This window comes from Actinacidiphila rubida, assembly GCF_900110255.1.
Lineage (GTDB): Bacteria > Actinomycetota > Actinomycetes > Streptomycetales > Streptomycetaceae > Actinacidiphila > Actinacidiphila rubida.
This window is the reverse complement of the sequence record NZ_FODD01000031.1, coordinates 1-102,209: the sequence shown is the minus strand read 5'-3', so window position 1 is coordinate 102,209 and position 102,209 is coordinate 1. Positions and strand designations below refer to the sequence as shown.

The following is a 102,209-nucleotide window of genomic DNA, read 5'->3' as shown; positions in this document are numbered from 1 at the left end:
CACCGTGAGCGGCTGGGCGTAGATCTGCCCGTCGAGCTGGGTGGCGAAGAGCTGCCCGAAGGCGGAGGACTGCACGACGGCGGGCGAGAGCCCGGACTCGCCGGCGTCCCAGTTGGTGCGCAGGTTGTCGACGCCCTGGGTGATCTGGTCGGCCTGGGCGGCCGATCCCCCCACCACGCTGAGCGTGGCCCCGATCACGGCGGTGCCGACGACGGTCGCGGCCGCGGCGCGCATGCTGCGCCACACGCGCGAGGCGCGGGGTGTGCGGTTCTGCCGGCCGTGACGCCGTCTGCGGCGGTCATGGCTCGACAGCATGGATTGTCCGGCCAACGCCGGCCCCCCTCCGGAAGTCCGCCGCGGCAGATCGGCCGGCGGCGGTGGGACAAGTCCCCAAGTCTGCGGGAATGTTCATATCATCCGGACACTCGCCCCCGCGCCGTTCGGCGGGAGTCGGTCCGGTCACGCGGAACCAGCGGCGACCGGGTGTGGACACGCGCCGGGATTCTGTCATCGGTGCTGGTCGGCGACCGTGAACTCGTCGTGCGGAGCGGCCGGCTGGAACCAGCTCGCGGTCCCCCCGCCGTCGTCCGCCCCAGGGGCCCACGAGGGCCGCGGGCCGGGTTCCGTCGCCGCTTCCTCGTCCGGGGCCTCGTCGAGCACCTTGAACACCCAGGTCCGGTAGGACCAGAAGCGGAACGCGGTGGCCACGCCGACGCCGACGAACTTGAAGACGTTGCTCTGCAACCGGCCGTCCCAGCCGAGCCCGTAGGTCGCGGCGTAGAGAACAGAGTTCTCGATGACCAGACCGACGAGGCTGAAGCCGAAGAACAGCGCGAGCTCCCGGGCGCGGCTGCCGCCGTCCCGGTCCCGGTAGGTGAAGAACCGGAAGCCCACGTAGTTGCAGATGATGGAGATGAACGTGGCCAGCACGCTGGCCCGGACGGTCTGCAGGCCCCAGTAACGCTGGATCGCGTTGAAGGCCAGCAGGTTGACCACGACGCCCGCCAGGCCGACCACGCCGAACTTCGCGATCTCCCGGTAGAAGTGGCCCAGCCGCGACGGGAGTGCGTGCCGGCCGCTCACGAGCGGCGGTTGCGCAGACGAAGGCGCACCGGCATCACGGCGGACTCGACCTGCGTCGACATGCTCATCTTGGAGACGCCCTCGGTGCGCTCCTCGAAGTGGATGGGGATCTCGACCGCGCTGTGACCCCGGCGCACGGCCAGGAACTTCAGCTCCACCTGGAAGCTGTAGCCGGCGCTGGTCAGCGAGCCGAGGCCGATGTCGCGCAGCGTCTGCGCCGGCCACAGGTTGAAGCCGGCCGTGATGTCCCGGATCCGGATGTCCAGCACCGCGCGGGCGTAGCGGTTGGCGAACCGCGACAGCAGCTGCCGGTGCTTGCCCCACTCCGTGTCCAGCGAGCCGCCGTCCACGTAGCGGCTGCCGACCACGAAGCCCGCGCCCGTCGACAGAGCGGTGCCCAGCATCTGCGGGACGGCGGACGCCGGGTGGCTGCCGTCGGCGTCCATCTGGACGACGAACTCGGCGCCCTCGTCGAGGGCCGCCTGCATCCCGGCCGCGTAGGCGCGGCCGAGACCGTCCTTCTCGGTGCGGTGCAGGACGCTCATCCGGCGGCGGCCGTCCCGGAGGTACTTCTCCGCCAGTTCCTCGGCGAGCCGGCCGGTGCCGTCCGGGCTGGAGTCGTCCACGATCTTCAGGTGCAGGCCCGGCAGCGGCAGGCTCATCACGATCTCGGTCATGCGCGGGAGGTTGGCGGCCTCGTTGTAGGTCGGCATGACGATGGTCAGCGGTCTCTGGGCCCAGGTCGGCGGCAGCTCCACGAGCGGGCGCCGAACGGCCGGAGTCGGAACGTGCATGGTCTCTCCTCAGGGTCTCCTGCGCCCTCGTGAGCCGGTTCGTGACGAACGGCGGGTTCAGCCGGTGGGCAGGGTCGTGGGTCCGGTGGAGCGGGACGCGGCGAGGGTCCCGCTGCGGTCAGGTGTGCACCTTGCGGTCGGCGGCGGAGTCACCGGAGCTTCCGGTGGCGGCCGTCACGACCCGCTTGAGGAGCAGGACCTGGATGTCCGTCAGCTTCGTGGTGCGGATGACGCGGAACTCCTTGCGGAGCACGTCGGCCGTCGCCTTGGGCATGTTCACGTACTGCAGGCCGGGCGGTGAGGTGGTCACCAGCCACAGCCGGTCGGTCTTGGCCAGGCAGGCGACCGGGTGCTTGCACTCGACCGCGTCGTACATGCCGGCCTGCTGCGGGGTGCGGGCCATCAGCACGTCGTGCGGGCGGCCGCTGTCGTCACGCAGCTCATAGGCCATGCCGCGCCGCTCGGTCATCACCCCGCCGAACGCGATGCCGTCATGCGGCTGCTGCCCGTCCTTGATGATGCGGGCCACGCCGCGGAAGTCCGGCTCGCCGAGGATCGGCCCGCGGGCCTCACGGATGCCCGGCAGCGCCGACCAGGCCAGGGCGGCGACCGAGGCCGCCGCGAGCACCCAGCCGACGGCGATCCGGAACGTCGGGACCTGTCCGGCGAGCCGCCCGGTGACGGGCCCGGCCAGCCGGCACACCGCGACTGCCGCCAGCAGCACCCAGGCCGGCACGGTGAAGAGCAGGTAGCGCGGCAGGAACAGGTGGAGCTGCGCCGCCGTCGCATAGGTGGCGAGCGGCGGCACCAGCACCCACAGCGCGAGCGGGAGCGCGTACCGTCCGGCGAAGCACAGGCCCACCAGGCCCAGCGCCATCACCGGGGCGCCGACCGCCCAGCTTCCGAACAGGTGCTGCGGAAGGTTCACCAGGTCCTTGGTGCCCGGGTTGTTCCAGGAGATCTGGCCCTTCTGCGTGGACCCGGCCGCCGCCATCGGCAGCACGAAGCACAGCCCCATCGTGCCCGCGGCGGCGTACGCCCAGGCGGCGATGTGGTTGCCGCGGCGGCGCGCGATGACGACCATCACCACATGCGGCAGCAGCACCGCCATGGACGCCAGGTGGCTCCAGCCGATCAGCGGCACCGACAGCGTGTAGCCGATCCACCCCTTGAACGTCGGCTGTTCCAGGGCCCGGACCAGCAGCAGCGTGGAGAGCAGGACCGCCGCCACGGCGAACGCGTACGGCCTCGCCTCCTGCCCGTAGCGGGTCACCGTGGGCACCACGGCGAAGGCGAGTCCGGCCACGACGCCCACCTGGGTGGTGAACATCCGCCGGGCCAGCAGGGCCAGCAGTCCCGCCGCGGCGCCCATCGCGATCGCCGACGGCAGTCGCAGCGCGCTCGCGGAGTCGCCGGCCGCGTCCACCCAGAAGTGCATCAGGATGTAGTACGGGGTGAACACCGCGTCGATGCTGCGGATCAGGTGGCCCAGGTCCCCGAAGGACAGCCCGGCCGCCCACCAGGTGGCGTGCTCGTCGCGCCACAGCTGCCGGCCGCTGAGGTCCTTCAGGATCGACACCAGGGCGGCGGCGGTCGGCAGGAGGAACAGGGCCGCGGTGGCGAACGGACTCCACCGGCGGACGGCGGCCCCGCCGCCGTCCGCGCTCTCCTGGTCGCCGAGCTGCCCGGCATCGTTGTCGGCAAGGCCGTTCAGCGCGGATGTGTCGACGGTCATTGCTTCACCCAGATCCGGAAGGCGCTCGTGCCGCTGCTCGTGGTGTACGGGATCACTGCCGTCAGCCGGTAGTGCGGATTGCCCTTCAGGGCGTCCGTGACCGCCTGGTCGGCGTCCGGGGTCACCCCTCCGTGCAGCTCGATCACGTCGAAGTGAGCGTCACGGACGGCGGCGCTGAAGGCCGCGGGCCCGCTGTAGTGCTTGCCGTCCTTGGCCTGATAGTCCATGAGGAAGGTGGTCTGCCACTGGTTCCACCCGGTGACGTCGCGCAGGTAGTAGGCGGGGACCTCCTGCTCCTCCGCCAGGTAGATGCCCTTGTGGTTCACCACCGTCCGCAGGTACGCGACCATCGGCTTGCTGTTCGGGAAGCTGTACTCCTCGTGCGACTGCACCATGCCGAAGGTCAGGGTCGCGACGAAGAGGATGATCCCGAGCTGGGGATTGCGGAAGTGCGGACCGACCAGACGCGCCAGGCCCAGCCCCGCCATGGGTGCGGCGAACAGCAGGCCGAAGCCGACGTGCTTGTAGAGCGAGATCTCCGTGCCCAGGTGGATCTGGTACGCGGGGGCCAGCAGCGCGGTGCCGGTCAGCAGTACGCCCAGCGAGACGCGCCGTAGCGGTCCCGGGGTCGCGTTGCCGATCCACGGCATCTCGCCCATCCGGGCCCGCAGGCCGTAGGCGATCGAGCCGCCCAGCGCGGCGAGGAAGAGCAGGCCGCCCCAGTTCGCGCTGTCCTGGAGCATCCGCAGCGCGGAGTCGGTGCCGTGTGCGCGGTTGGTGGTGGTGCCGCTGATGCCGCCGAGCGATCCGGCCAGTTTGAGACCGAGGCCGAGCAGCGCGGCGATGGCGGCGCCGAGGACCACTCCGCGGAGCAGGGAGCGCCACCCGCGGTGGCGGTAGGCGGTGAGCACCGCGAGCACCACGAGAGTCGGCATGTAGAGCGCGGCCGCGTACTTCACGCCGCAGGCCAGCGCGGCGGGCGGGGCGGCGAGCAGGACGAAGGCCATGTTGCTGCGGCCGGTGCGCACCACGAGCCAGGCGGACAGCGCCAGCAGGAAGAGGGCCGGGGCGTCGTAGGTGGCGAAGTTGCCGAGGTACAGCGTCGACTGCAGGCCGCAGAAGAGCGCGGCGGCCCCCAGCGCGGCGCGGACGTTGAACATCCTGCGGGTCATGGCGTACAGCAGCCCGGTGGTGCCGAGCATGAAGAACAGGCTGACCACCCGGACGCCGGTCAGGCCGAAGTGCGAGTCCACCGAGGCGGCGAGCACCGGATAGAACTTCGGATACCCGGAGAAGTAGGCGCCGAAGTCCACGGGGACCGGGGTGCCGTGCAGGACGTTGGCGAGCTCGTAGTGGCCGGAGGCGATGTACAGCGCCTCGTCCTCGAACGCCGTCCCGCGCAGCCGCAGCGACAGCACGGCCTGGACCAGCAGCAGGCACGCCAGCAGGATCCGGCCCAGCCGGACGCTGCGGCGCGCGTCGAACGACCACGCCGACTCGGGCACGTCCGGCAGGACGTAGCCGGGCGGCACGCTCTCCGCCTCGTAGACCGCGTACCCGGCGTCCGGCTCGTCCAGGGCGTAGGTGTCCACCGGCGCGGCCTGCTCGTGCGTGCCGTACGCCCCGCTCACAGCCTGGTCGTAATAGGGAGCCCGCGGGTACTCCTCGCCCGCGGACGGGCCCGCGCCGGGCGCGCTTTCGCCGTACGGATCATCGGTGTACGACGGGCTCGGCGGGGTGAACGTCTCCGCGTAGCCGTAGGCCGGCGGCGCTTCCTCGTAGGCGTACTGCGGGGCCTGGTAACCCGGCTCGGGTTCGGGCGCCGGACGGTCGTCCGGCCCGTTCACCGCCCAGGACGGCTGGGACCTGCCGCGCTGCTCTTGTGCCCCGGATCTCGGGGGCCTCCAGTCGCTCACGGCTTCCTCACGTCGACCCCGTAGGCCTTGCCGGCCGCCTGGCGGCGGAACTCGGCGGCGGCGGCGGAACTGCTGTCCACCCGCCAGTCGGTCTCCTTGTTGTAGTCGAACCAGATGAAGCCGACCACGTCCGAGCGCTTCGCCGTGCCCTGGAAGAGGTCGTCGATGTCCGCCGGCTTGCGCGTTCTGCCCTCGGAGGCGGTCTCGGCGATGATGAACGGCTTCTTCGTGAAGCCACGCACCTCGTCCATCGTCGGGCCGTACAGCGTCTTGTAGGTGTGCGGACCGTCCAGGCCGTAGTAGCCGATGACGCCGATCCAGTCGACGTAGGCGTCACCGGGCCAGAACGGCTTGAGCCGCACCGACTTCATCGGGCCGATCACGTTGGGGCTCCACACCCAGATGACCTGGGTCGCGCCCTCCTCCGCGAAGACGTCGTGCACGTGCTTCCACGCGCTGACGAACTGCTGCGGGGTCGCCTTCTTCGTCCCCCACGGGTACCAGAAGCCGTTCATCTCGTGGGCGAAGCTGATCGCCACCGGCAGGTTCAGCGCCGCGACGGACTGGGCGAACTGGTGGATGTACGCGTCGTCCTTGCCCGCGGCGATGTCCGCGAGCGACTTCTTCATCGGCTCCCACGCGATGAAGGACATCGCCCCGTAGTCCCAGGTGTCCTGCACCTGCTGGGACTCGAACTGGTCGCCCCACGCGGCGTAGGTCTCCACCATGTCGGGCTTCTTCCCGACCAGGCTCGCGTACGTCTGCAGGGGCTGCATCGAGGCGGGAAAGCCCGGCAGCGACACCCCGAAGTACTTCTTCTCCGGCTTGAGCAGAGGCCGGATGTCGTACGGCAGGACCGGCTTGGCCGAGGCCTTGGCCCCGTCCGTGGGCGTGCCGGAGACGGACGGCTGGCCGCCCTCGGCGTGCTGGTACTTGTACCGGCCGGACGAGGAGAAGGTGCTGCACCCGGCGGTCGCCGTCAGCAGCAGGCCGACCGCAGCCGCGGCGGCCAGGGAACGAATGCGGGAAGTCACGCGGTTGCCTTCTGGGAACGGGGCTGGACGAGGACACGGCCGGCGACCATCGCGTAGAAGAGTCCGGCGGAGAGCATCAGGGCGAAGTCCGGGGGGTACATGGTGAACATCCGCCAGGCGGCCAGCACGACCCACAGCACGGCGGTGCCGCCGGTCCAGCCGATCATGCCGACCCAGTAGCGGCGCATGCCGTTCTTCTTGGCGCCGTCGGAACCGGTGGGCTTCCAGCCCATCTCCCGCCCGCGGAGCACGTCCCAGACCGCGAAGACGTGCGACCAGCCGTACATCATGCGGGCCGCCCAGGCCTCGAGCCGGTACGGCGCCCGGTGCCACAGGGGCAGCACCAGCGCGACGTAGGCGACGCTCGGCAGCACCAGGACGCTCGCCTCGGCGCGCAGCAGTTCGGGCTTGAGGATCAGCAGGCCCAGCGGGATCAGGGGCGTGACGAAGGTCGCCAGCGCGGTCTGCAGGTAGTAGAGGAACCCGGAGACGTAGCAGAGCCGGGTGGTGAGGCGCATGGGCGTGTTCCAGAACCGCTTGCCGGTCAGCAGCGACAGGGAGCCCATGCACCAGCGGTACTGCTGGTTGTGGAAGGCGCCGACGGTGTCGGGGCACACCCCGGCGGCCAGCGCGACGGGCACGTACCGCAGCTTCCAGCCCAGACCGCGCAGGTCGAAGCCGGTGTACATGTCCTCGGAGTGCTCGATGAGGGAGACGCCGCCGATCTGCTCCAGGGCCTCCCGCCGGTAGAGCGCGCAGGAGCCGACACAGATGGAGCCGTCCTTGTCCTCCCGCGAGGTCTGCACCGAGCGGTAGAAGAGCTCCTGCACCGCGCCGGCGCCCCGCTCGATCCAGTTCTGCCGGTCGACGCTGCGGAAGAACTGCGGGGACTGCACGATCGCGGTCCGCTCGTCCTCGTCCATGTGCGGCAGCAGCTCGTCGAGCAGGTCGGCCCGCGGTGCGAAGTCGGCGTCGAGGATCAGGATGTGGTCGCCGCCGGTGATGCCGAAGGCGTGGTTGAGGTTGCCGGCCTTCTTGAACCAGCCGCGGTTGGGGCGGACCACGTACTCGAACCCGAAGTGCCGGGCCATGGCGGCGACCTCGGGCTCGGCCGCGTCGTCGAGGACGTAGGCGCGGACGGTGCCCCGGTAGGTCGTGGCCATCCGCTGCACGTACGTCCAGGTGTTGTGGAGCACCTCCAGCGGCTCGCCGCACACCGGCAGGAAGACGTCGACGCTCGGGTACGACGCCGGCTGCCAGCGCCGCACCATGCGGCGGTGCGCCTTCATGTCGAAGTCCTTGCTGAACCCGTCCAGGTACAGCGAGATCAGGTAGTCCGCCAGGAGCGGCGCCAGCATCGGCAGCAGCAGCCAGAACCAGGGGCTGGACGTCGTGAAGAAGAACTGACTGGCGGCCAGGCACAGGAAGCTGAGCAGCGAGCAGACCGTCAGGATCCACAGCCGGCGGTGGGCATAAATGTACTTCTCACTGTCCGCGGGCGGCTGCGGAAGCAGCCCCTGCGGAAAGTCACCTTTCGCGCCACCCGCAAAGGTGAGGACGGAATTCCGCTTTCGGCGGCTCGACGCCCTGTCTCCACGTCCGTCAACACGGGCGGATTGCACTGCACCCATGACAAATAATCCGGGCCTGAACAGGCCCGGCACCCCCCCACCGGAGTACATTCCTGCGATAAAAACACTGCTGAGCCGCGTCAGTATAGCTGACGCTTGGCGTACCTTTTTGACCTATTTTATACGTTTCCTTGCACATATCCGCTCATCGGAGGTCCGCGGCTCATTTCTCGGGAGACGCGAAGGGATTGTCAACAGGCGAATACCTCACATACGGGACATAAGGCCCGCGAGTTGTGCATATGATGTGTGCGTATCATGACGGCAGGGAGGGGAGAGTCGCCGGCAAGCGCGGCGGCCATTCGAGCATGTCTTCACGCGCAAAAGCACCGCATGATCAGCACATCACCAAGGCGGTCATCCCGGCAGCGGGCCTCGGAACCCGGTTTCTGCCTGCATCCAAGGCGATGCCCAAGGAAATGCTTCCGGTCGTGGACAAACCGGCCATCCAATACGTGGTGGAGGAGGCCGTGACCGCCGGTCTCACCGATGTCCTCATGGTCACCGGGCGCAACAAGAGAGCACTCGAGGATCACTTCGACCGCAACTACGAGTTGGAGGAGTTCCTCATCCGGCGCGGCGACACCGCCCGCCTGGGCGCCGTACGTGAGTCCAGCCGGCTGGCCACCGTGCACTACGTGCGCCAGGGCGATCCCAGGGGACTGGGCCACGCGGTGCTGTGCGCCGAACCGCACGTCGGCGACCGGACGTTCGCCGTCCTGCTCGGGGACGACCTCATCGACCCGCGCGACCCGCTGCTGCCGCGGATGGCCGCAGTGCAGAATCGTTACGGCGGCAGTGTCGTCGCCCTCATGGAGGTCGACCCCGACCAGATGCACCTCTACGGGTGCGCCAAGGTCGTCCCCACCGACGGCGACGACGACGTGGTCCAGGTCACCGACCTGGTCGAGAAGCCGGCTCCGGGCCGGGCGCCCTCCCGCTACGCGGTCATCGGCCGGTACGTGCTCAGCCCCGAGATCTTCCCGGCGCTCGCCAAGACCCGGGCCGACCACGGCGGCGAGATCCAGCTCACCGACGCGCTGCGCGAGCTCGCGCAGCGGCGCAACGACGGCGGCCCCGTGCACGGCGTCATCTTCACCGGGCGGCGCTACGACACCGGCGACCGCGACGCCTACCTGCGCGCCACCGTCCGGCTCGCCTGCGAACGCGCCGACATCGGGCCGGGCTTCCGGGCCTGGCTGAAGGAGTTCAGCGCCACCGAGCTGGGCTGAGACCGACCCCGTCGCCCTCCTGCCGCATCCCCGGAGAACACCGTGAACCACCTGTCCCAGATCAGACCTGCCCGCGTGCCGGAGACCGCGGCGAGCGAGGCGATCATCCTCGTCGGCGGGAAGGGGACCAGACTCCACCCGCTGACCACCCACACCCCCAAGCCGCTGCTGCCCGTGGCCGGCGTGCCCTTCCTCACCCACCAGCTGGCCCGGGCCGCCGCGGCCGGCGTCACCCGGGTGGTGCTCGCCACCTCCTACCTCGCCGGCCTCTTCGAGGACCGGTACGGCGACGGCAGCGGGCTCGGCCTGGAGCTCGTCCACGTCACGGAGGACGAGCCGCTCGGCACCGGCGGGGCGATCCGCAACGCCGCCCGGCACCTGACCTGCGGCCCCGACGACCCGGTGCTGGTCTTCAACGGCGACATCCTCGCCGGCCTGGACATCGCCGCCCTGCGCGACGGGCACCGTGCCTCCGGCGCCGACGTCACCCTCCACCTGACCCGGGTACCGGACCCGCGCGCCTTCGGCCTGGTCCCCACCGACGCCACCGGGCGGGTGCTCGGCTTCCTGGAGAAGCCCGAGACGCCCGAACAGATCGTCACCGACCAGATCAACGCAGGCTGTTACGTCTTCAGCCGCCGGGTCGTCGACGCGATACCCGAGGGACGGCCGGTCTCGGTGGAACGCGAGACCTTCCCCGGCCTGCTCGCCTCCGGCGCGGTGCTGCGCGGCGTCTGCGACGACAGCTACTGGCTGGACCTGGGCACCCCGGCGGCGTTCGCGACCGGCTCGGCCGACCTGGTCCGCGGCCGCGTCGACTCCCCCGCGCTGCCCGGGCCCGCCGGCGAGTCGCTCGTGCTGCCCGGGGCCGTCGTCGCCCCCGGCGCGCTGCTCGGCGGCGGCACGGTGGTGTGCGAGGGCGCCGTCGTCGAGGCCGGCGCCGTCGTGGAGGGAAGCGTGGTCCTGCGCGGGGCGCGGGTCGGGGCGGGCACGCTGCTGCACCGCTCGGTCGTCGGTGAGGGCGCGGTCATCGGAGCGGACTGCTCGATCGCCGAGGCCGTAGTCGGCGACCGCGCCGAGGTCGTCGCGGGCTGCCGGGTGCCGCGGGAGACCCGGATCGACTGCGGCGGCCGGTGGCCGGCCGCCCACGCGAGCACGGTGCCGGCGGCGCCGGCCAACGCGTCCGCCACGGGGTGAGTGCGCCGCCCGCGGGGTGAGCAGGTCGCGCTGGGCCTCGGCCGCTCGCGACGTGCGGCACCCCGCCACGGCGAACGCGCACCCTGTCACGCCGCTGTCCGTGACCCTTGTCGCGACGGCCAGTCACAGCACGTCGGTTGTCGCCCTCACGGGGGACCGCCTCCTGGAAGCAGTGCTGGGCTGCACGGCCGCCGCGGCCGCGGGACAACTGGTGACCAGCCGCTGGGCCGTTCGGCACCGCCGGCATGCCGTGGCCGATGTGCTCCGCGCGGCCGCGGACCTCCTCGACCAGCCCAGCCCACACCAGTTGGATGCGTTGCGCCGCGCCGGCACTCGGCTGGACCTGGTCAGCGCACGCACGGCCGGCGAACGGCGCGCGGTACGCCTGGCGGTCGCGCGTCTCGACGAGCTCGGCGAAGCGGCACGCCTCTTGGCTGAGCGGTTGCCGGCGGACTGGTCCCCGCGCACAGCGGACCCGGACGCGACTGCGACGTCTCACGCCCTGCGGGAGATGGCCGCCACGTTGTCCGCCCGTGACGGGCGGCCCACGAGCCCCTCTCCCGCACTCGACGACCTGCCGACCCGGCTGGCCGAACTGGGTCTGATGCCGGGTGCGGTAAAGGGCGCGAGCTGAGAGGCGGACTTCCGTCCCGATCGGCGCGGGAACCTGTCGAGCATCAGCAGCTGCGATGGACCAGGCATGGACCAACGGGCGGGCGCAGGTGGGGGACTGAGCACTCCCTCGCTGGTCACGCTGTCAGCGAGAGGACGGGGACCGCCCGTCTTGAGAACCGTCGTGGCAGCGATGTCACCGTGGGTTCACATCCCACAGCCTCCGCCCAGGTAGACGTAAGACCAGGTCAGAGCGGGTGCCCCTCCCGGAGGGGCACCCGCTCTGACGTTTCCTGTCTCACCCTGAGCCGCCTGTTTCCCGGTGCCGATCACCCTGCACGGGCCATGCGCGGGCCAGATTCGACGGCGTCTGGAGGGGCAGTGGGGGCCTTGGTTGACGAGGACGTCGCTGTCGATGACCTCGGGGATCCCTCGGACCTGGTTGGTGTCCCGTCAAGCCTCGGTGTTCCTGCCGAACCACTCAGGTAGTTCGCAGGGCTGGGCAACGGCATCCCAGAAGGCGTCGTAGCTCCGGCAACGTGCTGGCCAAGGGGACTTTGTCTACGCCCAGTCGGGCTCCTCGGTGTCGTCGCCGGGCAGAGCCCTCGTGTCGCCAGCGGTGGGAGGCGGGCGGGGCGGCCGCAGGTCGGGAGCCGTCCCGGAGCCCGTGGTGGCTCAGCGGTGGGGCTTGTGGAGGGCGACGTGGAGGGTGTCGAGGGTCTGGATGAGGGCAGCTCTGGCCGCGTCGGTCCCGCGCAGGGGGTTGAGCACCATGAAGTCGTGGATCACCCCGTGGTAGCGCATCGAGACCACGGCCACGCCGGCCTCGCGGAGTTTCGCCGCGTAGGCCTCGCCCTCGTCGCGTACGACGTCGGCCTCGCTGGTGACCACCAGCGCCGGGGGGAGTCCGGCGAGCTGGTCCAGGGAGGCGCGCAGGGGTGACGCGGTGGGCTCGCCCCGCTGCCGCACGTCGGGCAGGTACTGGTCCCAGAACCACTGCATGGTCTCGCGGTCGAGGAAGTACCCCTGGGCGAACTCCTGGTAGGAGGGGGTGTCGAAGTCGGAGTCGACGACGGGGCAGAGCAGCACCTGCTGCACGAGCCGTACCCCGCCGCGCTGCTTGGCCAGCAGGGTCAGCGCCGCCACCAGGTTGGCGCCCGCCGAGTCGCCCACGGCGGCCATCCTGCTCCCGTCCAGGCCGATCTGGTCGCCTCGCTCGTAGATCCACTTCGCGACCGCGTAGCACTGTTCGACGGCGACCGGGTACCGCGCCTCGGGGGCGCGTTCGTACTCGACGAAGACCACCGCCGCGTCCGTGCCGAGGGCGAGATCGCGGACCAGCCGGTCATGGGTGACGGCGTCGCCCAGCACCCAGCCCAGCCCGTGCAGGAACAGCACGACGGGGATCGGTCCGACGGTGTCAACCGGCCTGACCACCTTGACCTGCACGTGTCCGGTGGGCCCGCCGGGCAGCGCGAGCCACTCCGCGGACGTGGCCTCCTCGTCGAGCCGGTCGTCCACCAGGTCCTGCAGACGGCGAAGGCTCGTGCGGGCCTGCGTCAGGGCGGGTCCGTCCGCCGGCGGCGGGCACGTGTGCCGGGCCACGAACGCTCGGGTGGGATGGTCCAGGACCGGGCGCCGAACGGGCGGTGGGGGGAATTCGGACACGCGGTCTCCTGCTGGGAGGGCCAAGAGGCATGAATGGGGCAAGGGTTGTCGGGCGCATCGGGTGGCCAGGAAGAGGGGCAGATCGCACGAGCGACCCCGACCTCCGACCTCGGCGCAGTGCCGCTGCAAGCACGGTGTGCCCGCTCGGGTTTCGAGCGAGCACCCTGCCCCTTCGACGGCGTGGGGTCAACCTCCCAGCTCCAGCCGGTCGGTGCCGTGGACACGGGGAGGGGCTTTGAGCGTGGTGTCGGGCATCGTCATGGTTGCCGAGGGCCGGCCGTCGCCTTCCGGACCAACGCGCAGGTTCCGCCATTCACGCGGGGAGACGCCGTAGGCGGCGCGGAAGGTTCGGCTGAAGTGGGCGGGGCTGACGAAGCCCCACCGATGGGCGACGGCGGACACCGTGGGCGAGGTCATGCCGCGGCGGGCCAGCTCCCGGCAGCACTCCTCCAGGCGGCGCTGCTGGATGAGCCGGCGCACGGTGGTTCCCTCTCCCTCGAAGAGCCTGTGCAGGTACCGGACGGAGACCCGGTGCGCGCGGGCGATGCTCTCCGGTGACAGGTCCGGGTCGCTCAGGTTCCGGTTGATGTGTTCGCGCACCCGCAGAAGCACATGGTTGCGGGCAGTGCCGTCGTCCGTCGCGTCCGGGCGGGCGCGCTCGGCGATCAGGGTGGCGATCAAGTCGACAACGTTGCCGGCCAGGCGGTCCGCGACGGCCGGCGGGTAGCCGTCCGCCGAGGACGCCAGCGCGGCCAGGAACGGCAGCAGCATCGCGCCGAAGCCGCTGCCGGTGCCGATGGCGTGGCCTGTGACCTGGCGGATGTCGCTGTCAGGCACGCCCAGCATGCGGCGCGGCAGTTGGAAGACGTGCGTGGCGAACCGCCGCGGATAGTCGAAGGAGTACGGCCGGGTCGTGTCGTACACCACGAGGTCGCCCTCTCCCACATCGGCCCGCCGGCCGTCGTGGAGGAGGGTGGCCGTACCTGATATCTGGACGCTGACCCCCATCAACGCCTCGGCCGAGCGGGCGATGAGGGCCGGGGTGCGGCTGACTCGGTTCGCGTCGGCCTCCAGGGTCGAGACCTGGAGGCACCCGAGGCGGTCCGTGGCGATCCGGCCGTCGAACGGCCCGTCCTGCCGCGGTGCGACCGTCATGGGGACCAGTGTCCTGCTCACCGCGTCGTTCCAGTAGGCGACTCGGTCGCGGTCCGGTACCGAGGCGGTGGTCAACACCATGCTCACGTAACTCTCCCCTCGGGGAATCGACTCCGGGGCTGTGTACGGACGGCAACAAGGCGGGCGGCCGTACCGCCCCGAGATCGGCCGACCGCGGCTCGGTGCGTCCCATGGCGTGTCACACGAACGGCGACCCCACTGGGAGGCAACCGGGCCGCTGCGCCGGGGCCCGGGTTCCCACCCGCTGGAACAAGCCAATCAGCGGGCGGCTTCGTCCTCCAGGCAGGACCTCAGGCAGAACTCGTGGACCGCGGACCCGGTTCTGCCTCCTCCAGTGCAGCGCGGCAGGGGTGGCCGGTGTCCGGCACCCGCCCGCGACCACGCGTGCGCTGGCAGGAAAGAACGCCGCGCTGGCAGGCAAATTTCGCTCCGCCCGGAGAGCTAGTTTCGGCATCGGTCGGGTGTTGACCTGTCACGACGGCAATCGGGTCGCTGGCGGGCAGAGCCGCCACGTCGCTCAATCGGAGCCGGCACCGGAGGGATGGTCAGGCCGTCCGTCAGAAAGTTGACGTGTCACCTAAATAATTCCTAGGGTGATCGAACTGAGAGCAACGCCCGCCGCATCGGTACGGCCACGACCGGTGCGCGCGCTGCAGAGGGAGTGAGATCTCATGTCGGACAACGAGAAGTTCATCAGGGCCGCCTATCAGGTGGCGGAGGTCCAGGACATTCCCGGGTGGGTCGCCTGCTTCACCGAAGACGGCACGTTCACCGACCAGTCGGTCGGCGTGACCTACCGCGGACAGGACGTCGCGCAGCCCGTCGAGAACTACGCCGAGGCCTTCCCGGACATGCACCGGGAGCTGTACGACGTCTACGTCCAGGGCGACGTCGTCATCGTGGAGCTGTCCCTCAACGGGACGCACGACGGCCCTCTTCGCACGCCGTTCGGTGTGATCGCACCCACCGGCAAGACGATCAAGGTGCCCTGCTGCGACGTGTTCCGGGTCCGCGACGGCAAGATCGCGTCGTTCAACTGCTACCCCTCCGGCACGGTCCTGTTCGGGCAGCTGGGCGTCCTGGGCGCCTTGCAGGCCGCCGCCCGGTAGCCAGGCGCACGCATCCGACCTGCTTCGTGGGCCTTCTGCCCTGATCTGAGCACATTTCGCCGAATCCGGCGCGACAGGCCCATGGCCGTCGATCCCCGTGAACGAAAGAAGGAGTACCGCCATGTCCGGAAACCCCCGCGGCATCGCCCTCGAACCGGCCGCGCAGGCGTTCGTGGACGCCACCTCCCAGCCGCCGTTCCTGTACCAGCTTCCGCCGGAGGACGGCCGCAAGGCGGTCGACCAGGTCCAGGACGCGGAGATCTTCAAGCCGGAGATCGACGAGGAATGGGTGGAGGTGCCGACCGGGCCCACCGGCACCGTCCGGGTCCGCATCGTCCGCCCCGCGGGATCGGCCGGCACCCAACTGCCGGTCATCCTCTACGTGCACGGTGCCGGTTGGGTCTTCGGCAACGCGCACACCCACGACCGGCTGGTGCGCGACCTGGCCGTCGGCGTGAACGCCGCCGTGGTCTTCCCCGAGTACGACCACGCGCCGGAGGCCGGCTACCCGGTGGCCCTGGAGCAGAGCTACGCGGTGGCCCGATGGGTGACGGCCGGCGGCTCCGCCCGGAACCTGGACGCCCAGCGGCTCGCCGTGGCCGGCGACTCCGTCGGCGGCAACATGGCCATCGCCCTGACACTGCTGGCCAAGGAGCGCGGCGACGTCCGGTTCGTCAAGCAGGTCGAGTTCTACCCGGTCACCGACGCGTCCTTCGACACCGCCTCCTACGAGGAGTTCGCCGAGGGCTACTTCCTGGCCCGCGACGGGATGAAGTGGTTCTGGGACCAGTACACCACCAGCGAGGAGGAGCGCGGACGGATCACCGTCTCGCCGCTGCGCGCCGGCCTGGAGGACCTGAAGGGCCTGCCGCCCGCGCTGATCATCACCGCCGAGGCCGACGTGCTGCGCGACGAGGGCGAGGCGTTCGCGGCCAGGCTGCGGCAGGCGGGCGTGCCGGCCACCAACGCCCGGTTCGGGGGCATCGTCCACGACTTCGTCATGGTCAACGCGCTCCACGACACCGAGGCGGCCAAGCACGCCGTGCTGCTCGCGGTGGCGAGCCTGAAGCAGGCCCTGCACCCGGTGGCCTGACCGCCCGTGGCCCGTCCGCCGCCGCCCGCAGACCAGGCGGCGGGCCCAGAGGGACGGCCGCGTCGCCGTGTGCGTCACGAATCTTCCTGCTCGCGCCGCACCCGTTCACCCGGGTGCCCACTTCATGGAATTGGAGCGCTCCCATGCGTGTATCACGTCAACCCGATCTGGCCACGGGCGCCGTACCCTTCCAGCCGTCCCGGCGCAGCCTGCTGCGGACCGCCACCGTCGCGGGCCTGGCGACCGTCCCCGCGGTCATGGGCGCCAACCTCGCGTTCGCCGGCACCGACAGCGGCACCGACAGCGGCATCGGCACGGTCGGCCCCCTGCGCCTGCCCGAGGCCACCGAACAGATCACACCGCTGCACGTCAACGTCCCCGAAGCTCTCCTGAGGGACCTGCGCCACCGGCTGGCGAGCGTTCGCCTGCCGGATCGGGAAACCGTCGGCGACGCCTCCCAGGGCGTCCAACTCGCCAAGCAGATAAGCCTGTTGCAGTACTGGCGCACGCAGTACGACTGGCGGCGCTTCGAGCGGAGGATCAACGCCCTGGGGCAGTACCGCACCCGGATCGACGGCCTGGGCATCCACTTCCTCCACGTGCGCTCCCGGCACGCCGACGCCACGCCGCTGATCCTCACCCACGGGTGGCCCGGCTCGTTCGTGGAGTTCCTGAAGGCGATCGGCCCGCTGACCGACCCCACCGCGTACGGCGGCACGGCGCAGGACGCCTTCCACGTCGTCATCCCCTCCCAGCCCGGCTTCGGCTTCTCCGACCGGCCCAGCGCCACCGGCTGGACCACCGCCCGCACCGCGGCCGCCTGGGCCGCCTTGATGGAACGCCTGGGCTACCGCCGCTACATCGCGCAGGGCGGCGACTGGGGCGGCGGCGTGACGACCCAGCTCGGCAAGCTGCGGCCCAAGGGCCTGATCGGCACGCACCTGAACTTCCCGGAGTACGCCTTCAGCCCGCCGGTCACCGGCACGGTCACCGCGGCCGAGCAGGCGGCACTGGACGAGATCCAGACCTTCTCCGCCCAGTACTCCGGCTACTTCCAGGAGCAGACCACCCGCCCGCAGACCATCGGCTACGCCCTGGCCGACTCGCCCTCGGGACAGGCCTCCTGGATCTACGAGAAGTTCCTGGACTGGACGGACAACACGGGCCGGCCGCAGGGCGTCCTGTCGACGGACGAGATCCTGGACAACATCACGCTGTACTGGCTCACCGACACCGCCGCCTCCTCGGCCCGCATCTACTGGCAGAACTCCGGCGGCGGCGGGCTGACCACGCTCGAACTGCCGGTCGGGCTGAGCGTGTTCCCGCACGAGCTGGTGCGCAGCCCCAGGATCTGGGCCGAGCGGGCCTACAGCGACTTGGCCTACTTCAACGACCAGCTCCCCTTCGGGGGGCACTTCGCGGCGTTCGAGCAGCCGCAGCTCTTCGCCGAAGAAGTCCGGAAGTTCACGCGACTGGTGAAGTAGCGCCCCCCCGTCGACGGTTCGGCGGCACGCGCGAGCAGGCGCGTGCCGCCCCCCGGCATCCGGCCCACCCGGGCCGCCGTCCAGTCCAGCAACTTACGGAGCGCCATGAACAGCCGGCCCGCGACGCACGGCGGCCCCCTGGCCGGGTCCAGGACCGAGGCCGCGCCCTCGACCGTACGTAAGGAGACAGCGAAGCCGCAGCCGGAGCCGGGACGGCCGCGTGGTGGATGGCCGGCGGTGGCGTCCGTGGCCGCGGTGTCGTTCGTGCTGGTCCTCTCGGAGTTCCTGCCCGTCGGCCTGCTGCCCGCCATCGGCGATGGCCTCCACGTGGACACCGGCACCGCGGGCCTTCTGGTGGTCGTGCCCGGAGTCACGGCCGCGGTGGCCGCACCGCTGCTCACCGTCGCCTCCGGCAGGCTGGATCGCCGGCACGTCCTGATCGCCCTCGCCGCCCTGATCACCGTGTCCGACGGACTGGCCGCCCTGGCGCCCAACCTGGGTGTGATGCTGGCCGCACGCGTTCTGCTGGGGCTGAGCGTCGGCGGGTTCTGGGCCATGGGAGCGGGCATCGGCAGCCGCCTCATCGCACCCGCCGACGCCGACCGCGCGGCCTCGCTGATCACGGCCGGCATCTCCGCCGGCACCGTCATCAGCCTCCCGCTCGGCGCGCTGATCGGACATCTCGCGGGCTGGCGCACCGCCTTCGTCATCGCGGCCGCCGCCGCGGGACTGGCCGTGGCGCTGCTGAGCATCGCTCTGCCCGCGCTCAGGCCCACCGGGGCGGTACGCGCTGCCACGCTCGCCAGGGCGCTGCGCCGGCCCCCGGTCGCACTCGCGCTGCTCGCCACCTCGGCCGTGTTCTTCGGCCACTTCGCCGCCTACACCTACATCACCCCCTACCTCCAGCAGCACGCCCACCTCGGCTCCCGCACGGTCACCGCGGTGCTGCTCGGGTACGGGCTGGCGGGCCTGGCGGGCAATCTGCTCATCGGCTTCGCCTCGGGCCGCTCGCCCCGGGGCATGGCGGCGTGCGCAGCCGTCATCCTCGCCGGCGCCGTGCTGGCGCTCACCCTCACCACCGCGACACCCGTCACCGTGGTTCTCGTCCTCCTGTGGGGTGCGGCCTTCGGGGCGGTGCCCCTGATCGGCCAGATCCGGGTCACCCGTGCGCTCCCGCACGCCCCGGACGCCGCCCTCGCCTTGCTGGTCAGCGCCTCGCAGACGTTCCTCGCGCTCGGCTCGCTGGTGGGCGGGGCGCTGACCGACCACCGCGGCACCACGACTGCCTTCGCGGCCGGCGCCGTCGCGGTGCTGCTCGGCGCCCTGGTGCCCGCGGGCAGGGCTCACAGAAAGGAGGGCACGGTGAAGTAGTTGACACGTCATCTAAGTGGATCTATTTTAGTTGAAGGTTGAATAGAAGAGCGATCATGAATCGCTCGGAGACAGGAGCACACCATGGGACAGCTGGACGGCAAGACGGTCGTGATCACCGGTGGCACCAGCGGCATCGGGCTGGCCACGGCAGAGCGCTTCAGCCGGGAGGGCGCTCACGTCTACATCACCGGGCGCCGCAAGGACGCCCTCGACCAGGCGGTCGCGCGGATCGGCGGAAACGTGACCGGCGTCCAGGCCGACAGCAGCGACCTCGCGGACCTCGACCGCCTCTACACCACCGTCTCCGACGCCGGGCACCGTATCGACGTCCTGTTCGCCAACGCCGGCGGGGGTGCGTTCTCCAGGCTGGAAGAGATCACCGAGGAGCACTTCGAGGCCACCTTCGGCACCAACGTCAAGGGGACGCTCTTCACCGTGCAGAAGGCCCTCCCGCTCCTGGTCGACGGCGCGTCGGTGATCCTCACCGGCTCCACCGCCGCCACGGTCGGCAACGAGGCGTTCGGTGTCTACGGCGCCTCCAAGGCCGCGATCCGCTCCTTCGCCCGGACCTGGGCGAACGAGTTGCGCGGTCGCGGCATCCGCGTCAACACGATCGCGCCCGGACCCATCACGACCCCCGGCCTCAACGGGCTCGCCCCCGACGAGGAGCAGGCGGCCCAGCTCCGGGAGGCGCTCGCCGCGGGCGTGCCGCTCGGTCGCATGGGTCAGCCCCAGGAGGTCGCGAGCCTCGCGCTCTTCCTCGCCACCAGCGAGTCGAGCTTCATCACCGGCACCGAGATCTACGTCGACGGCGGCGCCAACCAGATCTGACGCCGACACCAGCGGGTCGATCCCCTCAGGGCGACCGGCCCGCCGGCCGGCTTCTCCACCCTCCCACCCTCCCGCCCGCGGCGGATTCGGGCCGGACCACTACCGAGGAAGACGCACATGGACATCGGGACCACCGGCATCTGGAGCCCGGAACTTCGCCTGCACCCCGACCCCGTGGAGATCCACGAGGCCGCGGCCGAACTGGGCCAGCACGGCTGGGGAGCGTTGTGGATCCCCGGCCTCGGTGGCGGCGACATCCTCGGGGACGCGGAACGCCTGCTGCGGGCCACCGACGAGACCGCGGTGGCCACCGGCGTCCTCAGTATCTGGCGCCACAGTGCGGCCGACATGGCGGCCGGACACGCCCGGCTGAGCAAGGAGTACGGCCACCGGCTCCTGCTCGGCCTCGGGGTGAGCGACGCCGCGGCCGCGCAGCAGGCCGGGGGGACGTACCGTCCGCTGGCCGCGCTCAATGCCTACCTCGACCAGCTCGACCAGGCGCCCACCGCCGTTCCCGCCGATGAGCGCCTCGTCGCCGCGATGGGGCCCAAGCTCACGGAACTGGCCGGCCGGCGCAGTGCCGGCACGCACCCCTTCCTCGTCACGCCGGAGTTCACCGCGGGCGCGCGCGAGTTGCTCGGCCCCGCCCCGCTGCTCGCCCCGTACCAGGCCGTCGTCGTGGACGACGACCCGGAGCGCGCCCGGGCCACGGCCCGCGGGTTCCTGGCGCCGTTCATCGGCATGGGCCACTACGCCGGCAGCCTGCAGCGGCAGGGCTTCACCGCGGACGACCTCGCCCACGGCGGGAGCGATCGGCTGATCGACGCCGTCGTCGCGTGGGGCGGCCTCGACGCCATCGACGCGCGCATTCGCGCCCACCTCGATGCCGGTGCCACCCACGTCGCTCTCCACGCCATCGGCGACGGCCGGGGGCTGCCGCTCGCCCAATGGCGAGCACTGGCACCGCTGGCCCGCTGACGCCCGCGCCCTCCGGGCGGCGAGCGGCGACGGCGGGGGAGCCGCAGTGAGGGCGGTGGCAGCCAGGGCGGTGGAGACATCAACCTTCTCGTACCATGCACGCATGGACATGGAGCCCCGCTGGCTCACCCCGGTGGAGGAACGGGCGTGGCGCGGCATGCTGCGGATGCACGACCTGGTGGTGAGCGAAGCCGGCCGGGTCATGCAGAGCGAGTTCGGGCTGTCCGGGGCCGAATACCCGGTGCTGGCGGAGCTGAGCCGCGTCCCCGGCGGCCGGTTGCGCATCCTCGAACTCACCAAGGTGCTCGGGTGGGAGAAGAGCAGGGTGTCCCACCAGCTCAAACGCATGGTCCAGCGCGGCCTCCTCGCACGCGACGAGTGCGCCGAAGACGGGCGCGGAGCGTACGTGATGGTCACCCCTGCCGGCCGTGCGGCGATCGAAGCCGCCGCACCCCGGCATGTCGAGGACGTCCGGCGCCTGCTGCTCGACCACCTCACCCCCGGCCAGGTCGCCATGCTGGCCGAGATCTCCGAGACGATCATCGGGAAGATCAGCACGGACCGTTGAGGCCGGTGCTCGCCGGTCCGCCCGAACCGACGACCCGCTGACGCCTGCGGTGACGGCCACGTCTGCTGTTCCCCACGCCACCCCCATATAGGTGACGTATCAACTATAGGTGAGGCGTCGGTCGCCGAGCCATGTGAAGCCACGAAATGAGGAGACATGCCGGGTGCTGTGGTGCTGTCCGGGTTCGGGCCGCCGGAGGTTCTGCGATGGGCGGAGGTGTCGCTGCCGGAGCCGGCCGATGGCCAGATCAGGATCAAGGTGAAGGCGGCGGGCGTCGGTCCGACCGACCTGGCGATCCGGGGCGGTCATCTGAAGGCTTTCCCCTTGGGGCCGGACACCGTACTGGGCTTCGAGGCCGCCGGCACTGTCGACGCCGTGGGCCCGGGCGTGGAGGGTACCGCCGTCGGGGACGAGGTCGCGGCACTGCTGTTCGGCCTCGGCGGCTACGCGCAGTACGCGCTCGCGTCGATCTGGACGCGCAAGCCCGCGGCGGTGTCCTGGGTGGACGCCGCGGCCCTGCCGAGTTCCGCCGAGGCGGCCGCGGGAGTGCTGCGCCAACTCGACGTCAAGCGGGGGGAGACCCTTCTGCTGTTCGGCGGCGGCGGATCGGTGGGTGTCATCGCCACCCAACTGGCCGTCGCCCAAGGCGTGAAGGTGCTCAGTGCCGTCGGCGCTCGCGACGACGCACTGGCCGCGCGGTTGGGCGCGACCCCGGTGCGCTACGGCCCCGGGCTCCTCGATGAGGTGCGCCGGTCGGGCGACGTCCAGGCCGTCTTCGACGCCGCAGGCAAGGGCGTACTGGCCGACGCCGTCAGCCTGGCCGGGGGACCTGAACGCGTGATCACCCTGTCCGATCCCGCGGCGGCCGACTTCGGCGTCATGCTCTCCCACCCATCGCCCGACCGCGCGCCCGGCGCGCTGGACGAGGCCATGACGATGCTCGCCGAGGGACGGCTGACGATGCGGGAGCGGATGACCATGCCCATGGCTCAAGCCGCACAGGCCCACCGCCTGCTGGAAAGCGGCGAGGTGCACAAGCGCATCATCCTCACCCTCTGAGGGTCCGGCGGACACCCCTCGCCGCTTCCGCGACCGAGTCCTGGCACGCACGGATGCACCACTCGAAGCCGCTTCCGGCTGACGTAGCCCCTCAGCACACCCACACCCCAGCGACGATGGAGATCCCCATGCTCAGAGGCACCACCCGCCTCGCGCCGTCCCCGGCCGACGAGTCGCCGCGGACGAACAGCCGCCGCGGTTTCCTGCGTACGGCCGCACTGGCCGGCACGGCCTCCGTCCTGCCGATCGGGCTGACCGCCAACTCCCCGGCGGCGCAGGCCGCCACGGTAGCCGACCTGACCCTGCCGCCGGTCGGCAGAGACATCGAACGGTTCCACCTCCACGTACCCCAGAGCGCGCTCAACGACCTTCGGCGCCGGCTGTCCGCGGCCCGGCTGCCGGACCCGGAAACCGTCGAGGACGTCTCCCAGGGCGTGCCGCTCAACCGGTTGCGCGGCCTCGTCGAGTACTGGCGCACCACGTACGACTGGCGCGCCCTGGAAGCCCGGCTGAACCTGACCGGCCAGTACCGGACCCAGATCGACGGCCTGGGCATCCACTTTCTGCACGTCCGCTCCGAGCACCCGAACGCCCTGCCGGTCATCCTCAACCACGGCTGGCCCGGCTCCTTCGTCGAGTTCCTCGACACGATCGGCCCGCTCACCGACCCGACTCGTCACGGCGGAAGCGCCGACGACGCCTTTCACGTCGTCATCCCCTCGATGCCTGGCCACGGCTTCTCCGACCGGCCCACGCAATCGGGCTGGGACCCCGCGCGGATAGCCGCCGCCTGGGGCGAACTGATGCGGCGCCTGGGCTATCACCGCTACATCGCCCAGGGCGGTGACTGGGGCGGTGCTGTCACCACCCAGATGGCCAAGCAACGTCCGAACGGCCTGATCGGCGTGCATCTGAACCTGCCGGAGTTCATGCTGACCAACACCGCCCTCGGGGACAGTACGCCGGAGGAACAGGCGGCCATCGCTCAGCAGCAGGTCTTTGCCGCCCAGTACTCCGGCTACTTCCAGGAACAGGCCACACGGCCCCAGACCCTGGGCTACGGACTCGCCGATTCCCCCACCGGACAGGCCGCGTGGATCTACGAGAAGTTCATCGACTGGACGGACAGTGACCACCACCCCGAACACGTCCTGGGTTACGGCCGCATGCTCGATGACATCACCCTTTACTGGCTCACGAACACGGGTGCCTCGTCGGCGCGGCTGTACTGGGAGTTCTACCGCGACAACCACGACCTGACGGTGCTGCACCTGCCGGTCGGCGTCAGCGTCTTTCCGGCGGAGCTGGTGCGGACACCGAAGGTGTGGGCGGAGAAGGCCTACAAGGACCTCGTCTACTTCAACGACGACATCACCGCCGGCGGTCACTTCGCCGCGTTCGAGCAGCCCCGGATCTTCGCGGAGGAACTGCGGGCCTACGCCCGACGCGTCAGGTGAGCCGCGGCCGAGCTGCCTGCCGTGGCCCCGCGGCCCGGCCCGGCGGCGGGGCCACGGCAGGCGCGGATCTGTGCCTCCACGCTGCCGCAGGCGCCGGGCCGGCAGCGGTCCGCGGGCTCCCCGACCCCACGGCGTGTCGCGGCGGCATGCGCGTTCATTCGGCCGGGAGGGAGTCCAGGAGGCCTTGTGTGGTCTTCAGGTGGTTGCTGTCTGCCGCGTCGCCGAAGGCGAGGGCTTGGTGGAGGCAGGTTCGGGCCTCAGCGGTCTCGCCCAGTTCGATCAGTGCCTTCGCCAGTTCCATGAGGATCTCGGCCTCCAGGTGGGGGACCCCGATCCGCTGCATCTGGAACAGGCCGCTGCGATAGTGCTCCACGGCCTCGCTCCACCGCCCGACAGCGGCGAGGTCGCGACCGAGTCCGCTGACCACCCTGGCGCGGGGGAAGTCGGCGGAGTACCCGCTGAGGGGGCAGTCGGGTGCGTCCAGGAAGGCGATGATGCGTTCGTACTGGGCCCGGGCCTCCTCCGCGCGACCGAGGTCGCGCAGGCTCACCCGCAAGGAAATCATGGCGTGGAGCCAGCCCTCGTGATCACCGCCGGCTTCGAACAGGTCGACGGCGGCGCGGACTTTGTCGTAGCGCTCGTGTATCTGGCCGTGCTGCAGGTGAGGCCATGACATGAACAGCAGTGCCCAGGCCTGCTGAGAGAGGTCCTGCGCGCGGCGGGCGCACTCCATCGCCTCCTCGGCCCTTTCGACGGCCTCCCGGTATCGGTGCTCGATGGTCAGCAGGGAGGAATACTGGTTGAGGTGGAAGGCCTGCAGGCCGGGGTCGTCGAGTGCGGCGGCGGCCTGGCTGGACAGGCGGAAGACCTCGGCCCAGTGCCCCCAGTAGATACACAGGTCGTAGAACGTCTGCATGGCCTGAACGGTTTCCACCACCCGGACGTGTTCACCGCGAGCGGCCGCGGTGCGCAGCGCGGTGAACCAGGCGGGGGCTTCACTCTCCAGCCAGGTGCGGGCCTGCTCGACGGTCCCCAGGGCGACCAGGCCCTGCTGGGGGGACGGCGGTGCCCCGTCCACGGGGTTGAACCAGCGGCCCGCGAGGATGGCGGTGTCCAGCAGCCAGGTGCCCAGCCGCTCCTCGGCCGCTTCCCGCTCGTCAGGTGTCTCCTCCTGGGCCAGGCGGGTGCGGGCGAACAGGCGCAGCAGGTCGTGCAGGTGGTAGCGCTCGGCGTGGGTGGTCTGGAGGAGTCCGGCCTCCACCAGTTCCTCCATGACGTCCTCGGCCTCGAACAGGTCGGTGGCGGTCAGGGCGGCGCCGTAGGCGGCGGTCATGTCCGGTCCCGGGACCAGGCTCAGCAGCCGCAGCATGCGGGCGGCCTGGTCGGTCAGCTGCCGGTAGGACAGTTCGAAGGCCGCCTCCACCCGCACGTCTCCCGCGGCGAGCGCGCCCAGTCTGCGTTCCTCGTCAGCCAGCCGGCGGACCAGGTGGTCCACGCTCCACGCCGAGCGGACGGCCAGCCAGTTCCCCGCTACCCGCAGGGCCAGCGGCAGGCGCGCGCACAGCTCCGCGACCCGCGCCACGGCCTCTGCCTCCGCATCCGCACGCTCGGCGCCCATGATCCGGCGCAGCAGCTCGACGGCCTCGGCGTGCGGCAGCTCGGCCAGCGCCAGGCGGCCGACGTTCTCCAGGCCGGTCAGCGGGCGTCGGCTGGTGACCAGCACCACGCTGCGCCCGCCTGCGGGCAGCAGCGCCCGGACCTGGGCCTCGTCGCGGGCGTTGTCCAGGATCACCAGGCACCGGCGCTCGTACAGCAGCGCCCGCAGCAGACCCGCGTGGCCCTCCGTGTCCTCCTGCGCCAGCCGGCGCTCCGACGTGCCCAGGGCTTTCAGCAGCTTCACCACGGCCTCGGCCGACTCCACGGGGCCGTCCACCCCGTGCAGGTCCACCATGTAGCAGCCGTTGGGGAATTCCCCGGCCAGGTCCGCTGCCGCTCTGAGGGCCAGGGTGGTTTTCCCGCACCCGGGTGGGCCTGAGACGACCATCACCGGCGCCCCCACGCCGGAGCGTGCCGCGTCGGCGGCCTCAGCCAGCCGGGCGAGCTCCGCCTCGCGTCCGGTGAAGTCCCCCACCGCGCTCGGCGGCACAGCCGTCCCGGTCACCGCCGAAGCATGCGTCGGACGGCCGGCCCGCGCGGCCGCCAGCAGAGCTTCGCGCTCCGCGCCCGTCAGTCCCAGCCCGTCTGCGAGCGCTGCCACGGTGCGTCGCTGCGGAACCCGGCTGTGGCCCCGTTCCATGTCGCCGATCGCCCGGACGCTCACCCCGGACGCCTCGGCCAGTTCCTCGATCGTCAAGCGGCCCTGCTGCCGCAGGCCGCGCAGCACGATCCCGAACGGCCTCTCCTCGGACAAAGCCTCTCCCTCTCCTCCCCGACCGGGGAACGCGACGCGGCCGAGTCACCGACGCACGACGTTGCCGGCCCACTGGCCCACTGGTCCGCGACGCCCTCCGCCCGGCGTGCGGCTCTCAGCTGAGAGCAGTGCCACCGGTCCGGGTGCACACCGGCCGGTCGCCGCTGAACACCAAAGGGTAACGCCGACCCCTGAAGATCCTTCGGTAACCGCAGGCTGGAGCGTGGACCCGCCCCGCCGCCGGCTGGCGATATACGACCAGGTCATGGCCCGGACCGCGAGCCGCTTCCGCCGGCTCGAACCCCACGCCCCGACTCCGGCCCACCTCCGTGCCAGGGGGGACGGGCTGAGTGGTCTTGAAAACGTCGTGGCAGCGATGTCACCGTGGGTTCACATCCCACAGTCTCCGCGGTAGCGGTAAACGTGCAGGTAGGGGCGGACCTCGATCCATCGAGGTCCGCCCCTACCTGCTTGTACGCCCGACTCGGTTACCGGTATGCCGGTCCGTACCGCTCTGGCGGAGCAGAGGTCGAGGGTGTGCCGCGCATTCGGGAATCTAGCCGCAGCTGATCCAGGTGGGCGCGACTTGGTGGCCGGAGAAGTCCCAACCGGCCCAACCCGAACAGGCATCTGAGGCGTTGCTCCTGATGTGGATCTCCGCGTCGTAGCGCCTGTCGCTCGTCGGGACGGTGTAGATCGACTTGAACGGCGTCTCCCACCACGTGGACCCGTTGTTCTTGTCCAGCCTCTTGCTCCAGAAGTCGCCGCTGTGCCAGATCTCGATCGTGCTGTCGCCGTTCCACACCGTGGCCTGGGTCGTGCTCGCGAAGTGGAACTCGGCGTAGACCACCTTCGTGCACGAGTTCCACGCTTCGTAGAACGTGCCGACGTGGGTGCTGTTGATGTACGCCTCCACCGAGTTCCCGAGCACGTGCAAGCAGGGGTCGGCCGAGGCCGACGAGACGGGAACGGTGACCGCGCCCACCGCCATGGCGGCGACGGCGATCACAGTAGCCGCCCGCTTCCGGATACCGAGCATGACGAATCCCCCTTGATCGGAGCTGCTTCTTGCTGGTCAGGTGACGTGCTTCCGGTGAGGTCCTCCCGGTCCGGCCGAACGTAGTGGAGAGCACGCCCGGCTGAACAACCTTTCGGCCGGGCCCAAAACGTCGGCCGTGCGATCCCCGGCCTTGCCCCCGGCCGACGCCAGGTATGGGCAGCCTCAGAGGCTGCCCGGCCGATGCCGGGGTGTTCTTCCGCGAGCACGAGGTAAGCGTGGATCTGCGGTAGGCGTCGCTGACGCTAGGCGGCTTTCGAGCCGTTCCGCCGCCCCATTACTGTCGCTGGTGAGCTTGGTGGCCTTCGGGATATCCACAGTCCTGTGGATGATCGGATCGTCCGCCGGCTGCCCGAACCTGCCGAGTCCCGCCCCGACCGCCGACTTTCGCCGCGCTGCCGAACTCCCGCCGCGGCCGGGCCCACGCCGGCACGACGGCCACCGGGTCTGACGACCCTGGCCGTGCGTCGCCCGGGCCTTCATACTTCACTGGCGCTTCCTTCCTCGTGGTGAGCGTGAGGAGCTGGGGGACTGATGGGGGTGGGAAATGGTGGAGACGTCGGGACTGGCCCCGGATGGCGCCTCGCGGCTCTCGGCGCTGGCCGATGAGTGCGGTGCGCTGCTTGAGGGCGAGTCCGGAATGGACGACGTTCAGCAGCTACTGAGCGCACGCGGCATCGGGCCGATGGACGCGATCATCGTCACGAGAGCGCTACTCGGTGCGGGTGAAGGCAGCTTGAGGGAGGCCAAGGAGATCGTGTTCTCCGCGTCTTCGCGGGCCGTGGAGCGGCAGATTCACGACGAGCTGGTCCACGATCTGCTCCACGGCGTGGACGAGATCGGCGACACGCCTGACGAGTCACGCGAGCCGGGCGCCGCAGACATGGGCTGATGGTGGGCCCTTGACGTCGTTCACGGTGTCGAGCCGTGGGCGCGCGCCGCATGGGTACGTTGACTGGACGTGGCCCCGTTCACCGCCGAGGCGGGTGAACACCCCGTGCCCGTAGCTCGGGCGGGCGTCCCCGCCGCGCGGTCTCCCGCACGCTCAGGCCGGCAGCCCAGCCGTGCTCGGTCAAGTCGCCACGAGGAGCGAGCAGTCGAGGCGGCCATGGCGCGGTGGGTGCGGTGCGGGTGCGTCGGGGGCCGGCGCCCGAGGTCCGTCATCCGTCGTTGCCACCCAGCAGTGCCTGCATGGAGGCGAGATCCTCGTCGACGACGTCGCGTCGTGGCCGTGGCCCGCACCCGTGCAGCAGGCGGGAGAAGTCGGCCGCGGCGGCGACGATGCGCTCCGCCAGGGCTGAGCCCGATGCGAGGCCGAAGTCACTGGTGGCGGCGTAGACCGCACGGGGGGAGACGATCGCGTGCAGGTAGGTGAGCATCGGGCGCAGGGCGTGTTCGAGGACCAGTGAATGCCGCTCGGTTCCGCCGGTCGCGCCGATGAGTACCGGCATGTCGGAGAGCGTGTCTTCCGGCAGGACGTCGAAGAAGGATTTGAAGAGTCCGCTGAAGGAGGCGTTGAAGGCGGGCGTGACGGCGATCACCCCGTCTGCGTCCGCGACTGACGCGAAGGCCGACTCCAGTTCGTCTCTGGTGAGCCCGGTCAGCATCGCGTCCATGATGGGGTGGCCCAGGGGGCGCAGTTCCACGATCGTCGACTCGGCGTGGTCGCCGAGCCGCTCGAGTTCGGCGGTCACGGCTGTCACCAGCCGGTCCGCGAGGAGTCGCGTCGAGGACGGCTCGCGCAGTCCGCCGGTGATGACCGTCAGCCTCACCGCCTTCACGCTGTCCGTCTCGTCCATGGTGCTCACCGCGCTTCCGGATGGTCGTCGTCGGGGTGCGGTCCTCCCCCGTCCCCGCGGGCGCGCAGCAGAGACCGATGTGTAGGGGCCGGCGGGACATCGGCAGGTCTGCCGACGGCGAATTCCTTGCGCAGCACCGGCACCACCTCTTCACCCAGGATGTCGAGCTGTTCGAGCACGGTCTTGAGAGGGAGACCCGCGTGGTCGACAAGGAAGAGCTGCCGCTGGTAGTCGCCGGCGTACTCGCGGAATCCCAGCGTCTTCTCGATGACCTGGGCCGGTGATCCGACCGTCAAGGGCGTGAGGGCCGTGAAGTCCTCCAGCGAGGGGCCGTGGCCGTAGACCGGGGCGTTGTCGAAGTAGGGGCGGAACTCCTTCACCGCGTCCTGGCTGTTGTGCCGCATGAAGACCTGCCCGCCCAGCCCCACGATGGCCTGCTCCGGCGAACCGTGACCGTAGTGCGCGAAGCGCCGCCGGTAGAGCTCGACCATGGACTGCGTGTGGGAGGCGGGCCAGAAAATGTGGTTGGCGAAGAATCCGTCGCCGTAGTGGGCCGCAAGCTCCGCCACTTCGGGGGTGCGTATGGCGGCGTGCCACACGAAGGGGGGCACGCCGTCCAGGGGCCGGGGCGCGAGCGTGAATCCCTGGAGCGAGGACCGCAACTCGCCTTCCCAGTCCACGACGTCCTCGCGCCACAGGCGCCGCAGCAGGCCGTAGTGCTCGACGGTCAGCGGTATCGCCTGCCGGATGTCCTGTCCGAACCACGGATACACGGGACCGGTGTTCCCCCGTCCGAGCATGAGGTCGGCGCGACCGCCGGAGACGTGCTGGAGCACGCTGAAGTCCTCGGCGATCTTGACGGGGTCGTTGGTCGTGATCAACGTGGTCGCGGTGGACAGCAGGAGGCGTTCGGTCTGCCCGGCGATGCAGCCGAGCAGTGTCGTCGGGGAGGACGGCACGAAGGGTGGGTTGTGGTGCTCTCCGGTGGCGAAGACGTCGAGTCCGACGTCCTCGGCCTTGCGCGCGATGGCGAGCGTGGCCTGGATGCGTTCCGCTTCGCTGGGAGTGGTCCCCGCCGTGGGGTCGGCGGTCACGTCACCCACGGTGAATATACCGAATTGCATCCCGAGTTCCTCAGCCGAGTTCATGGCGAACTCCCTGTGGATCTATTGCGGATCCGACCATTTTCTCACGCCCCGGTCCGTCCCGCCTGGTCGTGGCGCTGGTCTTCCGTGCGGGCGCGCGGGTCGCTGCGGTCGCCCGGCGACGCCGACGGCGTCGGGGGGTTGAAGCGTGAGAACAGGGGCTCGGACCAGTTGAGGGAGCCTGTGGGCAGATCCGTCTGGATTACCTCGGCCACGCGGAAGTCCACTGCTGTCTCCGCCCCGTGGGCACCGACGGCGGTGCGGGTGTTCCAGTCGATGGCGGCGGTGCCCGTCAACTGCAGCGTCGTACCGGCGTGCCAATCGACGAACAACAGGCCCGCGGCCGGATTGACCGTGAGATTCCCGAGGGTCATCAGCATCGTGTTGCCCTCGTACTCGGGCCATTGCAGACGCTGCGGGGTGAGGGTACGGGTGAATCCGCGGTTTCCCCCGCGATGGGACACATCCGCATCGCCCGTCGTGGAGGTGGAGGCGACGAAGAACGTGTCCGCGGTGTCGATCATATGGCGCTGCTCGGGCCGCAGTTCACGGCCCCGCGTCACGCGGGACACCGCGGGGACGGATACGGCCCCCTCCGGCTCCCGGCTCTGAATGTACTTGGGGCAGTTTCCGTACGCCTGGTCGACGGTGAGGGTGAATCCCTCCGGCACGGCCTCCGTGCGCCCATTGACCCGCAAGCGCCGCCGGTGAGGAAGATCGATGGCCAGGGTTCCGACGTGCGCGCTGTCGGCCAGGGCCGCAGCCAACGGGTCGGTCTCCGGCAGATGCGCTGCGACAAGGACTTCACGGGGACCGATCACGCGGAGGAATCCCGGACGTCCGTACACGATCGACGCCCAGACCCGAGCGTCGGGTGCGGCCGCACCCACGACGAGAAAAGGCAGCTCGGCCAGGAAGCCCTGTGCGCCGCGGGGAAGACGGTCATCGATGATCGCGCGCAGGTGCTCGGCGCTCTCGCGGAATCCAGCCCGTTCCTGGGCGATCAATTCACCCTTGTGATACGAAGCATGACGGGAATGTCGCATTCGGTCATCCCTCACCACTGTCCGTGAAATCGAGTGCTGCCAGCACGCGGCGAGGCGGTACCAGTACTGCGGTGGGAAAACGGCCCTCCGAGGGCGTCGCCTCTTCGCCGGCTGCTTTTGGGCGGCCCTGCTTCACAGGGTAACGGTGCGCTCGTCGCCGGGAGATCCGTGGCCGTCCTGTCGCGTTGTCCCTCCCTCAGGTCAGGGCTAGCGTGGAAAGGAAGGAGGCGTCATCTGCGCGGAGCGACGACGTCACCCGGGAGTGCCTGACGAGGCAGGAGGTCGATGTGCTTCCCACGCATCACAAGACGGCGACCATCAACGGACAGAAGGTCTTCTATCGTGAAGCGGGGCCCGGTGACGCACCCGTGGTGCTCCTGCTCCACGGATTCCCGAGCAGTTCCCACATGTTCCGCCATCTCGTTCCCGCGCTGGCCGACGACTATCACGTCATCGCCACCGACCATATCGGGTACGGCCATTCGGCCATGCCCAAGGTGGACGAGTTCGACTACACCTTCGACAATCTCGCAGGCATCACCGCGGGCCTTCTGAACCATCTCGGCATCAGCCGCTTCGCCGTCTACGTGCACGACTACGGAGCGCCGATCGGCTGGCGCCTGGCGCTCGACCCCTCCTTCGACGTCAGCGCGATCATCTCGCAGAGCGGGAACGCCTACATGGAGGGCTTCACCCGACCGTTCTGGGACGACCTGTTCGCGTACGCCAGCGAGCCGAGCCGCGACACGGAACCCGGCGCGCGGGCGAAGTTCAGCCCGAGCACGACGCGTTGGCAGTACGAGAACGGCGCGCCCGACACCGGTCTGGTCAGTCCGGACACCTGGACACTCGACCAGCTTCTGCTGGAGCGGCCCGGGAACGACGAGGTCCAGCTGGCGCTGTTCCGTGACTACCCGGCGAACATCGACGGCTACCCGAAGCTGCAGGAGTACTTCCGCTCCAGCCAGGTGCCCCTGCTGGCGGTCTGGGGTGAGCGGGACGAGATCTTCGGGCCGGATGGCGCGCGAGCCTTCTCCCGTGACCTGCCCGACGCCGAAGTGCACCTGCTGCCCGCCGGCCACTTCGCCCTCGAGACACACCTGGACGCCATCAGCGGGTACATCCACGGGTTCCTCGGACGCGTCCTCACCTGATGCACGTCAGCCAGATCCGCTCCGGCGGCCGCCCACGGACGCGGCAGCCGAAGAGCACGCGCTTCCCGGCCTCGGCGCCCGGGAGGCGCGCCCACAGGGAGGTGGCGTTGTGGCGACGTTGTCAGCGGTGAATGTGGGGATGCCGCAAGACGTCCCCTGGCACGGCAGGACCGTACACACCGGCGTCTACAAGCAGACCGTGACCGGACCGCGGATGGTGCGGCGCCTCAACATCGACGGCGACGGCCAGGGAGACCTCGGCGGCCACGGCGGTGAACAGCGAGCGGTCCTGGTCTACCAACTCGATTCCTACCGGCACTGGGAGAAGGAGCTGGGGCGCGACGATCTCGCCCCTGGTGTGTTCGGCGAGAACTTCACCGTCGCGGGCCTGCCGGACGACGAAGTCTGCATCGGTGATCGCTACCGCATCGGAGAGGCGCTGTTCGAGGTCACCCAGCCCCGCGTGACCTGTTACCGGGTGGGTCTGCGCATGGGAGAGCCAAGAATGGCCGCCCTGCTGGTGGCACACCACCGCCCCGGGTTCTACCTGCGCGTCATCGAGGAAGGCGAGGTCGAGGCAGCGCAGGACATCGTCAAGGAGTCCACGGGCCCCGAGGCGATGACCGTCGAGGAGATCGACCGGGTGCTGTACCTGCCCGGCCACACCCGCGAGCAGGTCGAGAGAGCCCTCCGGATCCCCGCCCTCAGCCCCGGCTGGCAAGGCTCCATGAAGACCCTCCTGGAACAGGACGAGAACCAGGAGGGCGGCAGCTCCACCGGGAGTGCCGGGCTCAACGCCGCGGCCACCGCGGCGCCCCCGGCCTGGCCCGGCTTCCGCCCGTTGACCGTCACGCGCATCCACCCGGAGAGCCGCAGCGTGTTCTCCCTGGGGTTGGCCGCCGCCGACGGCTCCCCGCTGCCGGAGGCGCTGCCGGGGCAGTTCATCACCGTCAAGGTCCAGCCCGAAGGGGGCGCCGCGCCGCTCATCCGCAGTTACTCGCTCTCCGGCGCACCGGGCACCGGCGCGTACCGCATCAGCGTGAAGGTCGAACCGCATGGCGCCGCCAGCAACGAGCTGCGAGCGCACATCCGCGTCGGCGACCACCTGGAGGCCGCAGCTCCTCGCGGCACGTTCTGCCTGACCCGGGGCGACAATCCCGTCGTCCTGCTGTCCGCGGGGGTCGGTGCCACCCCGGTCCTGGCCATGCTGCACAGCCTCGCTCGGGACCAGTCCTCCCGCCAGGTGTGGTGGTTGCACGGCGCGCGTGACGGCACCGAGCATCCCTTCGCGCAGGAAAGCCGCGACCTGATCGCGGCGCTGCCGAACGCGCGGGCGACCGTCTACTACAGCAGGCCCACCGACGCCGACCGGCTGGGCGTCGACTACACCGCGGCCAGTCGCCTCTCCGCCGATGTCGTCCGGCGGATCGGCCTGCCCACCGATGCCGACGCGTACCTGTGCGGGCCGGCCGCCTTCATGGACAGCGTCACCGCCTCGCTCGTCGACTACGGCCTGGACGCCTCCCGCGTCCACACCGAGATCTTCGGCTCAGGCGCTGCCATCACCCCGGGCATCAAGGCCGCAGCGGCGACGGCACCGCACCAGCCGGCCGGACCGGCAGGCTCGGGACCGCAGGTGTCCTTCGCTCGCACCGGACTCAACGTCCCCTGGAACGACGCCCAGGAGTCCCTCCTCGAGCTCGCCGAGGCCTGCGACGTCCCGGTCCGGTGGTCGTGTCGCACCGGGGTCTGCCACACCTGCGAACTCGCGTTGATGTCGGGTGCTGTCGACTACTCGCCCGATCCCGTCGAGCCCCCTGGCGAAGGCAACATCCTGATCTGCTGCTCCAAACCTGCCGGAGAGGTCGTCCTGGACCTGTGAGCGGCCTGCCCCGGACGTCCTCCGGTCCAGTCGCGCGGCAGCCCGCCGCGTAGGCGTGCGCGACCTTGAGGGCGTCCTCGTTGTCCGGGAACAGGGCGGGATCGGGAGCTCCGGCCAGGTGGACTCCTGGCCGCCGGGCCGACGCCGGCGGCCAGTTGTCGAACATCTGCCGGTGTCGTGGCTCGGCGCCATACTTGTGTTGTGGACGGTTGGCGTGCCGAGTGGAACCGCCTGATGACGAGGCCGTGGGGCCGCGCAGCAATAGTGGTGCCGCTCGCGATAGTCGCGGTGATCAGCGTGGTGGACATGATGTCCTCGACGTCCGTCCACCTCGGTCCGCTCGTCGCGCTGGCCCCCGCCGTGACCGCCGCCTTCGCGGGGCCGCGGATGACCGCGTTCGTGGCCCTCGTGGCGATTGCCGCCCAGGAACTCGTCGACGGATACAACGGCGAGAGTATGACCAACCACATAGCGCAGTTCGCGGCCCTGGCGGGCCTCTGCGCTGCCATGGTCGCGACGAGCTATGTGCGGGAACACCGAACCTGGCAGCTGACGCGGTTGCGGTCAGTGGCCGACGCGGCGCAGAGATGCGTCCTGCGGCCTCCGCCGCGTCAGATCGGCCCTCTGCGGCTGGGATGGCTCTATCTCGCAGCCGAGGACGAGGCTCAGATAGGAGGCGACCTCTTCGCCACCGAGCGGGGGTCCGATCCTTGCACCCGAGTGATCATGGGAGACGTTCGGGGCAAAGGCGTTTCCGCCATAGGCGAGGTGTCGGTTGTTCTCGGAGCCTTCCGGGAGGGCGCCCACCGCTGCCCTACGCTGCCTGATCTCGTGGCAGCGCTGGAGGAGAGCGTCAGCCGGGACATCGAGGAGGTCGCGGATGTCCAGGACGATCTCGGCGAGCACTTCATCACCGCGCTCATGCTGGAGATCCCCGATCGGGACGAGCCCGCCGAACTGATCAACTGCGGGCACCCGCCGCCCCTGCTGATCCACCGAAGGCACGTCACGACCCTCGACTTCGACCACTCCTCGCCACCGCTGGGCATGGGTGGACTACCCGCCACGGCTCTGCACATCGACTCGATCGCCTTCGAACCAGGCGACATCCTGCTGCTCTACACCGACGGCGTCATCGAGGCCCGTTCGCCGAGCGGGGACTTCTACCCGCTGGGCGAGCGACTGGGTTCCTTCTCCGGGTCCACCCCCGACGCCCTGCTGCGGGAGATCCAAGGCGACCTGTTCAGCCACGTGGGAAGGGAACCGGCCGATGACGTCGCCCTGCTGGCGATCCAGCGCCTCCCGGCCACGAAGTAGGTGCCGCGAGGCGGAGGACGCCGTCGCCGAGCCCGGCGTGCCCCGCCGCGAGTCCTTGCCGGCTGGGCACATTGGTTGTGACCCGCGCCTGCTGGTGTGAGACCTTCGTGGCCCGGTCGTTCACGTGGGGGGCTTGCATGGCAGGCATGAGAATCGTGGTCTGCCTCCCGGGCGATGCCCGAGGTCGACTCGACGAGGCGATCGACCGCGCGATGGCGCCGTTCATGTTGGACTTCACCCGGGGTGAAGAGCTGGACATCTGGGATGCCTGGACGATCAAGGACGAAGGCGCGTTCGTCCCGCTCCCTGGTTGGGAGGGGGACCGTCGGCTCATTCGCGGTGGCTCGGACCGAGGCGAGGCCCTGGAATGTGCCGGAGGTCCGAGAGGACTGCTCGACCTGTCCGCCAACGAGGTTCAGGCTGCCGACTTGGCCGGGCAAGCCTGGGATCTCTGGGCTGATCTGGAGCTCGCCCTGCCGCCGGCGGAGCCCTACTCGACGTTCTACGCGCGGGTGAATGGACGGACCTACTCCTCTGACCAAGCCAGTGAGGAGTATCGCGCGCAACCGCTCGTCCGGGCCTTTGACACGGCACTGAGGGAGCTTCGGGTCCCTGGCTACGACTCCTGGTTTCTGGGCTTCATCGATCCGGTCTTGGAGGTCGGAGCGCACCGGCGTGAGTGTTTCGTACGCCGTCAGGTCGGCCGTGCGCTCCCGCGGCGCAACGTGCTCACGCTGGGAGGCTGGTGGTGTGAGGACGGCGGCCGCGGCATCCACGGCGCGTGCCACAGCCCAAAGGAATGCCCGCACGAACCGGAGATCCCCACGGGCCAGAGTTTCGTGGACGCCTACCTGCGCGACGTGCCGGAAGACGTGCTGCTGGTGAATCTGAGGTGCCACGTCTGACGCGGACCCACCTCGCTACGGGTTCGCAGCCCTTCCGGCCGACGAGCACGTCAAGGCGTTCCGTGTCCTCGTCTCGGTGTTCTCCGTCGCCGACTCCCAGCGCAGGCAGACGTATGGCAAAGGTGCGTGCCGACACACATGGCACAACCTGCCGCCCAGGTGAGCTGCCGCGGCGCGCTCTGACCAGAGTCCCGGTGATCCATCGCCCTCACGACGTCACCGATCGGCCACAGCTTGAGGATGCGGCGGCGGCCCGTTGGTCGCCGGGGATCTGCTGAAAGGCAGATCGGGCTTCTCTGGCGCGAGCTCAACTACCCCTGGCACAAGGATGGTTGGAGCTTGGGATAGGTTCCCGGTCATGTCTGGCAGACGATTCTCCGTACGTACGCGCCGTATCGCCGTACGAGGCCTGGCGACGGACGCTGCCCTGGTGCTGGTGTGGTGGTTCGGTGGGAACCACAGCTCGACCGTTTCGTACGTGGCGGGGGCCGTGGCATTCGTGCTGACCGTCCTTGCGGTGGCCTCCTCGTGGTGGATGGACCGGCACCCGGACACGGAGCAACGCGTGCTGGACAAGCAGGCGCGTGCATTCGAACGACGGGCCCGCCAAGCGGAAGCGGCCGAGGCTTCCCGGCGGGCGACCGGTCGGCACTGACCGCCGCTCCTCATGCGCTCGGCCCCTGCCGGGCAGGCGGGATCAGGGATGAGCGATCATCCGGGCAGCTTCTGGCAGGCCGTCGGCCACCGTGCGTCGAGGTCGTCCTCGTGACGCACGCGCATCCGGCCGTCGCCCCGCCGGCGGCGGCCGAGCCGCGTTCCCTGGTCCTTCTCGGCGGCGACGGCGGCCGCGGACAGCAGCGTCGCGGCGGCGAGGCTGCCCCAGAGGGCGGCCGGGCCGCGCGCGGCGAGAGCGGTGACGACCGCCGGGGAGACGGCGAGGCCGAAGCCGGTGGAGAGCTGGAACCGGGCGAGGGCGCGGCCCAGGACACGCGCCGGGGCGAGGGCGGTGACGAGTGCGGTGGCGCTGCCGGCGTAGAGGATCTCGCCGACGGTGCACACCACGGACACCGCGGCGACGGCCGGGGCGCTCCAGCCGTGTCCGAGTGAGGTGGCCCCGAGGAAGCCGAGGTAGGACGCGGCGAGGACCGCGCCGGAGAGCGCCAGCACGGCCCGCCGGGGGAAGCGGGACATCACCGCGGTCACCGGCACCTGCAGGGTGACCACCAGCACCGTGTTCGCGACGAAGACGGCCGCCGACCACACCGGGGACTCGTGCAACTGGGTCACCAGGACCAGGGGGAGGGCGACTTCGGGGACGTTGAGGCAGAAGACGTAGACGACGTTCGCGGCCAGCAGCGCGCGCATCCGGGGTGCGGCCCGGTCGGCGCGAGCGCCCTCCTCACTACCGCGTGCCGGGCCTGCGGCCGGACCCGCGGCCGGACCCGCGTCCAGGTGGACCGACCATGCCAAGGCCGCCGCGACGAGGTAGGCGAGTCCGGTGACGCCGGCCAGCGCCTGGAACGCGGTGCTGCCACCCGCCAGGCACGCGGTGGCGAGGAGGGCGCCCGCACCCAGGCCGGCGTTGCGCAGTGCGCGGCCTCCCGCGAGAGCGGCGTCGCGTTCGCGGCCGTGGGCGACCGTCGCCACGAGTGCCGCATGGGCCGCCGGCCAGGCCTGGTTGCCGATGCCGAGGAAGAGCGCCGCCGCCGTGAACGGCCACACGTGCCCCGGCGGGGCGGCCAGCAGGAGCGCCACGCCCAGCACCCGCACCAGCATCGACGCCGCCACGACCGTGCTGCGCGCGCCCCGGTCCAGCCACCGGCCCACCGCGGGCATGCACCCCAGCGCGACGACGACACCGGCCGTCATGGCGACGCCGGTGGCCGACGCGGACAGCCTCAGCACCGTCACGCCGTAGAGCAGCAGGAAGGGACGCAGCAGGCCGGTGCCGAGCGCGTCGACGGCCAGGGCGACGGCGTAGCGGGGGCCTCCGGAGGCGTGGACGAGGGCGCGGGGCCGGAGCCCGGTGGTGGAGGTCATGGCGTCAACGGTGCGTTCGGCCGGCGGGCCGGCCGCGCCGGTTGACGGAAACCGTCAACCGGCGCGGTCGTGGGCCGTCCCACCGGCGAGACTGAGGGAGTGACGTTGAGGATCGACATCGGTGGCGTGCCGTCCGGACGAGTGCGGTTCGCCGCCTCGCCGCTGGCCGAACTGACCGCGATGCTGCACGTGCTGGCCGAACCCGGGCATCATCCGCAGCTCGCCGGCTGGGCCGGGGACGTCTGGGCCGGGCTGCGGCCGGAGCTGGCCGAGCGGCTCAGGGAGGCGGAGTTCCTCTGGCGCTCCTCACGCGCCGACTTCCTGGTCCCCGCGCGTCCCCGGCCGACCCTCGCCGAGGAACTGGACGACGTGGACCGGATCGACGACGAAACGTATGTGACCGCCGCGCTCGTCACCACGTGCGGCAGCAACCGGGTCCGTTTCGGTTCGCCGTCACCACTCGCCGACGCGGCGGCGCGCGAACGGGCCCTGGACCTCGCCCAGGCCCGCGGCGCGCTCCAAGAAGCCTTCGCGGAACGGCTGCTCGCGGACCCCGCAGCCGTGCGGGCGCGGGTGCGGCACACCCTCGAAGCGTGCGCCGAGGCCTTCTTCGACGCCGCCTGGACGGGTGCCGCCGCGCAACTCGCCACCGACCTGCGGCTGAAGAACGACCTGCTGAAGCGCCAGGGCGTCGGAGCGGCCCTCGCGTCGGTCTCCGGCGCGGTCGCCCTGGGGCCGGACGGCGCCAGCATCGTCGTGGACAAGCTGCAGGACAACGCGACCACCGCGCAGGGCGCCGGGGTGACCTTCCTCCCCAGCGTCTTCGGCCGCCCGCACCTGGTGGCGGTCCACGCGCCCGGCTGGCAGCCGGTGGTGCAGTACCCCGTCGCCGAGCCGAGTCCCGCGCAGCCGGTGCCGCTGGAAACGGTCACCCTCCGCCTGGAGGCACTCGCGCATCCCGTACGGCTGCGGCTGCTGCGCACCCTGGCCCGCGGCCCCCACACCACCGGTGAACTGGCCCACGCCTGGGAGCTCTCGGCCCCGGAAGTCTCCCGGCACCTCGCCGTCCTGCGCCGCGCGGGCCTGCTCACGGCCAGCCGCCAGGGCCGCTACGTCCGTTACAGCGTCAACGTGCCCGATCTGACGGCGCTGGGGGCCGACCTGCTGGCGGCGGTGCTGCGCTGAGCGCGTCGTCGTGCGGCCTCACGCGCCCGTGATCGTGAGGCTGATCGACGCGATGCGGCCGGCGTCGTCGAAGTCGACCAACGCCGTGGAGCCGTGGGGGAGTTCGGAGCTGATCCGGCGGGGCTCCTGGCGCTGGGGAAGGCCGTGGTGGTCGAAGTAGCCGGTCACGACCGTTCGGGCGGAGAAGCCGATGAGGCTCACGCCGGTGGTGAGGTGGCGGGGCAGGGCGACCGGATCGAACGGGGCGCGCGGGACCTGCGGGTCGTCCGTGAGGAAGTACAGCCGTGTGTCGGGCCCGGCCTGGACGCCGACGTAGCCCGCGGCGCCCAGCGTGCCCATCGCGGCGAAGGCCAGGGTCTCCGCGGCGCGGCGCGGGTCGGGAAAGCCGGACAGGTCGAGGTGCGGAGTGCTGAACTCGGCGATGCCCTGCTCCTGTCCGAACCGCTCCAGAGGCCGCACCGCGCGGATCACGGGCGCACCTTGCAGCCCGGGGTTGGCCCAACCCCACAGCCACGACCGGTCGGACGAGTCGTACGTCCCGGCGACGGAGACGCGGATCTCGCGATCCCCCTGCCGGTACGCGCAGGCGTCGAGATCCGCCGTCCAGGCGCCCGTCGGCAAGAACCCGTTCAGGGCGTCGAGTTGCTCGGCACCCCAGGCGGCGTGGGACTCCGCGACGCGGAGGAGGTCATCACTGAAGGCAGTAGGCATGAACGGTCACGCTAGGGGATCGTCCTCAGCTTCCCGTGGCGGGGCCTCTCACCAGTCCCGGGTGGCGATCAACGTCTCCACGTCTGCGTCCGTGAAGTCGTACGCCGACGCGACGAACCAGAAGTCCTCAGCGATCACTTCACGCGCGACCGTCTCGATCTCACTCCCGGCCGCCTCGAATTCAGCCTCCAGGGCGTTGAACTCCTCCGTCGCCGCTTGGGTGAGCGCGTACAGAGCCGCCAAGTCCGACGGCCGTTCGGCCTCGATCCGCTCGCACAGCTGCACCAGGATCGCCCGGCCGTGATCGATGACGCGATCGGGGTAGTACGCGTCCTCGTACATCGGTCGCAGAAATGCGTGCTCCGCGATGCGCTGGTTGCTGATCGGCATGGCGCTTCCCCGTCTCGGCTGACGAACTGATGTGCCGATCATGCGTGACACCACTGACAACGCAGCAGCGCATGTTCGCCGAGCCGGCCTGACCACTTGGCGATCACCTCGATCACGTGGATCACGTCGATCGCCGGCCCGGGCTGAAGGGGGCCGTGGGCGTACCACGTCAACGGTTCACCGTGGGCAGCCTCACCTGGTATCAGGGCTGGGAGTCTGCCCTACTCAGTTGTCAGTCCATTGCGCTTCAGCCACTCCTGGTGACGCCAACGCAAGGCTTCTCCGTGGGGCGGGCGCGAGAGGCCTCGCAGGTGCGGGGTGGTGATATGCAGGTCGGCGATTGTGGGGCCCCCGGGGACGGTCAGCACATCGAGGGTGTCCGGGTCGAACGCGAAGAGGTACGCGTCGTAAGCGCGATGGAGTGCGGCGTTCAGCGGAAGTCCGTTGCGCGGGTCGTTGGTCCCATCGTCCGCAACAGGGCGCAGATGGGCCGCTTCCAGCATCTCCGGGACTTCGAATGTCAGGCGTGAAGGGGGTGACGGGGCGGGGTGGTGACGGGGGCGGGGAGAGTGGCGGCGGCGTGGATCGGGGCGACGATGTCGGTCTGGAGCCGGCGCACGCCGTCGAGGTGGTTCGCGGTCCACACGAGCCGGACGGCGGTGGACGCGCCGTCGCCGGATGATCGCGCGTCGGTGAGGTCGTGCCGCACCGCCCGCTGGAGCTCCCGGTCGGCGACGGGGCGGCGCATGGGTTCGGCGGGCGCGGGCGAACCGGTGCCGGCCAGCGCCCGGCCGGAGAGCTCGAACCAGCCGGCCAGGTTCTCGCAGGCGTCGATGATCCTCACGCGCGCCTCGAAGCGGTCGCTCCTGGCCACGTACCCGGCGCGCGCCCACAGGTCGACGATGGCGTTGCCGGTCAGCCGCAGCGCCGAGACCGTGGTGACCAGCGACGTCACGTCGGGGAGCGCCAGCCGTTTGGTGCCGCGCTCCGCCAGGTACCCGCGGAACGCGTCGTCGACGCGGCGGGCCGAGGCCGCGGCCCGGCGCCGGTCCGCGTCGGAGTCCGGGGCGGTGACCGCCACGCCGTCGCAGCGGGTGAGGCCGAACGCGACGGCCGTGCGCAGATAGCGGGCGCCGTCGCCGAAGGCCTCGCTGAGCACGCGGCCGAGGGCCGGCCCCGAGCCTCGCGGCCAGAACAGCGCTCCCACGACCAGGCTGACCGCGCACCCCAGCGCCATGTCCTTGATGCGGACCAGCCCGACCTCCCACCCGGCGGGGTCCACGATCGTGAACAGGATCAGCAGCACCACCGTGAACCCGGCCTGCCCCGCGGTGAACGACATGACGGACGGCTCCAGGCCGATCAGGACGATCGCCGGCGGCAGCAGCAGCCACAGCACCACGGGATGCGAGGCGAGCGCGACGATCAGCGCCACACCCAGGACGAAGCCGATGGCGGTGCCGAGGAGGGCCCGGCCGACGGTCTGGCCGGTGTTCACCGCGCTCGACCGCAGCACCGCGAGGGTGCCGAACACGACCCAGAACGCGTGCTGCACCCCGGTGAGTTGGGCGAGGACCACGGCCGCGCTGAGCGCGGCCGCACCGCGCAGGCTGTTGTGCAGCCACACCGAGTGCCAGTCCAGGTGGCCGACGAGGCGGTCGCGGGCCGAGGACAGGTCGGACTGGGCCTGCACCGGACGGCTGCCGCGCACCCGCTGCCACCAGCTGCGCTGCCGCGCCAGGACGGCCAGCCGGACGTCGGACGCGATCGACGCGGCGAGGGAGCCCCTGCGTTCGGCGCGGAATCCGGACGCGAGCGCGCCGGCCAGCTCCGACGGCGTCAGCCTCTCCGGCAGGACCTCGGTCAGCACGTGCTGGAGCCCGCGCCGCGCCGCGTCCAGCCGTTCCATGCGGGCTTCCAGCCCGGCGGACGAGTCGGGGGCAGGAGCAGGGGGCGGCGCCGAGTCCGCCGACGGGTCCGGGCGCGCGGCTGAGGGCCCCGCGCCCGTGGAGCCCGCGCCCGACGGCCCCGCGTCCCCCTTCAGCAGCTCCGCCCCGCTCTCCAGCACCTCCGCCGCGGCCAGTGCCACCTCGCGTACCGCTGCGGTGCTGACGGCGTCGGCCCGCTCCAGGGGCTCCTCCGCCACGACCTTGTGCAGCCAGTGGATCGTGCTCGTCATGCGGACCAGGGCGCGGGCCGAGGTGGACAGTCCGGTGGGCCGGTTGGGCGTGGCGTAGAAGACGTCCTTCATCGCGTCCACGCCGTCAGCGGCGGCGCGCGCGGCCGCGTCGCGGTCGGATCGGCGCGCGGACGGACCGGCGGAGGGCACCTCAAGGCGCAACTGCCGTGCCAGGAGCGCGCACGCCCGCGCGGTGGAGTCGCGCAGCGGCTCGCTGACCGGGCGCGGCCACATGAAGCGGACCGCGAGCACCGTCGCGGCGGCGCCCATCGACCAGCCCGCGAGCCGGTCCGGGACGGCGCCGACGGGCGCGACGAGCGTGGCCGGCAGCACGAAGCTGATCAGGAGGGGGGCCCGCGCGCCGGCCAGCGCGGAGCTCAGCACGCCGCCGAACTGGATGGCGAACGTGACGACGAACGCCGCGACCCCGGCGACCCACACCACCTGGCCGGCCAGACTGCCCAGTCCCACCAGGGCGACCGAGACCAGCGCCAGGCTCGCCTGTTCGGCCACCCTCTCGCGCATGGGACCGCTGAAGTCGACGAACAGCATGAGCACCATGGGGGCGAAGGCGGCGAAGACCGCGATGACCGGATTGCCGATGCCCAGGAACGCCACCGCGAACAGCGAGGGTGTGATGATCGCGGCACGCAGCGCCCGCCGCAGCGCGGACAGGCCCGGATCGTGTGCGCCGACCCAGTGGACCCACCGGCGGATCCGCGGTGGCGTCTCGTTCTTCCTCCCGCCGCCGGCCTCCGCCGCGTCCGCCCGCTCCGCCGCGGTGCTCACGCGGCCGTGCTCCCGGGCCGGCCGGTGGCGGGGAATTCGCGCGGGCTCACGGGGAACCTCCGGAATCCGCTGGAAGTGATCCGGTATTCATGGGGTGCCGTTCGGGCGGTCCCGGCTGTTTTTCCACGCTACTCAGCGGGGGGCAGTGCGGCAACTTCGCCCGATATCGTCCCAGCTGAGAGGCGGTTCAGGGATGAAGGGCGGCGAAATTCCGTCGAGTTGGCGCCCCCTTCGCAGCCCCTTCGCAGCCGGCTTCGCAGCCGGCTTCGCAGCGGGCTTTTGCGGGACGGTGCGCCCGGTCATAGCCTCGAAGGAAATGGCGCGCGTTCGTGAAGGGTGGCGCCGATGAGCCTGGCGGGCGTCGCCTCGGCGCGGCGGAGCAGCGACCAGCTGGCGAGGATCGTTCCCCAGGTGGACGACCGCGGCTGGGAGGCCGCGTCGGCCTGTGCGGGCTGGCGCGTCATCGACGTGGTCGCGCATCTGGGCGCCCTCGCCCACGAGGCCGTGGACCCGCCGGAGCCGGATCCGTCGTGGCCGGAGAACCGGGAGCGGTACCACGACATGAGGGTCGACGAGCGCCGCGGCCGGAGCCACGCCGAGGTGATCGAGGAGTGGCGCCGCTTCACTCCCCGGCAGCTGGACGTCCTGGCGGCGGGCCAGCAGCCGCCGCGGGCGGACGAACCGGTGCGCGTACCGGGCCTCGGCACCTATCCGCGGCACCTGCTGGCGAACACCATGGCCTTCAACGTCCTGTGCCACCTGCGCTACGACCTGCTCGCGCCCGACGGCCCGCTGGCCTTCCCGGTGCCCGCGCCGGACGACGCGCTGGTCGCGCCCGCGGTCGCGTTCATGCTGGCCGGCATCCCGCAGATGCAGGGGCCCGAACTCGCCGCCGCCGTCGAGCGGCCGCTCGTGCTGGAGCTCACCGGGCCGGGCGCCACGACCGTCACCGTCCGGCCCGCCGAGGACGCCGGCGGCCCGCTGACCGTGGAGCCGGGCGCCGCCGACGGTGCCGCCGCCCGGGTGCGCAGCGCGGCGACCGCGTTCGTCGCGTGGGGCACGACGCGGACGGAGTGGCGCGACCACTGCCGGATCTCCGGCGACACGGCCGCCGCGGAACCGTTCCTGGACCGCCTCGACATCGTCTGACGACGGCCGTGGGACGGCCCTGGGACGGGCCGAAGACGGGCGCGAGCACGGATGTCCCTTGCCAATGAAGTTTGACCGTTTGCCATTGAACTTTGACCGCTGCGGCGCCCTTGGAATCCTGGCGTTGTCCCAGCGCGCCGGGATTCGAAGGTACGGCGTAGCGGACCGCGCCGACGCTGACCTGCGCCGACACCCGCCGGGGTGACCCGGCCCGGTCACGTCGGTGGGGTGTCGGCGCCGCGGTGTCAGGGCCGCTGTTGGAAGACGACCTCCGGGTCGGCCGGCGACGGGCCGTCCAACAGCGGCTGTGGGATGCCCTTCAGCTGCTCGTCGAAGAAGGCCGCGACGTAGTCGCGGGTGAGCTGCTCGGCGCGCGCTGCGGGGATCGAGCCGTCCACGCCGGGGATGCCTGCCTCGTGGGCGAGTACGGGCACGTCGGTGAAGCTGACGTGGTTGGCGCCGGTGATGGTCAGCCATCGCTTCCAGCCGTCGAGGTCCGGCCAGTCCGTTGCCCAGCTCGACTCGTCGCCGCCCACGGCGTGGTTCGCCGGGTTGCCGAGCAGCAGCACCGGGCGGCCGCTGAGGCCGCCGGTCGGCACCGGCACGAAGAACCTGCCGTCCAGGTCGGCGCCAGCCCGCACCCGCTGGTCAGCGGCCATGGTCGCGGTGACGGCGTTGCCTCCGAGTGAGTGGCCGGCCATTCCGATCCGCTTGCGGTCGATCAACTGTGCATGCTGCCAGGTCGAGTGGTGGCCGGTCAGCTGGTCCAGCACGAACGAGAGGTCCTCGGTCCGGCTCTGCACGTTTTCGGCGTCTGTCACGTTGGACAGGTCGCACAGCGCACAGCCGAGCGTCCGCCCGTCAGGGAACGTCGTCCCGGAGTCCTCGTATGTGTGGTTGACGAGCGCGACGACGTAGCCGCGGCTGGCCAGATCCACGGCGAGGCCGGTGAGCGTCTGGCGCGGCAGTTCGAAACCGGGCGAGAGCACCACCAGCGGGTACCTGCCGTGCTCCGGGCGGGCGTCGGTGGATGCGTAGGTGCGGGTGTCGGCAAGTGTCTGCGCCGGGAACGTGCTGCCGATCCCCTCCATGGCCAGGAAGAGCCGAGCCTCCTCGGTGGTCATGTAGGGAGCAGGCCGGCCGGTGCGGGACTGGGCGGGGTAGTACATCGACACCATCAGCTGCCGCGGTCCCGCGCTCGGTACCCACGGGTCCGGGCGGTTCCGGTCGACCAGGTGCAGCGTGTTGACGCCGACCGCGTGCGGGCCGGTCGGGCGTGGGAGCTCCAGCTGAACGCCCTGGCCGGCCCGGGGCGGGGCGGTGGCGGCGGGGGTCTGCCCGGCGCCGGCGAACGCCGTGCCCGCTCCGATGATCGGCAGCGGCAGGACGAGCGCGAGGGCGACGGCTACGGCGGTGCGACGGATGCGGGTCATGCCGACGACATTAGAAACCGAGCACCCCACCCCACGTCGTCACAGCGGCGGAGCCGAACCCGAGCCGAACCCGGAGCGCGGCCCTGGGCGACCCCGGAGACGTCGGGGGACCGGGTCCCAGGGGAATACGGCAACCGTGCAGGTCGGCGCTCAGGGGGAGCGAGTGACGTGATCATCACGACGTCATGCTCGTCTGCGTTGGACTTCGCATGCACGAACTGGACAAGGCCTTCAGTCATGGCGAGCGTCCTTGCCGATGACTGCGCGTCGCACGAAGTCCCGCGAGCCTGGCGGCTGGTCCGCCCGGCCAGGCATCCGGCCGTTGGCCTGGCCGGTCAACCTTCAGCGGCAGAAACGCGCGTCGGTCGACGTTCGATGTCAATCGGTCAAGGTTCAGTGGCTCGGGACAACCGGAGGCGGACTCGGGTCGGGCGAGGCCCTGGCCTAGAATCGAACGTGTGAGCGAGCTGCCGCCTGATCTTGTGCGCCTGAGGGTCGTGGAGACGTACCTGCTGGTGCAGCTGCGGCTGGTGCGCGAGGCCATCCGCCAGGCCGAGGTGCGCGAGCGCCGGGAGCGGGGCGACGGGGAGCTGGCACGGCGGCGCGCGGACCAGGAGGCCCGGCAGCGGCGGAAGCGGCGGAGCGAGGCGGAGGCGCTGGCCGCGGACTCCGACGACCTGCCGGAGGGGCCGGGACGAGCCCCGGGACGAGCGCCAGGACGAGCTCCACGGCGGGTGGCGGCCGCCCGCGACGTCCCCTCGCACGGAGCGGCCGCACGGGACGCGCCCTCACCGGACGCGGCGTCCGCGGACGTGAAGTGGTGGCACATCGAGCCGGCCGTGACGGCCGGGCCCGTTCCGCACCCGGCCTACCTGCATCGCGGGGACTGCCCCCAGTACCGGCCGACCGGGCGTCCCGGCTTCGCCCGGGACGAGGCGCGCGCCGCGCTGGTCGACGAGCGGGGCGGGGTGCCGACGGTGCTGCCGTGCCCGCGCTGCCGTCCGGACTTCGGCCTGGCGTAGCCGTCGGCGGGGCAGGCGCGGGGCAGGCGCGGGAGAGGCCCGGGAGCGGGGGAGGGCTCCCGGGCGGTGAGCGGCGGGTTGACGGTGACGGTGTGTCCCAGCCGTGCGTGCGTGCGACGAACGCGCCGGCCCCCTCCTGCCACACCGTCACCGTGTCCTGGATGCCCCCGGGGCGTCGGACGTCAGATCGTCAGGCGGCGCATGGTGGCGAAGCCGCCGGCGAGCATGACGGCGAGGACGGCGGCCAGGCAGGCGGTGAGCCCGGTCGCGGTGAGGGTCGTGAAGAGGTGGCCGATGTCCTTCCAGCCGTGCACCCAGGTGGCGACGACCGCGGCGAGGGCGAGTACGGCGAGCTGGGCCGCGCCGAACACCGTGGTGCCGGGCAGGCCCGCCCGGCGGAAGACCAGGCCGTACCACATGCCGTAGACGAACAGCAGGGCGAACGCGGTCGTGGCGGTGAGCCACGACTGGTACCAGGGGCCGTCGAGCACGTAGGGGACGCGGAAGTACGCCATGTCCATCCCCCAGCCGCCGGTGGCGCGTTCGGCGATCTGGCCGAGCGCGACGACCAGGCCGAAGCACACCGCCAGGGCGAGGGCCAGCGCGACGACGCCGAGGAAGTAGGAGCGCCGGCTGACGCCGAGGGTGAGGGCGAACGGCAGGGCGCGGGCCACGGACTGGATGCCCACCGTGAGCATGACGAGGAAGACGGCGCCCAGCCCGCCGACCCAGCGGTGGTCGGTGTGCCCGGCGGGCGTGAGGCGCAGGACCACGACGTCGATGAGGAAGCCGAAGGCCGCCCACCCCCAGGGCAGGACGAGGTAGGTGATGCGGTCGAGGAGCAGGTAGCGGATGACGGAGAGGACCGGGGTGGCACGCATCAGGACGCCCTCGCGGGGATGAGGCCGGACGGATCGGGATGCTCGGCCGCGTACACCGCGAGCTGCTGGAGGGTGACGTCCTCCAGGCGCAGGTGCAGGTGGTCGGCGAGTTCGCGGTCCCGCTGGTCGAGGCGGCCGACCATGACCGCTCTGGTGTGCGTGCCCATCGACTGGCGGTCGAGCGTCGTGCGGCCGGCGATGAACCGGTCGACGCCGCTCGCCGCGCCCATGACGGTCGTGGCCGCGCCGCGCAGTTCGTCCGTCGGCGCGTCCAGGACGAGCCTGCCGTGGTCGATGACCAGGACGCGGTCGAGGAGTTCGGCGGCTTCGTCGATGAGGTGGGTGGAGAGCACGATGCAGCGCGGGTGCTCGGTGTAGTCGGCGAGCAGCCGGTCGTAGAAGAGCGTCCGGGCGACCGCGTCCAGACCGGAGTACGGCTCGTCGAACAGGGTGAGTTCGGCGCGGGCGGCCAGGCCGACGGTGATGCCGAGGGCGGTCCGCATGCCGCGCGACAGCTTCTTGATCGGCCGGTTCATCGGCAGCTCGAAGGTGTCCAGCAGTGCGCCGGCCAGCTCGACGTCCCAGTTCGGGTACATCAGCGACGCGGCGCTGATCGCGTGCCGGACGCGCAGGTCGGGGTACGTCTGGTCCTCGCGGACGAGGATCATCCGGCGCAGCACGGCGTCGTTCTCCAGCGGTCCGCCGCCGAAGATCCGCACCGTGCCGGAGGTGGCGAACTCCTGTCCGGCCAGGATGCGCAGCAGGGTCGTCTTGCCCGCGCCGTTGCGGCCCAGCAGGCCGGCGATGCAGGGGGTGCCGATCTCGAAGGAGACGTCGGTCAGTGCCTGGTGGTCGCGGTAGTGGCGGCTGAGGCCGTCGACCGCGATCGCGGTGGTCATGCCCCGCCTCCGGCCGTGACCTGAACTGACGACAGCTCGTCGCCGACCAGCTCGACCAGTTCGTCCCACCCGATCCCGAGCCGTTCGGCCTCGACGACCAGCGGCCGCACGTAGCGCTCGGCGAACAGCCGCCGCCGGGCCTCCACGAGCCGCTCCCGCGCGCCCACTGCGACGAACATCCCGACCCCCCGCCTCTTCTCCACCAGTCCCTCGTCCAGGAGCACGGTGAGGCTGCGCGCCGCCGTCGCCGGGTTGACCCGGTAGAACGCCGCGAGCTCGTTGCTCGACGCGACCCGCTCCCCCTCGCCCACCGAGCCGTCGGCGATCTGGTTCGCCAGCTCGGCGGCGATCTGGGCGAAGATCGGCCCGCCGTCATCCAGGTGCGACATCATGCCTCCGTTGCTCAACTGGTTCATTACTCTACTCATGAACCAGTGAGGTAAACAAGGGGGTCACCGCGGAACTGGTGACGCGGCTGCGTACGGCAGCGGCGCGGACCGGGCGGGCGGGCCGGGTGGGCCGGCGGGCGGCGGATAGGCTCCGGGCATGGACGTGCGCGTGGAGACCGTCAGGGAAGTGACCGGGGAACTCGTCGACGCCTTCGGCCGGTTGCTGCCGCAGTTGTCCGCCACGGCCAAGCCGCTGGACCACGCGGCCCTCGACCGCATCGTGACGTGCGACGCCATGACGGTGCTCGTCGCCCGCACGCCCGAGGCGATCGTCGGCACCCTGACCCTGGTGCTGCTGCCCCTGCCGTCCGGGCTGCGGGCCCGCATCGAGGACGTGGTCGTCGACGCCTCCGCGCGAGGCCACGGCGTCGCGGGCCTGCTCACCCGGGAGGCCCTGCGGATCGCCCGCGAGGCGGGCGCCAGGACGGCCGACCTCACCTCCCGCCCGGACCGCGCGGCGGCCAACCGCCTCTACGAACGCCTCGGCTTCGAGGCCCGGCAGTCGACCGTCTACCGCTTCCCGCTCGACGCCTGATCCGGGCCCCGCGACGACGTGAGCGTCGCGGGCGTCGCGGCGAAGCGTTCCGGACGGCGCGCGTCACGCCCCGCGGCCCGGGCGCCGTCCCGTCACCCGGCGGTGAACTGCTGGCCGCCGTCGACGTCGTACGTGGCGCCGGTGAGGGCGGTGTTGAGCATGAGGTGCACGCCCATGGCGGCGACGTCCTCCGGGCCGACCACGCGGCGGATCGGGAGCGTTTCGCGCAGCTGCCGGCGGCGGGCGTCGAGCCGGTCGCCGAGGAGGGTCGCCGACAGCGGGGTGTCGACGAAGCCGGGGGCGATGAGGTTGATCCGGACCGGCGCGATCTCCAGGGCCAGGTTGGCGGTCAGTGCGGGCAGCGCGGCGGTGACGGCACCGATCTGGGCCATGCCGAGCGCGGGGCGGCGGCCTCCGGTGCCGCCGATGAAGAGCAGGGTGCCGCCGGGCCTGAGCTTGTCGCGTCCCGCGCGGGCCACGCCCAGCATCATGGCGACGCGACCGCCGAACGCGGTCGCCGCGTCGTTCAGGTCCAGGTCGTCGAAGGCCGTGTACTTCGGCTGGCCCGCCGTGACCATCAGGTGGTCGACCCGCCCGGGCAGGTCGCGGACGAACTGCTCCAGGCGGACCGGGTCCGACGCGTCGAACACGGCCGTATTCGTCGTGCCCACGTCCTTCGCGGCGCGTTCCAGGCGCTCGGCGTTCCGCGCCACGAGCATCACGTCGCCGCCGGCCGCCCGCACCTGCCGCGCGGTCTCCAGCCCGATGCCCGCGCTGCCGCCGACGATGACGACGGTCTGCCCGGCCAGCGGCCCGGCCGCGCCCGCGGTCCCCGCGTCGGCTGGGTTCGTCGGGTTCATCGCGTTCACCGCGCGTCACCGCCCCGCACGCCGTGCCGGCGCCCGTCGCTGAGTCCGTACCGCATGCCGACCTCCCGGCGTCGCCCGTGACCGCACCTCCAGCCATTGTGGTGCCGGACGCAGGTCGCCGCCTTTCCGCGGGTGGCGGGCCCGGGTGGCGGGCCCGGGTCGCGGGCCCGGGTGGCGGGCCCAGGCGGCGGCCCGCGGCCGGGCAGGGGGCGAGCGCCGACATCCGGCTGTCACAGGGGGGTGGTAGCCATGGTTCATGGACACGGAACACGCGGACCCCGGAGAGCTGGCCCTTCTCCGCACGGCCTTCGGCGCCGCCGGTCCTGACGGTCGGCGCCCGGCGCTCGGGTGGCCGGGCGTGCACGCCTTCGAGGCGCGGCACGGCGTCGTCCTGCCCGAGCCGTACCGGACGTGTGTCGCGGAGATCGCCGACGGCTCACCCGCCGGACCGCCGCACTACGGGCTCGTCCCCCTGGGCGGGACGCCGGCCGGCTGGGGCGGCGACCGCCGCGCACGCGTCCTGGGGGAGCCGTTCCCGCTGACCGGCCCGTGGTTCTGGGACGCGGAGGAGCCGGTCCCGTCCGCCGCTCTCGACGCGCGCATCGAGCGGGTCTTCCACCACGGCACGGTGGTCCTGGGGCACGACGGCTGCGGCATGTACTGGCACCTCGTGGTCACCGGCCCGCACCGCGGGCACATCTGGCTGATCACGGGTGAGGGCGCCGGTCCCTTCGGCGCGCAGTTCGGCTTCACCACCGCGGAGTCCGGCTTCGCCGGCTGGGTCCGCCACTGGTCCGCGGGCGGCTCCTGGTTCGACACGGACTGAGCCGGGCGCGGAGCGCCGGCCCCGGTCGGCCGCCGTGCCGCGGCGGGTCGGACCGGCTGGTCGAGGCCGCTGAGCAGCCGGGCGACGTCGAGGCCGGTGCCCAGGTGGGCGACGAACGTCGCGTTGTCCAGCGCCCAGGGCGAGCGTCCGAGCCGCACGCGCTCGACGGCCTCGGCCACGGCGGGCGGGCCGCATCGGAGGACGAACTCCCGTGGGGCGACGGGGACTTCCCGAACCGGCCGCCACCCGGCGGTCGTTGGCCGCGAGGCCGCCGGGTGTTCGTGCGCCGGACCTCCGGCGCGCGTCGCCCGCCGGCGGGAGCGGGCCCCGGTGGCCCGGGGCCCGAGCCGGCCGGGGACGGTGCCGCGCGGCCTCAGCCCGCGCGGCGACCGCTCCCGCCGCCCGTCTTCTTCGCGGACGCCGTCTTCTTGGCGGCGGTCTTCTTCGCCACGCCCTTCTTGGCCGCGGCCTTCTTCGCGGGAGCCTTCCTCGCCGCCTTCTTCGCCGGACCGCGGCCGGCCATGCGGTGGACCTCCGCGTCCTCGCCGCGGTCGGCGCGGGCCTGCTCGGTCGCGCGCTGCAGGGCGGTCATCAGGTCGGTGACGCCGGCCTCCTCCGCCTCGGGCTGGCGGACCTTCGGCGGGGCCTCGTGGGCCATCTTCGCCTCGATCAACTGCTGCACGGCGCGCGCGTACTCGTCGTGCATCTGCTGCATGTCGACGTCGCCGAGCGCGTCGATCAGGCTGAGGGCACCGGCCAGCTCCTCGTCGCTGATGGCGATGTCGTGCGCGGGCGCGGCGTCGTCGGCGGACCGCACCTCGTCGGGCCAGCGCAGCCGCTGCAGGACGAGCACGTCGCCCTGGGCGTGGATCATGCCGAGGTTCTCCGAGCCGCGCAGCGCGTACTTCCCGACGGCGGCCTTGCCGGAGCGGGCCAGCGCCTCCCGCATCAGGACGTACGGCTTGTTGGCGGCGGCGTTCTGCGGCGCGAGGAAGTACGGCTTGTCGTACATCTCGCCGGGGATCGCGGCCAGGTCGAGGAACCCGCTGACCTCGATGGTCTTCGCGGTCGGCAGCGGCAGGTTGTCCAGCTCGTCGTCGGTGATCGGCACCAGCTGGTCCTTGCCGACCTCGTACGCCCGGACGATGTCCTCCGGCATCAGCGGGTGCTCGTCGATCTCGCAGACCTTGGTGTAGCGGACCCGGCCCTGGTCCGGCAGGTGGATCTGCCGGAAGCCGATCTTGTGGCTGCTGGTCGCGGCGAGCAGGCGGACGGGGATCGCGACCAGGCCGAAGGTGAGCGTGAACTGCGCGACTGGGGGCATGGCGGTGCCTTCCGCGTGCGGGCTCCCCCTTCAGCGCAGCCTAGGCGGGCGGGCACACTTCCGCAGGTCGGAGCGGTGCACGCGGCGGTACGGAGGCCGCGCGACCACGCGCACGGCCCCCTGCCCCGCCACCGCCACCGCCACTGGCACCGCCACCGGCACGCCTCGGCCGTGCGCCTGTCCGCGGCACCGCCGGCGCCCGCGGTGAGCCGTCAATCGTCCGGCGAGCGCAAGACGCTGGGATTCCGGCCGGCTCCCCTGGTACCGTCCGCCTGCGGCGTGATCTCGATCCGATCCGCCGCTTGGGGGGCTGGCCGCGTGAGTCGAGGACGACTCCTCACGCAGGGCATGCCGTGTGTGGGGAGGACAACAGAATGAAGCGAGCAGTGCAGGCGCGTGCCTGTGCCGCGGGGGTCACGGCGCTGTGCGCGCTGACGCTCGGTCTGGGGGCCGTGGTGGCGCAGGCGGGCACGGCCTCCGCCGTGACCGCGCAGGACGTGCGGATACCGGCGCCCGACGCCATCGTGCCGAGGGACGTCTCGATCGTCGCCTCGGGACAGGACGGGGTCCTGGAGCAGGAGGACGGCACCGCCGGGTACGCGTGGATCTCCACCGCGAACGGGCAGGTCACGCACGTGGCCGCGCTCGACGGGGTGCCGCGCGACGCGATCTTCACCCAGGGCGCGGACGCCGACGAGGTCGTGTACACCACCGATGCCGACGGCCCCACCCAGATCGTCTGGGTGAACGTCACCGACGGGAGCGAGGACCGCCTCACCCTCCCGGACGGCTATCTCCACCCGCACGTCGAACGCCACGCCGTGCTCGTCTCGCAGAAGCTCGACGACGGCACGTACCAGTACCGGATCGTGCGGCCGGTCAGCGGCGGCACCGACTCCGACGTGGTCGTGCCGCTGCCCCCGGGTGCGACCGGTGATGCGGACCCCGTGATCCTCGCGGCCACCGGCGTGGACGTCGTCGTCGGCTACCAGCAGGACGGCCACCGGGCCTACGGCCTCGTGAACCTGGTCCAGAACACGGTCGTGGCGCTGCCCGCGGAGAGCGACGCGAGCGGCTTCTCGATGACCGGCGCCTGGATCACCTGGTTCTCGCGGCAGGGCACGCCTGGGGTGCGCTACCTCGCTCCCGGCAGCGTCGGCGCGACGACCGCCGCGGGCGTCCGGGAGGCGACACCGGCCTCCGCCACCGACGACGTCCACACCTTCCAGGCCGGCGACAACATCCTCTGGTACGAGGGCGATCACGGCCCGCTGCACCTCATTCCGATCCTCGGCCGGGAGACCGTGCGCGTCGTGTTCGCGGACGTCACGCAGGCGGTGCAGGAGCCCAAGGGCGCGCTCGACGTGCTCAGCCAGGCCGCGGACGGCACGCGGACGGTCTACCACCTGAGCGTCGACGGCTCCGGGCTGGTCTCCGACATGGAGCTGCGCGTCCTGCCGCCGGTGACGTACTACGGCTCGGTCCAGGGGGTGAGCCTGGACCGCGGTACCGCGAGGTTCGCCAACTCCCTGCGCGGGACGCTGAGTCTGGTGGGGAAGGACGTCGGCACGGGCCTGTCCCCGGTGGCCGGCGCGGACCTGCCGGCGCAGGGCACCACCGGTGCCGGCCGGTGGGCCGACGGCGGCGACGAGGGCCTGGCCCGCCTGGTCACCGACCAGGCCACCGGCCACGACGCGCTGGTGACGGCGGACGACGCCACCCCGGTCGTGCTGCCCGCCTCGGGCGGCCGCATCCTCGACGTCTCGCCGCAGTTCGTGCTGTACCGGGCCGGCTCCGGCGGCTCGCAGTACGTGGTGGACATCGCCCGGAACAAGGTGGTGCTGCAGCAGTCCCCACGGGCCGCCGCGCTGGACTACGCCACCTTGTGGACGCCGTCGGCTCCCCCCGGCGTGGTGACCGGCACCGACCTGCGGACCGGAACCGTGCGCACGGTCGACCTCGCCAGCGGGTGCGTCCCGTCGGAGCTGAGCACCAACGGCGCGCTGATGTACTGGAAGTGCGTCGACAGCACCGCGGGGGTGGTGGACCTCGGTGACGGGCGGACGTACCGGGCCCCGGCGACCGGCGTGATGCTGGGCGACCACTTCATCGCCTACAACGACAACCCGGCCGCCGGCTCCGACCTCCAGGTCGACGAGCTCTACGACGGCACCAACCATCGGGTCGCCACCTACAAGGGCGTGAAGTCCGCGGGCTCCGCCGATGCCAGGGGCGTCACCTGGACCGTCGACCGCCACTCCGGCCAGGTCGCGTACGTGGACACGAACGACGTGGTCCACGTGGCCAGGGCCGTGCCCGACACCGCGCACGTGTCCCCGCTGACCGTGCCGGACCGGTCCGTGCCGGCGGCGTTCGCGGCTCAGGGCGGCGCGGCCCGCTGGGACGCGCAGTGGTGGCTGTCGAAGCCGGCCGCGTCCTGGCAGGTGTCGCTCACCGACGAGGCGACCGGCGCGGTCGTGCGCAGCTGGAGCGGCGGCGCGGCCCGCGGCACGGCGCGCGTGACGTGGGACGCCAGGTCGGCGACGGGCGCGCTGCTGCCGGTCGGCCGCTACGTCTGGCAGTTCAGGGCCACCCCCGCGGACGGCACCGGCCCCGCGTCCACCACCACCGGCACGGTCACCCTGTCGGGCGCGGCGCCCGCGCGGGCCGCCCTGTTCGGCCGGGACACCACCGGCACCCTGTGGCAGTACGCGGCCAACGGGTCCGCGTCGGCGCCCTACGCCGCGCGCCAGAAGGTGGGCGGTGGCTGGCAGGGCTACAGCGCGCTCACCACGCTCGGCGGCCTGCGGGCCGACGGCAGCGGCGACGTGGTCGCCCGCGACTCCTCCGGCGTCCTCTGGTACTACCAGGGCGCGGGGACGCACAACCCGCCGCTCAAGGCCCGCGTCAAGGTCGGCAGCGGCTGGAACGCCTACGACCGCCTGGTCGGCGTACGCGATGTGACGGGTGACGGCCGGGCGGACCTGCTGGCGCGGGACGCGTCGGGTGTGTTGTGGCTGTACAAGGGGACGGGCAGCGTGTCCGCGCCGTTCACGGCGCGGGTGAAGGTCGGCGCGGGCTGGAACGCGTACGACCAGATGGTCGGGACCGGCGACGTGACCGGTGACGGCCGGGCGGACCTGCTGGCGCGGGACGCGTCAGGTGTGTTGTGGCTGTACAAGGGGACGGGCAGCGCGTCCGCGCCGTTCGCCGCGCGGGTGAAGGTCGGCGCGGGCTGGAACGCGTACACGCTGATGGCCGGGACCGGTGACGTGACCGGTGACGGCCGGGCGGACCTGGTCGCGCGGGACGCGTCGGGTGCGTTGTGGCTGTACAAGGGGACGGGCAGCGCGTCCGCGCCGTTCGCCGCCCGGACGAAGGTCGGCGCCGGCTGGAACACCTACAACGCCCTGATGTAGCACGGGAACACGGCACGACCAGGAACGCACCGGTGCCCCGGCCCTTCGACGGGCCGGGGCACCGGTGCGTCACCCGCGGGTCAACGGCCCTGCAGGGACTTCACGTTGTCGCCGAACGTCCAGCCCTTGGAGCCGTCCCAGTTCAGGGACCAGGTCATCAGGCCCTTGAGGCTCCCGCCGAAGGCGTGCCAGGACTGGGAGACCAGCGACGGCGTCATGTAGCCGCCTCCCGCGCCCGGTTGGGCCGGGAGTCCCGGCACCTGCTTGTCGTACGGCACCCTGATCGTCGTGCCCTGCACGACGAGCCCCGTGTTCAGGCAGGTGGTCTGGGCGGTGAACCCGGCGACCGTGCCCGCCTCGTAGGAGTCGCCGGAGCAGCCGTACATGCTGCCGTTGTAGTACTGCATGTTCAGCCACCACAGACGGCCGTTGTCCGCGTACTTCTTCACGATCGGCAGGTACGCACCCCAGATCGAGCCGTAGGCGATGCTGCCACCGGTGACGTACGCGGTCTCCGGGGCCATCGTCAGGCCGAAGCCGGCGGGCATCTGGGAGAGCACGCCGTCGATGATGCGTTCCAGGTTGGCCTGCGAGGTGGACAGGGTGCCGATGCTGCCGCTGCCGACCAGACCGGTCTCGATGTCGATGTCGATCCCGTCGAAGTCGTACTGCTTGAGGATCGGCACGATCGTCGCGACGAACCGGTCCGCGACGGCGCTGGAGCTGAGGTCGATGCCGGCGGCCGCACCGCCGATGGACATCAGGATGGTCGCGCCGGCCGCCTTGGCCTGGCACATCTCGGCGGGCGTCGGCACCTTGACGCCGGTGTCCATGCCGTCCTGCCATTCGACGGTGCCGTCCGAAAGGATCACCGGGAACGCCGCGTTGAGGACGTTGTAGCCGTGGGCGGCGATCCGGCCGTCCGTGACGGGGATCCAACCGAGGCCGGGATGCACGCCGTTGGCGGCGCCGTCCCAGTTCTCCCAGTAGCCCTGGAGGACCTTGCCGGACGGCCGGGGCTTCGTCGCGCAGGTGTCGGCCGCGGCCGTGTGGGTCGCCGCCGCGGCGGCCGGGATCTGGACGAGCGCGGCAAGTGCCAGTGCGGCACCGGCCGTTCGTAACGTGCGCAACCTCCGACGGAACATGCTGTGCTCCCTTCGTGCCGCGTGCCACGGGCATGAGCTGATGTGGGGGGGCTTGACAGCCCGGCTCTTGGTGAAGTGGAGACCTTCGCGCAGCACCCGACCGTAGGAGGGGCCGCAGAACGCGTCAATAGGTCTGGACCAGAGCGGGGCCGGAGTGGACGGCAACCCGTACGATCCGGCCATGCGCGATCTCATCCACGGAGTGCGGCTGTTGGCCGACGGGCAGCGCTGGGCCGTACGCCACGGCCGCGACTGGCGGTTCGGGATGGTCCCCGCCCTGCTGACCCTGGTCGGCTACGCCGCGGCACTGGCCGTCCTCGCCCTGTGGGGCGCGGACTTCGTCGACTGGGCGACGCCGTTCGCCGACCACTGGACGTCGCCGTGGCCCGGCCTGTTCCGCGGCCTGCTGACGGCCCTGCTCTTCGGCGGCGGGCTGCTGCTCGCCCTGATCTCGTTCACCGCCGTCACCCTGCTCGTCGGCCAGCCCTTCTACGAGACGCTGGCCGAGCGGGTGGACCGTGCCGAGGGCGGCGCGCCCGAGCCGCCGGACCGGTCGCTGTGGCGGGAGTTGTGGATCTCCGCGGTCGACAGCCTGCGCGTGCTGGTGCGCGTCGCGGCGTTCGGGATCGTGCTGTTCGCCGCCGGGTTCGTGCCGTTCGTCGGCCAGACGGTCGTGCCGGTCGCCGGCTTCTGCGTCTCCGGCTACTTCCTCACCCTGGAACTGTCCGGGGTGGCCTTCCAGCGGCGTGACGTGCCGATCCTGGAGCGCATCCGCCTGCTGCGCCGCCGCCTCCCGCTCGCGCTGGGCTTCGGCGTCCCGCTCGTGCTGGCGTTCCTCGTCCCGTTCGTCGCGGTCGTGCTGATGCCGGGCGCCGTGGCGGGTGCCACGCTGCTGGCCCGCGAACTCGCCCCGCCGCCGCTGGCGGAGCCGGAACCGGAGGCGGAGCCGGGGACGGACCCGGGCGGCGGCCGCGGAGCGGAAGGGCGGCCGGACGCCGGCTGAGCCCCCGGGCGCGCCGGGCGGCAGCGGGCCGGATCCCCGGTGGGGCCCCACGGGGGCCGGTCCCCGGCCCGGTCCGGCGGCGTCCGGACGCGTCAGGCCGCCGCCTCCAGGCCGAGCAGCAGGTCCTTGACCGCGGCGCCGCCGACGTACTGCCCGCGCGTGCCGTCCGAACGCACCACCCGGTGGCACGGCACCACGACCGGCAGCGGGTTGGTCGCGCACGCCGTGCCGACGGCCCGCACCGCGCGGGGACTGCCCGCGGCCGACGCGACCTGCGCGTAGCTCTCCGTGCTCCCGTACGCGATGTGCGGCAGGTGGGCCAGCACCTCGCGGCGGAACCCCTTCGACAGGCGGAGGTCCAGCGCGAGGTCGAAGTCCTTGCGGCGCCCCGCGAAGTAGTCGTCGACCTGGCGGGCGGCCTCGTCCAGCCGGCCCGGCGCGTGCAGCACGCGCGGGCTGATCCGGTCGGCCAGGCCCTGCAGCACCGCCGCGTGGTCCTGCACCGCGTAGGCGACCGTCACCAGGCCCCGCTCGGTGGCGGCCAGCAGCAGCGGGCCCGCCGGGGTGTCGACGGTGCGGTAGGCGACGTCGAGGACGCTCTCGCGCGCGGCGTCCGCGACCAGCCTGGCGTGCAGCCGGGCGGCCACCGCCGCGTCCGCGGCGCCGCCGGACGCGCTCAGCGCCGCCAGCAGCCTCGGGACGTCGGGATCGTGGGTGATCATGGTTCCTCCGTGGACGTCGGGTAGGTGCGCCGCAGGGTCCTCATGCCGTCGGCCGCCGCCCTGCGCGCGGCGTCCGTGCTGCCGCCGGCGAGCGCGGCGATCTCCCGGTAGGGCAGGCCCGCCAGGTAGTGGTACGCCACCGCCTGCCGCTGGCGGTCCGGCAGCGCGGCCAGCGCCTGCCACAGGTCGGGGTCGAAGTCGTCGGGCCGGCCGGTGCGCGCGGGACGGTCCGGCACCGCGCCGACCGGCGCGGGACGGCGGGCGTTGGCACGGGTCACGTCGATCGCCTTGCGGTGGGCGACCGTCACCAGCCACGCCTCGACGTTCGTGTCCGCCGGCAGCTCGGGGTAGGCGCGCAGCGCCGCCAGGAACGTCTCCGACCAGGCGTCCTCCGCGTCGTCCGGGCCGAGCACGGCCCGGACGACCCGCAGCACCATCGGTCCGTGCTCGGCCACCACCTGCTCGAACGGCGGCTTGCGCGGCCCGTCGCCGCTGCGCCCGGCCGCCGTGCCGCGCCGCGCGCCGCCGGTGGCCGCGATGGCCCTGCCGCTGCTGGTGTCCGTGTCCCTGCCCCTGTCCGTACGCGTGTCCGTGCCCGTGCCGGTGAGCCTCTCCGTGGGCGTGCCTGTCCTCGGGTCCGTCGTCGGGTCCGCCGCCGTGCGCATGCCGCCGGTGCCGCCCCTCAGAACAGCCGGGCGGCGCGCTGCTGCGGTGGCTCCTCGAGCTCCAGCAGGAACCGCTTGCGGTCCAGGCCGCCCGCGTAGCCGGTCAGCCGGCCGTCGGCGCCGACCACCCGGTGGCAGGCGACCAGCAGGCACAGCGGGTTGGCGCCGACCGCCGCGCCCACCGCCTGGGCGAGCGACCGGTCGCCGAGGTCCGTCGCCAGGTCGCCGTAGCTGCGGGTGCGGCCGTAGGGGATCGCGGCGACCAGCTGCCACACCTGCCGCTGGAAGTCGTCCCCGCGTGCGTCCAGTGGCAGTTCGAAGACCCGCCGCCCGCCCGCGAAGTACTCCTTGAGCTGCTGCCTGACGGCCAGGAAGCAGCTGTCGTCCCGCTCCCCGAACTCTTCCTGCGGTGGTCGTCCCCTGTGCCGCTGCGTGTAGTACAGCCCGGTCACCGCCCCGTCCTCGGCGACGACGGCCAGATCGCCCAGCGGGGAGCCGATGACGGTGTGCGTACGCATCCTGGTGTCCTCCTCCCGCGGCGCACGGCCCGGTTCCGCCGGCGCCCGCATCAGGTAGACGCGCGCGGCGGCGGAAACGTGAGAGGCCCGCGGCGGCGCATCGTGCCACCGCGGGCCGCTGTCACGCGCCGCGGGCCGCGTTCACGCGCCGGGAGCGGCCGTCACGCGCCCGGGGCCGGCTGGAGGGCGACGACCGCCTCCGAGGTGTGGACCAGGAACGTGAAGGTCTCCTGGAAGTACAGCTCGACGGCGGTGGCGGTGTGGCTCAGGTAGCCGATCGACACGTCCTGCCCGACGACCAGCTCGAAGTCGCCGCCCCGCGAGGCCAGCAGGAACGCGCCGTCGATCGCCGGCGCCCACACGATGTCGCCGTCCACCAGCCGCGCCAGGTGGGCGTGGATCGGGTAGCCCTGGTCGGACGTCTCGCTGACCGCGGTGTACGCGTCGGCGCTCAGCGCCAGGCTGTACTTGCCGTCGACGCCGGCCAGCCGCAGTTCGGTGATGGCCTGGCTGATCACGTCGGGGTAGGCCCGCACGTCGGCCGGCAGCGTCAGCTCCGGATTGGACGCGGCGGCCCTGATGCCGGTGATCCCGGCCGCCGGGTAGCCCTCGAAGACCGCGCGGTCCTCGGCGAAGGCGAGCTTGCGGGCGGCGTCCTTGACCGGCTGCCAGTCCGCGTCCTTGGCGCCCCGCTCCACGTTGTCGACCTGCTCGCGGTCGACGGTGAACGGGACGCGCAGCTGCACGACGGGCTGGGTCTGCCGCAGGTGCGCGGTCACGCCGTCGGCCGGCGCGGCGACCGGCGAGAGGTGGCCGGTGGCCACCGCGGCGAACTCCGGGCCGGCGGCGTCGGGGACGTCGACCATGCGGCGGGCCGCGATGTTGCGGCGGAAGGTGCGCCGCGCCTCGGCCTCCAGGTCGTCCCAGGCGGCGGCGGAGATGGGCGCGAGATCGCGGTGCAGGTTGTTCACGGGAGCGTGCTCCTGTTCAGGTGTGGCGGGTTCAGGACGCCGGGTTCAGGTTGCCGATGCCGAGACTGCCGTCGGACGGGCCGGTGGGGCCGGCGGCGCTGCCGGAATCCTCACCGCGCGGACCGTCCGGGAGATCGGGGAGCTGCGGCTGCGGGCCGGGACCCGCGGGTGCCGGGACACGGCCGGCCGCCGCCGGGAGCGGCGGCAGGTCGTCGAGGAACCCGGCGGGAGGGACGTAGAAGAGGGTGCCGGTGACGGCGGTCGAGAAGTCCAGGATGCGGTCGTGCCCGGTCGGCGGCACGCCCACGAACATCCGCCGCAGCATCAGCTCGGTGACCTCGGGCGTGCGCGAGTACGCGATGTAGTACGTGCCGAACTCGCCGCGCCCCGGGCTGCCGAACGGCATGTTGTCCCGCAGGATCTGCCGCTCCTCGCCGTCGGCACCGACCACGGTGTTCAGGTCGACGTGCGAGCCGGGGGCGTCCAGTTCGACGTTCGTGGCCTTGGTGCGGCCGATGATCCGTTCCTGCGCCTCCACCGGGAGGGTGTTCCAGGCGTCGAGGTCGTGGAGGTACTTCTGCACCAGCACGTAGCTGCCGCCGGCGTGCTCCGGGTCCTCGGCGCCGATCAGGACGGCGTCCCTGGCCTCGCCGCCCACCGGGTTCTCGGTGCCGTCGACGAAGCCGAGCAGGTCGCGGACGTCCAGGTACTTGAAGCCCTGCACCTCGTCCTGGAGCGCCACCGCGCCGCGCAGCCGCCGCATGATCTCGGCGGCGAGCGCGAAGCACAGGTCCGAGCGGGCCGCCCGCACGTGGAACAGCACGTCACCGGGGGTGGCCGGAGCGTGGTGACGGGGGCCGTCGACCGGCCGGAAGGGGTGCAGCTCCGCCGGGCGCGGGGCGTCGAAGAGCCGGTCCCAGGCGTCGGAGCCGACGCCGGTGACGCAGCTCAGCGCCGCGTCGGGCGCGCTGAAGCCGAAGGCCCGCACGAGCCCCGGCAGGTCGCCCAGCAGGTCGCGTACCGCCTGCTCACCGGCCTGCTCGACGGTCACCACGAGGAAGACCGCGGCGGCCGACAGCGGCGCCAGGACCTGCTGCGGCTCCGGGTCCGGCGCGGAGGCGGGCGCGGACGCCCGCGCGGACTCCGTCACGGGTGCGGACTCGGGCGGGGGAAAGAGCGAGGATGCCAACCCGTCCTCCTGATCTCGGTGCTGTCACGTGGAACCAGGGGCTGTCGTGTGGATCTCCCCCTAGCTCGGACCCTACTGCCCCGGTGGGGAATTTTGCCGACCGCCCGAAGGTTCCGCACAACGGGCGATCCGTACCGATCGGACCTACCACCACCGACATGGAGGAGTGACATGGCCACGCAGAAGGCCGTCCTGGCCGGCGGGTGCTTCTGGGGGATGCAGGAGCTGATCCGGAAGCAGCCCGGGGTGACCGATACGCGTGTGGGCTACTCCGGCGGCGACGTGCCCAACGCCACGTACCGCAACCACGGCACCCACGCCGAGTCGATCGAGATCACCTTCGACCCGGACGTGACGGACTACCGCACGATCCTGGAGTACTTCTTCCAGATCCACGACCCGAGCACCCGCAACCGCCAGGGCAACGACATCGGCCTCAGCTACCGCTCGGCGATCTACTACGCCGACGAGGAGCAGAAGAAGGTCGCCCTGGACACCATCGCGGACGTCGACGCGTCCGGCCTGTGGCCGGGCAAGGTCGTCACCGAGGTGGCGCCGCTCGGCCCGTTCTGGGAGGCCGAGCCCGAGCACCAGGACTACCTGCAGACGTACCCCGACGGGTACACCTGCCACTTCCCGCGGCCGGGCTGGAAGCTCCCGGTCCGCAGCGAGAAGGCCTGACCCCACGCGCCCAGGGGCCCTCGCCGGCCGGGACACCGCCGGCCGGGCCCTCACGGCCCCACCGGTCCGGCACGACGTCCCGCGCCGGCCGTGCGCCGCACTTGAGCGCGTCCCCGTCACGGGGGACGTCCCGCGGCTCGGGCTCGTAGTCCACGCCGCCCGCACATAGGCGCGATCGGCGGCCACGCCCCGCCCGATCGGCGCCGCGGTCAGTTACGCGGTGTGGGCGAGGCAACGACAACGGCCGCTCCCCGCAGGATGCGGGAAGCGGCCGTTGTCGTAATCCCCAGGCGCGGGATGCCTGGTTCGAGCTCAGCGCAGCGACATCAGTGGCTGTGGCCGGCCGACTTGCGGCGGCGGGTGAAGTACACCGCCGCGCCGCCGGCGACCAGCAGGGCCGCGCCGCCGGCCGCGAAGGCCACCGTCTGCGTGCCGTTGCCACCGGTCTCGGCGAGGTTGCCGGAGGAGGGCGGCACGGACGGGGTGCCGGTCGGGGCGGTGGTGCTGCCGGTCGCGGAGGCCGACGGCGACGGCGAGGAGGTGTCACCCACGGCCGGCGCGGTGGTGGTCGGCGAGCTGCTGGGCGACGGGCTGTCCGTGGTCGGCGAGTCGCTGGGCGACGGGCTGTCCGTGGTCGGGGAGTCGCTGGGCGACGGGGTGTCCGTGGTCGGCGACGCGGGCGGCGTCGTCTGCTCGTCGCACTTGTGGCCGCCGTTCCAGGCCGTGATCAGGTTGGTCGGCGTCGCGGAGTTCGGGTAGTGCGGCAGCGCGGCCTGGTCCGAGGAGCCGTCGTACTTCGTGCCGTTGCCGTACAGGTCGATCTGACCGAAGCACGGCGGGGCCGTGTCCTTGACGCTGAGCGTGGCCTCCTTGTTGCCGGCGTTCAGCGTGGTGGTGTCCCAGCCGAGGAACTGCTGGGCGCCGGAGGTCTCCCAGGTCGGGCCCTCGGCGCTGTAGGAGGCCAGCGACACGGTGTAGCTGCACTTGCTGTCGTCGGCGATTCCGGTCAGCCGGACCTGGACGGTGGCCGGCTGCGGGTCCCCGTCCATGCGGCCGTTCGTGGTCCAGGTCTGGCCGCCGTCGACGGAGTGCTCGATGCCGACCCTGCCGCAGCCCTGGCTGCCGTGGTGGCCGTCGTGGGCCTGGGCGGTGCCTATGCCGGCGAGGGATATCGCAGCGGTGATGGAGCCCAGGGCGACAGCAACGCCGGTGGCTCGTCTGGTGATTGCACGCACGTGGGGTGTGCTCCTGAATGCTGGTCGGGCAGCCAGGTACAGGCGGACGAACCGGAACTCGACGAACTCCGCGGCGTGGCGCGGGATGCGTGGGCTGGCCCGGTCGCCTGCGAGGCGTCTCGATGCCGGAAAGTGGTGGACCGGCTGTTGTGGGCCGGAGCGACAGAGTATGCCGGGCCCGCCTCGCACCTGTACAGGCGCCCCAGGGAAGTTCGCGGTATCCCGCAGGTATATGCGGTGGGTTGGATTACGGCGGGCGGAGTGCGGGGGTGAGCGGGGGACGGGGCGCCGACCTGCGACGGAGCGCGCCGGACGGCCGCGCCCGGGCGGCGCCCGGGCGCGCGAAGTGCCCCAACACGCGTCACTTCGCTGGTTTATCGACAGATCGTCACGCCTGCGGGCGAAAAGGATCATGTGGGCGCGTTCCGGGGCTGTGACGTGGGCAGTTCTGGCTGTGGCGACGCCGAAGCAAAGCGGCGGGACGGTCGGCCGGCCGTCCCCCGCGCACCGCAGGTCTGTCCCTGGGAGGGAACACCATGGCAAGCATCCGTACCGTCCGAGTCCTCGCCGCTGTCGCGGCACTGCCCGTCGCGGCGGTGCTGTTCGCCGGCAGCGCAGTGGCCGACGACGGCGCTTTCGCGGGTGGTCACTCGAACGCGACGGTGGTGAGCAACTCCGGCGGCAACGTCGGGGGCGGCAACTTCGGGAACGTGACGACGACTCAGCAGGCGGCCACCGGAGCCGGCGCCTCGAACCAGAACAACACGGCCAGCGTGGTGGGCTCCGGTTTCACCGCGATCCGCCAGGACAACGTCAACATCCACTTCACCCGACTGTGGTGACACGACTCCGGTGACGCGGTCCCGCTGACGCGCCGTCGGAGAACCAAGGGGAAGGCGCGCGGCGGCACTGGGGTGCCGCCGCGCGTCGCCGATCGCGGGAGGATGAAGGGAGGATGAAGGGAGACGGGGGTGCGCGGAGGACGAGGAGCCCGATGACGTTGCTGGTGGTCGGTTCGGCCAACGCGGATCTGGTGGTGCGGGTGGCCCGGCACCCGGGGCCGGGGGAGACGGTGCTCGGCGCCGCGGACCTCGTGGTCCACCCGGGCGGCAAGGGCGCCAACCAGGCGGTGGCGGCCGGCCGGCTCGGCGCACGGGTCGGGTTCTGCGGGAAGGTCGGCGACGACGCCCACGGCGAGCGCCTGGCGGCGGTGCTGCGGGATGCGGGGGTGGACACCGCGGCGCTGTCGGTGGCGGAGGGCGTGCCCACCGGCGTCGCCCTCGTCACGGTCGCGGAGGGCGGCGAGAACACCATCGTGGTGGCGCCGGGCGCCAACGCCCGGCTGACCGCGCGGGAGGCGGCGGAAGCCGTCGGCCCCCGGGTGCGGGTGGTGTCCGCGCAGTGCGAGGTGCCGCTGGCGGCGGTGCGGGCCGCGGCTCTGGCCGCGCCCCGGTTCGTGCTCAACGCGTCGCCTGCGGAGGCGCTGGCGGGCGCGGAGGAGGCGGCCGACGTGCTGGGCCGCGCCGACCCGCTGGTGGTCAACGAGCACGAGATGGCGGTGCTGCTCGGTCGGGGGGAAGCGGGCGAGGCGCGCCCGGAGGACCTGCTGCGGCTCGGGGTGCGGTCCGCGGTGGTGACGCTCGGCGCCGCGGGCGCCGTGGTGGTCGGGCCCGACGGGGTCGCCGTGCTCGTGCCGGCGCCCGCGGTGGAGGCGGTCGACACCACCGGCGCGGGCGACGCGTTCACCGGCGCGCTGGCCTGGCGGCTGGCCGAGGGCGACGCGCTGCCCGACGCGGTCGGCTGGGCGGTGCGGGCGGGGGCCGCGGCGGTCCAGGAGCCTGGCGCCCATCTGTCGTCCACAGCCTGTGGAAAACTTCTGGGACCGAGGTCCTGACGGAGCAGCGGCGGCGTGTCGGCGCGGCCGGTGGGGGTTGGCATCGTTGACTCGGAAAATGACCGAAAAGATCACTTTTGTCCGCTCTTTGCTCGCCGGGGCGCTCACGCTGACCGGTCTGCTCTCGCCCGTCCTGGGCACCCCGTCGGCCGCCGCCCCCGCCGGCCCCCCGCCCGCCCGGCCGGCGGCCCGCGCGGCCCAGCAGGCGCCGGCGGCCGTGGCGCACCGGGGCGGCCGGGGCCACCACCGGATCACCGGTACCCGCCTCTTCCGGGGCGAGGGCTTCGACACCTGCCAGGCCCCCGGCCTGGCCACCATGGACGCCTGGCGCGCCCACTCCGCCTACCGGGCCGTCGGCGTCTACTTCGGCGGCCGCGCCCGCGCCTGCAGCTCCCAGCGCAACCTGACCCCGGACTGGGTCAGGCAGACCACCGCCGACGGCTGGAACCTGCTGCCCGTCTACGTCGGCTCGCAGGCCCCCTGTGTCGGGAACGGCGCCAAGGGCCCGTTCAGCATCGACAGTTCGCGGCCGGCCTCGCAGGGCACGAGCGAGGCCGAGGACGCGGTCGGCGCCGCGCAGGCGCTCGGGATCCAGCCCGGCAGCCCGCTCTACCTGGACATGGAGACGTACGACCTCGGCAACTCGGCCTGCAAGGCGACCACCCTGTCCTACGTCCGGGCCTGGGACCGGCAGGTGCACGCCGCCGGGTACGTCGCCGGCTTCTACAGCAGCGCCGACTCCGGCGTGCGGCACATGGACCAGGCCCGCGCCGCCGGCTACACCGACCTGCCGGACGTGCTCTGGTACGGCCGCTGGGGCGTCGCGCCCGACCTGGCGTCCGACCCGGCCGTCTCGGACGCGGCCTGGACCCCGCACGCCCGCATCCACCAGTACCAGGGCAGCGTCACCGAGACCCACGGCGGCCGCCGCCTCACCGTGGACCGCAACCTGATCGACGCGCCGGTCGCCGTCGTCGGCTGAGACGCCGCCGGCCCGACCCTGACGCGCGTCCCCGGGAGGCCGAGGCCCCCGGGGACGCCGGGGCTCCGGGGGCGGCTGTGGCGGCCCCGAGTGCTCCCTCAGGTGGATCCCCTCAGGGACGTACACCTCTGGATCCCCCCTCGGGTGGTGGGGAGGACCCCCGGCCTACGACCTGAGGGTGATCCCGCTTCGGCACTTGCGGCCGATCCGCGGCACCGGGCCAGCTCCTAGCGTGGAGCCATGACCACGCCTGTGTGCACCAGCGCCGACTCCTCGCAGTTCACGGCCTACGTCCGCACCAAGGGTCCGACGCTGCTGCGCACCGCCCGCGCCCTGACCCCCAACCCCGCCGACGCCGAGGACCTGCTGCAGACGGCCCTGACCAAGACCTACCTGGCCTGGGACCGGATCGACGACCACCGCGCCGTCGACGGCTACGTCCGCCGGACCCTGGTCAACACCCGCACCTCGCAGTGGCGCAAGCGCAAGGTCGACGAGTTCACCACCGACGAGCTGCCCGAGCTGCCGGTCACCGGCCAGCCCGACCCGGTGGAGCAGCAGGCCCAGCGCGACGCCCTGCTGCGCGCCATATCCCGTCTTCCCCCGCGCCAGCGGGCCATGGTGGTGCTGCGCTACTACGAGGACATGAGCGAGGTGCAGACCGCCGAGCGCCTCGGCGTCTCCGTCGGCACCGTCAAGAGCGCGGTCTCCCGCGCCCTGGGCAAGCTCCGCGAGGACCCGGAGCTCGAACTGAGCGTCGCCTGACCCCTCCAGGGCCCGCGACACCTGATCGAGACGGGACGAATTGGGCGGGAGGTAGTGACATACCACGCGGTATGCCAGCAGAATCGCGGGCAACCCACCCGCCGACGTCGCCGGAGGCCCGCGTGCTCAGCACCATGCAGGATGTCCCCCTGACCGTGACCCGTATCCTCGCGCACGGATCCCTGGTGCACGGCAGGTCCACGGTCACCACCTGGACCGGCGACGGCGCACCCCAGCGCCGCACCTTCCGCGAGATCGGCGACCGCGCCGTCCAGCTCGCCCACGCGCTGCGCGACACCCTCGGCGTCGGCCGCGGCGACCGCGTGGCCACCCTGATGTGGAACAACGCCGAGCACCTCGAGGCGTACCTCGCCATCCCGTCGATGGGCGCGGTCCTCCACACCCTCAACCTGCGGCTGCCCGCCGACCAGCTCACCTTCATCGTCAACCACGCCGCCGACCGCGTCATCCTCGTCAACGGCAGCCTGCTGCCCCTCCTCGCGCCCCTGCTGCCGCAGCTCGACCCCGTCGAGGACGTCGTCGTCGTCGGCCCCGGCGACCTGTCCCTGCTGGACACCGGCGCCGCCGACGGCACAGCCCGCCGCCCCCGCGTGCACGCCTACGAGGACCTGCTCGCCGGCCGCCCCACCCACTACGACTGGCCCGAGCTGGACGAACGCGAGGCCGCGGCCATGTGCTACACCTCGGGCACCACCGGCGACCCCAAGGGCGTCGTCTACTCCCACCGCTCGGTCTACCTGCACTCCCTGCAGGTCACCACCGCCGAGTCGATGGGCCTGACCTCCCACGACACGTCCCTGCCGGTCGTCCCGATGTTCCACGTCAACGCGTGGGGCATCCCGCACGCCGCGTTCATGGCCGGCATCAACCTGCTGATGCCCGACCGCTTCCTGCAGGCCGCCCCGCTCGCCGAGATGATCGAGAGCGAACGGCCCACCCACGCCGCCGCCGTCCCCACCATCTGGCAGGGCCTGCTCGCCGAACTCGTCGCCAAGCCCCGCGACGTCACCTCCCTCCAGCAGGTCACCATCGGCGGCTCGGCGTGCCCGCCGTCCCTGATGAAGGCGTTCGACGAGCAGCTGGGCGTGCGACTGTGCCACGCCTGGGGCATGACCGAGACGTCCCCGCTCGGCACCATCGCCCAGCCGCCGGCCGGCGTCACCCCCGAGGAGGAGTGGGCGTACCGCATCACCCAGGGCCGCTTCCCCGCCTCCGTAGAGGCCCGGCTGATCGGCCCCGACGGATCGGTCATGCCGTGGGACGGCGCGTCCGCCGGCGAACTCGAGGTGCGCGGCCCCTGGATCGCCGCCGCCTACTACGGCGGCGCGGGCGAGGAACCGCTGCGCCCCGAGGACAAGTTCAGCCCCGACGGCTGGCTGCGCACCGGCGACGTCGGCGTCATCTCCGAGGACGGTTACCTCACCCTCACCGACCGCGCCAAGGACGTCATCAAGTCCGGCGGTGAGTGGATCTCCTCCGTCGACCTCGAGAACCACCTGATGGCCCACCCCGACATCGCCGAGGCCGCGGTCGTCGCCGTCCCCGACGAACGCTGGGGCGAGCGCCCGCTCGCCACCGTCGTCCTCCGCGAGGGCGCCACCACCGACTACGCGGCCCTCCGGGACTTCCTCGAGGCCCGCGTCGCCCACTGGCAGGTCCCCGAACGCTGGGCCGTCGTCGCCACCGTCCCCAAGACGAGCGTCGGCAAGTTCGACAAGAAGGTCATCCGCCGCGATTACGCCGACGGCCACATCGAGGTGACGCACCTCTCCTGAACACGGGTTGCACCCGGGGCTTGTCGGCCGTCCACCGGCCGGTGGTGTGTTCGGCATCCGGGCTGACCCGCGCTGCGCGCTGCCGTCCGCGGGTCCCGTCGTGGCTGGTCGCGCAGTTCCCCGCGCCCCTGGCGGTGCACGTTCGTGGGTGGGGTCAGGGGCCACTCCGGGAGTGTCTCCTCGAGCTTTGCATGGCGGCTTTTTCCGAAGAGGTGGGCCGGGGCCTTGCAAAGCTCTGCGGGGACACACCCGGATCGTCCCCTTCCGGCCCGTCCCCGTCTGCGGGAGGACAGAGCTTGGCCGTGTCCCATGTCCCCCGCCGCACGGTGGATCAGCGGGAGGGGGTGGGGAGGAAGTGCTCCCCGCAGCGAAATGTGCGCGGCCCCCGGGCAAGACTGCGTACGAACCCGTATGCACATTTCCGAGGAGACGCTTCCGGAGCGCCCCCGACCCCCGTACCGACGGGACGAATATCAGGGGCGCGGGGAACTGCGCGACAAGCCACGACGGCGCGGCACACGGCAGCGCGCAGCGCAGGGCACCCCGGAAGCCGAACCACCCACCGGCAGGTGGACAACGAGCAAGCCCCGGGGGCACCCCGTCGGCTCAAAAACCTCAGCGGAGCGCCTACGCTCCGATCTTGCCCAGCAGATCCACGATCCGGGACTGCACGTCGTTGCTGGTGGAGCGTTCCGCGAGGAAGAGGACCGTCTCTCCGGAGGCGAGCCTGGGGAGTTCGGTGGGGTCGATGTCCGCCGAGGTGTAGACGACGAGCGGCGTGCGGTTGAGGCGGGAGTGGCCGCGCAGCCAGTCCACGATGCCCTGGCGGCGCCGCCGTATCAGCATCAGGTCCATCACCACGAGGTTGGGGTGGATCTGCGCGGCCTGGGTCATCGCGTCGGCCTCGGAGTCCGCGTGGGTGACGTGCATCCCGCGGCGTTCGAGGGTCGCGGCGAAGGCCTGGGCGATCGGGTCGTGGCTCTCCACGAGCAGCACCCGCGGCGGGTGCTGCTCGCTGTCGCGCGGGGCCAGGGCCTTGAGCAGGACCGCGGGGTCCGCCCCGTACGCCGCCTCGCGGGTGGCCTGGCCGAGGCCGGCCGTGACGAGCACCGGCACGTCCGCCGCCGCCGCGGCCTGCCGCAGGGACTGCAGGGCGGTGCGCGTGATCGGCCCGGTCAGCGGGTCCACGAACAGCGCGGCCGGCGGCTCGGCGACCTGCGCGTCGACCTCCTCGCGGGACCGCACGATCACCGGCCGGTACCCGCGGTCGGTCAGCGCCTGCCGCGTCGAGACGTCGGGCTCGGGCCACACCAGCAGGCGGCGCGGCTCGTCGAGCGGGCCCTCGTGCCGGTCCTCCGCGACGTCGGTGACGTCCACCGCGCCGTTGGGTCCGTCCAGCGGCTCGGGACCCTCGTCGGCGCCCTCGGCGGGCGCGCCGATCGCGTAGGAGCGGCCGCCCTCGACGGGGACCGACGGCATGGAGGGCACGGGCCGCAGCGGGGTCTCGCGGTCGCCGCGCACCGGTGCGTCCGGCGTGTGCGCGGGCAGCTGCCCGCTGTCGGGGTCGGCGGCCGGGTGCGGCCGTGCCTGCGTCTCGCCGCCGGGTCCGTGCACCTGGCTCGGCACGTGCGGCAGGATCGAGCCCCGGTTCTGCTGCTCGGGACCGAGCCTGCGACGGCGGCCGGAGCCGCTGGGCGCCTGGGTGCGCGGGTCGGTGCCGAACGGCATGCCCTGGCCGAGGGTGCGGACGCTGATGGCCGCCCGTCCCTGGCCCTGCTGCTGCGGTCCGGGCGGCGGGCCCTGCGGTGACGGTGCCTGCGGCTGCGGTCCGTGGGGCTGTGCCGCCTCCGGCTCCTGCCGGTGCTGGGCCGCCGGGCCCAGCTGCCGCGGGTGCTCCTGGGGGCTCGGCGGCAGCGCGGGCTGGGGCGCGGCCGGCCAGGCGTTCGCGGAGGGGAGCGCGGGCCGGCTCGGGTCGGGCGCGGCCGGCCAGCCGGACTCCGCCGGGTTCGGTGCCGCCACCGGTCCCATGCCCGTCGGCGGCACGGGACCGGCCTGCGGGTGCTGCGGCTCCTGGGCGTGCTGCCGTCCCCGCCCGGGCGTCTCCGGGCGGGCCGCGGCCTGCGGTCCCTGCTCGGGCCGGGCGTCCTGAGCCGCCGGCGGCAGCGCGTGGGGGATCGGCGCGGCGGGCAGCTCGAAGCGGTTCCCGGCGGGCTGCGGCGCCTCCTCCTCGGGGGCGGGACGGGCCCGCCGCCGTCCGGTCCTCGGCTGCTGCTCCGCGGGCTGAACGGGCGTGCCGCGCTCGCCGCTGTGGCCCCCGGTGTGGTCCTCGAGCGCGTCCTGCGCGGCACCGGCCGCGCCCGTGGCGTCGGCCGCGTTGCCGGTGGGCGCCGTGCCGCCGTTGCCGTCGCGGCCGATCGGGCGGCGCAGCGCGCGGCGGCGGCCCGTGGGGGCCTCGCTCTGGTCGGCGGCCGCCGGGATGGCCCAGGGGGCCACCATGGTGCCGGTGTCGTCCGCGGGGTTGCGGGGCTGCGGTGTCCGCGGCTCGATCTCGGCGACGGGCCGGGGACCGGGGCCCGCGTCCGCGCCGTCGGCCCGGGGGCCTTCGCCCGCTCCCGCGCCGCCGCCGCGGGGGCCGGCCGGGGCGGTGCCCGACGGCCCCGCCGCGTCGTCCCTGCCGCCGGCGCCCTGGGCACCCTGGGCGGCCCGGCGGCCGTGCGCGCCGCCGCTCCGCGGCCGCGGAGCGCCCGAACCGTCCGGGGAGCCGGAACCCGCGGCCTCGCTCTTCTCCGGGCCCGCGGCGTCGCCGCCCGCGCCCACCGGCACCTCCAGCACGTACGCGCTGCCCTGCCCGGGCACCTCGTGCGTCTGCAGCACGCCGCCGTGCGCCTCCACGATCCCGCGGGCGAGCGGCAGATGGACCGGGTCGCCGCCCGCGCTCGGCCCGCGCACGTCGATGCGGACGCTGTCGCCGCGCCGCGCTGCCGCGACGACGATCGTCGAGTCGCCGCCGAGCGCGATCGCGTTGCCGGCGGAGTCGACACCCGCGACGTCGGCGATCAGGTGCGCCAGCGCCTGGGCCATCCGCTCGCCGTCCACGGACGCCTGCATCTGCGGGGCGTGCACCGCGTACTGGGCCCGGCCGGGCCCGATCAGCTCGATCGCGCCCTCGACGGCCGCGCCCACCACGTCGTCGAGGCCGACGGGCTCGCGCCGCAGCTTGTCCTCGCCGCGGTCCAGGCGCTGGAAGGCGAGCACGTTGTCGATGAGGGTGGTGATCCGGGCGTAGCCGGCGGACAGGTGGTGCAGGATCTGGTTGGCCTCGGGCCACAGCTGCCCGGCCGGGTCGGCCGCCAGGCCGGTGAGTTCGCCGCGCAGCTCGGCCAGCGGGGCGCGCAGCGAGGTGTCCAGCAGTGCCTGCAGCTGGTCCGCGCGGGCGGCCAGCGTGTCGTACGGCGTGCGGTCGGTGAACGTCATCACGGCGCCGACGAGCTGGTCGCCGTCGCGCACCGGAGCCGTCGTCAGGTCCACCGGCACCGGCCGTCCGTCCTTGCGCCACAGCACCTGGCCGCGGACCCGGTGCTTGCGGCCGGAGCGCAGGGTGTCGGCGAGGGGCGTCTCCTCGTAGGCCAGCGCCGAGCCGTCGACCCGGGAGTGGTGCACCAGCGGGTGCAGCTCCTTGCCGCCGAGATCGGTGGCGCGGTACCCGAGGATCTGCGCGGCCGACGGGTTGACGAGCACGATCTTGCCGGCCGTGTCGACGCCGACGACGCCCTCCGCGGCCGCCCGCAGGATCATCTCGGTCTGCCGCTGCTGGCGGGCGAGTTCGGCCTCGGTGTCGACCGTCCCCGACAGGTCGCGGACCACGAGCATCAGCAGCTCGTCGCCGGTGTAGTGGGGCACGCCGTCGCCGTAGTCGGCGAACGGGGTGCGGCCGTCCTCCAGGTTGGCGCTGGTCACCTGGACCGGGAACTCGGTGCCGTCCGTGCGGCGGGCGGTCATCCGGGTGGGCTTGGTGCGGGTGTCGTCCTGCGCCTCGCGCGGGGAGCGCATCGACCCGGGGATGCGCTTGGGGTCGAATTCCGGCAGGAGGTCGAGCAGGCCCCGCCCCACCAGCGCCGTGCCCGGCGTCTCGAACGTCTCCAGCGCGATCGCGTTGGCGTTGACCACGGTGCCGTTGGCGTTGACGATCAGCAGCGCGTCGGGGAGGGCGTCGAGTATCGAGGCGAGGCGAGCAGCGCCTCTCGATGGCCTGCTGCTCACGAGACGCGTCCTCCTTGTAACCGCATGTACTGCAACCGCGCTGCCGGAGCGCGCCCGCGCACGCGTCCCTCTGGGATGACTCACACGGCGCGGTCGACTGTCGTCACGGGCGCCCCATCTTGCCGTTGCCCCCGGGTCATGTCACTAGACCGAGTGTACGTGTCGGGTCTCACCTCGGTGCCTCGGATACCCATGTGGCTGTGTGGACCCGGGGGTTGAGGGTTGTACGCGACGGGTGTGGCGTCCGTCACCAACGACGCGCGGGAGAGCGGTCCGGTTCCGCGGCGCGCGGCGTTGCGCACCGTCGCGCGCCGCGCATTGCGCCGCATCGCGCGCTGTCGCGCGGGCGTGTGATGCCGTCGTCCGGCCGCGTCCGGCCGCGTTCAGCCGGCGAGCGGTCCAGGCGTGGTCGCCGGGCCCGGCGCGGGCAGTGCGGGAACCATGCGGCTCCAGCGGGACACCTCGCAGCCGTTCGTCCTGCGGTAGCTCTCGTCGACCGGCCGGCCGTCCCACGTGCCCGCCACGTCCGCCCGCTCCGGGCCGCCGTAGATCATCGGGCAGGCCTGCCCCGCGGGCACGGCCGGCACCGGCCCGCCCATCCTCTCCAGTTGCAAGCACCCCGACCCGCCGCTGAACCGCGTGCAGGTGAGGCTGTACGTGCGGCTGTGCCCGGCGCCGTCGTCGTACCTGACGGTCAGCCGGTCGGGGACCATCCGGGGCAGCCCCATGGCCTGCGCGGACGGCGCGGCGAGCGGGGCGGTGGCCGCGACGAGGACGGCGGTGAGCGCCGCGGCGGCGGCGAGGCCGAGGGCGAGGGCCGCGCGGGGCGCGGTGCGGGCGGCAGCGGAGGTGCGGGCTGCGGCGGAGGTGCGGGCCGGGATACGGGTCATTCCGTCTCCTTACCGCCCAAGACGGCCGGAACCCCTCACTCCTCCCATCGTGGGCGCGCCGGACCCGCCGCCCCGCGCGAACCCCTTTGCCCTGCCCAGGCCCGGCCTTGTACCGTATTCTCGAATTGGTCGCGGCCCTCCCGGCTGTGCCATCATTCTCCACGCGCCCGCTCACGCGGGTACGTGCCTGGAGGCGTCGCCTAGTCCGGTCTATGGCGCCGCACTGCTAATGCGGTTTGGGCTTTACCGTCCATCGAGGGTTCAAATCCCTCCGCCTCCGCCACCCACCCGGAGCCCCGCCCGACCCCGTCGGCGGGGCTCCTGCCGTTCCCGCCCCACCCCCCGTTTCCCCAGGTCATCCCACCCGGGTCATATCGATTTCGCCTCCCGCGCCACCTCATGTAATGTTGTCCACGCAACGCCGCCCCGGCCCGCCAGGCCGGATCGCAAGCCCCGCACTCGTAGCTCAACGGATAGAGCATCTGACTACGGATCAGAAGGTTGCAGGTTCGAATCCTGCCGAGTGCACAACAAGCCAGAGGCCCCGGGAGATCATCCGGGGGCCTCTCGCGTTTCCGTGCCAACCTGCCTCAGCTGGTGGCGGCCACGGCCTCGTGGTGACGGTCAGCCCAGGAGCGCCCGGCCGGAGCTTCCCGGCCGCCTTCCGGGCGCCCTCCTGGTGAGCCCGTGTCATCCGCGGCGCCTCGAGGCGCAGTTCAGGGCAGCCGCGTCCCGGCACTACAGGCTGAGGAGCACCCGGCCGAAGGGACCGCCCTCGATGAGGTGCCGCTGTGCCTGCGCGGCCTGCTCGAGGGGGAAGACGCGGTCGACGAGAGGCGTGATCTCCTTGCGGGCGACCAGGTCCAGCAGTGTGGCGTTGGTGCGGTCGATCTGTTCCTGCGTGAACAGGGCGAACTGGAAGCCGTGTACGTGAGCCGCTTTCCAGATCAGGTCCGTGACGTTGATGTCTGCGTGCATGCCCGCCGAGTAGCCGATGCTGACCAGGGTTCCGCCCCTGGAGAGAGCGCCCAGCGCCTGGCCGGTGATCGGCCCGGCGACGCCGTCGAGGACGACGTCGACGCCCTTTCCGTCGGTGAGCCGTGCGACACCGTCCTTCAGCGACTCGCGGGTGAGGTCGATGACGTCGTATCCCGCCGCCCGGCCCAGTTCGGCCTTGGCCGTGCTGGTGGCGGTGGTGATGGCGACGGACGCGCCGAGGTGCCGGGCGATCTCGACGCCGCCCTGGCCCACCGCGCCGCCGCTTCCGGGGGCGAGCACGCGCTGGCCCGCCTCGAACCCGGCCAGCTCGGTGAGGGCGAGGTAGGCAGTGAGGTAGCCGGCGCCGGCTGACAGCGCCGCGGCGGCCGTGTCATCGACTTCGTTGATCACCGGCAGCAGGTGGGATCGGTCGGTCACGATGTATTCGGCCCAGGTGCCGTCGGCGTCGATGCCGTAGCGGCCTCCGCTGATCATGACCCTGGTGCCTGCCGCCAGCCCGGAGTCACCCGGGTCCTCGACCGTTCCCACGCCGACGCTTCCCGGCGTGAGCGGGAAGGGCTTGACCACCCCGGGGGGCAGCTCGCCCGACCGCACGGTGTTGTCCAGCGGATGGGTGCCGGCGACCGTCAGCCGTACCAGAACCTGGCCACCGTGGGGTGCGGGCTTGGGGGTGTCGGTCAGGTGCAGCACGTCGTAGTCACCGAACCGGTCGTACTGGATCGCTCGCATGGTCATGGCCTTCCGCGCATGGGTGATCTGGCTGTGGGCGCGTCGCTTCGGCGGCATTTCGGCTCGACGCCGGGCTGCCATGGGGCTCCGGGGGCAGCCCCGCTCAAGTAAAGCGATCGCTTTCCATCGAACGTAATTGAACGCCCCGCCAAAGTAAAGTGATCGCTATACTTCTTGTATGGAGACGCGGAGCACATCGGGTGGGCAGCGCCGTGGAGGCCGGGGAGCGCGTGAGCGCATCCTGCAGGCGGCCGCGACGCTCTTCTACGAAGAGGGCATTCACGCCACGGGTGTCGCCCGCCTGGTGGAGACCGCCGGGGTTTCCACCCGGACCTTCTACCAGCACTTTCCGACGAAGACGGCGCTGGTGGAGGAGTATCTGCGCGGCTACGAGGCCGGGCTGGCGCGGCGGATCGAACAGAAACTGACGCGCGAGGGGCTCACTCCCCGGGATCAGCTGCTGGCGTTGTTCACCATGGTCGCCGAGGCGTCCTCGGGGCCCGCGGGGGGTCCGAGCAATCGCGGCTGCCCGCTCCACAATGCCGCGGTCGAAGCGGCGGGACAGATGCCCGACATACGGGCACTTGTTCAAGGTAACAAGGAGGGCATCATCCGGCAGCTCACGGACATCGCCGCTCAGGCAGGTGCCGCGGACCCGGAGCGACTGGGCCGTCAGTTGGCCGTCCTGCTCGAAGGCGCCACTGCTATGTCAACCTCTCTGGACAGCTCCCGCCCCCGCCAGGACGCCCTCGATGCCGCCCGGCTCCTGATAGAGCTCTCCCTCCCGAAGCCGCAACCCACCCCCTGACCCTTCCAGGACCTTCACCGCTCCAGGCCAGGCGGACACCCGGTGGGCAGTCCGCGAGACCCCCCACACCCGGTCCGGTGCCGGGGTCTAGGCTCCCCCCGGGGAGGGTGCCATGACGGCGTGGATCATCGTCGGCAGTGCGGTGTGCGTCATCGTGCTGGGGGTTCTGGTCCTGAACGGGTGGCGGTCGGCGCAGTACCGGCATCCGCTCGTGGCGGGCTGGGGCGGTGTCGCGGTGGGCTGCGGGCTCGCCCTCGACGGGCTGCCGAAGCTGCTCGGGTGGTCCGCGCACACGGGGTTGGCGATGGCGACCGCGGGCGGCATCCTCGTCGTGTGCGGCGCGGCGGCCCAAGCCGTCGGCGGCCTCACCCGGAAGAACGTCCGCCCGAAGCGGGACGGTTAGGCACCTCGCCGTCGGGCCCGGATGAGCTCCGGTGCTCCCATGTGCGAGCGGGGGCTCATGCGTCGTCGCCCGCCCGTCGTGCCCGGAACACCGCTGCCTTGACACGGTTCTGGCAGGCCGTCGAGCAGAACTGGCGGCCGGCGTTGCGGGACGTGTCCACGTAGACCCGGTCGCAGCGCGGGGCCGCGCAGACCCCGAGGCGGCCCGCGTAGTCGCCGCCGAGGGCCATGGCCAGGCCGGTGGCGCAGCCGGCACTCCAGCCGACGGCGTAGGAGTCGTCGGCGCCATGGAAGTGGACCTGCCACGGCTGGCCGGGAGCGCGGTCGAGTTGGGGGCGGGCGCCGCTCGCGCGCAGGAGCGCGTTGAGGGCGGGGGCCGCGTCGTCGAGGCGGTCGGCGGCCGCGGCCTCGAACACGGTGCGCAGGACGCGGGCGGTGCCGGCCAGATGGTCGGCCTCGCCGAGCCCCAGGTCGGCCCCGGTGGACAGTGCCGCGCGGACCGCCTCGACGCGTTCGGCCCCCTCGGGGGCGAGGTAGGGACGGCCGCGTGCCTGACCGTCGGTCAGCGCGTTCACCAGCGCGACCGAGGCTTCGAGGAGCGCACGCATGTGACTGTCGAACAACACTTGACCAGTTACCCTTCGCTTGCCTACCGTACCCGTCACTGACAATAGATGATTCACCAGTGATGGAAGGTGGGAGGCGCCGTGCCGCGCTCCGAACCGCTGCCCCGCACCGTCCGCCTGCTCCTGCTCGCCCGGGTGGTCAACCAGCTCGGAGCCTTCTCGCTCCCCTTCCTCACCGCCCTGATCTGCGCCGACCACGACGTGAGCCTGACCACCGCGGGGCTGGTGAGCGCCGCCTTCGGGCTCGCGACCATCCCCTCGCGGCTGGCCGGGGGCGGGTTGGCCGACCGGATCGGCGGGCGCACGACCATCGTGCTGGGACTCTGCGGGTGCGCCGTCGCGCAGCTGGCCATCGCGGCGTCCACGTCGCTGGCCTGGACCGTCGTGGCGGCGGTTCTGCTGGGGCTGGCCTTCGAGCTTTACGAGCCGCCCAGCCAGGCGATCATCGGCGAGTCCGTGCCGGAGCGGCAACGGGTGCGCGCGTTCAGTCTGTTGAGCGCCGCGCTCGCGGCCGGCGGCATGGGCGCGGGGCTGCTCGCCGCGCTCCTCGGGCGCTGGGACCTGCGCTGGCTCTTCGTCACCGACGCCGCCACGTGCCTGGTGTGCGCGCTGCTGGTCCGGCTGGCCCTTCCCCGCGACCGTCCGGCGCCACGGCCCGCACCGGACCGGGGCGACCAGGGTGAACGCGACGACCGGGACGACCGGGGCCGCAGCGCGGTACGACCGCTGCGGGACCGTGCGCTGCTGACCGTGCTGGCCACCGGCACCGCCTACGCCCTGATCAACCAGCAGACCGTGATCGCGCTGCCCCTGGCGCTGGCGCGGCGGGGCCTGCCCGGCGCCGACGCCGGCCTGCTGTTCACCGCGGCCGCGGCCACGACCGTGCTCGCCCAGCCCCTGGCCCGGCTGGCCTGGACGAGCCGGCTCACGACGCCCGTCGCGCTCGCCTTCGCCCATCTCCTCCTGGCGGCGGGGCTGGTGGGCTACGCCCTGGCCCGCACGCTGCCCGCGCTGCTCGCCTCGGCCGCCGTCTGGAGTCTCGGCGACCTGCTGATCATGGGCCGCGTCTACGCGCTCGTCACCGACCTCGCGCCACGTGGCGGGAGCGGCCGCTATCTGGCCGTCTTCGGGACCAGTTGGGGGATCGCGGCGACCCTCGCCCCCATCCTCGGCACCCAGCTCCTCGCCCACGCGGGCACGACGGCGCTGTGGTCCGTCATGGCCTGCCTCTGCGTCCTCTTGGCCGCACTGCACCTGCGGCTGACACCGCGGCCGTCCGGACCCGCCGGCCTCCCGCTCGGCCGGACGGCCCGCGCCGGCACGCAGGGGGCGGCAGCGCGGTCGTAGCGGCGGGAGCCGGCGTCCCACCGCCCGGAGTGCGAAGGACGCGCAGTCCGACCCTCCGTTTCGCTGCCGAGTTCACCCCTTCCAGGGGACGGCGGCCGGTCGCACCATGGGTGGCGGCGTGCGGGGCCGACGGCCCTGCCGCGTCGAGGGGGTGGCGGAATGCCTGGTGCTGGGCCGCGGGTGCGTCCGCGGGTGCTGCGGGGTCTGGTGCCGTGGACGGTCGCGGCGATCGTGCTGCTGGGTGCCGGGTCGGCCGGGACGGTGATCGCCGACCGGGAGTCCCGGCAGGTGAACGTCACCGTGGTGAGCGCGGACGGCCGCGGGCACTGCCGGGTCGGATGGACGGATCCGTGGAGCCACAGGGAGCGGCGCGGCCCGATGGACTGCCCGCTCACCGAGTGGGACCACCAGCTCCGCGCCGGGGACGTCGTCACCGAAGGCGTCTCGGGATGGCCAGTGCGCGGGCAGCTGTACGACGCGACGACCGGGGACGACCCGCTGTTCGTGGCCGCGGCCTGGGTGGCCGTGGCAGGTGCGGTCCTGCTGGCCGGTGTGGCGGCCGCGGCCTTCTACCGCCGCTTCCGGCGCCGTTTCCCGCGCCGCTTCGTCGCCGGCCGCGCCGTGGCCGGGGGTGCGGTCGGCCCGGGGGCCCCGTCCCCTCGCGGCGGCCTGCCCGGGGCCGGGTCCGACGGGCTGCCGGACGCCCTCGACGTGCCCGGCTACGCGGCCCTCGCGGCGGCCGCCCGCGCGCAGTGGACCGCGGCGGGGTGGGACGCCCGCACGCCGCCGGCCGACCACGACGTGCGCGAGGTGCCGTGGTGGCGGGTGCGGGCCCTGCGCAGGTTCTCGGAAGTCCTGCCCGGGCTCGTCATGCTGCTCCTGATCGCCGTCTCCGTGGCGACGTCCACCCGGACCTCGGTGCGGGAGGTGTGGCCCGTGGTGCTGACGGTCGTGGTGGGCGTGCTGAGCGTTCAGCTGGTCTGCGCGGAGGTGCGGGGCGCCGCGGAGCTGGCGCGCGCCGCGCGGTCGCCGTTCGCGGAGATCCGCCGCTACGTGGCTGTGCGGGACACCCGCACGGGAGCCCTGTGGATGCTGCTGTTCCCGCTGGGCGGCGACGGCGACGACCTGCCCCAGGCGACGCTGCCGCTGTCGTCGCGCGTGCGGACCGGCGGGCGCCGGTACGGCATCCCGGCCGCGCCGGTCGGCGAGGTCGAGCTGCACAGCGACCAGGGCCGGCCTGACACCGTGGTGCCGTGGTCCGGCGGCCGACCGGTCTGGCCTGCCGGACCGCTCGTCACCGTCGATCCGGGCGATCCGGAACTCCTGGCGCGGCTCAGGTACCTGACGTCCCCCGGCGCGGGTGCCGGCGGCAGGCGCTCTCGCCGCCGCACTCCGCCCGTCGATCCCACGATCCGGTGACGGCGACGGTGACCTCGACGGCGACGGCGACCGTCCTCCCCGTCAGGGGAGTTCGGTGGCGCGGGGGTGGTGGGGTTGGTAGAGCCCGAGGGGCGAGCCGCCGGGGAGGCGGAGGCGGGTGAGGCGGCCCCAGCGTGCCTCGGTGAGGGGTTCGGTGAACTCGACGCCGCGGGCGGTCAGTTCGCGAACGGTCTGCTCGACGTCGTCGCACATCAGGAACAGTTCGTGCGACTCGGGGCCGTCGGTGGGGTGGACGGCGGCCTCGGCCGGGGGGAGTTTGAAGATCAGCCAGCCGTGGCCCGCGTCGACGTGCGGGTACTCCAGGACGTCCCGGAAGAAGGCCCGGTCGGCCTCCGCGTCGCGGCTGTGGACGATGACGTGCGCGCCATTGATCATGCGGGCAGGATAGGGCGGCCGGCCCGGCGCGGCCCGGCGGCGGGTCCGGGCGCGCGACGTCCGGACGTTATTGCGTTGACGCCGCGCGCGGCCCGCCGATTTCCTTGCCGCATGCCCGACCTCCGTATCGCCCGCGCGGACGGCGACGCCCTGCTCCGCGACTGGCAGCACGTCCACAACACGATCATCCCGACGCACGTGCTGTCCCTGGACGACATCCGCGAGCGTGCCACGCGCAACGTCCTCGACGTGGCCCACACCGGCGACGTGCTGGTCGGCTGCATGACGGTGCGGCCGCCGGAGGGCGAGGACGCGACGGCGACGGTCATCGCCCGCGTGCTGCCCGAGCACCGCCGCCAGGGGCTCGGCACGCGGCTGTACGAGCACGGGCTGGCCCGGGCGCGCGCCCTCGGCGCGGGCGCGGTCGAGACGGTGGTGCTGGAGTCCAACCCCGACGGCCTCCACTTCGCCCTCGCCCAGGGCTTCGTGGAGGTCGAGCGCTACCTCCTCGACGGCGACACCGTCCCGTACATCACCCTCCGGCTGCCCTGAGCCTGCGCACAGGAGGGCCGGATCAGCTCGGCCGTGCCGTGCCGTGCCGTGCCGGGCGCGGGTGGGTGGCGGGTTGCGGACAGGGGGTGACCGCATGGGGCCCTAGCTTGGGTGGTGTCGGGCGGGCCGAGGGGCTCGCTGGTGGTGGAAGAGGGAAAGGCGGGCGTCGTGCCGAGTCTGGTGGACGGTGTGGAGGGCGAACGGGAAGCACTGCTGGCGTTCCTGGAGGCGCAGCGCGGGGGGCTGCGGCGGGCGGTGCGGGGCCTGAGCGACGAGCAGGCGGCGGCGACTCCCAGCGTCAGCGCGATGTCGCTGGGCGGGCTGGTGAAGCACGCGGCGCACATGGAGCGGCACTGGGTGCAGGACGTGCTCATGCGGCGCGGCCCGGAGCGGGACTCGGAGGAGCCGGACACGGAGGAGAAGGCCGGGAGTTGGGAGGACGAGTTCCGGCTGCTGCCGGGGGAGACGCTCGCCGGCGTCCTCGCGGAGTTCGCGGCGGTGGCGCGGGAGACCGAGGAGACCGTCGCGGGGCTGCCGGACCTGGAGGTCGTCGTGCCGCTGCCGGAGGCGCCGTGGTTCCCCAAGGACGCTGAGCGCAGCGCCCGTTGGATCCTGCTGCACCTCGTCGAGGAGCAGGCCAGGCACGCCGGGCACGCGGACATCATCCGCGAGTCGCTGGACGGCGCGGTCGCGTTCCAGCTCCTGGCGGAGGAGCAGCGCGAGCAGGGCGCCGGGCAGGCCGGGTAGGCACTCAGCGGTCAGGCGTCCGGCCCCGACCCGCCACCGCCCCAACTCCCGCCCCCGCCGCGGCTATCCCTCGCCGCGGACGACCAGATGCCCCGGCTGCCGCATCCCGCACAGGCGCAGCAGCCGGGCCTGGGCCGGCGTGCACTCCAGGGCCACGCCCGCGCCGCCGGACCCGGCGGCCGCGTCGAACGCGCTCGCCGCGGCCCCCAGCCGCACCAGCTCGCGCGCGCAGTGCGCGTCGAGGAACGCCAGCCCCGTCAGATCGATGGCGGTCAACCCGGGCTCGCGGACGGCGAGTTCGAACGCGGTGCGGGTCGCGAGGTCCGCGTCGCCGGCCAGCCGCAGCACCGCGCCGTCGCGTGTCGCGTGGAGCGTGCCGGGCGCGGGCACCACGGTCAGCGGGTGCGCCCCGACGACGGCGTCCAGCACATCCGGGGGAAACGCGTGCCGGTCGTACTCGCACAGCCCGGTGAAGCCGAGCTTGGCGAGCAGCGGGGTCAGGCCCAGCTCATAGGAGGTCAGCGCGGCGGCGTCCGCCCCCGCCTCGGCCACGCAGGCCATGTCGCCGGCCGCACGCAGCCCGGTGAAGCCGCGGGTCCTGGCGTCGTCGGCGGCGTTCGCCCAGTAGTCGGTGCGGGCCACGGGGTCGAAGCCGCGCACGGGGTCGCAGCCGGGAGTGGTGCGGACGATGTCCAGACGGCCGTCCGCCGCGGCCTGGAGGGCGGGCACGCCGTGCGCGTCGAGCCGTTCCAGGGTTCGGGAGACGTCCGTGCCGGCGCCGGGGAACAGCAGGACGCGCTCCCCGCGGGCCAGGCCCGCGGCGGCGAAGGCGGCCCGCAGCGCCCAGCGCCCCTCGGACCGGTCGAAGGGCAGGCAGGCGTGATCGCCCGGGCCGAGCCGCTCGACGGCGACCGTCCGGGGCGTCCGTGCTCCGCCGGCGCCCCCGAAGGCGCCGGCTCCCTCAGCCATGGCCACGAACGTACGCCCGGGTGACGCCCCGCGGGTGCCGCCGACCGGTTCTTCCCCGCCCGCGATCCGAGCCGATCGGCTGTGACCGGTTCCGATCGCCGGACGGCGGGCGGCGGACCGCCACGGGGCACCCCGCGGCCGGTCTTCCCGCGACCGGTCCGGTCTCCCCGCGGTCTCCCCGCGTGGATCCCGACCGGATTCTCAGACGTTTCACAGAAACGGCCAAGACTCCTTTCATAGCCGGCGCACAGGCTGTCGCCATGGCAACCACCTCCCCGCTGACTCCCACCACCTCGGCGGCGCCCGCCGAGACCGCGGCCGTTCCGGCCCCCGCCGGCGAACTCGCCCGGCCCGACGGCTCCCCCGTGCGGGTGCTGGTCGTCGACGACGAGGCCCCGCTGGCCGACCTTCTGTCGATGGCGCTGCGCTACGAGGGCTGGCAGGTGCGCACCGAGTGCGACGGCGCCAGCGCGCTGCGCGCCGCCCGCGACTCGCGGCCCGACGCGGTCGTGCTCGACGTGATGCTGCCGGACATGGACGGCCTGGAGGTGCTGGCCAAGCTGCGCCGGGAGACCCCGGACGTGCCGGTGCTGTTCCTGACCGCGAAGGACGCCGTCGAGGACCGCATCGCGGGCCTGACCGCGGGCGGCGACGACTACGTCACGAAGCCGTTCAGCCTGGAGGAGGTCGTGGCCCGGCTGCGCGGCCTGCTGCGCCGCTCCGGCGCGGCCGCCGTGCGCAACGAGTCGCTGCTCGCCGTCGGTGACCTGGTGCTCAACGAGGACAGCCACGAGGTCAGCCGCGGCGGCGACAACATCCACCTGACCGCGACCGAGTTCGAGCTGCTGCGGTACCTGATGCGCAACCCGCGCCGGGTGCTCAGCAAGGCGCAGATACTGGACCGCGTGTGGTCGTACGACTTCGGCGGGCAGGCCAACGTGGTCGAGCTGTACATCTCCTACCTGCGGCGCAAGATCGACGCCGGACGCGCCCCGATGATCCACACCCGGCGCGGCGCCGGCTACCTGATCAAGCCCGGAGAGCCTGCGTGACCGCGGCGCGGCCTGTGCTCCGGCGCCGCTGGTCGCTGCGCCGCCGCCTGGTCGCGTCGTGCGTGGCGCTGGTCGCCGTGGTGTGCGCGGTGATCGGCTCGGTGACGATCTTCGCGCTGCACGACTTCCTGTACGGGCAGCTGGACGCCAAGGTCCAGGACGTCGCGATGCGTTCGGGGCCGCACCACCCGGACCCCGGGGGGCCGTTGGGGCGCGAGCCCGACCGCCCGCCGGCCCTCCAGTTCGCGTTCCTCGCCGGTGGCGGCCAGGAGGGCGAGACGGTCGGCGCCCTCGTCACCGCGGACGGCACCATCACCGGGGCCGCGGTCAGCGCGGCCAGCAGCACGACCGGGCAGCTCGCCCCGAAGGCCCTGACGTCCGCGCAGGCCCGGTCCTTCGCGTCCGTGCCGCGGGACGGCAGGCCGCACACGCTGCACATAACGGGCCTCGGCACGTACCGGGTGGAGTCGGCGTCGCCGGACGCCGACGGCAGCACCGTGCTCGTCGGCATGAACACCGCCGGTGTCGAGGACACCCTGTCCACCCTGCTGTGGGTGGAGGTGTCGGTGGCCGCCGCGGGCCTGGTCGCCGCCGGACTGGCCGGGGCGGCCCTCATGCGGATCGCCCTGGAGCCGCTGCGGCGGCTCGCCGCGACCGCCACCCGCGTGTCCGAACTGCCCCTGCACAGCGGTGAGGTGGTGCTGCACGAACGGGTTCCCGACGCCGACGCCGACCCGCGCACCGAGGTCGGCCAGGTCGGCGCGGCCCTCAACCGCATGCTCGGACACGTGGGTTCGGCGCTGCACGCGCGCCAGGAGAGCGAGACGCGGGTTCGGCAGTTCGTCGCCGACGCCAGCCACGAGCTGCGCACCCCGCTGGCGTCGATCCGCGGCTACGCCGAACTCCCCCGTCGCGGAAGGGAGTCCACGGGCCCCGACACCCGGCACGCGCTCGGCCGCATCGAGTCCGAGGCCGACCGCATGACGACACTCGTCGAGGACCTGCTGCTGCTCGCCCGGCTGGACGCCGGCCGCCCGCTCAGCCTCGCCCAGACCGACCTGTCGCCGCTCGTCGTCGACGCGGTCAGCGACGCGCGGGCCGCCGGCCATGACCACCACTGGCGGCTCGACCTGCCCGACCAGCCGGCGTGCGTGCACGGCGACGCCCAGCGCCTGCACCAGGTGCTGACGAATCTGCTGGCCAACGCCCGCACCCACACGCCGCCGGGGACCACGGTGACCGCACGGGTCGCCAGGCCGCACCGCGGCGGGGTGCTGCTCCAGGTCGAGGACGACGGCCCCGGCATCCCCGACGACCTGCGGCGGCGGGTCTTCGAGCGGTTCGCCCGCGGTGACGCGTCCCGTTCGCGCAACGCCGGAAGCACCGGGCTCGGCCTGGCCATCGTGCAGTCGGTGGTGGCCGCGCACGGCGGCAGCGTGACCGTGGACAGCGCCCCGGGCCGCACCGTGTTCAGCGTCACCCTTCCGCCCGCGCACTCACAGCCCGTGCCAAGGTTCGCCACATCGTCATGACAGCGCGGTTGTCGAGTGTCGAACCATGCGAACCCCACTCGGCACCCTGCCCGCCCGGCGGCATCTGCCGGTCACGGGCGCAGCCCCTGACCAAGCGGCCGGCGCACCCGTGCTCGACGTCGTCATCCCCGTGTACAACGAGGAGGACGACCTCGAGCCGTGCGTGCGCCGCCTGCACGCGCACCTGTCCGGCACCTTCCCCTACCCGTTCCGCATCACCGTCGCGGACAACGCCAGCACCGACCTCACGCCCGCGGTGGCCCGATCACTGGCCGCCGAACTCCCGGAGGTCGACTACTTCCGGCTGGAGCAGAAGGGCCGCGGCCGCGCGCTGCGCACGGTGTGGACGGCGTCCGACGCGCCCGTGCTGGCCTACATGGACGTCGACCTGTCCACCGACCTGAACGCGCTGCTGCCGCTGGTCGCCCCGCTGATCTCCGGCCACTCCGACCTGGCGATCGGGTCCCGCCTGGCCCGCTCCTCACGCGTGGTGCGCGGCGCGAAGCGGGAGTTCATCTCCCGCACCTACAACCTGATCCTGCGCGGCTCGCTCGCCGCGCGCTTCTCCGACGCGCAGTGCGGCTTCAAGGCGATCAGGGGCGACGTGGCGCAGCGTCTGCTGCCGATGGTCGAGGACACCGGCTGGTTCTTCGACACCGAGATGCTGGTGGTCGCCGAACGTGCCGGGCTGCGTATCCACGAGGTGCCCGTCGACTGGGTCGACGACCCCGACAGCAGCGTCGACATCGTCCGCACCGCGACCGACGACCTGCGCGGCGTGTGGCGGGTCGGCCGTGCGCTGGCCACCGGCCGGCTCGCCCTGGACCGGCTGCGCCGGCCGTTCGGCGACGACCCGCGGGACCGCGACCTGGCCGACGTGCCACCCGGACTGGCCCGCCAGCTCGTCGGCTTCTGCGTGGTCGGTGCCCTCAGCACCCTGGTCTACCTCGCGCTGTACGTCGTGTTCCGGCTCGGTATGGGCGCCCAGCCGGCCAACGCCCTCGCCCTGCTGCTGTCCGCGCTCGGCAACACCGCGGCCAACCGGCGGCTGACCTTCGGCGTGCGCGGCCGCGACCGTGCGGTGCGCCACCAGGCGCAGGGCCTGGTGGTGTTCGCCATCGGCCTGGCGCTGACCAGCGGCTCGCTGGCCGCCGTCCACGCGGCGAGCCCCCAGCCCGGACACGGCACCGAGCTGGCCGCGCTGATCGCCGCCAACCTCGCGGCGACCGTCCTGCGCTTCCTGCTCTTCCGCGCCTGGGTATTCCCCGAGCGGACGCCCGCGGCCCCCCACGACACCGCCCCCGAACCGAGGAGTGCGCGATGACCGCGCCGAGCAACACCCCGCCTCCCGCGTATCCTCCGGCCGGCACCCCGGCCCCCGCCTACCCGCCGGGCAGCACCCAGCCCCCCGCCTACCTGCCCGCCGAGGCGTTCCACACCCCGGTGGCGGACGAGACCGCACCCGGGCGGCCCGACTCGCGCGCGGCCCGCCTGTGGCGCGGACGCCCCGAGGACCCGGCGTGGGCGCGGCCCGCGTTCCTGGGCCTGCTGCTGGGCACCCTCGTCCTGTACCTGTGGGACCTGAGCGCGTCCGGCTACGCCAACTCCTTCTACTCCGCGGCCGTCCAGGCCGGCAGCCAGAGCTGGAAGGCGTTCTTCTTCGGTTCCTCCGACGCGGCGAACGCCATCACCGTCGACAAGCCGCCGGCCGCGCTGTGGCCGATGGCCCTGTCGGTCCGGCTGTTCGGGCTCGGCTCCTGGCAGATCCTGGTGCCCGAGGCGCTGATGGGCGTCGCCACCGTCGGCGTGCTCTACGCCGCGGTCCGCCGCAGGTTCAGCGCAGGCGCGGGCCTGCTCGCCGGGGCCGTCCTCGCGGTCACCCCGGTCGCCGCCCTGATGTTCCGCTTCAACAACCCCGACGCGCTGCTCGCGCTCCTGATGGTCACCGCCGTCTACTGCGTGCTGCGCGCCCTGGAGGGCGCCCGCACCCGCTGGCTGGTGCTGGCCGGCGTGGTGTTCGGCCTCGCGTTCCTCACCAAGACCCTGCAGGCGTGGCTGATCCTGCCGCCGCTCGCCGTGGTCTACGCGGTGTGCGCGCCCACCCCGCTGCGCCGCCGCCTGCTCCAGCTCCTCTACGCCGGGCTGGCGATGGTGCTCGCCGGCGGCTGGTGGGTGACGATCGTCGAGCTGTGGCCCGCGTCGTCCCGTCCGTACATCGGCGGCTCGCAGGACAACAGCTTCCTGGGCCTGACCTTCGGCTACAACGGCTTCGGCCGCATCACCGGCAACGAGACCGGCAGCGTCGGCGGCGGTGGCGCCCCCGGCGGTGGCGGCGGCCAGTGGGGGCAGACCGGCATCGGCCGGCTCTTCGAGGCCGACATGGGCGGCCAGATCGCCTGGCTGCTGCCCGCGGCGTTCCTCGCCCTGGTAGCCGGCCTGGTCCTGACCCGGCAGGCCCGCCGCGCGGACACCGCGCGGGCCGCGTTCCTGGTCTGGGGCGGCGCCCTGCTGATGACCTTCGCGACGTTCAGCTTCATGTCCGGGATCTTCCACCAGTACTACAACATCGGGCTGGCTCCCTACATCGCCGCGCTCGTCGGCATGGGCGCGAGCATGCTGTGGCAGCGGCGCGGGCACGTCGCCGCGGCCGCGACGCTCGCGGTGGGCGTCCTGGGCACCAGCCTGTGGTCGGCGGACCTGCTCGGCCGCTCCTCCGGCTGGCACCCGTGGCTGCGCACCGCCGTCGTCGTCGCGGGCATCGCCGCGGCGCTCGGACTGGTCCTCGCGTCCCGGCCCGGGCGCACCCTGGCGCGCGTCGGCACGGTCGGCGCCGTCGTCGGTCTGGCCGCGGCGCTCGGCGGGCCCGTCGCCTACACCCTCGACACCGTCACGACCGGCCACACCGGCTCCATCGTCACCGCGGGCCCCTCGGTCCGGGGCGGTGGATTCCCCGGCGGGGGCGGCCGGATGCCGGGCGGCGGCCGCGGGTTCCCGGGCGGCGGCCGCGGGTTCGGCAACGGCGGCACCGCCGGCCGGGGGATGCCGCAGTTCCCCGGCGGCGGGATGCCCGGTGGCACGACGGGCCAGGCTCCCCAGGGCGGTCAGAACGGTCAGAACGGCTTCCCCGGGATGCCCGGCGGCGGCACCGGCACGGGCCAGGGCAACAGTCAGGGCAACAGTCAGGGCAACGGGGCCCAGGGCCAGGGCCGCTTCGGCGGTGGCGGTGGCGGCGGGATGGGCGGGCTCCTCGACGGAGCCAAGGTCAGCTCGCAGATGTCGGCGCTGCTCAAGGCCGACGCGGACACGTACACCTGGGTGGCCGCGGCGATCGGCTCGCAGAACCAGGCGAGCTACCAACTCGCCACGCAGAAGCCGGTGATGTCGATCGGCGGCTTCAACGGCAGCGACCCGTCGCCGACGTTGGCGCAGTTCCAGAAGTACGTCGCCGACGGGCGCATCCACTACTTCATCGGTGGTGGCGGCTTCGGCGGCGGTGGCGGCATGGGCGGCTCCGGCACCGCGTCGCAGATCTCCACCTGGGTGGAGGCCCACTTCACCGCCAAGACGGTCGGCTCCACCACGGTCTACGACCTGACGCAGCCCAAGTCCTGACGCTCCCCAGCCGGCCCCCGCGCGGAACGCACCCTCTCCGCGCGGGGGTTCGCGCTTCCCGGACGGGATTCAGGCCTCGTCGGCGTCCTCGGGGTCCTGCTGGAGCGTGTCGTCGGTCCACGGCCGGTCTTCGGAGGAGGCAGTATCGGGGATCCGCACGGCAACGGGCCCGGGGCAGCCCGGCAGTTGTGCTGGTCCACCCCGGGCGGAGCCGGGTCTCAGGCCAGCCGCGCCGGGAAACCGCCCGTGGCGATGGGCCCCCAGCGCTCCGGCGTGATCCGGATCAGGGACTTCCCCTGCCGCACCATCGCCTCGCGATACTCGTCCCAGTCCGGGTGCTCCCCGGAGATGTTGCGGAAGTACTCCACGAGGGGCTCGACGGACTCGGGGACGTCGAGGACCTCGGCGGTCCCGTCGACCTGGACCCACGGCCCGTTCCACTCGTCCGACAGGACGATCACGCTGGCCCGCGGATCACGCCGCGCGTTCCGCGTCTTGGCCCGCTCGGGGTACGTCGAGACGACGATGCGCCCGGAGTCGTCGACGCCGCAGGTCAGCGGGGAACCCTGCGGGCGGCCGTCCGCGCGGGTGGTGAGGAGGATCGCGCGGTGCCGGGGCCGGACGAAGTCGAGGAGTTCGTCGAGGGAGACGGTCGTGTTCGTGGCGATGTTGGGAGCCATACCAGCACCCTACGTTCCCTCAGGCCGGCGCCGGGGAAGCGCACTCCGGGTCGCGGCCCGGTCATCGAAGGCGCCGGGCTCCGCGCCCGGCGCAAGGGCGGGTCCCGGCGGACGGCCTCGGCCGTCCCCTGCCTCGGCTGCCGCCGGGACCCTTCTCCCGAACCGCTGACCTGGACCTCTCCGCTGCGGGAACAGGCATGCGGCCGGGAATTCTCACTTCTCGCGGGCCGCCGGCTCCACGGCGTCCACGGCCGAACGGCCCGTACCCGCCGGGGTCTGCTGCAAACCGCTTCGGTTGTTCAAGGCAACTTCCTTGATGAAGAGTACGAGCACGAAGGCGATCAGCGCGAACGGGGCCGCGTAGAGGAACACGTCGCCGACGCCGTGCCCGTAGGCGTTCTCGACCACGCCGCGGATGGGTGCGGGCAGGGTCGCCACGTCGGGGATGCCGCCGTCCGCGCCGGCCGCGTTCTTGACGTGGAGCGCGGCCAGGCCCTGGGTGACGAAGTGCGTGACCCGGTTGCCCAGGATCGCGCCGAGCGCGGTGACGCCGATCGCGCCGCCCAGGGAGCGGAAGAAGGTGACGAGCGAGCTGGCCGCGCCGAGGTCGGCGACCGAGACCTGGTTCTGCACGGCGAGCACCAGGTTCTGCATCATCATGCCGATGCCCAGGCCCAGCAGCGCCATGTAGACGGCGACTTCGGCGTACGGGGTGTCGGCGCGGATCATGCCGAGGGTGGCCGCGCCCGCGGTGACGAGCAGTCCGCCGGCGACCAGGAAGCCCTTCCAGCGGCCGGTGCGGGTGATGATCCGCCCGCTGAACATGGAGGCCAGGAAGAGGCCGACGATCAGCGGGATGGTCAGCACGCCGGACATCGTCGGGGTCTCGCCGCGGGCCAGCTGGAAGTACTGGCTGAGGAAGACCGTGCCGGCGAACATGGCGACACCGACGAACAGGCTGGCCAGCGACGTCAGGGCGATGGTGGCGTTGCGGAACAGCCGCAGCGGCACGATGGGTTCGGCGGCCCGGGACTCCACGAAGAGGAAGATCGCGCCGAGCAGCAGGGCCGCGGGCACCATCACGTAGGACTGCCAGGAGTTCCAGGCGTAGCTCTGGCCGCCGAGCGAGACCCAGATCATCAGCAGGGAGACGGCCGCGGTGATGAAGAACGCGCCGGTCCAGTCGATCCGCACCTTGCGCTTGACCACCGGCAGGTGCAGCGTCTTCTGCAGCACGATGAGGGCGATGACGGCGAACGGGACGCCGACGTAGAAGCACCAGCGCCAGCCGAGCGTGGAGTCGACGATGACGCCGCCGATCAGCGGGCCGCCGACGGTGGCGACGGCGAACGTCGCGCCCAGGTAGCCGCTGTAGCGGCCGCGCTGCCGCGGCGAGATCATCGCCGCCATGATGACCTGGGTGAGCGCGGACAGGCCGCCCGCGCCGACGCCCTGCACCAGGCGGCAGCCGATCAGCATGCCGGGGCTGGTGGCGAAGCCGGCCACGACCGAGCCGATCACGTAGATCACCAGCGCGAGCTGGATCAGCAGCTTCTTGCTGAACAGGTCGGAGAGCTTGCCCCAGATCGGGGTGGTCGCGGTGACCGCGAGCAGCGACGCCGTGACGACCCAGGTGTAGGCGCTCTGGCCGCCGCCGATGTCGGCGAGGATCCGTGGGAGCGCGTTGGAGACGATCGTGGACGACAGGATCGCCACGAAGAGCCCGAGCAGCAGGCCGGACAGGGCCTCCATGATCTGCCGGTGCGACATGGGGGCGTCCCCGGTCGCCGCCCTGGTCTCGGATTGGGTCTGTATCGACGCCACTGGCCTCGTACACCTCCATGTTAGTTGCCTAAAGCAACCGTACGGGAAGATAGGTGCACATGCCACTTGCTGTGGGCCGGCTGAGACGAACCCCACATCGGGGCGGGGTCCGGCTCAGCGGGCGGGGCGGGCTGGGCGGGGGCCGGTGGACGGCCGGTCGCGCGGCGGGGCTGCGCGGGGTGTCCGGTGGGTGGGCGGTTACGCGGCGGCGGCCGTCAGCGCCTCGACCTCGGCCGGGGTGAGGTGGACGTCGGCGACGGCCAGCAGGGCCGGCAGCTGCTCGACCGTGCGGGCGCTGGCGATCGGCGCGACCACCGTCGGGTGGGCGGCCAGCCAGGCCAGCGCGACCGTAGCGACGTCGACGCCGTGGTCGGCGGCCACCTCGTCGAGGGCGGCCAGCACCTTCGGCCCGCGCTCCTGCGCCAGGTAGGACGCGGCCTTGCCCTCGCGCGCGCTGCCGGGGCTCGCCGCGCCCGGCCGGTACTTGCCGGTGAGGAAGCCGGACGCCAGGCCGGAGTAAGGGGCCGCGGACAGCCCGCGCTCGGCCACCAGGTCGGCCAGCGGGCCCTCGTAGTGGTCCCGCTCCACCAGGTTGTAGAGCGGCTGCAGGATCTCGTAACGGGCCAGGCCCTCGCGCTCGGCGAAGTCCAGGGACGCGGCCAGCCGCTCGGCCGAGATGTTGGACGCGCCCAGGGCGCGCACCTTGCCCTCGCGCACCAGCGAGTCCAGCGCGGTGACGATCTCCTCGACCGGGGTGTCCGGGTCGTCGAAGTGCGAGTAGTAGAGGTCGATGTGGTCGGTGCCCAGCCGGCGGAGCGACTCCTCGGCGGCCCGCTTGATCGTGTCGGCCTTCAGGCCCTTGAACTCCGGGTGACCGCCGACCTTGGTGGCGATCACCACGTCGTCGCGCCGGCCGCGGCGGGCCAGCCAGCGGCCGATGATCGTCTCGGACTCGCCGCCGGAGTTGCCGTCGACCCAGGCGGAGTAGACGTCCGCGGTGTCGACGAAGGTGCCGCCGCCGGACGCGAACGCGTCCAGGACGGCGAACGACTGGGCCTCGTCGGCGGTCCAGCCGAAGACGTTGCCGCCCAGCGAGAGGGGAGAGACGTCGAGATCAGAGTTACCGATGCGTGCCATGGGTCACGGTAACCATCGGGGGGTGCCCTGTATTCCGCCGACACGCTAGGGTCAGGCGCCATGGCGAACCACACCCCGAACCCCGACAACAACTACGACCCCGCGGGCAGCACGCAGATGTTCCGCGCCTTCGTGGACGAGCGGCCGCCGGCCGCCCAGGCGCAGCAGGAGGAGACCCGCAGCCGTACCGGACTGGTGATCGGCGTGATCGTCGCGCTGGTCGTGATCATCGGAGTGGTCGCCCTCGCGATGAAGTGAGCCCCCGGCTCACCTCGGGCACCGATCGACCACTCCTCCCGTCCGGCCCGTTCAGACCTCGGCTGTCAGACCCTCTCGCAGTTGCGCCAGCGTGCGGGTCAGCAGCCGGGAGACGTGCATCTGGGAGATGCCGACCTCCTCGCCGATCTGCGACTGCGTCATGTTCGCGAAGAACCGCAGCATGATGATCTGGCGCTCACGGGACGGCAGTTGGGCCAGCAGCGGCTTGAGCGACTCGCGGTACTCCACGCCCTCCAGGGCGGTGTCCTCGTAGCCCAGGCGGTCCGCCAGCGAGCCCTCGCCGCCGTCGTCCTCCGGAGGCGGGGAGTCGAGCGAGCTGGCGGTGTAGGCGTTGCCCACGGCCAGCCCGTCGACCACGTCCTCCTCGGACACGCCCAGGCAGGAGGCGAGTTCGGCGACGGTCGGGGAGCGGTCCAGCCGCTGCGCCAGCTCGTCGCTGGCCTTCGTCAGCGCCAGCCGCAGCTCCTGCAGCCGGCGCGGCACGCGCACCGACCACGACGTGTCGCGGAAGAAGCGCTTGACCTCGCCGACGATGGTCGGCATCGCGAACGTCGGGAACTCCACGCCCCGTTCGCAGTCGAACCGGTCGATCGCCTTGATCAGACCGATGGTGCCGACCTGGACGATGTCCTCCATCGGCTCGTTCCGGCTGCGGAAGCGGGCCGCGGCGTACCGCACCAGGGGCAGGTTCAGCTCGATCAGCGTGTCGCGCACATAGGCGCGTTCCGGGCTGTCCACCGGCAGTTCCGCCAGCCGGAGGAACAGCGAACGGGACAGCGTACGGGTGTCGATGGCCTCGCCGTGAAGAGCGTCGTGCGGTGCGCTTGCGTCGGTACGAAGCACCTTGGGACTGCCCACCTGTACGGACATGCCACCCCCTTGAGGTCGCGGACGGGTGTCGCGAGCGACGGTTGTTCCTCCTCTGGAATACCGGAGGTCCGCTCGCGACAAACGCGGTATCCGCAGAATGTCACATGTCGGCAACGCGCTGTAGCGCCATGTCGACATATCTTCGCAGGTGGCTTAATCCCGGTGGGCTACGCTTCGAGCTGGTTTGCGGACCTCAGCCGGGCGAAGCTGCGGGACAGCAGCCGGGACACGTGCATCTGCGAGACGCCCAGCTCAGCGCTGATCTGCGACTGCGTCAGGTTGCCGAAGTAGCGCAGCAGCAGGATCCGCCGCTCCCGCTCGGGGAGTTGGACGAGCAGGTGCCGCACCAGATCGCGGTGCTCGACGCCGGACAGCGCCGGGTCCTCGTAGCCGAGCCGGTCCAGCAGCCCGGGGGCGCCGTCGCCCTCCTGTGCGGCCTCCAGCGAGGTCGCGTGGTAGGCGCGGCCGGCCTCCAGGCAGGCCAGCACCTCGTCCTCGGACAGCTTCAGCCGCTCGGCGATCTCCGCGGTGGTGGGCGAACGCCCGTGCAGCACCGTCAGATCCTCGATGGCGCCGCTGACCTGGACCCACAGCTCGTGCAGCCGGCGCGGGACGTGGACGGTCCGCACGTTGTCCCTGAAGTAACGTTTGATCTCCCCGACCACGGTGGGCATCGCGAAGGTCGGGAACTGCACGCCGCGCTCCGGGTCGAACCGGTCGATGGCGTTGATCAGGCCGATGGTGCCGACCTGGACCACGTCCTCCATCGGCTCGTTGCGGCTGCGGAAGCGGGCCGCCGCGTAGCGCACGAGCGGCAGGTTGACCTCGATCAGCGCGGCGCGCACCCGCGCGTGCTCCGGGGTGCCCGGCTCCAGTGCGGTGATCTCCTCGAAGAGCACCTGGGTCAGCGCCCGCGCGTCCGCCGCATTGCTGCTGGGCGTCCGCGATCTGCCCCGCGGATACGCTGTTGACGCCGTACGGGCCGACACCGGCACACCACACCCCTTATCGGTCCACGCAAGCCGAACAGCCGGCGGCACTCGGACCGCGCGCACGGTGGACGGCGGTCGCGCCGGGAGAGCCGAAGAGCTGGAAGAGCTGGAGAGCTGTCAAAAACTGGGAAAAGCAGACATAGCATCACAATTCATGTCCACCTTGTGCAAGCACCGTATATTGCCGTGTTGTACGAACAGGCCCGCGCGGAGGCACGACGAAGCCCCCGGTGCCGGGTGGCAACGGGGGCTCGGTTCCTGGCCGGGTGCGGGCCGGGGCGGGGTGCGGGCGGTCCGGCTGGGCCCGGCGAGGGGCCTGTGACGGGCTCTGCGGGCCTCAGATCTCGTAGTCGGCGATCACCCAGGTGGCGAACTCGCCCCAGGGTCCCACGGCCTCCTGGTGCGCCGGGTGCGCGAGGTAGCGCTGCAGGGCGTCGCCGTCCGCCACCGAGGAGTTGATCGCGAAGTCGTACGCGACCGGCCGGTCGGTGACGTTCCAGCCGCACTCCCAGGAGACGACCTCCGCGATCTTGGCGCCCAGCTCCTGGAACGCCTGCGCGCCGGCCGCCACGCGCGGCTCGTCGCGGCTGACGCCCTCGTTCAGCTTGAACAGGACCAGGTGCCGGATCATGGTTCTCCTTCTCACCTCGGGGGAGAGGTTCGCTAGTTGACCAGGTCGTGCATGAACTGGCCGATGCTCTTGGCCCCGTTGGATATGCCCACGAAGCCCACCTGCACGAGATCGGCGGCTCTGGCCGGCTGGTTGATGATCGTGTAGAGGATGAAGAGCGCCAGTGCGTACATGGTGATCTTCTTGGCCTGCGCCATGCTCCGGCCCTCCCGGCCACGCGTCCGTGCCAGCGGTGACAAGCGTGCAATCGTTGAAGTCTATCCATCGAACAGCGTAATCAGATGACCAGTCACGCTCATCATCCGTAAAAACGATCGCCCCGCGGAACCCCCCGCGCGGTCCGCGTCCCGGGCCAACTCCCCCGCGCACGCCGCCCCCTGGCCGCCGACGTCCCGTGCGGCGGCGCTCCCGGTGGGACCGTCGGCCCGTGGCCTGCGGACAACTCACCCGATGGGGTCCGGCGCGCGGTCGGCCACGCCGTGCTGGGGCCGATGTCGCCGCCAGGGGTCTGCTGATGCCACGGACCGGCGGTGGGATACGGCAGTCGCGCCACCCGTCCACGTCGCGGCGCGGGCTCCCACCTCAGAGTATTCACTCAGTGTAACTGATTGAATACTCTGCGTGGCGACGCGAGGTGCGCGACGCCCGTATCCAAGGAGACAAGCTCATGCGACACGTGTTCATCAAGGCGGCCGCCTCGGCCGGCGTCGGCGTGCTGGCCTTCGTCACGGCCCAGCCCACGCAGGCCGACGCTCCCGACCGTCAGCCGGTCCGCGCCGCGGCGGAGAGCCCCGCGTACTTCGAGATGACCGACATCACCCATGAGCGGTTCATCGTCAAGCTGACCAAGGCCGCAGACATCGAGCACGCCCGGGAGATCGTCAGCGGGGAGACCACGGACCGTCCCCACCTGCTCGCTCGGATCGTCAAGCGGACGGCCCCCTACAACCCGCGCTGGAGCTACTACGCCAACCCCGACACCACGCAGTTCTTCGACCACGCCACCGAGGTCTGCGACGCGACCATCCCGTACGTCGAAGAAAACCTCGACGAAGCCGGGGGCGCCTTCCTGCCCGGCCTGGTCTGGTGCGACTGGAGCTCGCGCCTCGTCCGCGAAATCCCCGCACCGTAGGTGATCTGACGGGTCCTCGCGCCGGTCAAGTGAGACCAGAACCGGGACCGGACATGCCGACGGCCCGCCCACGGGGAACCATGGACGGGCCGCTCGGAGCGGTAGCGGTGGGATTTGAACCCACGGAGGAGTTGCCCCCTCACACGCTTTCGAGGCGTGCTCCTTAGGCCGCTCGGACACGCTACCGAGAGAGATCCTAGCCCACGCGAGGCGGTGCTCAGAAATCCATTGTCCGGAAGAAGCGGGTGAGTACCGCCGAGGCCTCCTCGGGGAGGACGCCGGCGATCACCTCCGGGCGGTGGTTGAGGCGGCGGTCGCGCACCAGGTCCCACAGGGAACCGGCCGCTCCCGCCTTGGGATCGGCCGCGCCGTAGACGACCCGCTCGAGCCGGGACAGCACGACGGCGCCCGCGCACATCGTGCAGGGCTCCAGGGTCACCACGAGGGTGCAGCCGGTCAGCCGCCACCGGCCGAGTCCGGCCGCGGCGCGGCGCACGGCGAGCACCTCGGCGTGCGCCGTGGGGTCGCCGGTGGCCTCGCGCTCGTTGCGGGCGCGGGCCAGCACCTCGCCGTCCGGACCCAGCACGACCGCGCCCACCGGTACGTCACCGGTGAGCGGGGCGTGCTCCGCCTCCTCCAGGGCGAGCCGCATCGCGGCCGCCCAGGGGTCACGGACGGGATCGGCCGGCGGGGGTGCCGTCAGCGGACCGCCTCCAGGACGTCGCCGCAGCCCAGCGCCTCGGCGATCTCACCCAGGGCCTCGCCGGTCAGCGCACCGTCGCCGCTGAGCGCCAGCAGCTCCTTGGTGCTCATGCCGAGGTCGGCCAGCAGGTCGAGGTCGCCGAGCGGGCCCACCGGCACGTGGTCCTCCGAGGGGCCGGCCACGGCGTCGTCGTCGTCGCTGTCCTCGCCGTCCTCGGTGCCGTCGAGGTCGACCAGGTCGTCAAGGTCCTCCGGGTCGCGGCCCAGCACCTCGTCGGTGAGCAGGATCTCCCCGTACGAGCTACGGGCGGCCGCCGCCGCGTCGGACACGTAGATCCTGGGATCCTCTTCACCGTCGACACGGACGACGCCGAACCAGGCGTCCTCCTGCTCGATGAAGACCAGGACCGTCTCATCCTCCTCGCCGGCCTCGCGGGCCAGGTCGCTCAGATCGGCGAGGGTTTCCACATCGTCGAGATCGGGTTCGCTCGCTTGCCAACCGTCCTCGGTGCGCGCGAGCAGTGCGGCGAAGTACACCGTGAACTCTCCCACTGGTCTCAGGCCGTCCGGACCGGGCAGGGCCGCTGGTCTGTCGTGTCTGTCGTTCATGAGGACTGTACGACTCGGTGCCGCACCGACCTCATGAAGGTCCCACCCATCGGCATCGTGGCAGAAAGAACGGCGAAGCGAGAGGTCTTCGGCACCGCGACGTGCCAGGTCTTCGTCACTTCCGGGTAAATCGAGGATCTTCGCGGGCCGTTGCGGGGCCCCCGATCACCACCGGAAGGTGCGCATCCGCATCTGCTGACGCATCCGGTTGGCCCGGGCGCGCCGCGGCTGGACCCGGTCGCGCAGCGCCTTGGCCTCGTCCATCTCCCGCAGGAAGACCGCGCGCTTCCTGCGGCGTTCGTCGTCGCGGTCCGCGGCGCTCCGGTCGGTCGAATCCGGCATGGTGGGGGTCACCGTCCCCGGGTCGGTTCACCCGGTTGGCCCACCGGGCGTACCGGTCCGACTTCCCCCCATCGGGCGGTTTACCCCGGCCGGGGCACAAAAGGTGCCGGGAAAGCCTCCGAACGGCGCAGGCGCAAGGCACCCGGGCGCGCCGGGGGAGGCTCCCGATACAGTCGTCCCCATGCGTCTCCACGTTGTCGACCACCCCCTGGTCGCGCACAAGCTCACCACCCTGCGCGACCAGCGCACCGACTCGCCGACCTTCCGCCGCCTGGCCGACGAGCTGGTCACCCTGCTCGCCTACGAGGCGACCCGGGACGTCAGGACCGAGCAGGTCGACATCCGCACCCCGGTGTCGCCCACCACGGGCGTCCGGCTGTCCTACCCGCGCCCCCTGGTCGTGCCGATCCTGCGGGCCGGCCTGGGCATGCTCGACGGCATGGTGCGGCTGCTGCCGACCGCCGAGGTCGGCTTCCTCGGCATGGTCCGCGACGAGCAGACGCTGGCCGCCACGACCTACGCGACCCGCATGCCCGACGACCTGTCCGGCCGCCAGGTGTACGTGGTCGACCCGATGCTGGCGACCGGCGGCACCCTCGTCGCCGCGATCAAGCTCCTCATCGAGCGCGGCGCCGACGACGTGACGGCGCTGTGCCTGCTGGCCGCGCCCGAGGGCGTCGAGACGATGGAACGCGAACTCAGCGGCAAGCCCGTCACCGTCGTCACCGCGGCGGTCGACGAGCGGCTCAACGAGCAGGGCTTCATCGTGCCGGGCCTCGGTGACGCGGGAGACCGCCTCTACGGCACCGCCGGCTGACCCGGCGGCCCCGCCCCCGCCCGACCGCATCCGGAATGCGCTGAGCCGCCCTCTCGGGGGCGGCTCAGGCGTTGTACGGGCATTGGCGGGGTGCCGGGCCACCAGGCGTCTCCCGGACGGTCCCAGGGGCCCGGGGGCGCCGCAGGGGCGCCGCGCGGCCGCCGAACGGAACGGGCCCCGCTGCCCGGAGCCGCGGCTCCGGGCGGCGAGGCCCGTCGAGTTCCCGGTATTTCAGTCCTTCGGCGGTCAGCCCTTCGGCTTGGCCGCCGGCGTGGTCGGCACCGTGCAGACCGGCTTCGGCGGCGGCGGGTTCGCCGCGACGATCCTGGCCTTGGCCGCGTCGGCGGGCGTGGCGAGGGCGCTGAACGAGTCGCCGATCAGCAGGTCGACCGAGGCGTCCTTGCGCGCCGGGTCGATCTTCACGGTGGCACCGGCCACCTGGGTGCCCGCCTCCCGGGCCGCGGCCTCGCCGGCCGGACCGGCCACCACCAGCGCCGTCTGGGTGACCTTCTTGTCGTACTGGGTCGGGGCGTTGCCGAACTTCGACACCTTGAAGCCGCGCTTGGCCAGCTCGTCCGCGGTGGACTTGGCCAGGCCGCCGCGGGTCGTGGCGTTCAGGACGTTGACCGTCACACCGGCCGGCTGCGGCATCGGGGCGAGCTTCACGGGGTGCGCCGGTGTGGGCGCGGGCTTGCAGCTCGGCTGGTTCTGCGGCCCCGCGTTCGCCTTGGTGTCGCCGTCACCGCCGTTGAAGACGTGGAACAGCTGCAGTGCTCCCCAGCCGAACAGGCCCAGCACCACGACGGATGCCAGGACGCCGGCGACGATCCGGCCGCGACGCCGGGGTCGGCGCATCCGCGGATAGGCGTTTCCCGTGATCCGGTACTTCCCGCCCATCCCGGAGGGGGTCAACATGCTCATGAGCGCAGCGTAAGCGGATTGTCAGTCCATCTCCAGGACCCGGGCATGGAGCACCTGCCGCTGCTGCAGCGCGGCGCGCACGGCGCGGTGCAGTCCGTCCTCCAGGTAGAGGTCGCCCTGCCATTTGACGACGTGCGCGAAGAGGTCCCCGTAGAACGTGGAGTCCTCGGCCAGCAGAGTCTCCAGGTCGAGCTGCCCCTTGGTGGTCACCAACTGGTCCAGCCGCACGGGACGGGGGGCGACGTCCGCCCACTCGCGCGTGCTGACCCGGCCGTGGTCCGGGTACGGCCGCCCGCTTCCGATGCGCTTGAAGATCACACGGAAAGCCTACCGGGCGGGTGAGTTCGGGCGCAGCAGGGGCGCTGCGCTTTGCTTCGGGGGTTGTCGCGCCAACGGGGTGCCCCCGGGGCTTGTTCCGGCGTGTGCCGCGCCGTCGTGGTTGTTCGCGCAGTTCCCCGCGCCCCTTCGGCCTCCGGGGTGCCCCGCGCTGCGCGCTGCCGTCTGCCGGTCTCGTCGTGGCT

Annotated in this window: 94 protein-coding genes, 3 tRNA genes and 1 pseudogene; 47 read left to right on the top strand and 51 right to left on the bottom strand. The window is 72.4% G+C overall.

What is annotated here, in order from left to right:
* From BMW99_RS27805 to BMW99_RS27775, 7 genes are all read right to left on the bottom strand, one after another.
* The coding region (locus BMW99_RS27805) for a hypothetical protein (RefSeq protein ID WP_245791650.1) at positions 1 to 246 on the bottom strand (246 nt) is incomplete at its 3' end.
* 261 nt (positions 247 to 507) lie between these two features.
* Complete coding sequence (locus BMW99_RS27800; protein WP_069465483.1) at positions 508 to 1,083, bottom strand: GtrA family protein; 576 nt, start codon at positions 1,081 to 1,083, stop codon at positions 508 to 510.
* Positions 1,080 to 1,796 (bottom strand): polyprenol monophosphomannose synthase, encoded by a 717-nt coding sequence (locus BMW99_RS27795; protein WP_245791654.1) that lies wholly within the window; start codon positions 1,794 to 1,796, stop codon positions 1,080 to 1,082. The genes BMW99_RS27800 and BMW99_RS27795 overlap by 4 nt, the downstream gene beginning before the upstream one ends.
* A 199-nt stretch (positions 1,797 to 1,995) precedes the next feature.
* Positions 1,996 to 3,612: a glycosyltransferase family 39 protein gene (locus tag BMW99_RS27790; protein WP_079138727.1), complete on the bottom strand. Its 1,617-nt coding sequence runs from the start codon at positions 3,610 to 3,612 to the stop codon at positions 1,996 to 1,998.
* Positions 3,609 to 5,126: an ArnT family glycosyltransferase gene (locus BMW99_RS27785; protein WP_069465489.1), complete on the bottom strand. Its 1,518-nt coding sequence runs from the start codon at positions 5,124 to 5,126 to the stop codon at positions 3,609 to 3,611. Before BMW99_RS27785 ends, BMW99_RS27790 begins: the two co-directional genes overlap by 4 nt.
* A gap of 398 nt (positions 5,127 to 5,524) precedes the next feature.
* The gene (locus BMW99_RS27780) at positions 5,525 to 6,562 is read right to left on the bottom strand and encodes a glycoside hydrolase family 26 protein (protein WP_069465485.1); all 1,038 of its coding nucleotides are present in this window, start codon (positions 6,560 to 6,562) and stop codon (positions 5,525 to 5,527) included.
* Positions 6,559 to 8,193, bottom strand: coding sequence for a glycosyltransferase family 2 protein (locus BMW99_RS27775; protein ID WP_079138728.1), 1,635 nt, complete (start codon positions 8,191 to 8,193; stop codon positions 6,559 to 6,561). The genes BMW99_RS27780 and BMW99_RS27775 overlap by 4 nt, the downstream gene beginning before the upstream one ends.
* A gap of 308 nt (positions 8,194 to 8,501) precedes the next feature.
* Between BMW99_RS27775 and BMW99_RS27770 the strand changes: the two genes are divergently transcribed.
* From BMW99_RS27770 to BMW99_RS27760, 3 genes are all read left to right on the top strand, one after another.
* Positions 8,502 to 9,425, top strand: coding sequence for a UTP--glucose-1-phosphate uridylyltransferase (locus BMW99_RS27770; protein ID WP_075017755.1), 924 nt, complete (start codon positions 8,502 to 8,504; stop codon positions 9,423 to 9,425).
* A 51-nt stretch (positions 9,426 to 9,476) separates the two neighbouring features.
* On the top strand, positions 9,477 to 10,622 hold the full coding sequence (gene manB, locus BMW99_RS27765; protein ID WP_245791653.1) for a mannose-1-phosphate guanylyltransferase: 1,146 nt from the start codon (positions 9,477 to 9,479) through the stop codon (positions 10,620 to 10,622).
* 100 nt (positions 10,623 to 10,722) lie between these two features.
* The gene (locus BMW99_RS27760; protein WP_141726107.1) at positions 10,723 to 11,256 is read left to right on the top strand and encodes an FUSC family protein; all 534 of its coding nucleotides are present in this window, start codon (positions 10,723 to 10,725) and stop codon (positions 11,254 to 11,256) included.
* A 653-nt stretch (positions 11,257 to 11,909) separates the two neighbouring features.
* Here the strand turns inward: BMW99_RS27760 and BMW99_RS27755 are convergent.
* Positions 11,910 to 12,902 carry an alpha/beta hydrolase gene (locus BMW99_RS27755; protein WP_069463334.1) on the bottom strand — a complete coding sequence of 331 codons (993 nt, stop codon included), beginning with the start codon at positions 12,900 to 12,902 and terminating at the stop codon, positions 11,910 to 11,912.
* Positions 12,903 to 13,088: 186 nt separating this feature from the next.
* Positions 13,089 to 14,144, bottom strand: a complete 1,056-nt coding sequence (locus BMW99_RS27750) for an AraC-like ligand-binding domain-containing protein (RefSeq protein ID WP_069463333.1) — start codon at positions 14,142 to 14,144, stop codon at positions 13,089 to 13,091.
* A gap of 605 nt (positions 14,145 to 14,749) precedes the next feature.
* Here BMW99_RS27750 and BMW99_RS27745 point away from each other — a divergent pair.
* From BMW99_RS27745 to BMW99_RS27705, 9 genes are all read left to right on the top strand, one after another.
* Positions 14,750 to 15,187, top strand: a complete 438-nt coding sequence (locus BMW99_RS27745) for a nuclear transport factor 2 family protein (protein ID WP_069463332.1) — start codon at positions 14,750 to 14,752, stop codon at positions 15,185 to 15,187.
* Between the two features lie 121 nt (positions 15,188 to 15,308).
* Entirely contained in the window at positions 15,309 to 16,280 is a 972-nt protein-coding gene (locus BMW99_RS27740) for an alpha/beta hydrolase (RefSeq protein ID WP_069463331.1), read from the top strand.
* A 143-nt stretch (positions 16,281 to 16,423) separates the two neighbouring features.
* Entirely contained in the window at positions 16,424 to 17,764 is a 1,341-nt protein-coding gene (locus BMW99_RS27735; RefSeq protein ID WP_069463330.1) for an epoxide hydrolase family protein, read from the top strand.
* A 105-nt stretch (positions 17,765 to 17,869) separates the two neighbouring features.
* Positions 17,870 to 19,135: an MFS transporter gene (locus BMW99_RS27730; protein ID WP_245791648.1), complete on the top strand. Its 1,266-nt coding sequence runs from the start codon at positions 17,870 to 17,872 to the stop codon at positions 19,133 to 19,135.
* A gap of 84 nt (positions 19,136 to 19,219) precedes the next feature.
* On the top strand, positions 19,220 to 19,969 hold the full coding sequence (locus BMW99_RS27725; RefSeq protein ID WP_069463329.1) for an SDR family oxidoreductase: 750 nt from the start codon (positions 19,220 to 19,222) through the stop codon (positions 19,967 to 19,969).
* A 117-nt stretch (positions 19,970 to 20,086) separates the two neighbouring features.
* Positions 20,087 to 20,947, top strand: a complete 861-nt coding sequence (locus BMW99_RS27720) for a TIGR03620 family F420-dependent LLM class oxidoreductase (protein ID WP_069462807.1) — start codon at positions 20,087 to 20,089, stop codon at positions 20,945 to 20,947.
* Positions 20,948 to 21,056: 109 nt separating this feature from the next.
* Positions 21,057 to 21,515 (top strand): MarR family winged helix-turn-helix transcriptional regulator, encoded by a 459-nt coding sequence (locus BMW99_RS27715; protein ID WP_245791652.1) that lies wholly within the window; start codon positions 21,057 to 21,059, stop codon positions 21,513 to 21,515.
* A gap of 156 nt (positions 21,516 to 21,671) precedes the next feature.
* Positions 21,672 to 22,574: an NADP-dependent oxidoreductase gene (locus BMW99_RS27710; protein ID WP_069462808.1), complete on the top strand. Its 903-nt coding sequence runs from the start codon at positions 21,672 to 21,674 to the stop codon at positions 22,572 to 22,574.
* Positions 22,575 to 22,702: 128 nt separating this feature from the next.
* Positions 22,703 to 24,031: an epoxide hydrolase family protein gene (locus tag BMW99_RS27705; RefSeq protein WP_407640326.1), complete on the top strand. Its 1,329-nt coding sequence runs from the start codon at positions 22,703 to 22,705 to the stop codon at positions 24,029 to 24,031.
* Between the two features lie 154 nt (positions 24,032 to 24,185).
* On the opposite strand, the gene BMW99_RS27700 is transcribed toward BMW99_RS27705, so the two are convergent.
* Both BMW99_RS27700 and BMW99_RS27695 read right to left on the bottom strand, forming a co-directional pair.
* On the bottom strand, positions 24,186 to 26,441 hold the full coding sequence (locus tag BMW99_RS27700) for a helix-turn-helix domain-containing protein (protein WP_069462809.1): 2,256 nt from the start codon (positions 26,439 to 26,441) through the stop codon (positions 24,186 to 24,188).
* 556 nt (positions 26,442 to 26,997) lie between these two features.
* Positions 26,998 to 27,480 carry a hypothetical protein gene (locus BMW99_RS27695; protein WP_141726064.1) on the bottom strand — a complete coding sequence of 161 codons (483 nt, stop codon included), beginning with the start codon at positions 27,478 to 27,480 and terminating at the stop codon, positions 26,998 to 27,000.
* Positions 27,481 to 28,045: 565 nt separating this feature from the next.
* Here BMW99_RS27695 and BMW99_RS27690 point away from each other — a divergent pair.
* Entirely contained in the window at positions 28,046 to 28,390 is a 345-nt protein-coding gene (locus BMW99_RS27690; protein ID WP_069462811.1) for a hypothetical protein, read from the top strand.
* Positions 28,391 to 28,658: 268 nt separating this feature from the next.
* Here BMW99_RS27690 and BMW99_RS27685 read toward each other — a convergent pair whose 3' ends face one another.
* The 3 genes from BMW99_RS27685 to BMW99_RS27675 form a co-directional block, all read right to left on the bottom strand.
* The gene (locus tag BMW99_RS27685) at positions 28,659 to 29,297 is read right to left on the bottom strand and encodes a CE1759 family FMN reductase (protein WP_069462820.1); all 639 of its coding nucleotides are present in this window, start codon (positions 29,295 to 29,297) and stop codon (positions 28,659 to 28,661) included.
* Positions 29,298 to 29,302: 5 nt separating this feature from the next.
* Positions 29,303 to 30,421, bottom strand: coding sequence for an LLM class flavin-dependent oxidoreductase (locus BMW99_RS27680; protein ID WP_069462821.1), 1,119 nt, complete (start codon positions 30,419 to 30,421; stop codon positions 29,303 to 29,305).
* 65 nt (positions 30,422 to 30,486) lie between these two features.
* The gene (locus BMW99_RS27675; protein ID WP_079138289.1) at positions 30,487 to 31,488 is read right to left on the bottom strand and encodes a pyridoxamine 5'-phosphate oxidase family protein; all 1,002 of its coding nucleotides are present in this window, start codon (positions 31,486 to 31,488) and stop codon (positions 30,487 to 30,489) included.
* A gap of 287 nt (positions 31,489 to 31,775) precedes the next feature.
* On the opposite strand from BMW99_RS27675, the gene BMW99_RS27665 reads away from it, so the two are divergent.
* The 6 genes and pseudogenes from BMW99_RS27665 (at position 31,776) to BMW99_RS27645 (ending at position 37,401) form a co-directional block, all read left to right on the top strand.
* Positions 31,776 to 32,642 (top strand): alpha/beta fold hydrolase, encoded by an 867-nt coding sequence (locus BMW99_RS27665; protein WP_069462813.1) that lies wholly within the window; start codon positions 31,776 to 31,778, stop codon positions 32,640 to 32,642.
* Positions 32,643 to 32,781: 139 nt separating this feature from the next.
* Entirely contained in the window at positions 32,782 to 34,524 is a 1,743-nt protein-coding gene (locus tag BMW99_RS27660; protein ID WP_079138290.1) for an MOSC and FAD-binding oxidoreductase domain-containing protein, read from the top strand.
* A gap of 201 nt (positions 34,525 to 34,725) precedes the next feature.
* On the top strand, positions 34,726 to 35,841 hold the full coding sequence (locus BMW99_RS27655) for a PP2C family protein-serine/threonine phosphatase (RefSeq protein WP_245791647.1): 1,116 nt from the start codon (positions 34,726 to 34,728) through the stop codon (positions 35,839 to 35,841).
* Between the two features lie 146 nt (positions 35,842 to 35,987).
* Complete coding sequence (locus tag BMW99_RS27650) at positions 35,988 to 36,746, top strand: hypothetical protein (protein WP_069462822.1); 759 nt, start codon at positions 35,988 to 35,990, stop codon at positions 36,744 to 36,746.
* A gap of 37 nt (positions 36,747 to 36,783) precedes the next feature.
* Positions 36,784 to 36,909 (top strand): annotated as a pseudogene (locus BMW99_RS43170) (DUF5958 family protein); the annotation flags it as partial.
* Positions 36,910 to 37,176: 267 nt separating this feature from the next.
* Entirely contained in the window at positions 37,177 to 37,401 is a 225-nt protein-coding gene (locus tag BMW99_RS27645; RefSeq protein WP_069462816.1) for a hypothetical protein, read from the top strand.
* Positions 37,402 to 37,457: 56 nt separating this feature from the next.
* On the opposite strand, the gene BMW99_RS27640 is transcribed toward BMW99_RS27645, so the two are convergent.
* Positions 37,458 to 38,786, bottom strand: a complete 1,329-nt coding sequence (locus BMW99_RS27640) for an MFS transporter (protein WP_079138292.1) — start codon at positions 38,784 to 38,786, stop codon at positions 37,458 to 37,460.
* Positions 38,787 to 38,885: 99 nt separating this feature from the next.
* On the opposite strand from BMW99_RS27640, the gene BMW99_RS27635 reads away from it, so the two are divergent.
* A complete protein-coding gene (locus BMW99_RS27635) occupies positions 38,886 to 39,971 on the top strand; it encodes a helix-turn-helix domain-containing protein (RefSeq protein WP_069462817.1) in 1,086 nt (361 codons plus the stop codon).
* An 18-nt stretch (positions 39,972 to 39,989) separates the two neighbouring features.
* Here BMW99_RS27635 and BMW99_RS27630 read toward each other — a convergent pair whose 3' ends face one another.
* From BMW99_RS27630 to BMW99_RS27615, 4 genes are all read right to left on the bottom strand, one after another.
* Positions 39,990 to 40,682: a DUF6882 domain-containing protein gene (locus tag BMW99_RS27630; protein WP_075017751.1), complete on the bottom strand. Its 693-nt coding sequence runs from the start codon at positions 40,680 to 40,682 to the stop codon at positions 39,990 to 39,992.
* Between the two features lie 48 nt (positions 40,683 to 40,730).
* Positions 40,731 to 41,072 (bottom strand): DUF5713 family protein, encoded by a 342-nt coding sequence (locus BMW99_RS27625; RefSeq protein ID WP_069465617.1) that lies wholly within the window; start codon positions 41,070 to 41,072, stop codon positions 40,731 to 40,733.
* A gap of 221 nt (positions 41,073 to 41,293) precedes the next feature.
* The gene (locus tag BMW99_RS27620) at positions 41,294 to 41,575 is read right to left on the bottom strand and encodes an HNH endonuclease signature motif containing protein (protein ID WP_079176197.1); all 282 of its coding nucleotides are present in this window, start codon (positions 41,573 to 41,575) and stop codon (positions 41,294 to 41,296) included.
* 17 nt (positions 41,576 to 41,592) lie between these two features.
* A complete protein-coding gene (locus BMW99_RS27615) occupies positions 41,593 to 44,040 on the bottom strand; it encodes an FUSC family protein (RefSeq protein ID WP_075017750.1) in 2,448 nt (815 codons plus the stop codon).
* A 345-nt stretch (positions 44,041 to 44,385) separates the two neighbouring features.
* Between BMW99_RS27615 and BMW99_RS27610 the strand changes: the two genes are divergently transcribed.
* Complete coding sequence (locus BMW99_RS27610) at positions 44,386 to 45,189, top strand: maleylpyruvate isomerase family mycothiol-dependent enzyme (RefSeq protein WP_069467197.1); 804 nt, start codon at positions 44,386 to 44,388, stop codon at positions 45,187 to 45,189.
* 245 nt (positions 45,190 to 45,434) lie between these two features.
* Here the strand turns inward: BMW99_RS27610 and BMW99_RS27605 are convergent, their stop codons facing one another.
* A complete protein-coding gene (locus BMW99_RS27605; RefSeq protein WP_069467198.1) occupies positions 45,435 to 46,622 on the bottom strand; it encodes an alpha/beta hydrolase family protein in 1,188 nt (395 codons plus the stop codon).
* A 458-nt stretch (positions 46,623 to 47,080) separates the two neighbouring features.
* On the opposite strand from BMW99_RS27605, the gene BMW99_RS27600 reads away from it, so the two are divergent.
* Positions 47,081 to 47,644 carry a DUF6233 domain-containing protein gene (locus BMW99_RS27600; RefSeq protein ID WP_143080573.1) on the top strand — a complete coding sequence of 188 codons (564 nt, stop codon included), beginning with the start codon at positions 47,081 to 47,083 and terminating at the stop codon, positions 47,642 to 47,644.
* Between the two features lie 182 nt (positions 47,645 to 47,826).
* On the opposite strand, the gene BMW99_RS27595 is transcribed toward BMW99_RS27600, so the two are convergent.
* The 3 genes from BMW99_RS27595 to BMW99_RS27585 are packed head-to-tail and all read right to left on the bottom strand — an operon-like array spanning position 47,827 to position 49,852.
* Positions 47,827 to 48,525, bottom strand: coding sequence for a hypothetical protein (locus tag BMW99_RS27595; protein WP_069465722.1), 699 nt, complete (start codon positions 48,523 to 48,525; stop codon positions 47,827 to 47,829).
* Positions 48,525 to 49,424 carry an ABC transporter ATP-binding protein gene (locus BMW99_RS27590; RefSeq protein WP_069465721.1) on the bottom strand — a complete coding sequence of 300 codons (900 nt, stop codon included), beginning with the start codon at positions 49,422 to 49,424 and terminating at the stop codon, positions 48,525 to 48,527. The genes BMW99_RS27595 and BMW99_RS27590 overlap by 1 nt, the downstream gene beginning before the upstream one ends.
* Positions 49,421 to 49,852 carry a GntR family transcriptional regulator gene (locus BMW99_RS27585; protein ID WP_218108466.1) on the bottom strand — a complete coding sequence of 144 codons (432 nt, stop codon included), beginning with the start codon at positions 49,850 to 49,852 and terminating at the stop codon, positions 49,421 to 49,423. Before BMW99_RS27585 ends, BMW99_RS27590 begins: the two co-directional genes overlap by 4 nt.
* A gap of 118 nt (positions 49,853 to 49,970) precedes the next feature.
* On the opposite strand from BMW99_RS27585, the gene BMW99_RS27580 reads away from it, so the two are divergent.
* A complete protein-coding gene (locus tag BMW99_RS27580) occupies positions 49,971 to 50,408 on the top strand; it encodes a GNAT family N-acetyltransferase (RefSeq protein ID WP_075017748.1) in 438 nt (145 codons plus the stop codon).
* 92 nt (positions 50,409 to 50,500) lie between these two features.
* Here the strand turns inward: BMW99_RS27580 and BMW99_RS27575 are convergent, their stop codons facing one another.
* Positions 50,501 to 51,268 (bottom strand): SDR family oxidoreductase, encoded by a 768-nt coding sequence (locus BMW99_RS27575; RefSeq protein ID WP_069467357.1) that lies wholly within the window; start codon positions 51,266 to 51,268, stop codon positions 50,501 to 50,503.
* A 265-nt stretch (positions 51,269 to 51,533) separates the two neighbouring features.
* Here BMW99_RS27575 and BMW99_RS27570 point away from each other — a divergent pair, with 265 nt between their 5' ends.
* A complete protein-coding gene (locus BMW99_RS27570; protein WP_069466066.1) occupies positions 51,534 to 52,103 on the top strand; it encodes an SMI1/KNR4 family protein in 570 nt (189 codons plus the stop codon).
* A gap of 373 nt (positions 52,104 to 52,476) precedes the next feature.
* On the opposite strand, the gene ku is transcribed toward BMW99_RS27570, so the two are convergent.
* Complete coding sequence (ku, locus tag BMW99_RS27565) at positions 52,477 to 53,427, bottom strand: non-homologous end joining protein Ku (RefSeq protein WP_075017747.1); 951 nt, start codon at positions 53,425 to 53,427, stop codon at positions 52,477 to 52,479.
* 374 nt (positions 53,428 to 53,801) lie between these two features.
* Between ku and BMW99_RS41810 the strand changes: the two genes are divergently transcribed.
* Entirely contained in the window at positions 53,802 to 56,846 is a 3,045-nt protein-coding gene (locus BMW99_RS41810) for an FG-GAP-like repeat-containing protein (RefSeq protein WP_245791646.1), read from the top strand.
* An 80-nt stretch (positions 56,847 to 56,926) separates the two neighbouring features.
* On the opposite strand, the gene BMW99_RS27555 is transcribed toward BMW99_RS41810, so the two are convergent.
* The gene (locus BMW99_RS27555) at positions 56,927 to 57,991 is read right to left on the bottom strand and encodes a chitinase (RefSeq protein ID WP_069465690.1); all 1,065 of its coding nucleotides are present in this window, start codon (positions 57,989 to 57,991) and stop codon (positions 56,927 to 56,929) included.
* 181 nt (positions 57,992 to 58,172) lie between these two features.
* On the opposite strand from BMW99_RS27555, the gene BMW99_RS27550 reads away from it, so the two are divergent.
* Positions 58,173 to 58,994, top strand: coding sequence for an EI24 domain-containing protein (locus tag BMW99_RS27550; RefSeq protein WP_075017760.1), 822 nt, complete (start codon positions 58,173 to 58,175; stop codon positions 58,992 to 58,994).
* A gap of 92 nt (positions 58,995 to 59,086) precedes the next feature.
* Here the strand turns inward: BMW99_RS27550 and BMW99_RS27545 are convergent, their stop codons facing one another.
* From BMW99_RS27545 to BMW99_RS27525, 5 genes are all read right to left on the bottom strand, one after another.
* Complete coding sequence (locus BMW99_RS27545) at positions 59,087 to 59,716, bottom strand: methylated-DNA--[protein]-cysteine S-methyltransferase (protein WP_075017745.1); 630 nt, start codon at positions 59,714 to 59,716, stop codon at positions 59,087 to 59,089.
* Entirely contained in the window at positions 59,713 to 60,381 is a 669-nt protein-coding gene (locus BMW99_RS27540) for an RNA polymerase sigma factor (protein WP_218108429.1), read from the bottom strand. Before BMW99_RS27540 ends, BMW99_RS27545 begins: the two co-directional genes overlap by 4 nt.
* A gap of 17 nt (positions 60,382 to 60,398) precedes the next feature.
* A complete protein-coding gene (locus BMW99_RS27535; RefSeq protein WP_069464436.1) occupies positions 60,399 to 60,899 on the bottom strand; it encodes a methylated-DNA--[protein]-cysteine S-methyltransferase in 501 nt (166 codons plus the stop codon).
* A 161-nt stretch (positions 60,900 to 61,060) separates the two neighbouring features.
* Positions 61,061 to 61,870 (bottom strand): family 1 encapsulin nanocompartment shell protein, encoded by an 810-nt coding sequence (locus BMW99_RS27530; RefSeq protein WP_069464437.1) that lies wholly within the window; start codon positions 61,868 to 61,870, stop codon positions 61,061 to 61,063.
* Between the two features lie 31 nt (positions 61,871 to 61,901).
* Positions 61,902 to 63,020, bottom strand: a complete 1,119-nt coding sequence (locus BMW99_RS27525) for a Dyp-type peroxidase (RefSeq protein WP_075017744.1) — start codon at positions 63,018 to 63,020, stop codon at positions 61,902 to 61,904.
* A gap of 210 nt (positions 63,021 to 63,230) precedes the next feature.
* Here BMW99_RS27525 and msrA point away from each other — a divergent pair, with 210 nt between their 5' ends.
* Positions 63,231 to 63,740: a peptide-methionine (S)-S-oxide reductase MsrA gene (gene msrA / locus BMW99_RS27520; RefSeq protein WP_069462314.1), complete on the top strand. Its 510-nt coding sequence runs from the start codon at positions 63,231 to 63,233 to the stop codon at positions 63,738 to 63,740.
* Positions 63,741 to 64,066: 326 nt separating this feature from the next.
* Here msrA and BMW99_RS27515 read toward each other — a convergent pair whose 3' ends face one another.
* Positions 64,067 to 64,975, bottom strand: coding sequence for an LAETG motif-containing sortase-dependent surface protein (locus BMW99_RS27515; protein WP_075017743.1), 909 nt, complete (start codon positions 64,973 to 64,975; stop codon positions 64,067 to 64,069).
* A gap of 536 nt (positions 64,976 to 65,511) precedes the next feature.
* On the opposite strand from BMW99_RS27515, the gene BMW99_RS27510 reads away from it, so the two are divergent.
* The 5 genes from BMW99_RS27510 (at position 65,512) to BMW99_RS27490 (ending at position 70,412) form a co-directional block, all read left to right on the top strand.
* On the top strand, positions 65,512 to 65,817 hold the full coding sequence (locus BMW99_RS27510; RefSeq protein ID WP_075017742.1) for a hypothetical protein: 306 nt from the start codon (positions 65,512 to 65,514) through the stop codon (positions 65,815 to 65,817).
* Positions 65,818 to 65,969: 152 nt separating this feature from the next.
* Positions 65,970 to 66,869: a ribokinase gene (locus BMW99_RS27505; protein WP_177226114.1), complete on the top strand. Its 900-nt coding sequence runs from the start codon at positions 65,970 to 65,972 to the stop codon at positions 66,867 to 66,869.
* A 58-nt stretch (positions 66,870 to 66,927) separates the two neighbouring features.
* On the top strand, positions 66,928 to 67,851 hold the full coding sequence (locus tag BMW99_RS27500) for a DUF1906 domain-containing protein (protein ID WP_075017740.1): 924 nt from the start codon (positions 66,928 to 66,930) through the stop codon (positions 67,849 to 67,851).
* Between the two features lie 240 nt (positions 67,852 to 68,091).
* Positions 68,092 to 68,616, top strand: coding sequence for a SigE family RNA polymerase sigma factor (locus tag BMW99_RS27495; RefSeq protein ID WP_069467469.1), 525 nt, complete (start codon positions 68,092 to 68,094; stop codon positions 68,614 to 68,616).
* A 122-nt stretch (positions 68,617 to 68,738) separates the two neighbouring features.
* Complete coding sequence (locus tag BMW99_RS27490; protein ID WP_069467468.1) at positions 68,739 to 70,412, top strand: long-chain fatty acid--CoA ligase; 1,674 nt, start codon at positions 68,739 to 68,741, stop codon at positions 70,410 to 70,412.
* Positions 70,413 to 71,039: 627 nt separating this feature from the next.
* On the opposite strand, the gene BMW99_RS27485 is transcribed toward BMW99_RS27490, so the two are convergent.
* The gene (locus BMW99_RS27485; protein ID WP_075017739.1) at positions 71,040 to 74,672 is read right to left on the bottom strand and encodes a hybrid sensor histidine kinase/response regulator; all 3,633 of its coding nucleotides are present in this window, start codon (positions 74,670 to 74,672) and stop codon (positions 71,040 to 71,042) included.
* 383 nt (positions 74,673 to 75,055) lie between these two features.
* Positions 75,056 to 75,562, bottom strand: a complete 507-nt coding sequence (locus BMW99_RS27480; protein WP_177226113.1) for a subtilase-type protease inhibitor — start codon at positions 75,560 to 75,562, stop codon at positions 75,056 to 75,058.
* A 189-nt stretch (positions 75,563 to 75,751) separates the two neighbouring features.
* Here BMW99_RS27480 and BMW99_RS27475 point away from each other — a divergent pair.
* Both BMW99_RS27475 and BMW99_RS27470 read left to right on the top strand, forming a co-directional pair.
* A tRNA-Ser gene (locus BMW99_RS27475) sits at positions 75,752 to 75,845 on the top strand.
* 172 nt (positions 75,846 to 76,017) lie between these two features.
* Positions 76,018 to 76,090 (top strand) — tRNA-Arg (locus tag BMW99_RS27470).
* Positions 76,091 to 76,300: 210 nt separating this feature from the next.
* Here BMW99_RS27470 and BMW99_RS27465 read toward each other — a convergent pair.
* On the bottom strand, positions 76,301 to 77,296 hold the full coding sequence (locus BMW99_RS27465; protein WP_218108448.1) for a quinone oxidoreductase family protein: 996 nt from the start codon (positions 77,294 to 77,296) through the stop codon (positions 76,301 to 76,303).
* Between the two features lie 172 nt (positions 77,297 to 77,468).
* Between BMW99_RS27465 and BMW99_RS27460 the strand changes: the two genes are divergently transcribed.
* Both BMW99_RS27460 and BMW99_RS27455 read left to right on the top strand, forming a co-directional pair.
* Positions 77,469 to 78,098, top strand: coding sequence for a TetR/AcrR family transcriptional regulator (locus BMW99_RS27460; protein ID WP_075017738.1), 630 nt, complete (start codon positions 77,469 to 77,471; stop codon positions 78,096 to 78,098).
* A gap of 112 nt (positions 78,099 to 78,210) precedes the next feature.
* On the top strand, positions 78,211 to 78,501 hold the full coding sequence (locus BMW99_RS27455; protein ID WP_075017737.1) for a hypothetical protein: 291 nt from the start codon (positions 78,211 to 78,213) through the stop codon (positions 78,499 to 78,501).
* Positions 78,502 to 78,556: 55 nt separating this feature from the next.
* Here the strand turns inward: BMW99_RS27455 and BMW99_RS27450 are convergent, their stop codons facing one another.
* The gene (locus tag BMW99_RS27450; protein WP_245791645.1) at positions 78,557 to 79,126 is read right to left on the bottom strand and encodes a CGNR zinc finger domain-containing protein; all 570 of its coding nucleotides are present in this window, start codon (positions 79,124 to 79,126) and stop codon (positions 78,557 to 78,559) included.
* A gap of 81 nt (positions 79,127 to 79,207) precedes the next feature.
* On the opposite strand from BMW99_RS27450, the gene BMW99_RS27445 reads away from it, so the two are divergent.
* Both BMW99_RS27445 and BMW99_RS27440 read left to right on the top strand, forming a co-directional pair.
* Positions 79,208 to 80,473 (top strand): MFS transporter, encoded by a 1,266-nt coding sequence (locus BMW99_RS27445; protein ID WP_069467729.1) that lies wholly within the window; start codon positions 79,208 to 79,210, stop codon positions 80,471 to 80,473.
* A 159-nt stretch (positions 80,474 to 80,632) separates the two neighbouring features.
* Positions 80,633 to 81,892 (top strand): hypothetical protein, encoded by a 1,260-nt coding sequence (locus BMW99_RS27440; RefSeq protein WP_143080572.1) that lies wholly within the window; start codon positions 80,633 to 80,635, stop codon positions 81,890 to 81,892.
* Between the two features lie 42 nt (positions 81,893 to 81,934).
* Here the strand turns inward: BMW99_RS27440 and BMW99_RS27435 are convergent, their stop codons facing one another.
* The gene (locus tag BMW99_RS27435; protein ID WP_075017734.1) at positions 81,935 to 82,288 is read right to left on the bottom strand and encodes a VOC family protein; all 354 of its coding nucleotides are present in this window, start codon (positions 82,286 to 82,288) and stop codon (positions 81,935 to 81,937) included.
* Positions 82,289 to 82,399: 111 nt separating this feature from the next.
* Between BMW99_RS27435 and BMW99_RS27430 the strand changes: the two genes are divergently transcribed.
* Complete coding sequence (locus BMW99_RS27430) at positions 82,400 to 82,840, top strand: GNAT family N-acetyltransferase (protein WP_069466959.1); 441 nt, start codon at positions 82,400 to 82,402, stop codon at positions 82,838 to 82,840.
* Positions 82,841 to 82,981: 141 nt separating this feature from the next.
* The gene (locus BMW99_RS27425; protein ID WP_245791644.1) at positions 82,982 to 83,587 is read left to right on the top strand and encodes a DinB family protein; all 606 of its coding nucleotides are present in this window, start codon (positions 82,982 to 82,984) and stop codon (positions 83,585 to 83,587) included.
* 63 nt (positions 83,588 to 83,650) lie between these two features.
* On the opposite strand, the gene BMW99_RS27420 is transcribed toward BMW99_RS27425, so the two are convergent.
* Entirely contained in the window at positions 83,651 to 84,556 is a 906-nt protein-coding gene (locus BMW99_RS27420) for an MEDS domain-containing protein (protein WP_075017733.1), read from the bottom strand.
* Between the two features lie 260 nt (positions 84,557 to 84,816).
* Between BMW99_RS27420 and BMW99_RS27415 the strand changes: the two genes are divergently transcribed.
* The 4 genes from BMW99_RS27415 to BMW99_RS27400 are packed head-to-tail and all read left to right on the top strand — an operon-like array spanning position 84,817 to position 90,752.
* Positions 84,817 to 85,608 (top strand): response regulator transcription factor, encoded by a 792-nt coding sequence (locus tag BMW99_RS27415; protein WP_079138394.1) that lies wholly within the window; start codon positions 84,817 to 84,819, stop codon positions 85,606 to 85,608.
* Entirely contained in the window at positions 85,605 to 87,140 is a 1,536-nt protein-coding gene (locus tag BMW99_RS27410) for a HAMP domain-containing sensor histidine kinase (RefSeq protein ID WP_079176196.1), read from the top strand. Before BMW99_RS27415 ends, BMW99_RS27410 begins: the two co-directional genes overlap by 4 nt.
* 25 nt (positions 87,141 to 87,165) lie before the next feature.
* Positions 87,166 to 88,464 (top strand): bifunctional glycosyltransferase family 2/GtrA family protein, encoded by a 1,299-nt coding sequence (locus tag BMW99_RS27405; RefSeq protein WP_075017732.1) that lies wholly within the window; start codon positions 87,166 to 87,168, stop codon positions 88,462 to 88,464.
* A complete protein-coding gene (locus BMW99_RS27400; RefSeq protein WP_079176195.1) occupies positions 88,461 to 90,752 on the top strand; it encodes a mannosyltransferase YkcB-related protein in 2,292 nt (763 codons plus the stop codon). Before BMW99_RS27405 ends, BMW99_RS27400 begins: the two co-directional genes overlap by 4 nt.
* A gap of 218 nt (positions 90,753 to 90,970) precedes the next feature.
* On the opposite strand, the gene BMW99_RS27395 is transcribed toward BMW99_RS27400, so the two are convergent.
* The 3 genes from BMW99_RS27395 to BMW99_RS27385 form a co-directional block, all read right to left on the bottom strand.
* Positions 90,971 to 91,432, bottom strand: coding sequence for a PPOX class F420-dependent oxidoreductase (locus BMW99_RS27395; protein WP_069465419.1), 462 nt, complete (start codon positions 91,430 to 91,432; stop codon positions 90,971 to 90,973).
* A gap of 213 nt (positions 91,433 to 91,645) precedes the next feature.
* Positions 91,646 to 93,202 carry an MDR family MFS transporter gene (locus BMW99_RS27390; protein WP_079176194.1) on the bottom strand — a complete coding sequence of 519 codons (1,557 nt, stop codon included), beginning with the start codon at positions 93,200 to 93,202 and terminating at the stop codon, positions 91,646 to 91,648.
* Positions 93,203 to 93,454: 252 nt separating this feature from the next.
* Positions 93,455 to 94,393, bottom strand: coding sequence for an aldo/keto reductase (locus BMW99_RS27385; RefSeq protein WP_075017730.1), 939 nt, complete (start codon positions 94,391 to 94,393; stop codon positions 93,455 to 93,457).
* A gap of 60 nt (positions 94,394 to 94,453) precedes the next feature.
* Between BMW99_RS27385 and BMW99_RS27380 the strand changes: the two genes are divergently transcribed.
* Entirely contained in the window at positions 94,454 to 94,651 is a 198-nt protein-coding gene (locus BMW99_RS27380) for a hypothetical protein (protein WP_069463711.1), read from the top strand.
* A 51-nt stretch (positions 94,652 to 94,702) separates the two neighbouring features.
* Here the strand turns inward: BMW99_RS27380 and BMW99_RS27375 are convergent, their stop codons facing one another.
* The 4 genes from BMW99_RS27375 to BMW99_RS40870 form a co-directional block, all read right to left on the bottom strand.
* Positions 94,703 to 95,542 carry an RNA polymerase sigma factor SigF gene (locus tag BMW99_RS27375; RefSeq protein ID WP_069463710.1) on the bottom strand — a complete coding sequence of 280 codons (840 nt, stop codon included), beginning with the start codon at positions 95,540 to 95,542 and terminating at the stop codon, positions 94,703 to 94,705.
* Between the two features lie 167 nt (positions 95,543 to 95,709).
* Positions 95,710 to 96,537, bottom strand: a complete 828-nt coding sequence (locus BMW99_RS27370) for an RNA polymerase sigma factor SigF (protein WP_069463709.1) — start codon at positions 96,535 to 96,537, stop codon at positions 95,710 to 95,712.
* A gap of 334 nt (positions 96,538 to 96,871) precedes the next feature.
* A complete protein-coding gene (locus tag BMW99_RS27365; RefSeq protein ID WP_069463708.1) occupies positions 96,872 to 97,165 on the bottom strand; it encodes a Dabb family protein in 294 nt (97 codons plus the stop codon).
* 32 nt (positions 97,166 to 97,197) lie between these two features.
* Positions 97,198 to 97,404 carry a hypothetical protein gene (locus tag BMW99_RS40870; protein WP_141726145.1) on the bottom strand — a complete coding sequence of 69 codons (207 nt, stop codon included), beginning with the start codon at positions 97,402 to 97,404 and terminating at the stop codon, positions 97,198 to 97,200.
* 428 nt (positions 97,405 to 97,832) lie between these two features.
* Between BMW99_RS40870 and BMW99_RS27360 the strand changes: the two genes are divergently transcribed.
* A complete protein-coding gene (locus BMW99_RS27360) occupies positions 97,833 to 98,297 on the top strand; it encodes a BP74-related protein (protein ID WP_245791643.1) in 465 nt (154 codons plus the stop codon).
* Between the two features lie 99 nt (positions 98,298 to 98,396).
* Here BMW99_RS27360 and BMW99_RS27355 read toward each other — a convergent pair.
* From BMW99_RS27355 to BMW99_RS41475, 4 genes are all read right to left on the bottom strand, one after another.
* Positions 98,397 to 98,483: transfer RNA gene (locus BMW99_RS27355), tRNA-Ser, on the bottom strand.
* Positions 98,484 to 98,514: 31 nt separating this feature from the next.
* On the bottom strand, positions 98,515 to 98,949 hold the full coding sequence (locus tag BMW99_RS27350; RefSeq protein ID WP_069463707.1) for a nucleoside deaminase: 435 nt from the start codon (positions 98,947 to 98,949) through the stop codon (positions 98,515 to 98,517).
* 47 nt (positions 98,950 to 98,996) lie between these two features.
* Positions 98,997 to 99,536: a tRNA adenosine deaminase-associated protein gene (locus tag BMW99_RS27345; RefSeq protein WP_069463712.1), complete on the bottom strand. Its 540-nt coding sequence runs from the start codon at positions 99,534 to 99,536 to the stop codon at positions 98,997 to 98,999.
* 237 nt (positions 99,537 to 99,773) lie between these two features.
* On the bottom strand, positions 99,774 to 99,950 hold the full coding sequence (locus BMW99_RS41475) for a hypothetical protein (protein ID WP_176735488.1): 177 nt from the start codon (positions 99,948 to 99,950) through the stop codon (positions 99,774 to 99,776).
* 181 nt (positions 99,951 to 100,131) lie between these two features.
* Here BMW99_RS41475 and upp point away from each other — a divergent pair, with 181 nt between their 5' ends.
* Positions 100,132 to 100,767 (top strand): uracil phosphoribosyltransferase, encoded by a 636-nt coding sequence (gene upp, locus BMW99_RS27335; protein ID WP_069463706.1) that lies wholly within the window; start codon positions 100,132 to 100,134, stop codon positions 100,765 to 100,767.
* 246 nt (positions 100,768 to 101,013) lie between these two features.
* Here the strand turns inward: upp and BMW99_RS27330 are convergent, their stop codons facing one another.
* Both BMW99_RS27330 and BMW99_RS27325 read right to left on the bottom strand, forming a co-directional pair.
* Positions 101,014 to 101,688 carry a LytR C-terminal domain-containing protein gene (locus BMW99_RS27330; protein WP_075017727.1) on the bottom strand — a complete coding sequence of 225 codons (675 nt, stop codon included), beginning with the start codon at positions 101,686 to 101,688 and terminating at the stop codon, positions 101,014 to 101,016.
* 21 nt (positions 101,689 to 101,709) lie between these two features.
* The gene (locus tag BMW99_RS27325) at positions 101,710 to 102,006 is read right to left on the bottom strand and encodes a type II toxin-antitoxin system VapB family antitoxin (protein WP_069463704.1); all 297 of its coding nucleotides are present in this window, start codon (positions 102,004 to 102,006) and stop codon (positions 101,710 to 101,712) included.
* Positions 102,007 to 102,209 lie beyond the last annotated feature (203 nt).

What these genes read in the sequence shown, in the direction of transcription:
- BMW99_RS27795 (WP_245791654.1), bottom strand. Translation starts at nt 1,796, where the DNA reads ATGCCGACCTACAACGAGGCCGCCAACCTCCCGCGCATGACCGAGATC.
- BMW99_RS27790 (WP_079138727.1), bottom strand. Translation starts at nt 3,612, where the DNA reads ATGACCGTCGACACATCCGCGCTGAACGGCCTTGCCGACAACGATGCC.
- BMW99_RS27775 (WP_079138728.1), bottom strand. Translation starts at nt 8,193, where the DNA reads ATGGGTGCAGTGCAATCCGCCCGTGTTGACGGACGTGGAGACAGGGCG.
- BMW99_RS27770 (WP_075017755.1), top strand. Translation starts at nt 8,502, where the DNA reads ATGTCTTCACGCGCAAAAGCACCGCATGATCAGCACATCACCAAGGCG.
- BMW99_RS27745 (WP_069463332.1), top strand. Translation starts at nt 14,750, where the DNA reads ATGTCGGACAACGAGAAGTTCATCAGGGCCGCCTATCAGGTGGCGGAG.
- BMW99_RS27740 (WP_069463331.1), top strand. Translation starts at nt 15,309, where the DNA reads ATGTCCGGAAACCCCCGCGGCATCGCCCTCGAACCGGCCGCGCAGGCG.
- BMW99_RS27735 (WP_069463330.1), top strand. Translation starts at nt 16,424, where the DNA reads ATGCGTGTATCACGTCAACCCGATCTGGCCACGGGCGCCGTACCCTTC.
- BMW99_RS27730 (WP_245791648.1), top strand. Translation starts at nt 17,870, where the DNA reads ATGAACAGCCGGCCCGCGACGCACGGCGGCCCCCTGGCCGGGTCCAGG.
- BMW99_RS27725 (WP_069463329.1), top strand. Translation starts at nt 19,220, where the DNA reads ATGGGACAGCTGGACGGCAAGACGGTCGTGATCACCGGTGGCACCAGC.
- BMW99_RS27720 (WP_069462807.1), top strand. Translation starts at nt 20,087, where the DNA reads ATGGACATCGGGACCACCGGCATCTGGAGCCCGGAACTTCGCCTGCAC.
- BMW99_RS27715 (WP_245791652.1), top strand. Translation starts at nt 21,057, where the DNA reads ATGGAGCCCCGCTGGCTCACCCCGGTGGAGGAACGGGCGTGGCGCGGC.
- BMW99_RS27710 (WP_069462808.1), top strand. Translation starts at nt 21,672, where the DNA reads ATGCCGGGTGCTGTGGTGCTGTCCGGGTTCGGGCCGCCGGAGGTTCTG.
- BMW99_RS27705 (WP_407640326.1), top strand. Translation starts at nt 22,703, where the DNA reads ATGCTCAGAGGCACCACCCGCCTCGCGCCGTCCCCGGCCGACGAGTCG.
- BMW99_RS27695 (WP_141726064.1), bottom strand. Translation starts at nt 27,480, where the DNA reads ATGCTCGGTATCCGGAAGCGGGCGGCTACTGTGATCGCCGTCGCCGCC.
- BMW99_RS27690 (WP_069462811.1), top strand. Translation starts at nt 28,046, where the DNA reads ATGGTGGAGACGTCGGGACTGGCCCCGGATGGCGCCTCGCGGCTCTCG.
- BMW99_RS27685 (WP_069462820.1), bottom strand. Translation starts at nt 29,297, where the DNA reads ATGGACGAGACGGACAGCGTGAAGGCGGTGAGGCTGACGGTCATCACC.
- BMW99_RS27680 (WP_069462821.1), bottom strand. Translation starts at nt 30,421, where the DNA reads ATGCAATTCGGTATATTCACCGTGGGTGACGTGACCGCCGACCCCACG.
- BMW99_RS27675 (WP_079138289.1), bottom strand. Translation starts at nt 31,488, where the DNA reads ATGCGACATTCCCGTCATGCTTCGTATCACAAGGGTGAATTGATCGCC.
- BMW99_RS27660 (WP_079138290.1), top strand. Translation starts at nt 32,782, where the DNA reads ATGCCGCAAGACGTCCCCTGGCACGGCAGGACCGTACACACCGGCGTC.
- BMW99_RS27650 (WP_069462822.1), top strand. Translation starts at nt 35,988, where the DNA reads ATGAGAATCGTGGTCTGCCTCCCGGGCGATGCCCGAGGTCGACTCGAC.
- BMW99_RS27640 (WP_079138292.1), bottom strand. Translation starts at nt 38,786, where the DNA reads ATGACCTCCACCACCGGGCTCCGGCCCCGCGCCCTCGTCCACGCCTCC.
- BMW99_RS27630 (WP_075017751.1), bottom strand. Translation starts at nt 40,682, where the DNA reads ATGCCTACTGCCTTCAGTGATGACCTCCTCCGCGTCGCGGAGTCCCAC.
- BMW99_RS27625 (WP_069465617.1), bottom strand. Translation starts at nt 41,072, where the DNA reads ATGCCGATCAGCAACCAGCGCATCGCGGAGCACGCATTTCTGCGACCG.
- BMW99_RS27620 (WP_079176197.1), bottom strand. Translation starts at nt 41,575, where the DNA reads ATGCTGGAAGCGGCCCATCTGCGCCCTGTTGCGGACGATGGGACCAAC.
- BMW99_RS27610 (WP_069467197.1), top strand. Translation starts at nt 44,386, where the DNA reads ATGAGCCTGGCGGGCGTCGCCTCGGCGCGGCGGAGCAGCGACCAGCTG.
- BMW99_RS27605 (WP_069467198.1), bottom strand. Translation starts at nt 46,622, where the DNA reads ATGACCCGCATCCGTCGCACCGCCGTAGCCGTCGCCCTCGCGCTCGTC.
- BMW99_RS27595 (WP_069465722.1), bottom strand. Translation starts at nt 48,525, where the DNA reads ATGCGTGCCACCCCGGTCCTCTCCGTCATCCGCTACCTGCTCCTCGAC.
- BMW99_RS27590 (WP_069465721.1), bottom strand. Translation starts at nt 49,424, where the DNA reads ATGACCACCGCGATCGCGGTCGACGGCCTCAGCCGCCACTACCGCGAC.
- BMW99_RS27585 (WP_218108466.1), bottom strand. Translation starts at nt 49,852, where the DNA reads ATGAGTAGAGTAATGAACCAGTTGAGCAACGGAGGCATGATGTCGCAC.
- BMW99_RS27580 (WP_075017748.1), top strand. Translation starts at nt 49,971, where the DNA reads ATGGACGTGCGCGTGGAGACCGTCAGGGAAGTGACCGGGGAACTCGTC.
- BMW99_RS27575 (WP_069467357.1), bottom strand. Translation starts at nt 51,268, where the DNA reads ATGAACCCGACGAACCCAGCCGACGCGGGGACCGCGGGCGCGGCCGGG.
- BMW99_RS27570 (WP_069466066.1), top strand. Translation starts at nt 51,534, where the DNA reads ATGGACACGGAACACGCGGACCCCGGAGAGCTGGCCCTTCTCCGCACG.
- ku (WP_075017747.1), bottom strand. Translation starts at nt 53,427, where the DNA reads ATGCCCCCAGTCGCGCAGTTCACGCTCACCTTCGGCCTGGTCGCGATC.
- BMW99_RS41810 (WP_245791646.1), top strand. Translation starts at nt 53,802, where the DNA reads ATGAAGCGAGCAGTGCAGGCGCGTGCCTGTGCCGCGGGGGTCACGGCG.
- BMW99_RS27555 (WP_069465690.1), bottom strand. Translation starts at nt 57,991, where the DNA reads ATGTTCCGTCGGAGGTTGCGCACGTTACGAACGGCCGGTGCCGCACTG.
- BMW99_RS27550 (WP_075017760.1), top strand. Translation starts at nt 58,173, where the DNA reads ATGCGCGATCTCATCCACGGAGTGCGGCTGTTGGCCGACGGGCAGCGC.
- BMW99_RS27545 (WP_075017745.1), bottom strand. Translation starts at nt 59,716, where the DNA reads ATGATCACCCACGATCCCGACGTCCCGAGGCTGCTGGCGGCGCTGAGC.
- BMW99_RS27540 (WP_218108429.1), bottom strand. Translation starts at nt 60,381, where the DNA reads ATGCGCACGGCGGCGGACCCGACGACGGACCCGAGGACAGGCACGCCC.
- BMW99_RS27535 (WP_069464436.1), bottom strand. Translation starts at nt 60,899, where the DNA reads ATGCGTACGCACACCGTCATCGGCTCCCCGCTGGGCGATCTGGCCGTC.
- msrA (WP_069462314.1), top strand. Translation starts at nt 63,231, where the DNA reads ATGGCCACGCAGAAGGCCGTCCTGGCCGGCGGGTGCTTCTGGGGGATG.
- BMW99_RS27510 (WP_075017742.1), top strand. Translation starts at nt 65,512, where the DNA reads ATGGCAAGCATCCGTACCGTCCGAGTCCTCGCCGCTGTCGCGGCACTG.
- BMW99_RS27505 (WP_177226114.1), top strand. Translation starts at nt 65,970, where the DNA reads ATGACGTTGCTGGTGGTCGGTTCGGCCAACGCGGATCTGGTGGTGCGG.
- BMW99_RS27500 (WP_075017740.1), top strand. Translation starts at nt 66,928, where the DNA reads ATGACCGAAAAGATCACTTTTGTCCGCTCTTTGCTCGCCGGGGCGCTC.
- BMW99_RS27495 (WP_069467469.1), top strand. Translation starts at nt 68,092, where the DNA reads ATGACCACGCCTGTGTGCACCAGCGCCGACTCCTCGCAGTTCACGGCC.
- BMW99_RS27480 (WP_177226113.1), bottom strand. Translation starts at nt 75,562, where the DNA reads ATGACCCGTATCCCGGCCCGCACCTCCGCCGCAGCCCGCACCTCCGCT.
- BMW99_RS27465 (WP_218108448.1), bottom strand. Translation starts at nt 77,296, where the DNA reads ATGACCATGCGAGCGATCCAGTACGACCGGTTCGGTGACTACGACGTG.
- BMW99_RS27460 (WP_075017738.1), top strand. Translation starts at nt 77,469, where the DNA reads ATGGAGACGCGGAGCACATCGGGTGGGCAGCGCCGTGGAGGCCGGGGA.
- BMW99_RS27455 (WP_075017737.1), top strand. Translation starts at nt 78,211, where the DNA reads ATGACGGCGTGGATCATCGTCGGCAGTGCGGTGTGCGTCATCGTGCTG.
- BMW99_RS27440 (WP_143080572.1), top strand. Translation starts at nt 80,633, where the DNA reads ATGCCTGGTGCTGGGCCGCGGGTGCGTCCGCGGGTGCTGCGGGGTCTG.
- BMW99_RS27435 (WP_075017734.1), bottom strand. Translation starts at nt 82,288, where the DNA reads ATGATCAATGGCGCGCACGTCATCGTCCACAGCCGCGACGCGGAGGCC.
- BMW99_RS27430 (WP_069466959.1), top strand. Translation starts at nt 82,400, where the DNA reads ATGCCCGACCTCCGTATCGCCCGCGCGGACGGCGACGCCCTGCTCCGC.
- BMW99_RS27420 (WP_075017733.1), bottom strand. Translation starts at nt 84,556, where the DNA reads ATGGCTGAGGGAGCCGGCGCCTTCGGGGGCGCCGGCGGAGCACGGACG.
- BMW99_RS27415 (WP_079138394.1), top strand. Translation starts at nt 84,817, where the DNA reads ATGGCAACCACCTCCCCGCTGACTCCCACCACCTCGGCGGCGCCCGCC.
- BMW99_RS27405 (WP_075017732.1), top strand. Translation starts at nt 87,166, where the DNA reads ATGCGAACCCCACTCGGCACCCTGCCCGCCCGGCGGCATCTGCCGGTC.
- BMW99_RS27400 (WP_079176195.1), top strand. Translation starts at nt 88,461, where the DNA reads ATGACCGCGCCGAGCAACACCCCGCCTCCCGCGTATCCTCCGGCCGGC.
- BMW99_RS27395 (WP_069465419.1), bottom strand. Translation starts at nt 91,432, where the DNA reads ATGGCTCCCAACATCGCCACGAACACGACCGTCTCCCTCGACGAACTC.
- BMW99_RS27390 (WP_079176194.1), bottom strand. Translation starts at nt 93,202, where the DNA reads ATGTCGCACCGGCAGATCATGGAGGCCCTGTCCGGCCTGCTGCTCGGG.
- BMW99_RS27385 (WP_075017730.1), bottom strand. Translation starts at nt 94,393, where the DNA reads ATGGCACGCATCGGTAACTCTGATCTCGACGTCTCTCCCCTCTCGCTG.
- BMW99_RS27380 (WP_069463711.1), top strand. Translation starts at nt 94,454, where the DNA reads ATGGCGAACCACACCCCGAACCCCGACAACAACTACGACCCCGCGGGC.
- BMW99_RS27375 (WP_069463710.1), bottom strand. Translation starts at nt 95,542, where the DNA reads ATGTCCGTACAGGTGGGCAGTCCCAAGGTGCTTCGTACCGACGCAAGC.
- BMW99_RS27365 (WP_069463708.1), bottom strand. Translation starts at nt 97,165, where the DNA reads ATGATCCGGCACCTGGTCCTGTTCAAGCTGAACGAGGGCGTCAGCCGC.
- BMW99_RS27360 (WP_245791643.1), top strand. Translation starts at nt 97,833, where the DNA reads ATGCGACACGTGTTCATCAAGGCGGCCGCCTCGGCCGGCGTCGGCGTG.
- BMW99_RS27350 (WP_069463707.1), bottom strand. Translation starts at nt 98,949, where the DNA reads ATGCGGCTCGCCCTGGAGGAGGCGGAGCACGCCCCGCTCACCGGTGAC.
- BMW99_RS41475 (WP_176735488.1), bottom strand. Translation starts at nt 99,950, where the DNA reads ATGCCGGATTCGACCGACCGGAGCGCCGCGGACCGCGACGACGAACGC.
- upp (WP_069463706.1), top strand. Translation starts at nt 100,132, where the DNA reads ATGCGTCTCCACGTTGTCGACCACCCCCTGGTCGCGCACAAGCTCACC.
- BMW99_RS27330 (WP_075017727.1), bottom strand. Translation starts at nt 101,688, where the DNA reads ATGAGCATGTTGACCCCCTCCGGGATGGGCGGGAAGTACCGGATCACG.